Origin of the sequence: Bradyrhizobium sp. SZCCT0148 (assembly GCF_018129985.1) — a bacterium.
GTDB lineage: Bacteria > Pseudomonadota > Alphaproteobacteria > Rhizobiales > Xanthobacteraceae > Bradyrhizobium > Bradyrhizobium japonicum_H.
Map to the genome: position 1 here is coordinate 395365 of NZ_JAFCKT010000002.1, position 115343 is coordinate 510707.

Here is a 115343-nt window from a genome sequence, read left to right on the forward strand (position 1 = left end):
CACCTTGCCGACCGCGGCGTAGCGATCCTGCTTGACCGGAATGGCGTAGGCGGCGCGCAGCTCCTGCTCGACGAGGCCGAGCATTTCCTTTTCGAGCGCGGAATTGTCGATGGTGGTGACTTCGCGCGGCTCCTTGGCGGCCTTCTCGGCGAGCTCGATGATCGCGTTGATCACCGGCTGGAAGTGGCGATGACCGAACATCACGGCGCCGAGCATGATGTCTTCGTTCAGCTCCTTGGCTTCCGATTCCACCATCAGCACGGCGTCGGCGGTGCCGGCGACCACGAGGTCGAGCTGGGTGTCCACCATCTCGTCGAGCGTCGGGTTGAGGATGAACTCGTCATTGGCGAAGCCGACGCGTGCCGCGCCGATCGGGCCCTTGAACGGCGCACCCGACAGGGTCAGCGCCGCGGACGAGGCCACGAGCGCGACGATGTCGGGATCGTTTTCCATGTCGTGCGAGAGCACGGTGACGATCACCTGGGTCTCGTTGCGCCAGCCGTCGACGAACAGCGGACGGATCGGGCGGTCGATCAGGCGGGAGACCAGCGTCTCCTTCTCGGTCGGACGGCCCTCGCGCTTGAAATAGCCGCCGGGAATGCGGCCCGCAGCGTAGGTCTTTTCCTGGTAGTCGACGGTCAGCGGCAGGAAGTCGACGCCTTCGCGCGGCGACTTCGCGGCGACGACGGTGGCGAGAACCACGGTCTCGCCATAGGTGGCGACGACGGCGCCGTCGGCCTGGCGGGCGATCTTGCCGGTTTCCAGCTTGAGAGGGCGTCCGCCCCAGTCGATCTCGACTGAATGCTTATTGAACATAGAGGTCTTCTTTCATGGGTTCTCGAAAGAAGGGACGGCTCTCGAAAAACAAAAACCATGCGCAAGATTGCGGGACGTTGATCGAAGCGGGCGATCAGCGTCCTGCGATCCTGCCATGGTTTCTGGATTTCGGATGGCATCCATCCTTTCGGGTCATACGGGCGCCTTGCCCGTTGTGCCCAGCCGCCGGATTGCTGCTGGACTGTCAGTCGGCACGAATGCGAATACGCGAATTGCGATCTTCGCTCTTCGTGCCCGGATGCTGGCCGTCAACGGCCCGCGTCCGACGTATGCGCAACTTCGATCAAAAAGCTTGAAATAAGGGCTTTCGTTCGAAACCACGTACGAAAACGCGCGCCGTTGGGCGCGCGCAAGAACTTTAACGACGAATGTTGTGCTTCTCGAGCAGCGCCTTGTAACGCGCCTCGTCACGCTTCTTGAGATAGTCGAGCAGCGAGCGGCGGGTCGAAACCAGCTTCAAGAGGCCGCGACGCGAATGGTTGTCCTTCACGTGGGTCTTGAAATGGTTGGTGAGGTTGTTGATGCGTTCCGACAGGATCGCGACCTGAACCTCCGGCGAGCCGGTGTCGCCGGCCTTGTTGGCATTCGTCTTGATGACTTCCGCTTTGCGTTCTGCGGCAATCGACATCGTCAATTTCTCTCGTTGCGACCGGAGCTGGCAGTCAGGCCGGTCAGGTTGAACACACGCTTGGGGATGATTTCGCCATTGCCGACTTCAGCAAGCGCGAGAAGACGGCCTGCCACCGTGACATAGACTGTGCCGCTACTTGTGGGCGCATCCCGTCCGCGCAACAAAACGGCTTGGCCCCGATGGAGCCTTGCCGCATCAGCCCGAGTGACGGCCAGTGCCGGGATGTCGTCCAGCGCGGTCTCAACGGGCATAAGCGCGTCCGCGAGGCTACCCTCGCCGGACGCGGCTCTATCGCACAAAGCCTCCAACTGATCCAGCGGAATCATGTCGTTTTCGCCAAATGGGCCGACCAGGGTCCGCCTGAGCGCACAGATATGGCCGAAAGTGCCGAGAATCCGACCCATATCGCGGGCCAGCGCCCGGACATAGGTGCCCTTGCCGCATTCGGCCTCGAATATGGCGTGGTCGCTATCCGGTTGATCCACAAGGGTTAAATGGTGGATCTCAACCGGACGGGCCGCCAGTTCCACGATTTCGCCGTCGCGGGCGAGGTCATAGGCGCGCTCGCCCTGGACCTTGATCGCGGAGTAGCGCGGCGGAATCTGCTCGATCACCCCGGTGAAGCGGGGCAACAGGGCCAGGATGGCCTCGCGGGTCGGACGCTGCTCGGAGGTCGCGGTCACCCGGCCCTCGATATCGTCGGTGTCGCGTTCCTCGCCCCAGCACACCGTGAACTGGTAGCGCTTGCGGCCGTCCATGACGAAGGGAACGGTCTTGGTGGCTTCCCCGAGCGCGATCGGCAAGCCCCCCGAGGCGAGCGGATCGAGCGTGCCGGCGTGTCCGGCGCGCTTGGCGTTGAACAGGCGCTTGAGCACCGCCACCGCCTGCGTCGAGGTCATGCCGATCGGCTTGTCGAGCACGACCCAGCCATGGACGTCGCGCCGGTCGCGGCGGACCTGGTTGCCCTTCTGCCTGGTGTTGGCGCGCGGGTCGTTGTTGACGCGGCGCGGCTCCTGATGCGGCTGCGAATTGCCGCTCAGGCCCGCAAGCGTATCGTCCGCAAGATTATTTTTTTGCGCGTCGCGCTGATCGGCCTGTTCGCCGCTGATCGTGTCGTGAGCAGGGTCCATCGTCATCGTTCTTCTTCCCGATCCGTGTCCGGATCCTGTTCCAGATCCTTCTGCACCGCAGGTGTTCTCAAAAGCTTCTCGATCCGTTCCGCTTCGTCGAATCGTTCGTCGACGCGGAAGCGAAGGTCGGGTGCAAATTTCAGGTTAACGCGATGCGCGACCTCGCCGCGCAGAAACTTCTTGTTGCGTTCGAGCGCAGCGATGACGACCTCGGTGTCGCGGCCACCGAGCGGCATCACATAGACTGTCGCGAGCTTCAGGTCGGGTGACATCCGCACCTCCGGCACGGTGATGATGTGACCTTCAAGATCCGCATCATGCACATTGCCTTGCGCCAAAATCTCGGCCATCGCGTGGCGAACCTGCTCGCCGACGCGCAACTGGCGTTGCGAGCCTCCGCCGGGCGCGGAATTTTTCTTCTGATGATGGCGTGGCATTCTCGAAAATCACCTCGTCATGCCCCTGTTTGGGACACGGGCATTGTCATTTGTCTTGTTGAAACGAAGAGGGGTGGATGGCCGGAAAAATCCGGCCATCGCACTCCCGCAATTTCAGCTCAAAAAGATCCCGGCGCTTCGGTAAGATTTGGACTTACAGGGAGCGCTGGATCGTCTCTACGCGGTAACACTCGATCACGTCACCGGCACGCATGTCGTGGTAGTTCTCGAAAGCCATGCCGCATTCCTGACCGGACTGGACTTCCTTCACTTCGTCCTTAAACCGCTTCAGCGTCGACAGCTTGCCTTCGTGCACGACGACGTTGTCGCGGATCAAGCGCACATTGGCGCCGCGTTCCACGGTGCCGTCGGTGACGCGGCAGCCGGCAACCTTGCCGACCTTGGAGATGTTGAAGATCTCCAGGATCGAGGCATTGCCGAGCATGGTTTCGCGCAAGGTCGGCGCGAGCAGACCGCTCATCGCCTTCTTCACGTCGTCCACGAGGTCGTAGATGATGTTGTAGTAGCGGATCTCGATGCCGTTGCGCTTGGCGGCCGCAGCGGCCTCCTTGTTGGCACGAACCGAGAAGCCGATGATCGCGGCGTTGAAACCTTCCGCCAGCGTCACGTCGGATTCCGAGATGCCGCCGACGCCGGCATGCAGGATGCGGGCGGCGACTTCGTCGGTGCCGAGCTTCTCCAGCGAGCCGAGGATCGCTTCCAGCGAGCCCTGCACGTCGGCCTTGATGATCAGCGGGAATTCCTTGCGGCCCGCGGTCTTCAATTGCGACATCATCTGCTCGAGCGAGCCGCGCATGCCGGAGATCGAGGCAGCCGCGTTCTCGCGCTTCTGGTGCGCACGGTAGCTCGTGACCTGGCGGGCGCGGGCTTCGTTCTCGACCACGGCGAGACGATCGCCGGCTTCCGGCGGACCGTTGAAGCCGAGCACTTCGACCGGCACCGACGGACCTGCTTCCTGGACGGTCTCGCCCTGATCCGAGATCAGCGCGCGGACGCGGCCCATCTCGGCGCCGGCGACGATGATGTCGCCGACCCGGAGCGTGCCGCGCTGAACCAGCACGGTGGCGACCGGACCGCGGCCACGATCGAGCTTGGCTTCGATCACGGTGCCCTCGGCCGGCCGTTCCGAATTGGTCTTGAGGTCGAGGATATCGGCCTGGAGCGCGATCATCTCGAGCAGCTTGTCGAGATTGGTCTTGTTCTTGGCGGACACTTCGACGTCGACGACGTCGCCGCCGAACGATTCAACCTGCACCTCGTGCTGGAGCAGCTCGGTGCGCACGCGCTCGGGCTTGGCATCGGGCTTGTCGATCTTGTTGATCGCAACGATGATCGGCACCCGCGCCGCCTTGGCGTGGTTGATGGCTTCGACCGTCTGCGGCATGACGCCGTCATCGGCCGCGACCACCAGCACGACGATGTCGGTGACCTTGGCGCCGCGGGCGCGCATCGCGGTGAACGCGGCGTGGCCGGGCGTGTCGATGAAGGTGATCTTCTTGCCGCTTTCGGGCGACAGCACCTGATAAGCGCCGATATGCTGGGTGATGCCGCCGGCTTCGCCGGAGACGACGTTGGCATGACGGAGCGCGTCGAGCAGCGAGGTCTTGCCGTGGTCGACGTGGCCCATCACGGTCACCACGGGCGAACGGGTCTCGGTGTCGGTCGAATCGTCGGTGGCGTCGAACAGGCCTTCTTCAACGTCGGACGCAGCAACGCGCTTGACGGTGTGGCCGAGCTCTTCGGCGATCAGCTGCGCGGTGTCGGCGTCGATCACGTCGGTGATCTTGTGGATCGCGCCCTGCTTCATCAGCATGCGGATGATTTCCACCGCGCGCTCGGACATGCGGTTGGCGAGTTCCTGGATCGTGATCGCTTCCGGAATGACAACTTCGCGGATCAGCTTTTCCTTCGGCTCGTTCGCGGCATGGCCCTTCAGGCGCTGGGTGCGGCGGCGGAACGACGCGATCGAGCGCTCGCGCACGTCGTCGGCATTGAATGCGGTGACGACGGTCAGGCGGCCGCGCTCCTTCTGCGGGCCAGGCTTGTGGGTGGGCTTGGGGGCCACCACGGGGCGCGCGGCGCCGCCGGGACCGCGGCGGATCTGGCGCGGACCATCATCCTCGTCCGGGCCGGCGGCAACGGCGGGCGCGCGGCCCAACGGGCCACCTGCAGGCCTCGCCGTGGTCGTTCCGGGACGCCCGGTCGATGTTCCCGGGCGTGCCGTGGTGGTGCCGGGGCGCGCGGCGGGAGCGCCGGGGCGCGGCGCCGGAGCGGCGGGGGCGGCGGCTGCGGGGCGCGGCGCGGAAGCCGGCTGCTCGCCTTCGCCAAAACGCTTCTTGGCTTCGGTCTCTGCCTTGCGCTTGGCTTCGTCCTCGTGACGGTGACGCTCTTCCTCGGCCTTGCGGCGGGATTCGGCAGCTTCGCGCTCGATGCGCTCAGCGGCTTCGCGAACGGCGCGGCGCTGGGCCTCTTCCTCGGCCTGGCGGCGCTCTTCGACTTCGCGCACCTTGGCGTCGGCCAGCGCGCTGGCGCGGGCGGAACGTTCGTCCTCGGTCAGCGTGCGCAGCACCACGCCGGATCCGGCGTTGCGCGGCGGCGCCGGGCGCGACGGAGCAGGCGTCGGCGTTGGCGCGGCCGGTGCCGGCTTCGCGACAACGGTGGGAGCCTGCGGTTCGGCACTGCCGTCGATGCGGCGCTTGCCGCGCTTCTCGACCACGACCTGCTTGCTGCGGCCGTGGCTGAAGCTCTGGCGGACAGTGCCCGTTTCGACGCGCGGCTTGAGCGATAGCGTCTTGCTCGGAACGCTCAGCTTTTTGTCGTCCGGGGTCTTGGTATCAACCATTCAGCAGTCCTAATCCTGATTTATCAGTGTTGTGCGTTGCCGCACCGTCCAATCGGGTCGTCGTATCTCTCAGAAATCCTGGCCGGGCTTTTCGGCAGTCTTGTCAGCGTCCGCCATCCGGTATCGGACCAGCATCTGGCTACGCGACAGGAATGACCTGCTCGCCGGGCCCGCGAGCAGGGCAGCATGTATCACATTTGACCGGGTCAGTGCCAAATCCAATTCTAACGATTTCAGCGCCGTGACGACGGTAATTTGCGGCTTGGCGCCGCGATTTCCGGCATTTTGACGCGCCAGCGTGTCCAATTTACGGATTCCGTCCGCAGCCCCGTCGCTGGCGTGGATCAGGACCTCGACCGTGCCTTCCCGAAGAGCGCTTTCGACCTTGCCGAAGCCGGCCACAACCTGGCCGGCCTTGGCAGCAATCCCAAGGGCTTCCGTCACGCTCCGAACCAGGAGCGTCTCGATATCGGCAGGAAGCGTCTGAGGGATGCGCAACTCGCGCTTGAAGGCCTTGCCAAAATGGTGACGCCGGACGGCTTCCGCAACCACCCCGCGGGAGGCGGTGAGCCACATGCCGCGTCCGGGCAGCTTGCGCTTGAGATCTGGAACTACGTCGCCTTGCGGCGAAATGACGAAGCGGATCAGCTCGTCGATCGGCCGGACCTGCCGACTGACCGCGCACATCCGCATGGTCGCGGACCTTTCGGTCCGCGGTCCATGGTCAAGTTCGGGGTCAGTATCGGTGAGCATCCGGGCGACATCCTCCTTCGCCCTTAAGCCGGCTGATCTTCGGTCGCCTCGGCGTCCTCAGCGGGCTTGGCGAGATCGGCCTCGGTGATCCAGCCGGCCTTGACGCGGGCCTGCATGATCATCGCCTCGGCATCGTCACGGGAAATGTCGATACCGTCGAGCGCGCCCGGGAACTTGGTCTGCTCGCCGCCTTCCTTGCGCTCGGTCCAACCGACCAGATCGTCGGTGGCGCAGCCGGCGAGATCCTCGACCGTCTTGATGTCGTTCTCGCCGAACTTCACCAGCATCTTGGAGGTGACGCCTGGCACGTCCTTGACGGCGTCCTCGACGCCGAGCTCCTTGCGGCGGGCCTCGATCTCCGCTTCCTGCTGCTCGAGATATTCGCGGGCACGGTTCTGGAGCTCCTGCGCGGTCTCCTCGTCGAAGCCCTCGATGCCGGCGAGTTCCTTGAGGTCCACCATGGCGAGTTCCTCGACCGAGGTGAAGCCTTCGGACGCCAGCAGCTGGCCGACCACTTCGTCGACGTTCAGCGATTCCATGAAGACGCGGGTGGAATTCTCGAAGTCGGCCTGGCGGCGCTCCGATTCCTCCTGCTCGGTCAGGATGTCGATATCCCAGCCGGTGAGCTGCGAGGCCAGACGCACGTTCTGGCCGCGACGGCCGATCGCCAGCGAGAGCTGGTTGTTGGTGTCAGGCACCACGACCTCGATCCGCTCGCGGTCTTCGTCGATGACGACCTTGGACACTTCGGCCGGCGCCAGCGCGTTGACCACGAAGGTCGCGATGTCGGGCGACCACGGGATGATGTCGATCTTCTCGCCCTGCAATTCGTTGACCACGGCCTGCACGCGCGAGCCGCGCATACCGACGCAGGCGCCGACCGGATCGACCGAGGAATCCCTGGAAATCACGCCGATTTTCGCGCGCGAGCCCGGATCACGGGCAACCGCCTTGATCTCGACGATGCCGTCATAGATTTCCGGCACTTCCTGCGCGAACAGCTTCGCCATGAATTGCGGATGGGTGCGGGACAGGAAGATCTGCGGGCCACGAGTTTCGCGGCGGACGTCGAAGATGTAGGCGCGGACGCGGTCGCCGTTGCGGAAGACTTCGCGCGGCAGCATCTCGTCGCGGCGGATGATGGCTTCGCCACGGCCGAGATCGACGATCACGCTGCCATATTCGACGCGCTTGACGACACCGTTGACGATGTCTCCGATGCGGTCCTTGAATTCCTGATATTGCCGGTCGCGCTCGGCCTCGCGCACCTTCTGCACGATGACCTGCTTGGCCGATTGCGCGGCGATGCGGCCATATTCGAGCGGCGGCAGGGTGTCGGCGATGGTGTCGCCGACCTGGGCGCCGGGATTGGCGCGCTGTGCATCCACCAGCGAAATCTGGTTGGAATGGTTTTCGACCTTCTCGACCACCAGCATGTGGCGCGACAGCCGCAGCTCGCCCTTCTTCGGGTCGATCTCGGCGTGAACGTCAGTTTCGCTGCCGTAACGCGCCCGCGCTGCCTTGGCGATGGCGTCCTCCATCGCCGCGATGACGATACCGCGATCGATCGATTTCTCGCGCGCAACGGCATCGGCGATCTGGAGCAACTCAAGTCGATTGGCGCTGACTGCCATGGCTAGTCTCCTTCGTCAGGCTCGATCTCGCCACGCCGCGCGCGTTCGGCAGCAAGGCGATGTATCTTAGTGTTGGTCGGGGCCGGCTTCTTTTGCGGCTTGGTGTTCTTGGTAATCTTCGCGCTGATTTCGGCGTGCGGCGCAGCCGGCGGCTCCAGCCCGAGTTCGCGGCGCATCTGGCGCTCCTGGGCCTTGCCGCGGCGCATGGATTCCGCGATCAGATCGTCGGTCAGCACCAGCCGGGCCTCGCCGATATCTTCCATCGTCAGCAGGACGTCAGGATTGTCGGTCGCCTTGGCGTCGTCGCGACGCAGGTGCACCCGGTCGCCCTCGACGGCCCCGAGCTTGCCGCGGAACCGCTTGCGTCCCTCATGGGCGACGGCCATGTCGATCTTTACCAGATGGCCGGCATAGCGCTCGAAATCGGAACGACGGACCAGCGGCCGGTCGATCCCCGGCGAAGAAACTTCCAGCCGATAGGCGCGATCGATGGGATCGGCGACGTCGAGCACGGGCGACAACGCCCGCGAGATCGCCTCGCAATCCTCGAGCTGCATCGAGCCGTCCGGCCGCTCGGCCATGATCTGCACGGTGCAGCCGGCCTCGCCGGAAATACGGATCCGCACCAGCCGGTAGCCCATGCCCTCGAGCACCGGACCTGCGACTGCAGACACACGTGCCGCCACGCCCGGCTCGACCACGAGCCTCGGCTCGGCCAGCAACTCGGCATCGGTGGAACCAGTCGGTTCGGTCATATCGGAGATCAAGGCGCTCGTTGGATAAGGCTTGGGTTAAGGCTTGGTTAAGATTTCAAAGCCCGCTTCGGAACTTCCCGACAGCGCGTCGGGCTACCATCTTCCGCCAAGCCACGTTCGGGTAATAAAAAAGAGCGGGTCCTTTCGGGCCCACTCTCACTACGCGGATCGTATGAGAAGATGAATTGGCGCTGATATAGCGCTTTCTGTCCCTGCGGACAAGGCCCATCGCGGGCCAAGCAAGGCTTTTTGGGCCCGACGAGCGGCGTCCCCGGCCTAACGCTTCCTTCACCTCGGAGGTCTAAATTCCCTGATTGTGGGGCGGCTTGGACCAAGGGCGCGCCCGCGGCGTGCCCCCTACGAGTTTGCGTTTACATGACCGTTGCCACGTCGCTCATTCCCGGACTGGACGATATCGTAAAGCGCGGTGATCCGCGGCGACGCGGCGATATCGCGCGCGCCATCTCCGAACTGTTCTTCCAGGATTCCGCCAACCTCCGTCCCGAGCTCATCGATCTCTTCGACAATCTCCTGATCGATCTCGTCCCGCATGCGGAGCTTGCCTCGCGCGCCGACCTGGCCGAGCGCTTCTCGCAGTTGAACAATGCGCCGCCGCATCTGGTGAACCAGCTCGCGCGGGAGAACGAAATCGCGGTTGCAGGTCCGGTGCTGCGCCGCTCCCCCGTGCTCGATGACGCCGCGCTGGTCGAGATCGCGCGGTTGAAAGGTCAGGGGCATTTGCTAGCGATGACGGAGCGCCCCGCCCTGTCTCCCGTCATCACCGACGTGCTGGTCGAGCGCGGCGATCGCAATGTGGTGCGCCGCACCGCGGGCAATGCCGGCGCGGTGTTCTCGCCAGGCAGCTATTCCGAGCTGATCAAGCGCGCGGCGCATGACGGCGTGCTGACGCTCAAGATCGGCCAGCGCAACGATCTTTCGGGCGAGAACCTGAAAGAGCTTTTGGACGGTACGCTCGACGTCATCCGCCGTCGGCTCTCTAGCGTGGTCAACCCCGCGCGCCAGGTCGAGATCAAGCGCGCGATGGCTGCCATCGAGGAGGCCGCGCTGCCGCCAGGACCGCGGCGCGATTTCTCCGCGGCCCAGCGCACGGTGCTGGCGTTGCATCGCGGCGGCCATCTCGGCGAGAGCGCGCTGCTGGGCTTCGCCAAGGCGAACAAATACGAGGAATCGATCGCCTCGCTCTCGGCGATGGCCGGCATTCGCCTCTCGGTCCTCGATCGCCTGATCTCGGGCGATCGCTACGATCCGATCCTCATTCTCGGCCGCGTGCTCAATCTCGGCTGGCCCACGGTTCGCGCGCTCATCCTGCTCTGGTACGGCCCGCACCGCACGCCGGCCGATGCCGACATCGAGGCCGCGCGCGTCAATTTCACGCGCCTGATGCCGACGACTGCCGAGCGCGTCGTGAATTTCTGGCGCAACCGGCAGACGATCTAGAGCCGTCTGAACCGCAGATAAGCCGCCTTGCGTCCTTCGCGCGTCGCCTTTCGGCCGTAGCGCGTCATGGTGTAGCCCGCCCATGGCTGCCTGAAATCGTCGGCGCGCTCGGCAAGCCAGACGAAATCCTGCGAACGCGCAAGATGCGACAGGGTCCAGGCGCAGTAATCGTCGATGTCGCAGACGAAGCGGAATTCGCCGTTCGGCTTCAGCACGCGCGCCATTGCGGCGATCGTTCTGTCCTGGACGAAGCGCCGTTTCCAGTGCCGCCGCTTCGGCCAGGGATCCGGATGGATCAGGTCGATCCGCGACAGCGATGCCTTCGGCAGCCAGGCCAGCAGTTCGGCGGCATCGCCTGCAAACAGGCGGATGTTGCCGATGTTCGCGGCCTCGATCTGCGCGAGGATCTTTGCCATGCCGTTGACATAGGGCTCGCAGCCGATGAAGCCCGTCGTGGCGAAGCTTTGGGCCTCGGCCGCGAGATGCTCGCCGCCGCCGAAGCCGATCTCGAGCCGCACATCTTCAGCGGCGGGATCGAATATCTCGCTTGCATCCGCCGGCGTCTCGCCGTCGATGTCGAGCGCCAGATGCGGCAGCAGATGACCAATCAGCTCGGCCTGGTGCTGCCTGAGCTTGTGACCCTTGCGGCGCCCGAAGAACGCGCGCTCGCCGTCATCGCGATCGGAGTCCGATTTGCGCTCGCTCATCGCAGCGTCTGGTAAAGGCGATGGAGCAGCCGCGCGCGGGGGGCGAGCGACGAGATGTAGATCTGCTCATAATGGGTGTGCGCGCCCTTGCCGTCGACGCCGAGACCGTCGAGCGTCGCGGTATGGGCCGCGGTGAAATTGCCGTCCGAGCCGCCGCCGGTGTGGGTGTCGACCAGCTCGAAGCCGATCTCGCCGGCGAGCGTCTTCGCATGCTCGTAGAGCGAGGCGCCTGCGTTGCTCTTCTCGTAGGGCGGACGATTGAGCCCGCCGGTGACGGTGACGGTGACGCCGTCGGTCTTCGATGTCAGCCCAAGGATCTTGCCGACGAACTCCTCTGCGTCCCCGAGGCTCAGCACGCGCAAATCGACTTCGGCATAGGCTTCTTCGGGGGTAACGTTGGGGCGCGTGCCGCCACCCACGACACCGACATTGACGGTGACGCCGCGCGCGAGGTCGTTCATCCCTTCCAGAGCCAGGATGACGTTGCCGAGCTCGCGCACGGCGCTGCGGCCGTCTTCCGGCCGTGAGCCGGCATGCGCGGGCACGCCCTTGATTGAGACCTTGAAGCGTCCGACGCCCTTGCGTCCGGTCACGATCTTGCCGCCGTCGCGCGCCGGCTCCGTCACCAGCACGTATTTGGCCTTGCGCCCTTCCGCCTCGATGAGTGCGCGGGAGGTGGGGCTGCCGATCTCCTCGTCGGAGGTGAACAGATGCGTGATGCCGAGCGGCGAGCGATCGACTGTGGCACACAGTGCACGAAACGCGTGATGGGCGATGTAGGCGCCGCCCTTCATATCGTAGATGCCGGGGCCGAACGCGACGTCACCTTCGACCTTGAACGGCAGGCGCTGGATGAATCCCATGGGATGAACGGTATCGAGGTGGCTCAACACCAGGATGCCCGGCTGGTCCTGCCCCCAATTCGTGCGCGCGATGAGATGGTCGCCGCAGCCGTCGACGCCGGCGACGCGCTCCAGCGTGACGGGCAGATCGCGGTATTGCTCCGCGACGACGGACATCAGCCTGTTGACCTGCTCAGGCGCTTCCGTCGGCGTTTCGATCTCCACCCAGCGGCGGATGCCATCGAGAATAGTTTGGGAATCGAACCAATTGGAGGTGGTCATGCGCGCATCTGTGCCCTTGAATCGCATCATCGGAGTGGACACGCATCAAGGCGCGACCGGAAATGACGACATAGGCCAGATTTCACGCCGTCTCAAATCGCCATTGAGATCGCGCGTCAGCGTTTGTCGGGGCCTTCGCGGGCCGCGATCTGCTCGACGAGATCGACGATCGAGCGGCGCATCTTCGAATCGGTGATTCGCGTGAATGCCTTGGTCAGGGCAAGCCCTTCGGAGGTCGCGAGAAAGTCCGATACATAGGAAGGGGAGGCGCCTTCGCTGAAGCCATCCGGACCTGCCACGCCGCTTGGGCCACCCTCGAACAGGAACGACACCGGCACCTGCAGAATCTCGGCGATCTGCTGGATGCGGCTCGCGCCCACCCGGTTGGTACCCTTCTCGTATTTCTGAACTTGCTGGAAAGTCAGGCCCAAAGCTTCACCGAGCTTCTCCTGGCTCATGCCCAACATGATGCGGCGCATACGCACGCGACTGCCGACATATTTGTCAACAGGGTTGGGCGCTTTCGACATTTCCTCAGCCCTCCAAACACCACCTTCAGCGCAATCAACCGGAGTGCCTCTGGTGCAAGCAACGTCAAATCAAACCCTCTTATTGGGAAACATTGCGGAGAAATTTAGCAATGCACCACTGTCTTTTGCAGCCGGCGCAGAATGGGGAGCCCGCGTGCAGTCTGTCAACCGTGGGACTACGGTTGTCAAAAGCTTCCGGCCGCCTCCACGGCGACGGCGCGATCAGGCCTTCCGCTTGGCGGTGCGTCGGCGGACGGCAAGAAACACGGCCACTGCGACGAGCATGGCGGCAGGCACATCGCCCACCCGCGCATAGACGGTCGGTGAGATCGCGGCAGGGAGACTTGCATCCAAAATGCCTTCGATTCCGAGACCGAGGCTGGCGACGGTGCGGCCCATGGGATCGATCACCGCGGAGACACCCGTATTGGCGGAGCGGACGAGCGGCAAGCCGAGCTCGATGGCGCGCATCCGCGACTGCTCCAGATGCTGATAGGGGCCGGTCGAAATGCCGAACCAACCGTCATTGGTGAGGTTGATGATCCAGCCCGGTCGCTCGTTGCGTCCGGCCACCTCGCCGGGAAAGATCGCTTCGTAACAGATCAGCGGTAGCGCGGGAGGCGCGCCGGGCACCTGCAGCGCATGCCGCACCGTACCGGGAATAAAGCCGCCGCGCATGCGCGTCAGCTGCTCAAAACCGAGCCTCTCCATCAACGCCTGGTAGGGAAGAAATTCGCCGAAAGGCACCAAATGCAACTTGTCGTACACTGCGAGCACGCTGCCGTCGTGATCGATGACGTAGATCGAATTATAAGCACGCGTGATCGGCGTGCCGCGCGGCAGGTCGGGTGCGCGGACCGAACCCGTGATCAACACCGTGCCCTGAGGCAGAAGGTCGGCGATCTGCGCCATCGCGTCGGCTTCGCGGGTCAGGAAGAACGGAAAGGCGGATTCCGGCCAGATCAGGATGGTGGCATCGCGCACGCCGGTCGATTGCGGGCCGGAGGCCCGATCCGACAGCGCCAGGTATTTTTTCATCACCTCCGCTTTTGCGGCGTAGTTGAATTTGGCGTCCTGCTGCAGGTTCGGTTGCATCAGGCGCAGCTTGGCGCCTGAGACCATCGTGGTTGGATGCAGCGACAGGCGGATCGCGCCGAAGATGCTCATGACAAGCAGGAGCGCAATTGCGGCCGCCGGCGCGCGCCACGCCATGCGGCGATCGGGCGTGCGATCGATCAGTGTCGCGGGGCTCGCGAAGATCGCAACCGTCACGAACGTCATGCCCCACAGGCCGACCAGAGAGGCGGTCTGCGCCAGCGGCAGCGGCTCGGACAGTGCGTAGCCGAACGCGTTCCAGGGAAAGCCGGTCAGCGCGTGGCCGCGCAGCCATTCGCTGACCGTGAGGCTCGCGGCGAGCGCGAGCACGCGCGTGGCGTTCTTGGTCCAGAGCAGGCGGGCAAGCGCAAAGCCCACCGCAGTGAATATCGACAGATAGGCCGGCAGGCCGAGCACGGCGAACGGTGTCAGCCAAGCGAACACATCCGCATCGACGAAGAAAGCGTAGCCGATCCAGTAGAGGCCGGGGACGAAATAGCCGAGCCCGAACCAGTAGCCGGTCAGTGCTGCGGCGGGGACGCCGCGATAGCGTCCGGCGCCGGCGCCGTCGATCAGCCAGACCAGCACCGGGAAGGTGATGAACAGCACCGGAAACAGGTTGAACGGCGCCAGCGCCAGCACCGACAGCGCTCCGCACGCCATGGCGATGACGGCGCGCTTCCATCCCCAGGTGAGGATGATGGCAAGCGCAATTTGTCGAAGGCGCTGGAACGGGCTCACTGCTGGCCGGTCCCGTCGCTCGGCGGCGGGGTGGGCGTGTCATTGGCCGGCGGTTGACCGCTGTCCGGCGCGGCCTCGCGGCGCCGGGTCTCGCGCTGGGTGCGCGGCGCGGGGCGCTCCTTCCGCGTCGAGATGCGCAGCCGCTTGACGCGGCGCGGATCGGCATCGAGCACCTCGATCTCGTAATTGCCGGGACCCGAGATCACCTCGCCGCGCACCGGCAGGCGCCCGACGAAGCTGACGAGGTAGCCGCCGAGCGTCTCCACTTCCTCGCCGGCCTCGCCGGTGACGAAATCCTCGCCGATCACGGTGCGAACGTCGTCGAGGCTGGCGCGGGCGTCGGCGATGAAGGCGTTGTCTGGCAGGCGAACGATCGAGGGCGGCTCGTCGCTGTCGTGCTCGTCGTCGATCTCGCCGACGATCTGCTCGACGATGTCCTCGAGCGAGACCAGTCCGTCGCTGCCGCCATATTCGTCGACCACGAGCGCCAGGTGGATGCGCGTGGCCTGCATCTGCGCCAGCAGGTCGATTGCCCGCATCGAGGGCGGCACGTAGAGCAGCTTGCGGATGATGCGCGCATCCTCGAGCGGCATCGCGAGATCGACGGCGCGGAGGTCGAGCCCGGCCGGCAGCGGCTTCTTGCGCTTGGTCTTGGTCGCTTCCGACACGCGGGCACGCGAGGTCATGAAAGCGAGCAGGTCGCGGATGTGGACGATGCCGACGGGATCGTCGAGCGTCTCGTTGAAGACCACGAGGCGCGAATGGCCGGCACTCTCGAAGCGGTCCATCAACTCGCCGAGCGGGATGTCGCGCTTGACCGCGACGACGTCGGCGCGATGGACCATGACGTCGGCGATGCGGCGCTCGTGCAGACCGAGGATGTTGCGCAGCATGGTGCGCTCGACTGCCGAGAAGCCGGTGTCGTCGGGCGTCGTCGCATCGAGCACGACCTGGAGGTCGTCGCGCACCGATCCCGCCTTCCAGCCGAACAGCGTGCGAATGGCGCGCAGAAGCCAGCCATCGGCGGTCGGGCGCATCACCTCGCCCTGGGTCACCACGACCGGCAAATTGGCCGAGTGGCGCGGATTGTCTTGGATCGGGTCGGAGTCCGGCATCTCAGTGCGTCCCTGCGCGGTCTGCATAGGGATCGGGAATTCCCAGGTGAGCCAGGATCTGCGTCTCCAGTGCTTCCATCTCCTCGGCGTCGCCGTCGTTCTCGTGATCGTAGCCGATCAGGTGCAGGAAGCCGTGCACGGCGAGATGGCTCAAATGGTGGTCGAACGGCTTTTGTTCCTCGTCCGCCTCGCGCCGCATGGTCTCGTAGGCGATCGCGATATCGCCGAGCATGCGCGGTGCATCGCCCGGTTTCCACTCGCCCTCCGGCTGGAGCGCGGGAAACGACAGCACGTTGGTCGGCTTGTCGATGCCGCGCCAATTGCTGTTGAGGGTACGGATGCCGGCATCATCGGTCAGCATCACCGCCACTTCGGCGTCGGCAACGTCTTCGTCGACGCTTTCGGCCGCGGCGGCGACCGCGCGCTGGATCACGGCTTCGGAATCGGGCTCGCTTTGCCAGCAATCGGCAACGACGAGGACCTCGGTCATGGGAAGATTCGGTTGCGACATTGTCTTTGTTCGGAACGATGAGGCGCCGTATCCGCGCCCTCTGGGTCCGGTTGTTGCCTCGTCAGGATTTGCCGGCGGCCGGCCGCTGCGGCGAGCCTTCGTAGGCGGCGACGATCCGCGCCACGAGTTCGTGGCGGATCACGTCCTCGGCCTTGAAATGCACCTGGGCAATGCCCTCGACGCCGCCCAGGAGGCGGGTCGCCTCGGCCAGGCCCGAGGTCTGGCCGTTCGGCAGATCGATCTGCGAGGGGTCGCCGGTCACGATCATGCGGCTGTTCTCGCCGAGGCGCGTCAGGAACATCTTCATCTGCATCGATGTGGTGTTCTGCGCCTCGTCAAGGATGATGGCGGCGTTGGTGAGGGTGCGGCCGCGCATGAAAGCGAGCGGCGCGATCTCGATCTCGCCGGTCTGGAGCGCACGCTCGACGATGCGCGCATCCATGAGGTCGTAGAGCGCGTCGTAGATCGGGCGCAGATAAGGATCGACCTTCTCGCGGAGATCGCCGGGCAGGAAGCCGAGCCGCTCGCCGGCTTCGACCGCCGGACGCGACAGGATGATCTTGTCGACTTCCTTGCGCTCGAACAGCTGCGCGGCATGCGCGACCGCGAGCCAGGTCTTGCCGGTACCGGCCGGGCCGATGCCGAACACCAGCTCATGGCGCTTCAGTGCGCGGATATAGGAATCCTGCGCGGCCGTGCGTGCGCGCACCGGGCGCTTGCGCAGATTGATGCTGTCGAAGGCCGCCGATTTGGCCGATTTGGCGTCGAACTCGAACAGCGAGCCTTGCGCGATCACGGCGCGAATCGCGCCCTCGACCTCGCCTTGGTCGAGATCCTGCCCCTTCACGGCCTGGGCATAGAGCGTTTCGAGCACGCGGCGAGCGGCGTCGCAGCCATCGCGCGAGCCGCCGATGGTGATGTGGTTGCCTTTGGAGTCGACGACGACGCCGAGCCGCCGTTCGATCTGGGCCAGATGCTGGCCGTAGGGGCCGACCAGCGCAGAAGCGGCGCGGTTGTCGTCGAAGTCGATGACGACCTGGGTCTCGGGCGGAACTTGCATGTCGCGGTCAAATTTGCGGCTGGGAGCGAGCGAAGACGAATCCGATGCGCTTTTGGGCAAGGGTTCAGGCTCCAGTGGCTTGCGATAAAACGGGCTCGCGCGCGCCGTGCGGGGTCACGAGCTCGCCGAGGAAACTGTAGCGTTCGAGGCTGTCGATCCTGACAGGCAGGATCTGTCCGATGATGTCGGGCGAGGCCATCACATGGGCAGGCTGCAGGAAAGCGGTGCGGCCGACGATCTGGCCGTGCTTGCGCGCCGGACGCTCGAACAGCACGTCGACCGTTGAGCCAATCGCGGCCTTGTTGAAGGCCGATTGCTGGCTGTCGATCAGTTCCTGGAGCCGCTCCAATCGCTGGTCCATTTCGGCGGGGGACACCGTCTCCTGCATATCCGCGGCCGGCGTTCCCGGCCGGGCGGAGTATTTGAACGAATAAGCAGCAGCGTAGCCGATTTGCGTGACAAGCGCGAGGGTGGCGAGAAAATCTTGCTCGCTCTCGCCGGGGAAGCCGACGATAAAATCTGATGAAAAAGCAATGTCTTGGCGCGCAGACCGGAAACGGTCGATGACATTGAGATAATCATCGGCGGTATGTTTGCGGTTCATGGCCGCCAGAATCCGGTCCGAGCCCGACTGCACCGGCAGGTGCACGAACGGCATCAGGGCACCGAGATCGCGATGGGCAGCAATCAGGCTGTCGTCGACGTCGCGGGGGTGGCTGGTCGAGTAGCGCAACCGCGCGATGCCGGGAATCGTCGCCAGATGTTCGAGCAGCCTGCCGAGCGGCCAGGTTTTCCCGTCCGGCCCATCGCCATGATAGGCGTTGACGTTCTGCCCAATCAGCGTGAGCTCGCGCACGCCGTTGTCGGCGAGCCGCTTCACGTCGTCGACGATCTTCGCCACGGGCCGGGACACTTCGGCGCCGCGCGTATAAGGCACCACACAGAAGGTGCAGAACTTGTCGCAACCTTCCTGCACCGTGACGAAAGCGGAAATGCCGCGCGCGCGGATTGCGTCGGGCTTGGGTTGGGCGAGAAAGCCGAACTTGTCCTGGGCGGGAAACTCGGTCTCGATCGCCCGGCCTTCGTCGCGCGCACGCTTCAAGAGCTCGGGCAGGTGATGATAGCTCTGCGGGCCGACAACGACATCGACCACCGGCGCGCGTCGTGTGATCTCCCCGCCTTCGGCCTGCGCCACGCAGCCCGCGACCGCGATCTGCATCACGCGCCCGGCGCGGGCGGCCTCGTCCTTGGCGACGCGCAGCCGGCCGAGCTCGGAATAGACCTTTTCGGAGGCCTTCTCGCGGATATGGCAGGTGTTGAGGATGACCAGGTCGGCGTCGTCAGCGCTGGCCGTCTCCACGAATCCTTCCGGAGCCAACGTGTCCACCATGCGCTGGGCATCGTAGACGTTCATCTGGCAGCCATATGATTTGATGTGCAGCTTGCGCGGCGGCGTCATGGAACCCGGAATTTGGTGGAGGACAGCGATCAAATATAGGTTGGACGCGAGAAAATCCAGCCAATGGGGTGCGGAAGGCTCGTTAGCGGCGCCAAGCGGCCGCCAAGTGCGGAATCGCGAGCTTTGGCGTCAGATTCAGCCCGCCCGAGTGTCCAAAGCGACCCGCCGGACCAACTCCGGCAATTGCCGCATATCATCGAACGTCAATGCGGCGCCGGCGGCGCGCAGCCTTTCAGCGTGCCCCGGCGGGCAATGGCTGCCGCCGTGAAAGCCCAGCACGGTCATCCCGGCGGCGCGCGCGCCGGTGACGCCGGGCACGCTGTCCTCGATCACGAGGCACCGTTCCGGCGCGATCTTCATCTGTCCGGCGGCAAACAGGAACAGATCGGGCGCGGGCTTGCCGCGCGCGACCTGGCTTGCGGAAAAGATGTGGGGGGCGAGCAGGTCGTAGAGGCCGGCGCAGGTCAGCCCGTGCGTGATCTTCTCCGGCGTGCCACTCGATGCGACGCATTTGGGCAGATCGATTGCACCGATCGCCGCCGCAACATGGGTGATCGGCTGCAGATCGCTGGCGTAGAATTGCAGCGTCGCCGCGCTGATCTGCTGCTCCAGATCATCCGGGAGACTGCGGCCGATCTCCTGTTCGACCATCCGCCGCGCGTCCTTTTCCGATACGCCGAGGAAGCGGACCAGCACCTGCTCCGACGTGATCGGATAACCGTGTCGCGTCAGCACGTCGGCATGGGCGCGACAGGAGATCACCTCGCTGTCCACGAGCACGCCGTCGCAGTCGAAGATGATGAGGTCTGCGGGCACTAAACTTAAGACGTCGGCTTGTCGTCGTCGAGCGGGACGCAATAGAGCTCGAGCCGGTGGTCGACAAGCTTGTAGCCGAGCTGGCGGGCGATTTCCGCCTGTAGCTTCTCGATCTCTTCTGAGGTGAACTCGATCACCTTGCCGTCCCGCAGATTGATGAGGTGGTCGTGATGGCTGTCACGCATCTGCTCGTAACGCGCGCGGCCTTCGCGGAAATCATGGCGCTCGATGATGCCCGCATCCTCGAACAGCTTGACGGTGCGGTACACCGTCGAGATCGAAATCTTGTCGTCGACCGCGACACAACGCCGGTACAATTCCTCGACATCGGGATGATCGACCGCCTCCGCGAGCACGCGGGCGATCACACGGCGCTGCTCGGTCATGCGCATGCCGGTGGCGGCACAGCGCGCTTCGATGCCGGACGCCTTGGATGCGGAAGAAGGTTTCAGTGCGGTCATCTTTTGTCTGCCTGGCGGGGCGCTTTCTGCCATCAATGTTACGACAAGTCACGTCGCATCAGAAGGGCGTTCAATTGTTCCCCGTTCGGCTGCTTATAGTAGCGTTCGCGGCGCCCGACCACCACGAATCCGGCCCTGTCATAGAGCCGCCGCGCCGGCTGGTTGTTTTCCTCGACCTCGAGAAATATTGTGCGGACGCCGCGCCCTGCGAGGTGGCCGAGATGGGTCATCAGCAGCGTGCGTGAGAGGCCGTGGCCGCGATAGGCCTCGTCCACCGCGATCGAGAGGATCTCCGCTTCATCTGCGCCGATCCGCGACACCGCGAATCCGACGGTCTTGCGGCCGAGGCGCAACCGATGCACGAGCGTGTTGCGCTCGCTGACCATGCTCTCGAATTCGCCCTCGCCCCAGCCGCGCGCGAAGGAGGCGCCGTGGAGCTGCGCCAGCCGCGCGGCGTCACGCACGGATGCGGGCTCGACGGCGGCGGTGCCGCCGCGCCACCATTCCGACAACCATCTCATCATGGGATCGCGGCTTGTGCTGCAAACGGCGGCTGTGCCGCCGGCTTGGCGTCAGGCGCTTTCAGATAGAACGGCCGCGCCGGATTCGTCGCGGGATCGGCGGCAGCGCCGAGCCATGCGACCCAGCCGATATCGGGCGCGGGCTGCGCGTCGACTGTAACCGGCTGCGTGACATCGTTCGGCCAGCGCCCGGCGAGGATATTTGCGGCGTTGCCGACCAGATGCGGCGCGCCAAACTGCGAGGCTGCGATCGCCGCGTCGACGGACGCGACGCTCGGCCGCACCAGCTGGCTGCCGTCGCCGGCGACGATCTGGAAATAGACGTGGTCGTGGCGCGCGTCGATCGCGGAGATCACGGGTGCCGATTGGCTCTGACCAACGATGGCGGCCGCATAGGCCGACAAGGTGGTCAGGCCGATCGCCGGCCGCTCCGCCGCGAGCGCAAGACCGCGTGCCGCGGAAATGCCGACGCGCAGGCCGGTGAAGCTTCCGGGGCCGACGGTTACCGCGATGCGGTCGAGAGCGGTGAAGGCGAGACTGGCCGATTGCATGACGCGCGCGATCATCGGCATCAGCGCCTCGGCATGGCCGCGCTTCATGAGGAGCTGCTCCTGCGCGAGGAGCTCGGCCGCTTCGGTGTCGAGCACGGCAACGGAGCAGGCGTCGAGCGCGGTATCGATGGCGAGGATCAGCATCGAATCAGCTTAATCGGTCGGGCCGCGGTCGAACCAGTCCAAGTTTGGTTTCTCGACAGATGCACGATCAGCCCCGTAATTCTACGTGGGCGCGAAATTGCTGGAAATTCGCGCACCCTTCCTTAAGCAGAGACGCTGATTTGCAACCTTGGGGATAGCTAAGTGTTTGAAATATTTTCATTTTAAGAAATCATTAGCAAACCGGTGACACCGTCAACGGGTGGGAGAGACGAGTCAGTGAGGACTCGGACGGGATACTTCGGCAGATCAAGCCGGCCCCGTTGCAGTCATTCGGAAAGGTTCATTTATGTCTTTTTGGCGAAGCGGTTCTTCGGCTAAGGAGGCTTTGGCTCAAGTCATCGCACTCGGCAAGTCACAGGCGGTGATCGAATTCAATCTCGACGGCACCATCATCACGGCCAACCAGAATTTCCTGGACGTGATGGGCTACCGCCTCGACGAGATCGCCGGCAAGCACCACAGCGTGTTTGTGATGCCGGAGGAACGGGGCAGTGCGGCCTATCGCGACTTCTGGGCGCGGCTTGGTCGCGGCGAATATCAGGCTGCCGAATACAAGCGGCTCGGCAAGGGCGGCCGCGAGATCTGGATCCAGGCGTCCTACAACCCGATCATCAACGAGGCCGGCAAGCCGATGAAGGTGGTCAAGTTCGCGACCGACATCACCGCGCGCAAGATCCGCAGCCTGGAGGATGCCGGAAAGATTTCCGCGATTGGCCGCGCCCAGGCGGTGATCGAGTTCAACCTCGACGGCACCATCATCACCGCCAACGAAAATTTCCTGAGTGTGATGGGCTATTCGCTCGACGAGATCCAGGGCCGGCATCACAGCATGTTCGTTGGAGCGGGCGAGCGCGACAGCGCGGCCTACCTAGAGTTCTGGGCGAACCTTGCGCGCAGCGAATTCCAATCAGCCGAGTACAAGCGTTTTGGCAAGGGCGGCAAGGAGGTCTGGATTCTCGCCTCCTACAATCCGATCCTCGATGACACCGGCAAGCCGTTCAAGGTGGTGAAGTTCGCCACCGATATCAGCGCGCAAAAGCTGTCAAACGCGAATTTCGTCGGGCAGATCGAGGCGATCGGCAAATCGCAGGCCGTGATCGAGTTCGACATGGACGGCAAAGTTTTGACCGCCAACGAGAACTTCCTCGGTGCACTCGGTTACACGTTGTCCGAGATCGTCGGCAAGCATCACGGCATGTTCGTGGGCGCCGATGAGCGCGGCAGCGAAGCCTATCGTACGTTCTGGGCGAGGCTGAACGCAGGTGAATTCCAGTCCGGCGAATATTAGCGTGTCGGCAAGGACGGCCGGCAAGTCTTCATCCAGGCCTCCTACAACCCGATCCGTGATCTCAACGGGAAACCGTTCAAGGTCGTGAAATACGCATCCGACACCACGGCCCAGGTGATTGAGCGCAAGCGCAGCGAGAAGGTGCGCGACATGATGGAATCGGTTGCCGCCGGCGCCGAGGAGTTGAACGCCTCCGTGCGCGAGATTGCGGAGGCGATGACCCGCTCGCGCGAGACGGCATCGACCGCGGTGGGGCGGGTCGAGGCAGCGGACCAGCAGGCGCAGCGGCTGACGCAGGCGGCGGAGTCGATGAGCATGATCGTGCAGCTCATCGGCAACATCACCGGCCAGATCAATTTGCTGGCGCTGAATGCGACCATCGAATCCGCGCGTGCCGGCGAGGCCGGTCGGGGCTTTGCGGTGGTGGCGTCGGAAGTGAAGAACCTCGCCAATCAGGCCAAGCAGGCGGCCGACCGGATCGAGCAGGAGATCGGCAATCTGAACGGCATCTCGGTCGACGTCGTTGGTGCGCTGGATGCGATCAAGAGCGCGATACAGGGTGTCAACGAGTATGTTTCGTCAACGGCCGCTGCGGTTGAGGAGCAGAGCACGGTCACCCAGGAAATGTCGGCCAGTATGCGCAGGGCCGCGGAAGAGGCCGCGGGCATAGGCCAGGCGGCGTAGCTTCAGTTGTCATTCCGGGGCGGTCCGTAGGACCAAATCCGGAATTTGCAGATGCTCAGGTGCACAATTGCGCACCTGAATTCGATGCTTTGCATCGCCCCGGAATGACGAATTCGTCGTTTACATCGGTCGCACTTCGACCACGTCGGGCACGAAGTGCTTGAGCAGGTTCTGGATGCCATGCTGGAGCGTTGCAGTCGATGACGGGCAACCGGCGCACGAGCCCTTCATGTTGAGATAGACGATGCCGTCCTTGAAGCCGCGGAAGGTGATGTCGCCGCCGTCATTGGCGACCGCTGGCCGCACGCGGGTTTCGATCAGGTCCTTGATCATGTCGACCGTTTCCGCATCGGCCTCGTCGAAGAATTCGTCCTCATCGTCGAGATCGGCAGCGCTCTGGGCTGCGCCATCGGCGAGCAGCGGCGCGCCGGACATGTAGTGCTCCATGATGGCGCCGAGAATCGCGGGCTTGAGCTGCTGCCATTCACCGTTCGCCTTGGTCACGGTGATGAAATCCGATCCGTAGAACACGCCGGTGACGCCGGGCACCTCGAACAGCTTTTCGGCAAGCGGCGACTGCGCAGCCGCTTCGCGGCTGGCAAACTCCATCGGGCTGCCGTCGACCACGGCGCGGCCGGGAATGAACTTCAGCGTGGCGGGATTGGGGGTGGCTTCGGTTTGAATGAACATGGTTTTCTCCAGACGTCGCCGGTTCAAGGCCGGCGCGTAGCCTATTCCCTAGCAGATGGCGACGGGGAACGCACGATCAAGGGGCGAGATGGCCGTTCCGTTGTTGTATCAGCAGGTTAGGGGCTCTTACCCGCCCTCCAGGGGAGGGCAGGCGAAACCGAGCTACGACAGCGAATCCACGCTCGCATCGCTCAGCGCACCGGAGATGATCGTGACCGGCACAGGAAACGTCCCCAATTCATGCGCCAGCAGGTTGACCAGCGGTCCCGGCCCTTCCGCGCCCGGATTGGCGGCGAGCACCAGCATGGCGATGTCGGGGTCCTCGTCGATCACCGCGCGCAGCTGTTCCATCGGCACACCCTCGCGGATAACCCGCTCCGGCGTGATTGCGGCGATGCCGTTGGCACGGCCGGCGGCACGGTCGAGCGCGGCCTCCGCCGCTTCCTGCGCCTCGGCGCGCATGATGTCCGCCACACCAAGCCATTCCTGACTCTGCTGTTCGGGCTCGATGATCCGCAGCATCACCACGCCGCCGCCGGCGCGGATCGCCCAGCGACTGGCGTAGTAGACCGCGCGATCCCACTCTGCGGTATCGTCGACGATGACGAGGCATTTGGGTTTGTGACCCGGCTCGAAGCAAAGTCGCTTGCTGGTCATGCATGTCCCGGATTGTGCACGGCCGGCATGCTGCCACACTCCCGCAGCGTTGGGGAGAGGATATGCGGTCGGCGCTCTGGCGCCGACTGTCTTCAGCGCCGGCGGATGAAGCCGACGATATCCTTGGAGAGCTTCATCGTCTCGTCGGCGATGGCGCGGGCCCGATCGGAACCTTCATTCAGGATCGAATCGATATGGCCGGGATCGGCGACGAGGCGCTTCATCTCGCCGGCGATCGGCGCCAGCTTGGTGACGCACAGCTCCGCCAGCGCGTTCTTGAAGCTGGAGAACTGGCCGCCGCCGAATTCCCGCAGCACGTCCGCCTTGGCGCGGCCGGAGAGCGCGGCGAAGATGCCGACGAGGTTGTCGGCTTCGGGACGGGCCTCCAGGCCCTTCTCCTCCGACGGCAACGGCTCCGGATCGGTCTTCGCCTTGCGGATCTTCTGCGCGATGGTGTCGGCATCGTCGGTCAGATTGATGCGCGAATTGTCGGACGCATCCGACTTCGACATCTTCTTGGTGCCGTCGCGCAGGCTCATCACGCGCGTCGCCGGGCCCGTGATCAGGGGTTCCGGCAGCGGAAAGAACAGCCCGTCATTGGCGCCGAGGTTGCGGATCGAATCGCCAAAGTCGTTGTTGAATTTCTGGGCGATGTCGCGCGAGAGCTCGAGATGCTGCTTCTGGTCCTCGCCGACCGGCACATGGGTGGCGCGGTAGAGCAGGATGTCGGCGGCCATCAGCACGGGATAGTCGAACAGGCCGACCGAGGCATTCTCGCGGTCCTTGCCGGCCTTCTCCTTGAACTGGGTCATGCGGCCGAGCCAGCCCATGCGCGCGACGCAGTTGAAGATCCAGGCGAGTTCGGCATGGCCGGAGACCTGGCTCTGGTTGAACACGATGTGCTTCTTGGGGTCGATGCCGCTTGCAATGAACGCTGCGGTCACCTCGCGGGTATTGCGCGCAAGCTCGGCCGGTCCGCCCCAGACGTCCACGCCCTGCGTGATCGCGTGCATGTCGACGACGCAATAGATGCAGTTGTGGGTTTCCTGCATCTTCACGAAGTTGACGATGGCGCCGAGGTAATTGCCGAGGTGCAGATTCCCCGTCGGCTGGACGCCCGAAAAGACCCGTTCAACGAATGGCATGGCAGCTTTCCTGCAAGATACGGGGCGTCGTTTCCAACAGCGGCGCTGCCCCGTCAAGGGTATTTCTGTGAGCTCAGGCGCCCGGATCGGGCCGGGCGGGGCGCTTCAGGGCACCGGCCGCCTCGCGCCAGGACGCGACGCCGAGGATCTGCAGGAGCAAGCCATAGACGGCGATTCCTGCGGCGATCTGCAGGGCCAGCGCAATGAAACGGACCAGCCCGTGGGCCTCGGACGGCACGAGGCCCGCGCTCAGCCACAGCAGGGCGCCCATGGCGGTTGCGGCGAGCACGATCCGCGGCAGCCGCTTGCGGGCGGCGGCATCGACCGAGAAGCCGAACTCGGCCGTTCCTTTGCGGAGCAGCGAGAGCGCGCTGCTCCAGGCGCCTGCCGCGATGCTTGCGGCGATCCCGCTCGCGCCGAAGAAACGGCCGAGCAGGACCGCGAGCACGACCGCGACCACGAACCCTTTGGCCGTCGCAAGCAGCGGCGTCATCGTGTCGCCGCGGGCATAGAAGGCCGGCGACAGCGCCTTGATCAGCACATGCGCCGGCAGGCCCAGCGCCAGCCACATCAGCGCGCGCGCGGTCGCCGCGCTGTCCCCGGCACCAAACGCGCCATGCTCAAACAACAGCCGCACGATCGGTTCGGCCAGCACGATCAGGCCGAGCGTTGCAGGGAGCGCCAGCCCGGTTGCAAGCTCAAGCGCGCGCGATTGCGCATGCGCTACCGCATCAGGGTCCCCGCCACTCACCGCGCGCGTCAGCTCCGGCACCAGCACGGTGCCCATGGCGACGCCGACGATGCCGAGCGGCAGCTCGATCAGGCGATTGGCGAAGTAGAGCCAGGACACCGCGGACGGCGTCGCCGATGCGATGATCGCGCCGGCCACCATCAGCCATTGCGGGCCCGAGCTTGCGATCATGCCGGGGATCGCCTTGGCGAAGAAGCCGCGCATCTCCTTGTCGAAACTGACGCGCAGCGGAGTCGCGAGGCGCGCGCTGCGCTGCGACAACAGCATCAGGAGCTGAAGCAGGCCGGCGACGCCGACCGTGGCGGCCAGCAGCCAGGCGGCGAAGCCGGCGTCGGCGTGCCAGACAAGGAGCAAAGCGATCGCGGCGATCAGGGCGATATTGAATAGCAGCGGCGAGAACGCTGTGAGCGCAAAGCGTCCCTGCGCATTCAGCAGGCCCATCAGCACCGTGACGGGACCGGCGAAGGCGAGATACGGCAGCATCAGCCGCGCGTTCTGAACCGCGAGATCGAGCGTGTCCGTACCGAGAAAGCCGGGCGCGACGACCGTCATGATCAGCGGCATCAGCAGGGCAATGCCGAGCGAGATCGCGATCAAGGCCGCGCTGACGGTGCCGAGCACGCGTCCGGCGAATGCCGCCGCAACCGCCGCGCCATCGCGGTCACGGACGCGCAGCCAGGCCGGGACCAGTGCTGCGTTCAGCGCGCCCTCGCTGAGCAGCCGCCGCACCACGTTGACCAGCTGGAATGCGGCCAGGAACGCATCCGCCACCGCGCCGGTGCCGAGCAGCGCCGCGATCAGGGAATCGCGGGCAAAGCCCAGCAGACGCGAGGCCAGCGTTCCCGTCGAGACGGTCAGGAAGGAGCGGATCATCGGCGCTTTATCATACCGTTGCTTGCCCGCGCAGGCCCGGTCGTGATAGGCCGCGAGCCAGATTTCAGGCCGACAGGAAGCGGATTTTCGCAGGGTTCGCAATCCGCCAAACAGGATCAAGGTGAATGGCTGACGTGAAATATGACGTTCTCGGCATCGGCAACGCGCTGTTCGATGTGCTGGTCAGGACCGACGAGGCCTTTTTGGCCAAGCACGGTATGGCCAAGGGCAGCATGTCCCTGATCGACGAGGCGCGGGCCGCAGCCATCTACAAGGACATGGGGCCGGCGACGGAAGTCTCGGGTGGATCTGCCGCCAACACCATCGTCGGCATCGGCAGCCTGGGGGCACGTGCCGCCTATGTCGGCAAGGTCAAGGACGACCAGATCGGCAAGCTCTACGTCCACGACATCCGCGCAGCCGGCGTCGCCTTCAACACGCCCGCCGCGACGGACGGCCCCGCCACCGGCTGCTCCTACATCCTGGTTACGGATGACGGCGAGCGCACCATGAACACCTATCTCGGCGCCGCGCAGGACCTGTCGCCCGCCGACATCGACCCGGCCGAGATCGCGGCGGCCGGTATCGTCTATCTCGAGGGGTATCTCTGGGACCCCAAGAATGCCAAGGACGCCTTCGTCAAGGCAGCCAAGATCGCCCATGACGCCCGGCGCAAGGTCGCGCTGACGCTGTCGGATTCCTTCTGCGTCGACCGCTATCGCGACGAGTTTCTCTCGTTGATGCGCAACGGCACCGTCGACATCGTCTTCGCCAACGAGTCCGAGCTGCACTCGCTCTACATGACCTCCGATTTCGACACCGCGCTGAAGCAGCTGCGCAACGACGTCAATCTCGGCGTGGTCACCCGCAGCGAGAAGGGCTGCATGGTGGTGTCGGTGGAGGACGCCGTCGCAGCGCCCGCGTTCCCGGTCGATAAGGTGGTCGACACCACCGGGGCCGGCGATCTGTTTGCTGCAGGCTTTCTGTACGGCCTGTCGCGCAATCTTGCCTACAAGCAGTGCGGTGAACTCGGTGCGCTCGCGGCCGCCGAAGTCATCCAGCACATCGGCGCGAGGCCGCAGGTGTCGCTGAAGGAGCTGGCCGGCCAGCGCGGGCTGACGGCGTAGGGCGAAGTTGCGCCGTTTCGACAGACGCCATCGCTCGGCTTGACCGGGCGATCGAGGACTCCGGGACGGTTGTGATAGAAGCGAGGGGCCGTGGCGTGCTGGATTCCCCGCCTTCGCGGGGAACGACACTCGTCGTGTTGCGAGCGCGTCACGCCGTCTTCGCCGCCGTCAGCCCAAGCCGCTGCTCCACGGCATCGCGCATCACGAATTTCTGGATCTTTCCTGTCACCGTCATCGGAAACTCGTCGACGAACTCGACGTAGCGCGGGATCTTGTTGTGCGCGATCTGGCCGTCGCAAAAGGCGCGGACCTCCTCGGCCGTCAGCGTTTCGCCCGGCCTGACGCGGATCCAGGCACAAAGCTCCTCGCCGTAGCGGCTGTCGGCGACGCCAAAAATCTGCACGTCCTGAATCCTGGGATGGCGGTACAGGAATTCCTCGATCTCGCGTGGATAGAGGTTCTCGCCGCCGCGGATCACCAGGTCCTTGATGCGGCCGACGATGTTGCAATAGCCTGCGTCATCGATGGTGGCGAGGTCGCCGGTATGCATCCAGCCATTGGCGTCGAGCACGTCGGCCGTCTTTTCCTTCTCCTCCCAATATCCAAGCATGACGCTGTAGCCGCGGGTGCAGAGCTCCCCACGCTCGCCCCGCTTCACGATCTTGCCTTCGGTGTCGATCACCTTGACCTCGACATGCGGGTGGATGCGACCGACCGTGGAGACGCGCCGCTCGAGCGGATCGTCGGTCGCGCTTTGGAAGCTCACCGGGCTGGTCTCGGTCATGCCATAGGCGATCGTGACCTCGCGCATGTTCATCTCGGTGTTGACGCGCTTCATCACCTCGATCGGGCAGGGCGCGCCCGCCATGATGCCGGTGCGGAGTGATTTCAAATCGAAACTCTTGAAGTCGGGGTGATCGAGCTCCGCGATGAACATGGTCGGCACGCCATACAGCGCGGTGCATTTCTCCTGCTCGACCGCGCGCAGCGTGGCGAGCGGATCGAAGCCCTCGCCCGGGTAAACCATGGTGGTGCCGAGCGTGACCGAAGCAAGGTTGCCCATCACCATGCCGAAACAATGATAGAGCGGCACGGGAATGCAGATGCGATCCTGCTCGGTCAGGCGCATCGCGCGTCCCGTGAAATAGCCGTTGTTGAGGATGTTGTGATGGGTCAGCGTCACGCCCTTTGGCGATCCCGTGGTGCCGCTGGTGAACTGGATGTTGACGGGGTCGTCGAACTGAAGCGCAGCACCGAGCACGGCCAGCCGCTCGCGATGCTCCGCTCGGCCCATGCGCGCGACCTCCTCGAAAGGGATCGTGCCTGAAGCCGCCGGGCCGCCGATCTGGATCACCATGCGCAAGGCCGGCAATCGCGCCGCCTGCAGCCGTCCGGGCGTGGCGTCCGCCAGCTCCGGCAGCAGCGTGTTGAGCATCTCCATGTAATTGCTGGTCTTGAATGCGGTCGCGGTGACGATCGCCGCGCAGCCGACCTTTTTCAGCGCGAATTCAAGCTCGCTGAGCCGGTAGGCCGGGTTGATCGTCACCAGGATCAGGCCGGCCTTGGCGGCGGCGAACTGGGTCAGCGTCCATTCCGGCCGGTTGAGCGACCAGATGCCGATCCGCTCCCCGCGTTCGAGCCCGAGTGCGAGAAAGCCCGCGGCGAGCGCGTCGACCCGCTCCGCGAATTCCTTCCAGGTCCATCTGACGCCGTGGCTCGGCGAGACCAGCGCCTCGCGATCGCCCCAGCGCCGCACCGCGTGGTCGAGGCTGCGACCGATGGTGTCGCCGAGCAGCGGCGTGTCCGAGATGCCGCAAACGTAGCTGTCTGCCTGATCTGCCAAATCGAATTCCTCTTGTCATGGATGGTCGCCGCGGTCCCACCCCGGTCGTCATGCCCGGGCTTGTCCCGGGCATCCACGTTCTTCGTGCCGCAAGGTAAGGCGTGGATGGCCGGAACAAGCCCGGCCATGACGTTTGGTGAGAGCAGCGCGTCTCACGCCGCCTTCTGTCCGCTTCCCGCATCGAGCCCGGCATAGACGCCTCGCTCGAAGCCCGCGAAGGCCTCCAGGCACTTTCCATCCGCGAACGGCAGCAGCTGCATCAGGATCACGCCGGTGACGTCGCGCGCCGGGTCGATCCAGTAATAGGTGTTGGCGAGGCCCGCCCAGGCAAGGCTGCCGGCGCTGCGGCCTTCGGCCGTCTTGGCGGTATTGATCATGAAGCTGAGGCCCCACTTCTTCACCTGCTCCGGATAGAGATCGACGTCGTTGGTGTACATCGGCGCCGCCGTCGTCATCTTGGTCATGGCGAGATCGCCGATGTGGTTCTGCCCCATCGTCGCGACCGTCTCGGCCTTCAGCACCTGGTTGCCGTTGCCACGGCCCTTGTTCAGGATCATCTGGGTGAACTTGATGTAGTCGGCCGCGGTCGAATAAAGCCCGCCGCCACCCATGTGGAACTCCGGCTCCTGCTCGAGCTCGAACGGGATCGACGCGAGCTGGCCATCCTCGCCGCGCGCGTGCATGCCGACAAGGCGCTTGCGCATGCTCTCGGTGATCTTGAACGCCGTGTCGCTCATGCCGAGCGGGTTGAACAGATTGTCGCGCAAATAGGCATCCAGCCGCTTGCCGCTGACGGCTTCCACGGCCTTGCCGACGAAATCGATGTTGGTGCCGTATTCCCAGCGCGTGCCGGGGTCGGTCATCACCGGCGTCTTCAGCGCCGCGTTCTGGCAGGTGGTGATCGCGGGAATGCCGTTCTTGTCGAGATAGACCGCGAGATCGCCGTTCCACATATTGTAGCAGAAGCCGGCCGTGTGGGTCATGAGCTGACGCAGCGTGATCGGTCGCTTGGCCGGGCGCAGCTTGGCCTCGCCCTTGTCGTCGAAGCCTTCGAGCACCTGCGGATTGGCGAGATCGGGCAGCACCTCGCCGATCGGCGCATCCAGCGACAGCTTGCCCTGCTCGACCAGCTGCATCGCGCCCGCCGATGTCACCGCCTTCGTCATTGAGGCGATCCAGAACACGCTGTCCGCCGTCATCGCGTCGGGCTTGGACAGGTCGCGCTTGCCGAACGCGCCCTGATACAGCATGTCGTTGCCGCTGGCGGCGATGGCGACGACACCGGGGATATCCTTGGCATCGCTCTTCTGACGCAGGATTTCGTCGATCTCAGCTTTGCTTTGCATGGCGTTTCCTCGAGTTTGATTATTGTTGGCAGTGATCGATTGTCCTACCGCACGCCTCGCGCGGCAAGCGCGTCCCGAGGCCTGCGACGGTCGCGATGTCGTGACTTGACGGTCCGTGCCCGAGGCAGGACGACAAGCGTGCTGAACGGCGACACGCCGCCACAATCTGCGGTGGATGGCCGCATCTCGCCGTTACCGTGGATGGGCGCTGGCGAATATGATTCCGGTGTTTGAAGCACTTGAAACATTTTGTGCGTTGCGGCGTTCAGCATTCGGCCCAATCGGCGGCCGACGTTAAGACTTGATGCAAATTTGGCGGTCCTAGGGGGCCGTGAGGGGACCTCAGATGATTTCAACCTGGAGCGAATGGAAGCGCTATCCCCGTCCCGGACGGGGCGAGAACCTGGAAGCACCGATTTCGCCCGGGATCTACGAGGTGCGCATCGCCGGTACCGGCGCGCTTTATTCGTTCGGTGCAGTCGACAATCTGGCGCAATCCCTGGCGCTGCTGCCGGTCGGCTCGAAAAACTGGTTCGGCCGCCGCAACCAGTCCGACGTTCCCGATCTCGAATACCGGACCTGCGCAACTTCGTCGAAGGCCGACGCCAAAGCCGCGGCCGAGCGCATGATCGGTCGCCGCGAGACCTATATGAGCGGCGCGGCCTAAGGCCGCTGCCGCTTTAGCTCCCATCAGATGTGCGTTGTGGGACGGTGCATTGCGCGCCGCTTGTCCTTATATTCCGGCCGATCCGATCGCCCCAATTGATCGTTCGAGGAGTAACGCCATGACCCCGCCCGCTGCTGCACGCGCCACGCAAGCCTCCGCCACCCTGCGCGACCGTCTGAAAGACCCCTCGCTCCTGAAGGAGGCCTGCTACATCGACGGCGCCTGGGTCGGCTCGCCGGTGTTCGCAGTGAACAATCCCGCGACCGGCGTCGAGCTTGCAAAAGTCCCGCAGCTTGGTGCCGACGAGACCACCAAGGCGGTCGAGGCCGCGCAGCGGGCCTTTCCGGGCTGGGCCAAGCACACCGCCAAGCAGCGCTCCAACATCCTGCGCAAATGGTTCGAGCTGATCACCGCCAACCGCGAGGATCTCGCGCTGATCCTCACCTCCGAGCAGGGCAAGCCGCTCTCCGAAGCGCTCGGCGAGGTCGATATCGGCGCCGCCTATATCGAGTTCTTCGCCGAGGAAGCCCGCCGCGTCTATGGCGAGACCATTCCGACGCAGCGGCCCGACGCGCGGCTGCTTGCGATCAAGCAGCCGATCGGCGTCTGCGGCGCGATCACGCCGTGGAATTTCCCCAACTCGATGATCACGCGCAAGGTCTCCCCGGCGCTCGCCGCCGGCTGCACCGTGGTGCTGAAGCCGGCCAACGAGACGCCGCTCTCCGCGCTGGCGCTGGCCGTGCTCGCCGAGAAGGCCGGGATCCCCAAGGGCGTGCTCAACATTGTCACGGGTGATGCGCCGCCGATCGGCAAGGTTCTGTGCGAGCATCCGGCGGTGCGCTTCGTCGGCTTCACCGGTTCGACCGCGGTCGGCAAGATCCTCTATCAACAAGCCTCCGTCGGCGTGAAGCGCCTCGGCCTCGAACTCGGCGGCAATGCGCCCTTCGTGGTGTTCGACGACGCCGACATCGACGCGGCGGTCGAAGGCGCCATCGTCTCGAAGTACCGCAACATGGGCCAGACCTGTGTCTGCGCCAACCGCCTCTACGCCCAGGACAAGATTTACGACGAGTTTGTGCAGAAGCTGTCCAAGAAGGTCGCCACGATGAAGATCGGCGACGGCACCGAGAGCGGCGTCACCCAGGGCCCGCTGATCAACATGAAGGCGGTCGACAAGGTCGAGCGCCACATCGCCGATGCCGTCAAGCGCGGCGCCAAGGTCGTCACCGGCGGCAAGCGTAGTGAGCTCGGGCGTTCGTTCTTCGAGCCGACCGTGCTGGCCGACGTCAAGTCGGACTCGCTGGTGGCGCATGAGGAAACCTTCGGTCCGCTGGCGCCGGTGATCCGCTTCAAGGACGAAGCCGATGTGATCGCGATGTGCAACGCCTCGCCGTTTGGCCTGGCGTCCTACTTCTACTCCCGCGATCTCGGCCGCGTCTGGCGCGTCGCCGAGGCGCTGGAGTCCGGCATGGTCGGCGTCAACACGGGCTTGATCACCACCGAAGTCGCGCCCTTCGGCGGCGTCAAGGAAAGCGGTCTCGGCCGTGAAGGCTCGCGTCACGGCATGGAGGAATATGTCGAGATCAAATACGTGATGATGGCGGGGGTTTAGCCCCCCGGCGTCGCTTGACGCAGGTCAAAAGGCCTCGGGCAGGACCGCCTAACCTGACGCGCGCGGCATCACAGGGATGGCGCGCGCGCAGGGTTGCGGCTCCCTCATGCTGACGAGGACCTCTTTCATCCCGGGTGAGATGCGGCTTCTCGGCCGTTTCTGGCAAAGTGCCTCGGGATACTGGCGCGGACCGACGGCGTGGACGGCCTGGCTGCTGGTGATCGCGTTGATCATCGACGTCGTGCTGCAGCTCCTGACGCAATATGGCCTGAACTTCTGGAATCGCGACTTCTTCAACGCCATCGGCCGGAAGGATCGAGCGGAGCTGCTGTCGCTGGCGCTCCGTTTTCTGCCGCTGGCTGCGGCCAGCATCGCCCTGGTCGTGTTCTCGGTGTGGGCGCGGATGACCCTGCAGCGTTCCTGGCGCGAATGGTTGAGCAATCGGCTCTATAGCGACTGGCTGGTGGATGATCGTGGTCCGGAGCGGAGTGCCATCGAGGGACATCACGAGGCGCCTGAGTATCGCATCGCGGAGGATGCCAAGGTCGCGACGGATCTCCCGGTCGATTTGGTCAACGGCCTGCTGCAATCCGTGCTCACGATTGCAACCTTCGTTGGAGTGCTATGGTCGGTCGGGGGGAGCCTCACAGTCCATTTCGACGGCATCACCTTGGCAATTCCCGGCTACCTCGTCTTCGCCGTGGTCGCGTATTCCGCGCTGCTGGTGATCGGCATCTGGCTGACGGCCGGGCGTCTGACCCGGGTCATCGAGGAAAACAAGCGCATGGAAGCCGAATTGCGGGCGATCGGCACGCATGTGCGCGAGACCCGCGAAGGCAAAGTGGTGCAGGAGGCCGGCATCAACGATCGCCACGCCGTCGGCGCCGCCTTGAAAGCGGTGATTGCCATCTGGCGAATCTACTGCTGGCAATTGATGCGAATGACACTGGTCACCTATACGGGTCTGTTGGTGACGCCGGTGGTTGGCCTGCTGCTCTGCCTGCCCAAATACCTCGACGACACCATGACCCTCGGCGAAGTGGTCCAGGCGTCGGCGGCGTTCGTCGTCGTCCAGACCGCATTCAACTGGTTCACGGACAATTACACCAAGCTCGCGGAATGGACGGCGTCCGCCAACAGGGTTGCCGAACTCTTGCTTGCGTTAGATGTGGATCGCTCGCCTGGCGCTCAAGCCAGTCGCCGGTCGATCACTGCCGGACGCACTGTGCCGTCGGGCGATGAAGTTCCAAGCTAGTCGGTAGTTTGGAATTAGCGAACGAGCGCATCTTCTCGACCTCATGAGCAGGCACGGAAAGCTTGCTCTTCTGAAGGGGACAAAGTCGTTTTCGACAGTTGCATAAAGCCCAGCTATCGAGCGACCAGTAGCAAATCGCCCTGGGCTGAAAGAGGTCTATGATGCATTTTGAGCTAAGCCGCTGAGATTGAGAGATAATTCCACTTTTTCCCGGGTCGCGGTAGCCGTGGTTCTTGCCGAGACATCTCTGCGTTCGTCCACCAGCTGAGCACGTCCAATGGGTGCGCGCCCTGGACCTCACCCGGCCGGGGCATGTCCGCATTCTCGCCGTGCCGGCTACTGCATTGGGGCGAATCCGGGGGTGGGCCTTGATGTTGCTCCCTCCTTAAGGTCTTGTGTTCCAATTGAATTTGCCGGCGTGCCGGCTGGATTGGCGCACCCTATGTATATCGCGAAACGACTCATCGTGCCGCTGTCGCTGGTTCTGCTTGTGGTCGGCCTCGCCGCGCTGCTCGCCGTTGTCGGCATGACCGTGTGGCTCGGCGATCGCGCGAACGAGCATTTCGATGATGTCGTCAGATTGCGTGACGTCCGGGTCGCCGCGGTGGAGCTTCGCAGCGCGGTCCAGTCGGCGGAATCGAGCCAACGCGGTTTGCTGCTGACCGGCAACCAGATCTATCTCTCACCCTATGGGGCGGCAAAGACATCGGCAAACCGGCAGCTCGATAATTTGAAGCGAAATCTCGGCGACGACCCGCAATTCGCCGCGGTGTTGAAACGGCTTGATGTCCTCACGGCCGACAAGTTCGCGGAAATGGACCGGACCATCGCGCTGAAGATTGACAGGCAGGACGACGAGGCGCTCGCCATCACCAACACCAATCGCGGCAAGGCGCTGATGGACGAATTGAACCTGTTCGTCTCGGGCATTGTCCGGACCATGGACAACCGTCTCACGTCGGGCGTCGTGCAGCAAAGGGCTAATGCCACCAATTTGAGGTTCGCGTCGATCGCGGCGTCGATCCTGATTGTCCTGGTCGTCGGCGCGGTGACCGTGACGCTGCTGCGTTACACCAGGGAGTTGACGCAAGCGCGCGACGAGGTCGCGGCGCTTAACGTGTCTCTTGAGGACCGGGTCAGGCACCGAACCGACGCGCTTGCGAGGGCCAACGAAGAGATGAAGCGTTTCACGCATCTCGTGTCGCACGACATTCGCGCTCCGCTGGTCAGCATAGTCGGGTTCTCCTCGGAGCTCGCCGAGGGAGCGAGGGATCTTGCGCAATACCTGGAGCACCCGGGCATTGGTGCGAACGACCCGGAATTGCAGCATGCCAGGAAGATCACCTCGGAAGACATGCCTGAAGCCATCGGCTTTATCCGCAAGTCGGCATCAAAGATGGAGGCCCTTCTGAACGCCGTGCTCCTGCTGTCACGGGACGGGCGCCGCGATCCAAGGCCGGAGGACGTGGACCTCGAGCGGACTATTGCGTCGAGTGCGGCTGCGATCCAGCACCAGATTTCGGCAGCGGGTGGAAAGGTCGACACCCAATTCCAGGTCAGGTCGATAGTGACCGATCGGCTTTCGCTGGAGCAGGTGATCGGCAACCTGCTCGACAACGCCGTCAAGTACCGCGCGGCGGGACGACCGCTCCAGGTTAAGGTCAGCAGCACGCCGCTGCCGGGCGACCGGGTCGCGATCGAGGTTGCCGACAACGGCCGCGGCATAGCTCCGCAGGATGTGGGCCGGATTTTCGAACTGTTCCGGAGGGTCGGCAAGCTTGACCAGACCGGAGAGGGTGTGGGGCTCGCCTATGCGAGAACAGTCCTGCGAAACCTTGGGGGCGATATCACCGCGACCTCCGAACTGGATCAGGGTACGACTTTCCGGATAGTCTTGCCGCGCAAGCTGGATATTCCATCGGTGGCCGACAGTGTGTCCGCATGAAATCTGACCGACGCAATTGGCTCTCGGCCCTTGTGGCTTGCGCGTTTGTTGCCTGTTGTGCAGGCGCATGGGCCGAGGAGGGACCGGCCGGGATCACGTTGCCGCGCGTGTTTGGCCCATTCGATCGCAATGCCGCAGCTTGCAGTCGTCCTCCGCTGAACAAGTCTCTTGCGTTCGCGCAGGACAACGACCGCGAGTTCATCAAGGGCATTTCGAGAGGCCTTGCAATGGCTGCAAGGGACCGAGGCCTGAGTTTTTCCGCGTCGGTCGCAGACAACAGCGCGGAGAAGATGATCGGTCAGGTCGAAGGCTTCCGCAATGCGCGAACCGGCGGACTTGTTATTGCGCCGGTCGATCCCGCCGCGCTGGCGCCGGCGTTGCGGAAGACGATCTGGCAAGGCGCCTATGTCGGCGCCGTCGTGCCGCCACCGGCCACGTCGCTGTTGAATGCGCCCCAATATCTCACGGGCAAGACGCTCGGCGATGCGGCGGCGAGCTACATTCGGGGCAAGCTTGCCGGCAAGGCCAACGTCGTGATCCTGACTCACGACAGCCTGCAGTTTCTTGCCCCGCGTTTCGTGGCGATGCGCGATGTATTGAAGGACATTCCCGGCGCCGATATCGTTGCAGACATTTCCCCTCCGACGGTGAACAAGGAAGGAGGCTACAGGATGATGCAGACCATCCTGCTGGCACATCCAGATGTGGATGTCGTGCTGGGAGCCGATACCGTCGTCCTTGGTGCTCTGCAAGCGGTTAGGGAGGCCGGCAAGGAAAGGCCGGATCAGTTCTTCGGCGGCATCGATGGTGAGGTCGAAGCCGTCACTGAAATCAAGAAGGGCGGCCCTTACAAGATCAGCATCAGCCTCGCATCCTCGGTGTTTGGCTACGCCATGGGGCAGCATGCGGCCGACTGGCTGGAGGGCAAGAGCATTCCGCAGGCCATGGACATCCTTCCGAGCGCGCTGACGGCAGGCAATATCGGTCAATACGAAGCCGACCTGGCAAATCCCGCGGCCGTGTTCAACGATCCCGCGCGCCGGGATGCTTACCTCAGGATGTACGGAAATATCTGCTACGACACGCGCGACCAGTACGTGAGCTTTCCGTGGTCTTCAGAAGGAAGGTAGCTTGGTCACCGCCGCAGCACCGCGATCGTCCGGTTCGCAAATGTCAGTCGCTCTGCCATGACCGACACGAAATAGGTCAGTAGCTTGTGGCTGAGTGCGGGGTCCTCGTCCCTGATTGCGTCGAACTGGCGCGTGTTGAGCACGTAGAGCACGCTGTCGACCTCGGCCTGGATCGTCGCGCTGCGCGGCGTGTTCGACACCAGTCCCATCTCACCGATCGTGGTGTAGCGGCCGAGGCTGCGAACGCGCGTGGTGCGATCTTCCTCGGCGGGGACCATGATGCCCACGCGTCCCTCCAGGATGAAGTGCATGGAATCGGCGGGGTCGCCGGCCCTCACGATGATCTCGCCGGCCTCGACCTCGATACGGTGGCAGCGGTGGATCAGCCTGTCGGCATCATCCTCGCTGTTGAGGATTCGTGTGAACCAGCCGCGCAGGCTGGCCTCCTCCCGCTCCAGCCCCTGATGCTGCGCGATGAGCTCGTTCTCGCACCATTCCAGCGCATGGTCGAGCTCGGGAATGATGGTGACGCCGTCGCCGACGAAGTCGCTGGAGCGCAGCACCTTCTCCGCCGCGGCGGGCAGATGCACCAGAATCAGCTCGACGCCGAGGTCATGCGCGCTGCGCTTGATCTGGGCAAAGCTGTAGGCAGCCGACGAATCGACACCGGTGACGAGCTTGAAATCGAACAGCAGATAGCGGCATTCCGGACGCTCCTGCAGCAGTTTTTTGACATGCTGGTAGAGCCGGTTGGCGGAGCCGAAGAACAGGTAGCTCTGGAGATTGAGACCCTGAATTTTGCCGCCATGGGCCAGCAGCACCTCCTGGTCGTCGCGCGAGCGATCGAGCGACGAGCGAAACTCGGCGCCGTCAAAGCTGTACTTGATCGACTCGACCCGGGCCGCGCTGAACGCAAACGTCGCGCAGCCGATGATCACGCCGATCAGGATGCCCGGGACGAAGCCCCAGGCCACGATGATGATGATGATGGCGATGAGCGAGAGATATTCGAGCTTCGACAGCCGTTTGCGCGATTCGATGATCCATTTGTGCAACTGGTCGGCGCCCAGATAGAGCAGCAGGCCACCGAGTACGAATTTCGGCATGAAGCCGAGAAGCTCGGGCGCGACTGCGAGCATAAGTAGCGACATGGCCGCAACGGTGAATCCGGACAGGCGTCCGCGGCCGCCAGCGCCGAAGTTGAGGATCGACCGGCTCACCGAGATGCAGCCGGCGTAACCGCCGAGCGCACCGGTCAACATGTTCGCGACGCCTGTGACGTTCAGCTCGCGCTCCAGGTTGGCTTCGCGATGCACGGCGAGTTCGATACCGGTGGTATTGAACAGCGTGCTCGACGCAGCGACGAAAATGACGGCAACGAGGTTGCCGAGCAAGTCCGGTACCGCCGACCACGGATATCGCGCCAGCTCGTCGACGTGCCAGGGCAGCATGAAGGCCGCCTGCGGAGGAGGCCGGAAGGTCCAGCCCAGGGCACGCGCCTGCTCCAGCGAGATACCCGAGACCCAGAACGCCACATGAGCGGTAAGCATGCCGCCGATCAGGATGATCGGCAACCCGAATGGGCTACGCGAGCGGTGCCAGGTCAGATACAGCACCAGCGCCATCGCGCAGGCCGCACCCAGCTCCAACAGCGCGACGCCATTGGCGACGCGCTGGAGCGTCGCGAACTCCACGGGATGATCGGTGATGACACGGATCGCACCCATGACGATCACAAATCCGGTGGCGCCGAGAAAGCCGCCGACCACGGGGTAAGGCACGTAGCGGATGGCGCGTCCCATTCGCGTCAGGCCCAATCCGCACAGCACGAATCCAGTCAGGATCGTCGACAGACCGAGCGTGATCAGAACGGACGTGAGCAGTGGTGCAGGCAGGTTGGCCGTCTCGATGCGCTCGACCAGCGAGGCCGCCAGGATGCCTGTCATGGCGGCGGTCGAGCTGTCGGGTGCGGCAATTGCAAAAGGCAGGGAACTGCCCAGCGCGATCACGGCCGCCAGTACGGCGGAGCTGATAAAGGTCGCCGCGATGCCGAAAGAAAGATAGGGCGACAGAGGGCCAGCGAAGATCAGCAGCGAATAGGACAGCCCGAAGGTGACGGTCAGGACGCTGGCGGCGCTGCCGCCCAATATATCGTTGAGCGCGCGCTTGAGAGACGGTTTGAAACGGGGAGCCGGGCTGAAAATGATCGCTGGATCGGTCACGCCGGTGCGTTCGCCCCCTGAAAGGTCCTGTTCCAGACGTAGACGACTGCAGGTTTAACGCAACTGGATTCTTGTAGCTACGAGGTACTCAGGCAGTTCTGGCGATGTCTCGTAGCGATACGATCGATGGCTTGTGAAGGGGCAATTATCCGAAGTGGCGGGCAGGGGACGCCACCCCAACGTCATTGCGAGCGCCGGGAACCAAATCCAGCATCGTCCCAAGGGGTGGCGACGGCGCTAGAGCTTCAGCTCTTTCCCCGTCACCCGCCGATACGCTTCGAGATACCGCTTGCTCGTCGCCTCCACCACGCTGTCCGGCAACGGTGGCGGTGGGGCGTCGCCGTTCCAGCGGCCGGCGCGGCGTTCGACGTCGAGATAGTCGCGCAAGGGCTGCTTGTCGAAGCTCGCCTGCGGCTGGCCGGGCTTGTAGGCGTCCACTGCCCAGAAGCGGGAGGAGTCCGGCGTCATCACCTCGTCGATCAGGATGATGCGGCCGTCCTTGTCGCAGCCGAACTCGAACTTGGTGTCGGCGATGATGATGCCCTGCTCGCGCGCCAGCTCCTCGCCGAGCGTGTAGATCGCGCGCGTCATGCTCTCGAGCGTGTAGGCGGTCTCGTCGCCGACGACCTCGCGCATCTTCGCGATCGTGATGTTCTCGTCATGGCCCGTCTCGGCCTTGGTTGCCGGGCTGAAGATCGCCGGCTCCAGCTTCTCGCTCTCGACGAGGCCCGCCTTCAGCTTCTCGCCCGCCAGCGTGCCGCTGGCGGCGTATTCCTTCCAGGCCGAACCGGAGAGATAACCGCGGATCACGCATTCGATCGGGAATACGGTGGTGCGCTTGCAGAGCATGGCGCGGCCGAGAAGCTCGGCGCGGTGCGGCTTCAACGCCGGCACGGCCGCGATGATCTCGTCGGTGTCGGCGCTGATCATGTGGTGCGGCACCACACCCTCGAGCTCGTTGAACCAGAACGCGCTGATTTGCGTCAGCACCGCGCCCTTCATCGGGATGGTCTCGCCCATCACGACGTCGAAGGCGCTGATGCGGTCGGTGGTGAGCAGCAGCAGGCGATCGTCATCGACGGCATAGATATCGCGCACCTTGCCGCGTCCGATCTTGGGCAGGGGCAGGTCGCTGGAGAGCATGGTGGTCATCGCAAGGCTTTCGCAGACTTGGCCTTCAGGCAGAACTTGGCTTTCAGGCAGCACTTCCGGCCGCGACTGATGGCGCGGCCCGCAACCGGATTAGCCTATTCCGGCAGCGGAATGAACTCATGTTCCTGCGGAACCGCAGCAAAACGGCCGGTTTTCCAGTCCTGCTTGGCCTGCTCGATCCGCTCCTTGCTGGAGGAGACGAAATTCCACCAGACGTGGCGCGGACCCTCCAGCGCATCGCCGCCGAGAAACATCATCCGGGTGGCCCTCACGGCCTTTACGGTGATGCGGTCGCCCGGACGGAAGATCAGCAGCCGCGGCGCCTCGTAACGCTCGTTCGCGATCTCGACCTCGCCGTCGACGATATAGATCGCGCGCTCCTCATGATCGGGGTCGAGCGGCACGCTCGCACCTTCCACTGTCGTGACCTCGGTGTAGAACCAGGGCGAGACCATCGACACAGGCGAGGTGATGCCGAACGATGAGCCCGCGATCACTTTCGCGGTGAAGTCGCGCTCGGAGATAACAGGCAGGTCGACCGAGCCGTAGTGCTGGAAGGACGGCGCGATCTCTTCGGAGCCTGCCGGCAGCGCGATCCAGCTTTGCAGGCCGAGCATCTTCTGGCCCGAGGCGCGCTGCACCTCCGGGGTGCGCTCGGAATGTGCGATGCCGCGCCCCGCGGTCATGAGGTTCATCGCGCCAGGCTGGATCTCCTGGACGTTGCCCTCGCTGTCACGGTGCATGATCGCGCCGTCGAACAGATAGGTGACGGTGGCCAGACCGATATGCGGATGCGGGCGCACGTCCATGCCCTTGCCGGAGACGAACTGCACCGGGCCGAAATGATCGAAGAAGATGAAGGGCCCGACCATCTGCCGCTTGCCGTGCGGCAGCGCGCGCCGCACCTGAAAGCCGTCGCCCAAGTCGCGCGTCCGCGGCACGATGACGAGATCGAGCGCATCGCAGGACATGGGATCGCCGAGCACGGGATCGTTCGAGGGCTGCCAGCTCATGGTGAATTCCTTCTCTGTTGCGGCGATCTTAACAGGATTTGACGGCCCCGTCGCGACGCCGCATCGCCGCGACGGTCTATTTGCCGTCATTGCGCGATATCGGCGAGACCAAATCCGGAAACAGGAGCGGGCGATGGTTTCTCTGTTATGATCCATCTTGAAAAGCGCCGCCTGACGAAGGATGTTCGGTTGATGTCAACCGCGACCGATCGCATCACCCGATGACCCCTGCGGCAACAGAGCTCGCCTTCCGCGCCGCCTCCGTGGCGTTGCTGCTCGTGCTGGCTGCGTCACTGTTCCAGGGTTTTCGCAACGTGCTGGCGGCCCGGCTCGGTGCGGCTTTAGCGCTCGGCTCGGCTGCGCATGCGGCGAGCTATTCGGTGGATGTCACGTCACCGGTCCCGCTCTGGCATACACCGCTGGTCGCGTTGTCGACCGGCACCATCGTGGTGTTCTGGCTGTTCACCCGCGCTCTGTTCGACGACGAGTTTCGCCTCCGCTGGTGGCACGGATGCATCTGGGCGCTGGTGACGGCTTTCAGCTTCGCAGGCTGCGTCTGGATTGCGCCCAGCGGCCATGTGCGCTTCTCGGTGACGGTGGTCAATCTGATCGTGCTCGGCTTCATTGCGCTTGCGGTCGCGCAGATGATCGCCTCCTGGCCGGCCGACCTGGTCGAGCGCCGCCGCAGCGCTCGGGTTTTCGTCGTCTGCGCCGTCGCGCTCTATGGCGGATTGAACGCTATGCTCCAGATCGCAGCCGCCGGCTTTCACCTCGGGGATGCCGCCGAAACCGTCAATGCCGGCGCGCTCACCTGTACTGTTGCGGCGATCGTGTATGCCATGATGCGCGTGGACGGAGCGGACCTGTTTCCGGCTCTAGTGGAGCCGGAACCAGCGATTGCTTCCAGCCAGCCTGCGACCGAGGATGCCGCCGACCAGAAGCTGATCGATGCCCTGATGCGCTTGATGGCGGACGAGCGGATCTATCGCCACGAGAACATCACCATCGGGGTGCTCGCCGGCCGGCTTAAAATCCCGGAGTATCGGCTGCGCCGGTTGATCAACCAGCGGCTCGGCTACCGAAATTTCAATGTGTTCCTGAACAACCACCGCATCGAGGAGGCGAAGGCCGCGCTGGCCGATCCCGCCCAGGCCCAGGTCCCCGTCATTACCATTGCGATGGATGCGGGCTTCCAGTCGCTCGGCCCCTTCAACCGCGCATTCAAGGCGATAACGGGCGTGACGCCGACCGAATACCGGCGCCTCAAGGTGAACGCGATCTAGATTTTTAGGCCATTGGAATCACGTAGAAATTTCGAAATCGGCTGGTCCTGGCCAGTTTCGACGATGTCATTTTTCAAATCCGGCGAGCGCGTTTCGCCCACCTCCGGCCTGCTCTCCGCACTCGCCTCGAAGCCGGAGAAAGCCCGTGACCCGTCGCCGCAAGATCATCCTCGCCACCACCGCCATCGCCTGTGTCGGCCTCGCGCTCGGCGCGGCGCGCGCCCGCGACGTGCCGAAGGTTGCGACCGGCTTCATCGCCGACACGCTCTGCTCGGAGACCTTCGTCTCCGGCCTGGATCCCATGCGCAACCTCGCCGAAACCAGCGACGCGATGCCGGGCACCGGGCTCCTGACTTGGGCGATGAATCTGCAGATCGACCGCGCGCGCAAGGACGTTACGGTGACCCTGTTCGGGATCGGCCGCAGCCACGCTGTCTATCGCGAAGGCCTCGGCTGCACGCTGGAGCACGGCGAGGGAATCACCGACGTGGCGTTGCCGCCCGATGAGAAGCAGCCCGCATTGCTGCCGGAGATCGCCGGCCCGTCGATCGTGCCGTCGCAAAGCGAGGGGCTGTCAGCCGCGCTCGACCGCGCCTTCACCGAACCCGCACAGTCGCCTCACCGCCGCACCCGCGCCATCGTCGTGATGAAGGCCGGCCGCGTCATCGCCGAGCGCTACGCCGACGGCATCGGCCCGGAGACGCAGCTGCTCGGCTTCTCCATGACGAAGTCGGTGATTTCGGCGCTGACAGGCGTGCTGGTGCGCCAGGGTAAATTGAAGCTCGACGGGCCCGCGCCGGTCGCCGCGTGGGGACATCCTGACGATCCACGTCACGCCATCACCGTCGATCAGTTGTTGCGGCACACTGCGGGCCTTGCGCTTGGCAGCTCATTGGAGGCCTCGCTTGGCTCGGCCTTCGAGCCGGTCAACCGGATGAAGTTCGTGGAGGCCGACATGGCCGCCTATGCCGCGAGCATCCCGCTCAAGACCGCGCCCGGCACGGCGTGGAACTATCATGACGGCAACACCCTCATCCTCTCGCGTCTGATCCGCAACGCGGCGGGTGGCGGTCCCGCAGACGCGCTGCGCTTCGCGCGCCGCGAATTGTTTGCCCCGCTCGGCATGCGCCATGTCACGCTTCAGCTCGATGGCTCGGGCACGATCGAAGGGTCTAGCGAGATGCTCGCATCCGCGCGCGACTGGGCGCGCTTCGGCCAGCTCTATCTCAATGACGGCGTCGCTGGCGGCAAACGCATCCTGCCGGAGGGCTGGGTGAATTATTCGGTGACGGCCACGCCGAATGCGTGGGTCGGCATCGGTGCCGGCTTCTGGACCAATCAGGGCGACAGCTTTGGTGCAAACTTTCGCGTCGAGCACGGCTGGCCGCGCGATGCCTTCTTCGCAAAGGGCACGATCGGGCAGTACACCATCGTCATCCCGTCGGAGAAGCTGGTGATCGTGCGGATGGGACGCTCGCCGAACTGGCCGCCGAACGCCGACGGCGTGTTCGATCTCGTCCGCGATGTCGTGGCCGTGACACGCGAGAAGGGAAAGGTGGCGGGCGTGAATTGAACGAAGCGGAGCGCGCCTCCTTCCTTCTCCCCTTACAAGGGGAGAGGGAAAGAGAGACCCGTCGCTGCTACCTCCCCAACTCCGTCGCCTGCGCGACGCGATCGAATCGCTCCAGCGTCATGATCGCGTCGGCGAATTTTTCCGCCCGCGCATTCAGCACCGGCCGGGCCAGCGTCAGGAATTTCTGCTGCATCGCCTGCGCGTCCGGGAACGAATTCGGCTCGCCGGAGGGATCGGCATAGAGCCGCTCATGCACGCCGTCGTCGGTGGTGATGCTGACGCGCGCGCCAAAGGGATGTGTGCGGCCGACCTCGAGACGGTCGTCCTGCACCACATCGAACTTGTCGGCGAGCGCATCGATCGCGGCGTCGCCGAGCCGATTGTAATCGTCCCAACCGAACGAGCCCTGGTCGAGCGCGAGCGCGCCGGTGAAGAACATCGAGAACTGGCCGCCGACGATCGAGGTCGGGTGCCGCTTGGTCGCGGCATCGCCGGTCAGCGTGATGCCGTTGCGGTGCAGGCCGATCTCGACGCGCTTGACCTGGTCGGGCGTCAGATTGTGCTCGCGCCGCATCGCGATCAGCGCGTCGATCGCGGCATGGGTGTAGCGGCAGCTCGGATACGGCTTCACGCCGATCTTCATCGTCTCATAGGTGTTGCCGAGCCCGGCGACCGCCTTATCGGGATGCGGGTCGTCGGTATAGCCGGCGAGCAGGCCGTGCTTGCCCTCCACCGATTCCGACGAGCCGACGAAATCGTTGCGCGCCAGCGTCGCGGCAATCACGCCGTTCATCGCGGCGGCGCCGACCTGGTAGCGCTTGTTCCAAGCGCCGTTGACCAGGAATTGCAGTGAGCCCGCGGCCTGGCTGCCGGAGACGCCGAAGGCCGCGATGATCTGCTGCTCGGACAGTCCGAACAATTTTCCGGCCGCCGCGGCCGCGCCATAGGTGCCGGCGGTCGCGGTCGGGTGGAAGCCGCGTGCATAGTGCGAGGTCGGATCGAGCGCATTGCCGAGCCGGCAGCAGACTTCATAGCCTGCCACGATCGCGGTCAGCACGTCGCGGCCCGACGCACCGACCATCTCGCCGACGGCGAAGGCGGCCGGGACCACCGGTGCGCTCGGATGCAGCGAGGAATCGGCATGGGTGTCGTCGAAATCGAGGGAATGGCCGAGCGCGCCGTTGAGCAGCGCCGCAACCGCCGGGGTCCAGGTCTTGGTGTCGCCGAACACGGTGGAGTCGCCCTTGGTGTCGAGCGCGAGCGCCTCCAGCATTTTCAGGATCGCCGGGGTCGATTCCGCCTCGCTGCGGGCCCGGATCGCGCTGCCGAGAAAATCCAGCGTCAGCACCTTGGCGCGATCCAGCACTTCGGCCGGAATATCCTGGTATTTCAGATTGAAGACATAGGCGGCGAGCGTTGCGGTTTCGTGGGCCATCGTGTTTCCTCGTTTTGGCGCGCAAGTTAGGCGGGCTGATTTGGCCTTTCAAGCGGCCTTGCGGCCGCGGGCATCAGCCATGCTTTTGCCGGCTCCAAAAGGTTCGGATTTGAGAGAATCGAGACCTCAGACGATGGCACTCGCAAAACAGCTGTTCGAGCGGATCAGGTTGCGGCGGACCCAACTGGGATTGGCAATCCGGGTCACGGTGGCCGCGACCGCGGCCTATGCGCTGGCCACCGCGCTGCATCTGCTGTTGCCGCTCTGGGCGGTCCTGACCTCGCTGATCGTGACCCAGATGAGTGTCGGGCGCTCGCTTAAGGCGACGCGCGACTATCTGCTCGGCACCATCGGCGGTGCCATCTATGGCGGCGCCATTGCGATCCTGATCCCCTATTCCAGCGAAGCCGGCCTGTTGGGTCTGCTGGTGCTCTCGGTCGCGCCGCTCGCCTTTGTCGCCGCGATCAATCCGAGCCTCAGCGCCGCCACGGTGACGGCCGTGATCGTGCTGCTGGTTCCGACCATGCACCATTCCGATCCCATGACTTCGGCGATCGACCGCGTCAGCGAGGTCGGGGTCGGCGCCATCACGGGACTGCTGGTCTCGTTCCTGGTGCTGCCCTCGCGGGCGGTAAGGCAGATCCGTGCCAGCGCGGCGATCCTGCTCGAGCTGATTGCGGACGCCTTCACCGAGCTGCTCGCGGGCCTCACCCGGGGCCGCGACAACGACGCGCTGCACCGGATCCAGGACGGCATCGGCACCGCGATGGTCGGTCTCAACGCGATCGGCGCGGAAGCCGAGCGCGAGCGCGCCGCGCGGCTGTCGAGCGGGCCCGACACCGGTCCGCTGCTGCGAACGGTCCTGCGGTTGCGCCACGATGTCGTGATGATCGGCCGCGCCACCGTGGTGCCTTTGCCGATCGAGGTGCAGACGCGGCTCGCCGGGCCGTTGACGGAAGTCTCGACCGTCATCGCACATTTCCTGCGATCGGCTGCCGCGGCCATGCGGCAAGGCGCCGGCGCGCCGCCGATCCATCCCGTCCACGTCGCAGTCGAGCACTACGCCGAGGCGGTCGCCGCGGTGCGCAAGGACGGCCTGATCCGGGGTCATTCCGGCGACACCGCCGAGCGCTTCTTCGCCATCGGCTTTTCGCTGGAGCAGATGCACCAGAATCTCTGCGACCTCGACCGCGTCGTCGGCGAATGGTCGGAGGCCGCGGCGGACAAGTCGGTGCGTGTGGCGGAGTAAGCTACCGCTTCGCCAGTCCCTTGCTCTGCATGCGCCACACCAGCAGATCGATGCGGTCCTGGCCGAAGAACGGCTCGTTCTCGAACACGAAGGTCGGCACGCCCCAATGGCCGGAGGCGGCGTGGTCCTTTTCGTTCTCCGCGATGACCTGCTCGTAGCGATCCGGATCGGCGCTGATCGCGGCATCCATCGCGGCCAGGTCGAAGCCCGCGCTCTCGGCGGCGCGCGCGAGGTGATCGCCTTCGTTCCAGCCGGCCACCGAACCGTCCCACAGCACACGCGCGATCGCGAAGCTAAATGCGAGCGAGCGGCCCTCGAGCTGCGCCATGGCGCCCAGCCGGGTGAGCCGGTGGATGTAGGGCTGCTCGGCCGCGACATCGAATGTCGTCTTGTCCTGCACGATCGGATCGGGCCGGGGAAAGCGGCACGGGATGCCCTCGTGCTGCGCCACGCGCGTGCTGTCGAGCACGACATAGCGAATGAAATTCGGGCTGGCCTTCTTGAAGAAGCCGGGCACGCGGACCGCGAGCGGATAGACCGGCCGCAGGTTCACGGCGAGATCATACTCTTCGACCAGCTTGAGTGTCTTTGGCAGCGCCAGATAACTGAACGGGCTGCGGAAGGAGAAAAAAAGATCAACTGACAGGGTCATCGGCCGGCTCCACGATCCGCCGCATCATGCTGCGGACCACCAGCTTGTGAAAGGGCATGATGAGGGCGAGGTAGGTACGGCCCAGAAGATTATGCGTCCGCACCAGCGTGGTCGAGGTCACCTGGCGGTCCGCTGCCGTGCCCGCGACAGCGACCACGATGCGGAAATCGAGGTGAGAATCATCAAAACCGGCGACCAGCTGCTCCGGCGTCTCGCTCAGCACCGGAAACAGGCCGATCAGCCCGCCCGGGGCCGGCGCGCCTTCTCCCGATGTCTTCAGCCCGAACGGGCTCACCAGGATATTGCGCAGGCGTATCAATATGTCGATCCAGCGCGGCCCGTGCAGCACCATCCTCGTGCAGGCCTCGCGCGCATTCACGGCCGCTGCGCCAATCTCGACGCGGAACGCGTCTATGAACTGCGCACCTGCCAGCACCGAGCCGGCATCGACATCAGGCGTGACTTCGTGGACTGTCCCGATCATGTCGCCAGTCTGCGCGTCAGTATCCGGAAGCGCAAGATCAACAAGCCGGCATAGACGAATGAGCCGATCGACAGTCCGATCCAGACGCCGACGGCGCCGAGATCGGCGTGGAAAGCGAGCCACCAGGCGGCGGGAAAGCCGACGCACCAATAGCCGATCGCGGCGAACACCATCGTCATCCTGGTGTCATTGATTCCGCGCAGGGCCCCGCCCATGATGGTCTGGAGCGCATCGGCAATGAAGAACGTGGCGCCGACCAGCAGCAGCGTCGCGGTCAGCTCGACGGTTGCCGCACCGGCCTCGCCGCGGCCAAAAAACAGCCGTCCGAGCTCGTAGCGGCCGAACATGATGGCGATGGTCAGCGCGGCAACGAACATGATTCCGAGCAGGGCTGCGACGAGGCCTGCGCGCCGCACCGCGGCCGGGTCGTTGCGGCCGAACGCATGGCCGACCCGCACCGTGGCGGCCATGCCGATGCCAAGCGGGACCATGAAAAGTACGGCCGTGACCTGGAGCGCGATCTGGTGCGCGGCGAGTGCCGTCGTCGAGATCAATCCCATCAGCAGCGCGGCCGACGAGAACAAGCCGTATTCCAGTAGAAGGGAGAACGAGATCGGCGCCCCGATCGCGATGAGCTGCCGCATCAGGGGCCAGTCGATCCGCCACAGCCGCGCAAGCGGCTGGTAATCGGCAAAAGGCCTTCGCCATGCGGCGATGGCGAGCGCGGCGAGAAAAGTGCCGAGATTGACGAGCGTGGTCGCAAGCCCCGCGCCGAACAGGCCGAGCTCCGGCAGGCCGAACAGGCCGTGGATCAAGGCATAGACCAGCACGGCATTGACCGGGATCGCCGCCAGCGTGATCCACAGCGGCACCTGCGGCCGGTTCACGGCGCTCATCATGCTGCGCAGTGCGATGAAGCCGAGCGCCGGTGCGATGCCCCACGCCAGCCCGTTCAGATAGCGCTGGGCGAACGCGGCCGATTGCGGTGCCTGGCCGAGCGCAAGCAGGATCTTTTCGCCGTAGAGCGGCGACGCCATCATCGGCAGCGAGATCAGGAACGAGACCCACAGGCCGACGCGCAAGGCGTGTCGAAGCCGTTTAACGTCGCCCGCGCCAAACGCCTGTGCGGCCAGCGGCGATACTGCGGTCACCAGCCCGAGCCCGAAGGTGAAGCTGACGAAATAGACCGTGTGCGCCAGTGCCGCCGCGGCGACTGCATTCTCGCCGAGATGACCGATCATCGCGAGATCGGTCGTGATCATCGCGATCTGGCCGAGCTGGGTCAGCATCATCGGCACGGCCAGCCGCAGCGTCTCGACGAACTCTTCGGCGAGATGATTTGGCGGCACGCCGGCTTGCGGCTGCGGACGGGGCTGGACGGTATCGAGCATGTCGGCTCAGTAGCACGGCCGGGCGACGAAAACATGGCCCGTCTCTCTTACCCTCTCCCCTTGTTGGAGAAGATGGCTCGCCGCGGAGCGGCGAGACGGGTGAGGGGCATCTATCCGCGAACTCGATAGAGTTGGACTTGCCGAGCGAACCCCTCATCCGGCGCTTTGCGCCACCTTCTCCCACAACAGGAGAAGGAAGAAGAACATCAGCCCTTCCGCTCCGGCACGCGCGTGATCTTCGCGCCCAGTGCGTTCAGCCGCTCCTCGATCCGCTCGTAGCCGCGCTCGATCTGGTCGGCGTTGTTGATCGTGGAGGTGCCCTGTGCGCACACGGCGGCCAGCAACATGGCCATGCCGGCGCGGATGTCGGGCGAGGTCATGGTCGCGCCATGCAGGCGGCTGGGGCCGGCGATGATGGCGCGGTGCGGGTCGCACAGCACGATGCGCGCGCCCATCGCGATCAGCTTGTCGACGAAGAACATCCTGGATTCGAACATCTTCTCGAACATCAGGATCACGCCCTCGCACTGCGTGGCGGTGACGATTGCGATCGACATCAGGTCGGCCGGGAAGGCCGGCCAGGGCTGGTCCTCCAGCTTTGGCACATGGCCGCCGAAATCGTCCTGAATCTTGAGCGTCTGGTTCGACGGCACGATCAGGTCGTCGCCCTCGACGCGGCAGACTATGCCGAGCCGCTCGAACCCCATGCGGATCGAGCGCAGATGCTCGACGCCGGCGCGGGTGATGCGCAAGGGAGAGCGCGTCACTGCGGCAAGCCCGATCAGCGAGCCGACCTCGATATGGTCGGGCTGGATCCGGTACGTCGCGCCACCCAGCGTCGCAGGCCCATGGATGATCATGGTGTTGGTGCCGATGCCCTCGATCTTCGCACCGAGCGCGACCAGGAAATTGGCGAGATCCTGCACGTGCGGCTCGGAGGCCGCGTTGCGCAAATAGGTGACGCCGTCGGCGGCAACCGCCGCCACCAGCGCGTTCTCCGTCGCGGTGACGCTCGGCTCGTCCAGGAACACGTCAGCGCCGGACAGCCTGGGTGCGCGGAATTCGAGCCGGTCGGTCGCGGTGACCTTGGCCCCCAACTGCTCCAGCGCCAGCACATGCGTGTCGAGCCGGCGGCGACCGATGACGTCCCCGCCGGGCGGCGGCAGCATCACTTCGCCGCAGCGCGCGAGCAGGGGGCCTGCGAGCAGGATAGAGGCGCGGATACGCACGCACAGCTCGGGGTCGAGATCGGCGGCACGGATGCTCTTGGCATGGATGTGAAGCGTGTTGCGCCCGGTCCAATCCGCGGAGGCACCGACCGAGCGGATCAGCTCGACCAGCGTCTCGGTGTCGCGGATCCGCGGCACGTTCTCCAGCGTCACCGGATGCTCGGTGAGCAGCGCCGCGGCGATGATCGGCAGCGCGGAATTCTTGTTGCCGGACGGCTCGATCGAGCCCGAGAGCCGGTGACCGCCCTCGACGATGTATTGGATGGGCGCCAAATGGAGTCTCGCTGTCCTGATGGGTGGGCTGTTTCGGGCGGAAACTACAGAGAATCGAGCAGGGGAGCAATTCCGCACTTGTCGCGGCGGAAGGCCATCCGGTGGCCGAAGAAATCCTTTTCGGACCGGCGTTTAGAACAGGCCGATGATATTCGCCACCACATAAAGGATCACGATCAGCATCAGCACGCCCATGGCCAGGAACGAGATTTCGACGGCAATGGCGCCGGCCCCGAGTGCGGCCGCGACGCCCGCCAGCAGCCTCTCTTCGCGAAACACGAGGGCGAGGACCGAGAGCAGGATGGCAAGCAGGCCGAGCGAGATCGCCGCGATCGAGGATGCTTCCCTCAATTGGCTTGCCGTCGACTTCTCCCGAGGCGGGGCCTGGTACTCGGCGCCCTTGACGCGCGCGATCAGGCGATCCTTCAGGCGATGGCCGGTGTCGACAATCACTTTGTCCGCTGGCGGTGGCGGGTAGATCGCAGGTATCACCCAATGCGGCAACACGGCCGCAACCAGCGCCAGCACGCCGACGATGCTCCCGATCACGCCGAGCCGGCGGGAGGGGAGGGCGGGACTGGTGGTCGCAGAGCTGGTCATGGCACGACGCTTCCCGGCCGGAATTGGCCGCTGGGTTCATGCCGTTTCGTCGCGATGGCGGGTGGTGAGGTTCAGCCCGTGTGCATCCACATCGTCATGGTCGGGCTTGTCCCGGTCATCCACGCCTTTGCCGCATGCACAGAAGAACGTGATGCCCGGGACAAGCCCGGCCATGACGACCGTTCAAAGTAACCGTCCTCAGATGTCGATCGTCGCGCTCAGCGAATGTTCCTGGATGAAGTCACGGCGCGGCTCGACGACATCGCCCATCAGCTTGGTGAAGATGTCGTCGGCCTCGTCGACCTCCTTGACCTTCACCTGCAGCAGCGAGCGCGCATTGGTGTCCAGCGTCGTCTCCCAGAGCTGTTCCGGGTTCATCTCACCCAGACCTTTGTAGCGCTGCAGCGTGACGCCCTTGCGGCCGGCGTCGGTGACGGCTTCGAACAGGTCGACCGGGCCGTAGACCATGTGCTCGACGTCTTTGCGCCGCAGCTTGCCCGGGCGGGCATAAACGTCCTGGAGCCTCACCGTGTACTCGTCGAGCTTGCGGGCTTCGGCCGAGCCCAGGAAGGCATCGTCGATAAGAGCCGCTTCCTTGACGCCGCGCACCGTGCGCTCGAACTGGAAGCCCTGGCCTTCGACGTATTGGCCGACCCAGCCGCGTTCGACTTCGTCGGCGAGCGTGTCGAGGCGGGCGGCGATGTATTGCGCGGCCGCGGCGGCTTTCTCCGGATCGCCGTAGATCGCCTTGTTGAGCACGCCGGTGATGGCGGCCTGCTCGATCACCTTGCGATTGTAGCGGGTGTGCAGGCTGCGCAGGATGCCGCGAACGGCACGGGCGTCGTCGATCAGCGAACGCAGGTCGCGGCCGGTGCGATCGCCGCCGGTGCCGGGAATATAGACGCAGTCGTCGAGCCCGGTGTCGATCAGATAATCCTCCAGCGCCCGCTCGTCCTTGAGGTACTGCTCGGACTTGCCGCGGTTGACCTTATACAGCGGCGGCTGGGCGATATAGAGGTAGCCGCCGTCGATGATTTCGCGCATCTGGCGGTAGAAGAAGGTCAGCAGCAGCGTGCGGATGTGGGCACCGTCGACGTCGGCGTCCGTCATCACGATGATCTTGTGATAGCGCAGCTTCTCGATCGAGAATTCGTCGCTGATGCCGGTGCCGAGCGCAGTGATCAGCGTACCGATCTGCTCGCTGCCCAGCATCTTGTCAGGGCGCACGCGTTCGACGTTGAGGATCTTGCCGCGCAGCGGCAGCACGGCCTGGAACTCGCGGTTGCGGCCCTGCTTGGCGCTGCCGCCTGCCGAGTCGCCCTCGACGATGAAGAGCTCCGACTTGGCCGGATCTTTTTCCTGGCAGTCGGCGAGCTTGCCGGGCAGGGAGGAGACCGAGAGCGGGCTCTTGCGCGTCAGTTCGCGCGCCTTTCGCGCGGCTTCGCGGGCAGCGGCGGCCTGGATCACCTTGCCGACAATCATCTTGGCTTCGGACGGGTGTTCCTCGAACCAGGCCTGCAGCGCCTCGTTGAGGACGTTCTCGACCACGGGGCGCACTTCCGAGGACACCAGCTTGTCCTTGGTCTGCGACGAAAACTTGGGGTCCGGCACCTTCACCGACAGCACGGCGGTCAAGCCTTCGCGGCAATCGTCGCCGGTCAGCGCGATCTTTTCCTTCTTGGCATGGGCCTCGGCATAACCGTTGACCTGGCGCGTCAGCGCGCCGCGGAAACCGGCGAGATGTGTGCCGCCGTCGCGCTGCGGGATATTGTTGGTGAAGCACAGCACGTTTTCGTGGTAGCTGTCGTTCCACCACAACGCGGCCTCGACGCCGATGCCGTTGGCTTCCGCGCGCACCATGATCGGCGCCGGCACGATCGCCTTCTTGTTGCGATCGAGATATTTGACGAACTCCTCGACGCCGCCGGAATAATGCATCTCCTCGCGCTTCTCGACCGCGTGTCGCATGTCGGAAAGCGCGATGTTGACGCCGGAGTTGAGGAAGGCGAGCTCGCGCAGCCGGTGCTCCAGCGTGGCGAAATCATATTCGATGTTCTTGAAGGTCTCGCCCGAGGCGAGAAATGTCACCTCGGTGCCGCGCCGGCCCGGCGCATCGCCGACGACCTTGAGCGGTGCGACCGCATCGCCATGTGCGAACTCGATGTAATGCTCCTTGTTGTCGCGCCAGATCCGCAGGCCGAGCTTGCTCGACAGCGCGTTGACGACGGAGACGCCGACGCCGTGCAGGCCGCCGGAAACCTTGTAGGAGTTCTGGTCGAACTTTCCGCCGGCGTGCAGCTGGGTCATGATCACCTCGGCCGCCGAGATGCCTTCGCCCTTGTGGATGTCGACGGGGATGCCGCGGCCATCGTCGCGCACGGTGACGGAATTGTCCGCATTGAGGATGACGTCGACGCGGGTGGCGTGGCCCGCGAGCGCCTCGTCGATCGCGTTGTCGACGACCTCGTAGACCATGTGATGCAGGCCCGAGCCGTCGTCGGTGTCGCCGATATACATGCCGGGACGCTTGCGGACGGCATCGAGACCCTTGAGCACGCGGATCGATTCCGCGCCGTAGTCACTCGGGTTGGAGGGCTCGTTTTCGGCAGGCTGCTGCCGAGCTGGTTCTGTCATGAGAGGCCTTCGAGATGTCGCCCGAATCAGCTGCGCAAAAGGCGCTGATTTGCGAGCTATTTGTGCCACGAAAGAGGGCTTGCGCCTAGCGCAAAGTATCTTCCGTCAAGCCTTTGACAAAATGGGGTTTTTTGGCCGGTTTTCAAGGCTTCTGATGGCCGATTTCGGGGGCTGCAAAAAGCCCGATTCGGAGGCGTGTTTCGGCGTTGAACGGCGTGGTTTTTGCGGGTCAGGGAAGGTGTCTCGAGGCGCTTTTTGAGGCACGCGTGTGCCTTCTTCACGACGGGATTGTCCCGGGCATCCACGATCCCTAGGCCAGGCGGACCGAGGAACGTGGATGGCCGGGAAAAGCCCGGCCATGACGATACAGGGAGACCGGTGCGCAGCAGCCTCAATACATCTGCAGCGGCAGCACGTCGCCGTTCGGCCCCACCATGAGGCCCCAGGCGTCACCTGCGGCGACGGTGAGGGTCTCGGTATGGGCCGGGCGCCCGGGCATGCGCAGGGCGTACTGATACGTGCCCGGCGGCAGGTCGAGCATCGGGCCTTTCGGCGATCGCGGACCACCGGCGCCGGCTGCGATCTTCACCGTCTGCTTGTTGATCGTCAGCGACGCCTCCTTCGCCCCGATATTGCCGAGCATCAGCCTGGCCTGGCCGGGCTTCGGCATGATCTCGGCCTTGGCAGCGGCATCCGGATTCTTCTGCGCCAGACTGACTGTGGTCTCGCCTTTGGCGCGGCCGAGCTTGAGCACGGCTGGGCCTTGCGGCGAGGTGAAGTCGATCTGCGCGCGTTCGGCGGACACAGCGGCGCCGTCGGCCTTTTCCTCCCAACCGAGCCGGGAAAGCTCGGCCCGGTAGAAGGCCAGGACATCGCCGAGCGGGGCCGGAATGCTGGCTGCCAGCTCGCGGCGGAACGGCATCTCGCTCCCCGGCATCTTGGTGGTGGCGAGCGACTTCGATGATCGCTGCATCGGTACCGGGAGCTGGGATTCAGGATCGAGCTTGAGCGTCTCGGCGGATTTGGCCTGCACTTCCGCGCTGGCCGTCGGCTTCGCGGCTGCCATCACCAGGCCCGATCCGTCGGCGCGGACATTCACCTTCGGTCCCATCTGCATCACGGTCATCGAGATCGACTTGCCGGCCTTGGCGAAGTTCATCATCGCCATGTTGGGCTGGTTGATGACGGAGGGCTGCTCCTTCCAGCCGACGGACTTGAGCGACGCGCGATAGAACGCGGTGAGCGCCTTGACGCTCGAGGTCGAGGAGAATTCGAGATGGCCGTCGTCGCCCTCGAATTTCACGCTCTCGGCGGTCTCGGGCAGCGGCACCGGCGTCTCGCTGTCGGCGAGCGCATTGAGCGGCGCATCGGACAGCGCGCCCGCCTGCACCTTGCGCCTGGCCTCATCGGCGGCCATGAGCTGCTGAGCCGCCCCCAAAGCATCGCCGAGGAACCTCGCGTCCGCCTCTTTCTTCGCCTTGGCGCGGGCCGCAAGTGCGGAGTCCTTCACCTGCGCGGTCAGACTGATCATCGTGAAATCATATTTGCGGCCGAGCCGCATCACGCCGGTCTCCTCCGCCGATGAGATGCTGATCGCGATCTCGTCGCCGGGCGCGAGCGGCGCGTTGCCGTCTTCGCGCCAGCCGCGCGCGGCGAGCTCGCGGCGATAGAAGGCGAGCACGGCGGGCAGCTCGGCCATCGCGGCGGCCGACATCTCCCGCTTGTTGGAGCTTGCGCTGCCAAGGCCTCTCGCCGACTTGGTCGGCTTCGGCCGCGGCAGGCCGGCCATGTCGTCGTCGGCCTCGAGATCCTGGGACAGCGCGAACGGCGCCACCCGGATCTCGACATTGGTGCGGCCGTCGTCGCGTCGTGTCAGGGTCAGCACCACCGGCTTCTGGTAGATGTGCGTCGCGTCGCGCTCGGGATGGTCGTAAAAGACGCGCACGCCGTTCGGGACGGTCCCGTCAAGATCGGCGCTCGGCCGGCGCGATGACGTTTCAGGCGTGAGCTTGCGCCATCCCATGGCCGCCATCTCCTTCGCAAAGAACTCCGAAGTCGTCTCGAACGCGCCGGGTGCGATGCAGCCGAGATAGGGTCGGGTTTCGTCGTAAACGAGATCGGTCGCGCCGTCCGGGAACGGCACGTTCGCGTAGATCCGGTTCGGCGTGTAGAACACGGCGGATTGGTCCGTGCGCCCGCGCGCCTGTGTGAAGGAGACGCGCAGCCCCTGTCGTCCTTTCTTGAAGGTCAGCGCGGCACTCTTCTCGTCCAGCGGATACACATAGGGCACCCAGCCGTCGGCGCTCAGCAGCTTCTTCGTGGCGTCCGACGTGGCGGCAAGCGCGGTCGGGACGGTGTAGATCAGGCGATAGGTGTCCGGGCGCGAAGTATCCTCCACCGCGCCGTCCAGTCGCGGCAGCGTATGGACGTCGACGAAGCTTTCGTCTGCCGCGTGCGCCGGATACGACGTGATCGCCATCGCGAGAACGCCGCAGGCAAGCAACAGCCATCTTGCCGGGACTTGCGCCCCAAGCGGGATCATCCGCATCGTCAATCTCCTGATTGTTGCGCGCGCGTCGCCCTGCGCATGGGCAGGCCGCGACACCTCGGCGCGCGGCCTCAGACGAGAAGTCGCGATGGGAACCGGAGAGGTTCAACGGAGGGCGTACGAGCAGCGTCACGGGCCTGATCAGGCAGGCATCGGCTCAATACAGCTGGAGCGGCGGCCAGGCGTTGCCGTCGCGCCCGATCGTGAGCTCCCAAGTATCGCCGGCGGAAAGGTCGAGGACGTTGGTGGTCGCTGAATGGTCCGGTACGGTCAGTTCGTAGGTATACTTGCCGGGCGCCAGATCGAGCGATACCGCATTGGCGCCCGCGGTTCGCTTGACCGTTCGTGCATTGATCGTGAGCGCGGCGTCTCTCCCGCTGATATTGCTGAACACCAGTTTCGCCTGGCCGGGTTCGGGCATGATGTTGGCCCTGGTCGCTGCATCGGCGTTCTTCTGCACGAAATGAACCGAGGTGCTGCCGTCGTTGCGGGCAAGCTCCAGTGTGGCCGGCCCCAGCGGAGAGGCGAAGGCGAGCCGGGCATGACCGGTTGCGATCACCGCCCCATTGGACTGTTCCTGCCAGCCGAGCCTGCCAAGCTCCGTGCGATAGAAGCCGAGGACGTCGCCGAGCTCAGCGGGCACGGTGGTTTCGAGCCGGGTGCGGAGCGGGGCTTCGACGCCGGGCATTACGGTGGTGTGAATTCCCCGGTAGAGGTAGCGGGTCGGCGCGGGCAACCGCGCATCAGGATCCGGCGCAAGCGCGGTCGAAAACAGCGGCGACAAATTCGATACCCAGGCTCCGGCGCTTGCCGCGAGCAGGCAGCTCGCCAACAAAGCGAGGCCGCATGCAAGGAGTTGCCATCGCGCAGGAGCTCTTGCTCCATGCCTTACCGTCGTCATGCCTACGCTCCAAGCATCGCGTGTGTGTGTGTGAAATCCTGCGCGATTGCACGACGGCAACACCGTCGACGCCGCGTCAGACAGCTAGTCGCTGATGGAACAGGGCGGGTTCAACCCGAAGGCCTAGCGGCGGGACGAGACCTGTCCGCCCTCGACGTCGAAGACTTCGCCTCCAGCGCCGATCTCGGTGAAGGCGGCCGGGTCCGCGCCGGTCAGCCACACCTGCGCGCCGAGCTTGCGCAATTCGTCGAACAGCGCGGCGCGCCTGTTCGGATCGAGATGGGCGACGACCTCGTCGAGCAGCAGCAGCGGCACGATGCCGGTCATCTCGGCAACCAGGCTCGCATGCGCCAGCACCAGCCCGATCAGCAGCGCCTTCTGCTCGCCCGTGGACGCATCGCGCGCGGGCATGCTTTTCGGCGCATAGATCACCTGGAGATCGGTGAGGTGCGGACCGTCGGTGGTACGGCCGGCAATGGCATCACGCGGACGGTTGTCGCGCAAAATCTGGCGATAGCGGTCCTCGACCGACGTCGCCGTCTCGCTCAGCAGCGCGTTCTCCATCCAGCCGTCGAGCGCGATTCTGGCCGAGGGAAAGGCGGAGGCCTGCGCCCGCGCATTCAGCATGCCGGTGAGCCGCGCTGCCGTCTGGCCGCGCGTTGCCGCGACTGCGACCGCAAGCTCCGCCGTCTCGCGTTCGATCGCGTCACACCAATGGTCGTCGTAATTGCGGGTCTCGAGCAGGCGGTTGCGTGAGCGCAGCGAGCGTTCCAGCGCATTGATGCGGCTGGAATGCTCGCTGTCGATCGCCAGCACTAGGCGGTCGAAGAAGCGCCGCCGCTCCGAGCCTGCGCCCATGAACAACCCGTCCATCGCCGGCGTCAGCCACACCATGCGGATATGGTCGCCGAACGCGCTGGCCGAACCCACCGGCTCGCGGTCGATGCGGCAGCGCCGGCTCACGGCGCTGTCCGGCCGTGGCGCATCGATGCCGGTGCCGAGCGTCGCCAGCCCCACCGCGCCCTCGACCTGCGCCGACACCGCCCAGGAGCCGTCGCCCTGGTTGTCGGCGACGTCTTCCAGCGTGGCGCGCCGCAGGCCGCGCCCCGGTGACAGGAACGAGATCGCCTCGATACAATTGGTCTTGCCCGCCCCGTTCGGCCCGACCAGCGCCACCATGTCAGCCGCCGTCTCGAGCCCCGCCGCCCGATAATTGCGAAAATGCGTCAGCGTCAGGCGATGAATGCGGGAGGGGGTCATATTTGGGCTGTGGCACGCTCTGAGCCCTCCCCCCTTGTGGGGGAGGGTGGCGCCTCACGAAGTGAGGCGACGGGTGAGGGGTATCTTACCGCCCGGCAAGCTTTGCAAGGACGTCTTCCAACACAGAAGTGGGCTGTTGTAGCACCTCATTGCTCCAATAACGCGCGATGGAAAAGCCTTCCGCGGAGAGGGCGGCGTCACGAGCGACATCGCGTTGTGATTCTGCGTGCTGGCTTCCATCGATCTCGACTCTCGAAGCAGACAAAGTCGAGAATGTAATTCCTGAACGGAACCTGCCGCCGAAATTTGAATGTGGAGAGACGGCGGTCTCTCAGCAGGCGCCACATTGCGGCTTCGGCATCCGCCGGTTCGCGGCGCATAGTCTTCGCAAATTGACGGAGAGATTTTGGGACGGGCCGATGCGACGGATCCTTCGGCACCAACCCCTCACCTGATTGAGTTTGTGTCCGCCGGCGGAGCTGTCCTCTCCCACAAGGGGAGAGGACGCAACAACGTGCATCGCGTTTTCGCTGAGAGGAGGAGAAGCCGCTGCCTCACACTCACACCCGCATCGGCATCAGCACGTACAGCGCGCTCTTGTCGTCGCGGTCTTGCACCAGGGTCGGGGAGCCGGGATCGGCGAGCCGGAGAGTTGCGACGTCGCCTTCGATCTGTGAGGCGATGTCGAGCAGATAGCGCGAGTTGAAGCCGATATCGAGGGCGTCGGAGGCGTATTCGACCTCCAGCTCTTCGGTCGCGCTGCCGGAATCCGGATTGGTCACCGACAGCACCAGCTTGCCCGGCGACAGCGACAGCTTCACCGCGCGGCCGCGCTCGCTGGAGATCGTCGAGACGCGGTCGACCGCGTTCTCGAAGTCCTTCTTGTCGACGATGAGCTTCTTGTCGTTGCCCTGCGGGATGACGCGGCCGTAGTCGGGGAAGGTGCCGTCGATCAGTTTCGAGGTCAGCACGACGTTGCCGATCGTGAAGCGGATTTTTGCCTGCGACAGCTCGATCGTCATCTCGGCGTCGGTGTCCTCGATCAATCGCTGCACCTCGCCGACGGTCTTGCGCGGCACGATCACGCCGGGCATCCCCTCGGCGCCCTTGGGCTGTACCAGATCGAGCTGGGCGAGGCGGTGGCCGTCGGTGGCGACGCCGCGCAAAGTCGCGGCCTTGGGCGTGCCTGCGGCGTGCAGATAGATGCCGTTGAGGTAATAGCGGGTCTCCTCGGTGGAGATCGCGAACTGGGTGCGGTCGATCAGCCGCTTGACGTCCTTGGCGGCGAGCGAGAACGAATGCGACATGTCGCCAGCGGCCAGATCCGGGAAATCATTCTCCGGCAGGGTCTGCAGCGTGAAGCGCGAGCGGCCGGCGCGGATCGCCAACACCGCGCGGTCGCCGTCGGCCTCCAGCACGATCTGCGATCCATCAGGCAGCTTGCGCACGATGTCGTAGAACATGTGCGCCGGCACAGTGGTGGAGCCCGCGGTCGCGGTTTCCGCCGGCAGCGTCTCCGTGACCTCGAGGTCGAGGTCGGTCGCCTTCAGCGACAATTTGGCGTTCTCGGCCCGGACCAGCACGTTGCCGAGGATCGGAATCGTGTTGCGGCGCTCGACCACGCGATGGACATGGCCCAGCGACTTCAGGAGTTGCGCGCGTTCGACCGTAACCTTCATTGCACTACTCGCCCGATCCCAAAGAAAAACACAGCGTTGGAAAGGCCGGGCGGCGGGACGCGCGCCACGGCACCGAAGACCCCGGAAAGCCCGACCATCCAGCCGATATGACCAAAGCCGTCAGGGTCGCGCAAGGTGGCGCGAATGGCCTCCAGATTCAAGGGATTGGAGGCCAGTTCCGCGCGATTCCCACGATTACCTCCCAGACGAAATCGCCGCCCCGGGCGGGCCGGGGCGGCGGGAGAATGGGAAGAAGGTCCTGGGCGTTTATTCCTGAAGCTGGCGCTTCAGCGATTCCACTTCCTCGGACAGCGCGGTGTCCTTGGAGACCAGGGCCTCGATCTTGCGCACGGCGTGCAGCACCGTGGTGTGGTCGCGCCCACCGAAGCGGCGGCCGATCTCGGGGAGCGAGCGCAGGGTTAGCGTCTTGGCGAGATACATTGCCACCTGGCGCGGGCGCACCACGTTGGCGGTCCGACGCGAAGAGAGCAGGTCGGAGCGGCTGACATTATACTGCCGCGCCACCACGCGCTGGATGTCCTCGATCTTGATCCGCTTCGGCTCCGAGGGGCGGACCAGGTCGCGCACCTCGTGCTCCGCCATCTCCAGCGTCACCGGCCGGTTGTTGAGCTTGGAATGCGCCAGCAGGCGGTTGATCGCGCCTTCGAGGTCGCGGCCGTTATGGGTGATGGTGCGCGCCAGATAATGCAGCACCTCCTCCGGTACCTCGAAGGTCGCATGATGGGCCCGGGCGGCTGCGACGCGCGACTTGAGGATGCCGTGGCGCAGTTCTTCGCCGAGCGAGCCCATCTCGACCACGAGCCCGCCGGCGAGCCGCGAGCGGACGCGGTCGTCGAGGCTTTCGAGATCGGACGGCGGCCGGTCCGCCGCGATCACGACCTGGCGGCCGGCATCGATCAGCGCGTTCAGCGTGTGGCAGAATTCGGCCTGGGTCGATTTGCCCTGCAGGAACTGGAGATCGTCGATCACCAGGACATCGATGCCGCGCAGCGCTTCCTTGAAGGCCAGCGCCGTCTGCGTCTTCAGCGCGGCGACGAAGCCGTACATGAATTTTTCCGCGGTGAGATAAAGCACCTTGCGCTCGTTGCCGGAATTGCCGGCCCAGGTCACGGCCTGCAGCAGATGCGTCTTGCCGAGCCCGACGCCGGCATGGATATAGAGCGGATTGAACATCACGGGGTCGCCGCGGCGACCTTCCGCGACCTGACGCGCAGCCGCATGCGCCAGCGTGTTGGAGCGGCCGACGACGAAGCTCGCGAAAGTCAGTCGCGGATCGAGCGGCGAGCCGCCGAGCGCGTCGTGATTGGCCGACACCGGCGCGGTTGCGGTCGAGCGCAGCTCCGGCGTGGGCGCGCGTCGCATCTCGACGGGCGCCGGGGCTTCCTTCGGCTGCACCACCGGGCGCACGGCCGAACGCACCGTGAGGTCGATGCGATGCACTTCGGGCATCTCGGCCTGCCAGCACGACAGCACGCGCTCGGCATAATGGGCTTGGATCCAGCTCTTCAGGAACCGGGTCGGTACCGAGAGCCGCACGCTCTCATCCTGCACGCCTTCCAGATCCATGCGCGCAAACCAGCTCGTGTAGACGTCTTCGCCAACGTTCGAGCGCAGCCGGCTCTTCACGCGTGACCAGCGATCCTGTTCCATTGTCATCGTTAAAAAACTTCTCTTGAGAGATAAGGTTGCGTTGTGAGCGCCATGCAGGGGATCCCTGGTCACGGCGCGACCTCAAGCGAGTCCATCGTCAGACATGGCTCGACCGTTCGGCGGATACGCCGCGGTCAGATCAGCGATGTCGGAGTAGGAGAGTTCGCGAGGTCAGCGCGTACTCGACGCGCTTTCGCATGTGGGAGGCTGAACGCTGGACGGATCGGAGACGGCATCGTTGAACGATGGAACTTGTGTCAATACCGCGTTGAATCCGTAGGACATGATACCTCCCCGTCCTGCCGTGATCGCTCACGGCAAGGTCCTGCGTGTGAAAGACAGTCGCTCACGTCGCGAATGTCCCGTCCGTCGTACTAGTCGTCAGTTCGGCGTCGCCATCGCTCGTGCCGGGGTAACTTTGCGATGTCCGTGCGCCTCGTGAGATCGGGATCGCAAGATCCCGCTTGGAGACGTTCAGACAAAGAGCTACCATTCCCATATTGCTATGGGTTTTTTGATCCAACATTCGCTTTTTGAAGCGTCGCCTACGTGCACACCGCCGCCGATTTGCACGCTCGCCCCGTTTCCTAAACCGCGCTGGTCTGAAGATCGTGGGCGCCGCTGACGACTTAAGGAATACACTAAGCGGAAAGACTCGCAACGAATTGATTCACACTTGAGCCACCAAAAAAACTTGACCTCGGTTAATGCCGCGCGGGACTTGTTCACAGGCTTTGAGCAAGTTTTTGGATTCGTGCACAGAATCGAAGATGCCGCGCCTTGTGTGACAATTCTCCGCCACCGCCGATTTTTTTTACAAATTTGTCACGCACCCGACGCGCGGGGCGAATTTTCCAAATGCTTGCGGTCGCTATGTCGATAAGTGATTAGCGAGTCTTCGTTTTTTGAGTCTCGTTTCACAGGGTAACTCCACGTGATGTGCATTCCTGTGAATCTACGGTGTGTAGAACTTTGGTCGCCTGCCGATTCAATTGGAGCCCGCCGCACAGGGGTTTTTGCAACGCAGTGGAAGTTTCGGCTGTTGCACGAGATCGGCAAGTAGAACTACGGAACGAAGAATAGCGCAGACGGTGCGAACCTTCCATTCGAAGATCTGTCGCGGCGTGAACGCTTGCATGAATATGGCGGGCAACAAAAAAGCCCGGCGCGAAGCCGGGCTGTTTGACGCGTGCGATGCTCGATCGGATCGGCCGACCGATTGGTCCGCCGTTGCTCGGCTCGTTGCTTCGCTTGTTACTTGGCGAGCTTGGCGATCTGCGCGGTAAGACGCGAGACTTTGCGGCTGGCGTTGTTCTTGTGAATGATGTTGCGCTGGGCGGCGCGCATCAAGGCGGGCTCGGCATTCGCCAGCGCCTTCACGGCAGCGGCGCGGTCGCCGGTCGCGATGGCTTCTTCGACGTTGCGCACGGCACCGCGCATCTGGGTGCGGCGCGACTTGTTGACGGCGGTGCGGCGGGCGATCTTGCGCGTCGCTTTCTTGGCGGAAGTGGTATTGGCCATGGTCTCAATATCCTTTGCGGGTACCGGTCGCGTCTTGGTCGGGTAGCGCCGGCTTGCTTGACCGCGTAATCGACGCTCGGATTTAGGGTGTTCGGTTGCTGGGCTGTCCCCGGAACATGAGCGACAGCCTTGCGGCTGTCTCTGAGGCCCAAAGAGCCTCTAAGCTCAAGGCGCCTGCAACTGCTCAAAGAACAGCGGCGGCAGGATTGCGCCCGCCGCCAGTTGGCGCCCTTATAGAGAGGGTCTTCGGCACCGTCAACGCTTTCCAGGCTGGAAAAGCGGCCTTGGTGCCCTCCAGCGAGCGTCGTAACGCCCTGAAGAGGTTGAATTTATGCCGTCTCCCGGCTATTGGCTGGCGGCGTTTTGTCGGCTTCTCCGATCGGACGACCATATAGGGTGAGGCATGATCCGCGGCTTTTTCCGACTGATTGGGCTGTTGCTGCTCGCCGGCGGGTTCATCTTCATGGTCTATGACGGCGCCCGCTGGGTGGCTGACCAGACCCTCAGATTCACCCGGTTCGGCCAGTTCTGGAACGACATCAATCAGGCCAGCCAATCGGCATTCCGCACCTGGGTCGAGGCCAAGGCGCCCTGGCTCTGGACCTCGGTGATCCGCCTGCTGCTGGATCAGCCGGTTTTCGCGGTCCTCGGCATTCTCGGCCTCCTGCTGATGATCCTGTTCCGGCCGCGGAAACCGCTGATCGGCTATTCCCGGGATTGAGCTCCAATTCCCGCCGGGATTGAGCTCCAAATCCGGGATTGAGCTTCAAATCCTGGCTGGATTGAACGCGCGCGAGACGCGCGACGTAACACCGCTGCCCAGCCCAGCGTAGATCCCTATATTCCCATCTGATCGCGAGCACGCCGCCCGAGCATCTGGCTCAGGCGACGGAGAGCTCGTTCCGCGGAGATCCCATCATGCTGTTCATGCGCAAGACCACCGCATTGCCGAGCGCAGCCGAGGCGCTGCCCGGCCGTGCGCAAGCAATTCCCACCGCGACCACCCATTTCGTCAACGGCCGCAAGCTGCAGCCGCCTTATCCCGCCGGTTTCGAACTGGCGGTGTTCGGGCTCGGCTGCTTCTGGGGCGCCGAGCGTAAGTTCTGGCAGCTCGGCGACGGCATCTACACCACCGCCGTCGGCTATGCCGGCGGTCACACGCCGAACCCGACCTATGAAGAGACCTGCTCGGGCCGCACCGGCCACACCGAAGTGGTGCTTATCGTGTTCGATCCGAAGAAGATCTCCTACGAGACATTGTTGAAGACGTTCTGGGAGAGCCACAACCCGACGCAGGGCATGCGCCAGGGCAACGATGTCGGCACGCAGTACCGAAGCGCGATCTATACTTATTCCGACGCGCAGAAGAAGGCCGCGGACGAGTCGAAGGCGCTCTATCAGAAGGCGCTTGCTGCCAAGGGCCTCGGCGCCATCACCACCGAGATCGCGCCGGCAGGCGAACTCTTTTTCGCGGAGGATTACCATCAGCAATATCTGGCGAAGAATCCCGCCGGCTATTGCGGCCTCGGCGGCACCGGCGTGTCCTGCCCGATCGGCGCCGGTGTGAGTGCGTAAGCGGTCCACGATTTCGTCATGACCGGGCTTGTCCCGGCCATCCACGTTCCTGGCGGCGCAAGAGAAGCTCGTGGATGCCTGGGACAAGCCCGGGCATGACGGAGCGTGGGGTTGGTATTGCGTCGTCGGCATCATCGCAGCCCCCAACTCAACGCTTTATTAACCATAACCGGTGCATCACTTAACCTGTCTCGTTTCGAGGGATTGGTCTGGTGCCGGTTGCACGCGCGTTTCGATGGTCGATCTTGGCAGCGTCACTGGCAGCGTCCGCCGCGCTGACACTTGGCGGCTGCATGCAGACCGCCGGCCCCGTCGCGGTGATGCAGCCGCGCGCCGATCTCGACACCATGGCATATGGCCAGCCCTACGGTGCTCCGCAGCCGGTCGTCGTTGCCAACGGCGGCGGCGGTGCCATCAGCGCGCTGACCAATTCCTTCGCTCCATCGCCTGCGCCGATGCCTGTCGGCTACGCGGTCCCCATGGGAGCGCCAGCACGCCACGATGCCTCGTACCATCTCGACGCCGGCGACAAGCTTCGCGTCGTGGTCTACGGCCAGGAAGGTCTCACCAACAGCTACGCCATCGACGCCGGTGGTTCGATCACGATGCCGCTGATCGGCGGAGTGCCCGCACGCGGCCGCACGCCGGCAGGGCTCGCCGGTGAAATCGCCGCACGGCTGCGCAACGGCTACATCCGCGAACCATCGGTCGCTGTCGAGGTCGAGTCCTATCGCCCCTTCTTCATTCTCGGCGAAGTCACTGCGCCCGGCCAATATCCCTACGTGCCGAACATGACGGTGGAGAGCGCGGTCGCGATCGCCGGCGGCTTCTCGCCCCGTGCCAAGCGCGACGTCGTCACCATCACGCATACCGAGAACGGCGGCTCCATGCGCGCCGTGGTGCCGCTCGGGACCCCCTTGAACCCCGGCGACACCGTGTTCGTCGGCGAGCGCTGGTTCTAACGAATCTCTCCTCTCGTCATTCCGGGGCGCGACGAGGTCGCGGGCCATGATGCGCAATTGCGCATCTGAGAATCCTTAACCCCGAGTCGCGGGTATGGATTCCGGGCCTGCACCGCTTCGCAGCGCATCCCGGAATGACGGCGGTGAGAGATCACTACCTCAAATGCTTCGCAAAGAACGCCATGCTGCGCGGCCAGGCGATGTCGGCGCTGGTCTTGTCGTAGCTCGCGCGCTCGTCGCAGTGGAAACCGTGCTGGGCGCCCGGATAGACGAACACCTCCACGTCCGGCCGCTTCGACTTGATGGTCTCGACGTCGGTCAGCGGGATACCCGCATCCTTCTCGCCGAAATGCAGTTGCGTCGGCACCTTCGGCGTCTCGTCGGCGAAGCGCACGACCGCGCCGCCGTAATAGCCGATCGCAGCCTTCAGTCCCGACAGCCGCGTCGCCGCAACGAAGGCGATACTGCCGCCCAAGCAAAAGCCGATGATGCCGACCGGACCCGCGCTCTTCACCGCATCGATCGCGGCCTGCGTGTCGCGCAACATCGCGGCCCAATCGGGGTTGGCGACGAATTTGCGGGCCTCGGCAATCTCATCGGGCGTGTAGCCCGACTGGAAGCCCGGCGCGGTGCGGTCGAAGATCGACGGCGCGATCGCGACATAGCCTTCCCCGGCGAGGCGGTCGCAGACCGAGCGGATGTGGTGATTGACGCCAAAGATCTCCTGGATCACGACCACCGCGCCCTTCGGCGTACCGCCGGGATCGGCGCGATAGGCGCCAAACTGGAAGTTGTCGGAAGCCGTCAGCCTGATGTCTTGTCCCACGCGGGTTGTCCTTCTTGGTTGTCCATCCGAAATTTCAGCTCTCTCCCCTCATCCTGAGGAGCGCGCTCTTGCGCGCGTCTCGAAGGATGAAAGCGGAGGTGCCGCAGCGGGGCCGTCATGGTTCGAGACGGCGCTTCGCGCCTCTTCACCATGAGGGGTGGGAGCTGCGCGTCACTCCCACATCCAGTTCTCGCCGTAATCCTCCTTCCATCCTGCCAGCCGTCCGTGACGGAATTGCAGGAACAGGCGATGGCGATAGGAGATCAGCCGGCTGCCGCCGATGTTGCGCAGGGCAAGATAGATCTCGTTGCCGGGACGCCCTCGCACATATTGCAGGGGTTGCCCGAGGGCACGGGCGGTCTGCTCGGCATCCATGCCGAAGGCGAGCGGAACATTGTTCGACAAGGTCGTGACGAAGGGCTGGCGCGCCGGCACCGCCCCGAAGGGTTCGGCCTGCGCTGCCGACAACAGCGCCGCCATTGCGCCCGCCGCGAAGATCGCTCGCATCATGCTCTCGCGTCCCTGATTGCCTATGCCGGCAAGTTCTTCAGGAAAGGCAGGACCGCGTCAACAAAAGCCTGGGGCTGATCGATGTTGACGGCATGGCCGGCCGCGGGGATCACGACCTTTTGTGCGCCCGGGATTTTTGCCGCCATGTAATCGGACGCGGCGAGGAATGGGGTGTCGTCGGCGCCGACCACGATCAAGCTGGGCACCTTGATGTTGGGCAGCAGCTCCATCACGCGCGCATCCCGCTGGGTCAGCATGCCGCGCGCGGCCAGCGCCAGTCCCCTGGCGTCGCGATGACAGGCCGTGGCGCGCTCGCGCGTCGCCGATTTCAGCATGTCGAGACCTTCGCGATCGAGCTTGTCGGAGGTCGCAAGCGCCCGCGCATTCCAGGCCTCGCGCGCATCGTCCTTCTTGAAGCCCGGGCCGGTGTCGATGATCAGCAACGCGCGGACGCGCTCCGGATGGGCGCGATAGAACGCCAGCGACATGTAGCCTCCGAGCGAGAGACCACCGATGATGGCGCGCTCCGCGCCGACGGCATCGAGGATCGCGGCCATGTCAGCGACCGTCAACGCTTCGCTGTAGGCGTTGGGATCATCGGGATAATCGGACTGCCCGTGGCCGCGCATGTCCCACAGGATCAGCTGATGGTCCCTTGCGAGCGCATCGACCTGCCCGTGCCACATCGCCGAGGTCGAGGAATAGCCATGGGTGAGCAGCAGCGGCGGCCCGTTGCCGCGGACCTCGTAGTAGATATTGACGCCGTTGCGATCGATCCTAGGCATTGTTGTCCGCCCTTTCCTTTGATTGGTCGCCACGACGTCGGTGACCCCCCTCTCCTGCACGGGAGAAGAAAGTCGCGCCAGCGGCGGCAGCTTAGCTTGCCAAGTTACCTCGAAGAAACTGCCTGAACGCAATGGCACGCATGTCCGACAACGCTCTCGATTGCGTCCAGCCGCTGCTCAAGGCCTGCTCTCGCAACGCACAACGTAGCGACGCAGCGTTTGTTTCGACTGCTTCCAAATTGCAATTGCCTCCGCACCCGAACCCGATCATTCTTGCCGCCAAGGCGGGCCGCCAGCCCGGTGGGCGTCCGCCATTCAAGTTGCCGCCGTAAGCGGCTTCATGCACCGGCAGGGGAAGACGCCTATGCCAACACTCACCATCAACGGGCGGAGTATGTCCGTGGATGCGGCGAACGACACGCCGCTCCTCTGGGCGATCCGCGAGCAATTGCAGATGACCGGCACCAAGTTCGGCTGCGGTGCCGGATTGTGCGGGGCCTGCACCGTGCACGTCAACGGCGAAGCCGTGCGCTCGTGCCAGACCATGGTCGGCGATGTCGCCGGCAAGAAGATCACCACCATCGAAGGCCTCTCCGCCAAGGGCGATCATCCCTTGCAGAAGGCGTGGGTCGCCGAGCAGGTTCCGCAATGCGGCTACTGCCAGTCGGGGCAGATCATGCAGGCGGCGTCGCTGCTGTCGAAGAATCCCAATCCGACCAAGGAAGAGGTCGTGGCGCACATGGATGGCAATCTTTGCCGCTGCATGACTTATTCGCGGATCCAGAAGGCGATCATGCGCGCCGCATCCGAGATGCGCACCGCGTCCGCCTCCGGCAACGAACGGAGGCCCACATGAACAAGCACATCAAGGACGTCATGCCCGAGACGACCGATCTCAGCCGGCGCTCCTTCCTCGTCGGCACCGCCGCGACCGGCCTCGTGCTCGGCTATGCTGGCGTGCCCGGCATCGAGTCGGCATCGGCTGCGGCTCCGGCCAATTTCGAGCCAAGCGTCTGGTATGCGATCTCCCCCGATGGTCTCGTCACCGTGACCTGCGGCAAGGCCGACATGGGCCAGCACATCGCCTCCACCATGGCGCAGATCGTGGCTGAAGAGCTGGGCGCGAAGTGGAGCGACATGCGGGTCAACCTCGCCTCCAACGATCCGAAGTTCAACGACCCCGTGCTCGGCGCGCAGATCACCGGCGGCAGCTGGTCGACCATGATGAACTTCGAGGCGATGAGCCGGGCGGGTGCGGCCGGTCGGATGGCGCTGACGGAAGGCGCCGCCGCCGCGATGGGCGTGCCGGCGGGCGAGCTCGTGGTGCGCGAGTCCATGATCTCGCATCCGAAGTCGAAGAAGCAGATGTCGTTCGCCGATGTCGTCAAGAGCGGCAAGGCGACGAAAACCTTCACGCCGGACGAGCTCAAGGCGATCAAGCTGAAGACACCGGATCAATACACCATGATCGGTGTGTCGGTGCCGCAGCTCGACATTCCCGCCAAGACCAACGGCACGGCCAAATACGGCATCGACGTGATGCTGCCGGGCATGGCCTATGGCGCGGTCGTCACGCCGCCGGTGCGTTTCGGTGCCACCGTGAAGTCGGTCGACGACTCGGCTGCGAAGAAGGTGCCGGGCTTCATCAAGGCCGTCACCCTCGACGACAAGACCGGAACGACCTCGGGCTGGGTCGTCGCTGTCGCGAGCACGTACGCCAACGCCAAGAAGGCGGCGCAAGCGCTGAAGATCGCCTATGACGGCGGTCCGAACGCAAAACTGTCGAGCCAGTCGCTGCTGGATGAGGCCAAGCGGCTTCAGGCCTTGGAGGATTCCGGGCAGTTCTTCGTCAAGGACGGCGATCCCAATGCGGCCTTCGGCTCGGCGGCGAAAGTGGTCGAGGCCGAGTACACCACCAGCATCAACATCCACGCGCCGATGGAGCCGATGAACGCCACCGCGGAGTTCAAGGGCGACATCCTGCACATCTATTCCGGCAACCAGTTCGCGACGCGCTCCGGTGCGATCGCGGCGGGTGCCGCCGGAATCGATCCGAAGTTCGTCGTGATGCACCAGATGTGGCTCGGCGGCGGCTTCGGCCGCAGGCTCGATGCCGACATGATGATCCCGGCGGTGCAGGCGGCCAAGGCGGTCGGCAAGCCGGTGAAGGTGATCTATACGCGCGAGAACGACATGACGATGGATTTCTCGCGTCCGCTCACCTACCAGAAAGTGAAAGCAGGCGTGGACGGCGACGGCAAGCTTACCGCGCTCAGCCATGACGTGGTCTCGGCTTGGCCGACCGCGCGCTGGGGAATCCCCGATTTCCTGACGCCCTCGGTCGACAAGAAGGGCCCGCTCGACAGCTTCACGGTCAACGGCGCCGACTTCTTCTACACGGTACCCAATCACTATGTGCGCGCGATCAAGAACGAGCTCGCGCACAACGCCACGCCGTCCGGCCAGCTCCGCTCGGTGGCACCGGGATGGACCTTCTGGGCGGTCGAAAGCATGATCGACGAGATCGCGGCTGCGACCGGCAAGGACCCGGCCCAGTTCCGCATCTCGCTGCTCGACGGCGCCGGCAAGAACGACGGCGGCGCGCAGCGGCTGCGCAACACGCTGCTCGCCGCGATGGGCCTGGCCGGCTACGGCAGCCGCAAGCTGCCGAAGGGCGAGGGCATGGGCGTCGCCTGCGTGTCGTCGCAGGAGCGCGCAAGCGCGAGCTGGACGGCCTGCGTCGCCCATGTCGCAGTGGCTCCCTCGGGCGAGGTGACCGTGAAGAAGCTCACGGTCGCAACCGACGTCGGCACCCAGGTGCACCCCGACAACATCCGTGCCCAGGTCGAGGGCGCGGCGCTGTGGGGCCTATCGCTGGCGATGTACGAGAAGGCGACGCTGAAGGACGGTGGCATCGAGCAGGCCAATTTCGACAGCTATACGCCCTTGCGCATGAGCCAGGTGCCGGAGGTCGCGGTTGCCGTGATCGCCAATGGCGAGAAGGCCACCGGGGTCGGCGAGCCCGCGGTGACGGTGGTCGCGCCCGCCATCGGCAACGCCATCTTCAACGCAAGCGGCGCCCGGGTGCGGGCGCTGCCGATCACGGCGGAAGCGGTGAAGGCGAGCATGAAGGCGTAGCGCGACGCGATTGCGGAAAGCGGAGATCCGCCGGAGGGCAACCTCCGGCGGATCTGTTTTTCCGCGGCGTCCTCGGTTCCGGAACGCACTGTGCCGGCATACTGGGTCGCCCGGTCCCGGTTCGGCAAGGCCACGCCGCGGCTTAAACGGCTGCTAGGCGCGCCGAAGCCTTAGCGAAGGCGGCAAGCCGGGCGACGACAGCGGAGGGTGAGGCAAAGGCGTTCGAAATTCCCTTTTGCTATCAATGCCGTTCTACTGTGCATGGGGTTGTTTTCTCAAATTTTGCATGTCGGCCTCCCGGAGCCGAAATCCGTAAAATTGCGCACAATTCCAGAAGGTTCCATTGAGCACGCCTCTTAAGGGCCGGAGAACCTGATCCGGCTTAGGCTGACGCCAAATCCAGTCCCATGCTTGGGGAAGTCATGAACGCGCCAGCCAAAACCGCCGCCAAACGCCGGCTTCTGCTCGCCTCCGACCGGAGCGATGCGAGCACCGAGCTCGCCAGCATCCTGAAGGCGGTCGGCGACGTCTCGACGGTGACGACGCAAGAGATTCCCGAGCAGCCCTCGCGCGATCTCTCCGGCCTCGTGGTCGACATCAACCTGCGCTCGCCCGAAAGCGTGCAGCGCGTGCGCAACAAGCTGCGCGGCGATGCCTATCGCGCGATGCCGCGGCTGTTCGTGCTCGCCGATGCCCTGCATCACGGCACCATGCAGGCCTGGGCGCTGGGCGCCACCGACACCATCTCGCGGCCGCTCCAGGCCGACGCCATCCTCCAGCGCATCCGCGCCGCCTTCCCCGACACCGCCGCCTATGACGCGACTGATCGCGGCAAGACGCTCAACCGCGGCGTCGAGGCCGCGCATGCGGTGCTGGCGAAGATGTTCGAGAAGCTGCCGCTCGGCGTGCCCCTGACCTTCGACGACGTCATCGCCGCCGAGAGCAAGATCCTGAAGGCGATCAAGCACTCCTCGCTGCGCGAATGGCTCACCACGGTGGGCTGCCACCATGTCGGCAGCTACCGGCACTGCCTGTTCGTCACCGGCTTCGCCGTCTCCTTCGCGCAGCATCTCGGCATGCGCGAGGACGACCAGCGCCGGCTGACCCGCGCCGCGCTGCTGCACGATGTCGGCAAGGCTTTCGTTCCCTCCGCGCTGCTCGACAAGCCCGGCAAGCTCACCGACGAGGAGATGGCCGAGGTCCGCGAACATCCGCGCCGCGGCTATGACGCACTCGCAGCCCAAGGCAGCTTCCCGCCGGAGATGCTCGACGTGATCCTGCATCACCACGAATTCCTCGACGGCTCGGGCTATCCGAACGGCCTGTCGTCGAACCAGATCAGCGACATCGTGCGTCTGACGACCATCGTCGACATCTACGCCGCCCTGGTCGAGAAGCGCGCCTATCGCATGCCCTTCACCCACTCGCGCGCCTTCACGATGATGGAGGGCATGGGCGGCAAGCTGGACCAGCAGCTGCTGCAGGCGTTCCGCCCGGTGGCGCTGGGGTCGTTCTAGGCGAGACGCCGCAGGGTGGGTTCGCGTCGCGTCACCCACCACCTCTGCTTCCGCGGATACCAAAGAGGTGGGCTAGCCTTCGGCTCACCCACCCTACAATCGTCATCCCACCATCTTCCTGAGCTCTGCCTTCGCCACCTTCTCCAGCGTCGAGCGCGGCATGTCGTCGACGAGCTTGATCTCGCGCGGCACCTTGAAGTCGGCAAGGCCGTTGCGACAGGCGGCCATCACGCGCTCGTGCAGATCTGGCGCGGCGCCGGCGACGCCACCATGCGGGATGATGAAGACGACAGGCACCTCGTCCAGCATCGGATGTTTCTTCGCCACCACGGCCGCCTCGCGCACGCCCGCAACCACCGCGATCACCTGCTCGATCTCGGAGGCCGCGACGTTTTCGCCGCCGACTTTCAGCATGTCCTTGGCGCGGTCGCCGAACTTGATGAAGCCGTTCGCGAGCCGCTCGACGCGGTCGCCGGTGAGGAAGAAGCCGTGCGCGTCGAAACTCTCGCGGGTCGCTGTTTCGTTGTGCAGATATTCGGCGAACAGCGACAGGCCGGGGATGCCCTTGATCGCGAGATTGCCGGTGTCGCCGATTTCGGTCGGCCGTCCCTCATCGTCGGTGATGCGGATTTGGTACTCCGGCGCGGCCCGCCCGATCGACATGGGTATGTTGGGCTGGTCGACCTCGCCGACGATGCCGTGGGTGATGGTCTCGGTCATGCCCCACCAGCCGATCATCTTGATCCCGAAGGCCGCGAAGGCCGGCGGTTCGTTGATGGCGGTGCCCCACAGGCGGAAGCGGTGGTCTTTCGGGATCTCCTGCTCGAGCAGCGCCTTCATGCAGAACGGAATCGTCGAGGTCCAGGTCGCGCCGTGCTCGCGCGCGACGCCCCAGAACCGGCTGGCCGAGAAGCGCGGCTGGATCACGCAGGAGCCGCCGACCCACAGCGTCGCCAGCATAGAGTAGGCGAGGGCATTGGTATGGAACAGCGGCAGATAGGTCTGGTGCACGTCGCTCGCATGGAGGTCCTCGTGCGCGGCGTTGATCTTGGCGCCCCACAGCGCGTTGGCGTGGGTCCACAACACGGCCTTCGGCCGCGAGGTCGTGCCCGAGGTGTATTGCACGCTGCATGGCGCCAGTGGGTCGGCCGCGCGCCTGGGGCGGTCGGCACTGTCGGCGAACAGGGACTCGAAACTGTCGCCGCGTGAGCCGCCGTGCGCGGGCGCTGCGCCGGCATCATGCGAGGTCACCGCCATCCAGCGGATGTTGCGGCAGTTCTGCGCGACGATCTCCGCATAGGCCGGCTGCGTGATCGCGGCGACCGCCCCGCAATGATCGGCAAAATACGCGATCTCGGCAGGTGCCGAACGGGTGTTGGTGGTGACCGCAATGGCACCACACTCGACGCAGGCAAACCAGGCCAGCAACGCCTCGATGCAGTTGTCGAGATGAATGAGCACGTATTCTCCCGGCTTGACGCCCCGCCGTGCCAGCCCCGCCGCGAGCGCGCCGACCCGCTCGTGAAACTCGCCATAGCTCCAGCGCCGCGCCGGCGCATCGAACGGCGCCCAGATCAGGAATGGATGATCACGCCGCACTTCGGCGCGCATCCTCAAGAGCCAGGGTACATCGAGTCCATCGAATGGGCTGACGATCCCGGCTGCGGTCTGTTGAAATGACATGGCTCCTCCCCGTGCAGCCTGCATCTTGCTGGCGGCTGTCTTTTGATGATTGCGTCTTCCTGCCACCGCATGACGCCGGGCGCAAATCGGGGAATGTTGGCGTGCAGCAGGAAGTACTCTTTCCTCCGTCATGGCCGGGCTTGACCCGGCCATCCACGTCGTGCCGCGCGAAGAGCGTGGATGCCCGGGGCACGCCCGGGCATGACGGCGGAGCGTAGCGGCAGGTTGAGCTAATCCTCGTACGACGAAATCTCGATCAGGCTGCCATCGGGATCCCGGCAATAGACCGAGCGCAGCGTGCCGCGCGCGCCCTGCTTGGGAACCGGGCCTTCCTCGATCGCGACGCCGTGTGCCTGCAAATGCGCCACCACCTCGCTCGGCGAAGCCGAGGTGAGGAAGCAGAGGTCCTCGCTGCCTGCGGTCTGGTGGTCCGCGGTGAACCACTCTGCCGTGTCGGCATCGCGCGGCCGGACGTTGATCTTCTGGTTACCAAAGTGAAGCGAAGTCCGCGGCGCTTTGCCGCCGCCGGGGTCGAATACCTTGACTTCCATGCCGAGAATTCTGCCGTACCAATCGGCGGTGGCCGCGACGTCGGAGACATTGATCACGAGATGATCGAGAGCTTCGACCTTGACCACCATGCCTTATCCTTTCGTCGTGATGCGCCCCGCGCACTTTCCGCCTGCGGCAAGCTTTGTTACAACCGCGCCGACGCCACTTTCAAGACATTCGGCTTTCAAGAACAACACTGGGAGAACCCTTGAGATGATCACTCGCCGTACCGCGCTGGGCCTGCTCGCCGCCAGTCCGCTTGCAGCCACCCCGCTGTCGAAGGCGCTTGCCGCCGATTATCCGGCCCGCCCGGTGAAATGGGTGGTCGGCTATCCGCCGGGTGGCGCCACCGACATCCTGGCGCGGCTGATAGGCCAGCGGCTCTCGGAAAAGCTCGGCCAGCAGTTCGTGATCGAGAACAAGCCGGGTGCCGGCAACAACATCGGCACCGAATCGGTGATCAATGCCGAGCCTGACGGCTACACGCTGCAGCTGGTCAATCCGGCCAACTACATCAACGCCTCGCTCTACAAGAATCTCAAGTTCAACTTCGTCAACGACATCGCGCCGGTGGCCTCGTTCCAGCGCGTGCCGAACGTGATGACCGTCAACAAGGACGTGCCGGCCAAGAATGTCGCCGAGTTCATCGAATACGTGAAGGCCAATCCCGGCAAGGTCAACATGGCCTCGTCCGGCAACGGCACTTCGGTGCATCTGTCCGGCGAGATGTTCATGGCCCTGACCGGCTGCAAGATGCAGCACGTGCCCTATCGCGGCGCGGCGCCCGCGATCACCGACATGCTCGGCGGCCAGGTGCAGGTGATCTTCGACAACATGCCCTCGATCATCCAGCACATCCGCTCGGGCTCGCTTCGCGCCATCGGCGTCACCACCACGGAACGTTCACCGCAATTGCCCGACGTGCAGCCGATCGCCGACACCGTCAAGGGCTACGAGGCCAGCGCGCTGTTCGGCATGGGTGCGCCGAAGAACACGCCGAAGGAGATCATCGCCAAGCTCAATACCGAGATCAACGCGCTGATGAAGGAGCCCGACATGACCAAGCGTCTGGTCGAGCTCGGCGGCGAGCCGCGGGTGCAGACGCCCGAGGCGTTCGGCGAGGAGATCAAGGCCGAGACCGAGAAGTGGAAGAAGGTCGTCGAGTTCGCCGGCCTGAAGGTCGAGTAGCGATCTTGTGATCGCAGCATAGGAGCCCTGCCGTCCGGCAGGGCTTTTTCTTGCGTGCTTTGTTTCGCTGATCTGGAATAAAACCGCCCCGCGAAACCTGATGATAGATGGCGCCGTATCTCGGGCCGGCAGGAGAGGAGTTGGATCATGCGCAAGACGCAATTGGTGCTGCTGACGTTCGGTGCGGCGGTCCTGGCCGGCTTCGCCACCGCCACGCCCGCAGCGGCGCGGGACTACCCATGGTGCGCCCAGGGCGGGGGATATGATTATCCCGGCGAGTGCAGCTACGACACCTATGAACAATGCCAGGCCAGCGTGTCCGGCCGGCTGCTGTATTGCGATCGCAATCCGCGATTCGCCTACGGTCAGGGGCAGCTGGCGCAACCGCGGCCGCAGCGGCGTGTCCGGCCGGTCGCGCCGTATTGAGTGAGAGCTCGCCGACAGTAGTCCGGTCTGCGCGTGGCTGAACCCCGGTTACGCGCGATGGTTTGCGTGGTTACCGCTTTGCGTCCGCCTGCTCTGCTGTGTTGCACGAGATCAGCATCGTGTAGGCGCGGGCATTGGTGGCGATGTCGGTGGTCTTCAGCTCGCCCTTGGGCTCCGCCGTCTGGTAGGGCACCACGGAATTGTCGAGGAAATCGCGCAGCGCGCCGGTCTTGATGGCGAAGTTGATATTCTCGGGAATATTGCCGGTTGCGACCGCAATCCGCAGATTGTCGAGCTTTCCGGCGACCACCCCGACGATCTGCCCGGTGGTGTCGAACAGCGGGCCTCCGCTGTTGCCGGGCTGCACCGGCGCACTGATCTGCAGGAAACGCGAATCGTTGCGCATGCCACTGAGCGAGCTCACGATACCGGTCGTCACGGTGAAGTCCGAACTCAGCAGGCCGCGGTAGGGAAAGCCGATCGCGACGACCGAATCGCCAGAACGTATCGAGCGGTCGCGGATGCGGGCCACCTCCTTGAACGTTGCAGTCGATGGCGCCTGCAGAAGAGCGAGGTCGTTGGTTGCATCGCTCGATACGACGCGCAGCGCCATTGTGGCCTCGCCCGTGAGATTGCCCTTGATGTCGCTGCAGCCCTCGATCACATGGTTGTTGGTGACGATGTGCCCGGTCGCACTGACCACGAAGCCCGTGCCGCTCTTGGGTTTGACGGGTTTGCTGGCCGGCGGGGACGCCTGCTTCTCCGCCGTGGCTGCCGGCTTCGCCGCAACCTTGGTGAAGTCGCCGGCCTTGTCGAGCCCACCGGCTTTCACTTTGGTCACGCAATTGGACAATCCCGCGATCACCGCTCCGGCAGAGGCCAGGTCGAAATTGAGCACCGTGCGGCCGCTTGTCGCGACCATCAGGTTTGCCTTCTGGAACGTGCGCACCACGTTGGTAGGCATGACCGCCGTTAGCATGTTCGGCTGATTGGCCGTAGCGAACAGCCGAGCCTGCTCTTGTCCGTCGAAGATGACGTCGATTGCGGCGTTCTCTCCTTGCTTGAAGCGATAGCTCGGACTCGCAAACGCCAGAGACCAAGTGCCCACCGCGTTGTAGCCGACGACCAGAATGACGCCGTTCAGGTACGGTGCCGTCGCGGCGCAGTGGGAAAACGCGCCAGTCTCGTCATTGCTGAAGGCGCCGCCGATCCAGTTGCCGACGTTGACGCTGCCGAACGGCCCCGCGGCAGTCGCGGCTCCGGCGATACCAAGCTGCAAAAAACACGCGACGATGAAAGACCTAAGCCACATACCAGCCCCCGGGACGCTTTTGGCGCCGCATCTTATCTGCGGAACCGGGAGCCGTGCAACCGGCAGTTGTCTGCCGCGGCGGGTCGTCTCGAAACGACTTCGGGCTTGTTTTTACTTTGCGAGGCCGTATACTTTGCAATACAAAGTAAGGGAGCGGTGCTCCCCGGTTGTACGGCAGGAGCGAGGTTTTGGCGTTGCCAATGCGCGATCTCGACAAGGCACTGGCCGACATCGTGGCGATCCGCAGCCAGATAGCGGCCGGTACGGCGTTCCGCGGTTACGGCCCAGCGACAATGGCCGCAACCGGCGCCGTCGCGTTGCTCACCGCGATCCTGCAATTCTGGCTGCTGGGCGATCCCACCGGCGAGCCGCTCGGCTTCTTCGTCGGCTGGTTCATCGCCGCTGCGCTCTCCGTCCTGATGATCGGGGTCGAGATGCGCGCGCGTTCGCGCCGCCATCATTCGGGTCTGGCCGACGCCATGATCCACCAGGCGGTCGAGCAATTCCTGCCGGCAGGCGTTGCCGGTGTGCTGCTTGCGGTGGTGTTGTGGAAGTTCGCGGGCGAGACGCTGTGGCTGCTCCCCGGCCTGTGGCAGATCCTGGTGTCGCTCGGCATTTTCGCCTCCGTCCGCTCGCTGCAGCGTACTGTCGCGCTCGCCGGCGCCTGGTATTTTGTGTCCGGCTTTGCCGTGGTGGTGCTGGCGAGCCAGACCCATACGTTGTCGCCATGGACCATGGGCCTGCCCTTCGTGATCGGGCAGTCGGTGATGGCGGGCATTCTCTATGTCGCATCGGGAGACCATGATGTCGAAGATTGACAGCGCGCCCTTCTCCTATGAAGGGCTCGACCGTGTGATCCACGAGAAGGCGAGGCTCGGGCTTCTGACCTCGCTGATGGCGCATCCCAAGGGGCTGGCGTTTGCCGACCTCAAGCAGCTCTGCGGTCTCACCGACGGCAATCTCAGCCGGCATCTCGGCGTGCTGCAGGAAGCCGGCCTCGTCGAAGTGACCAAGGGTTACGAGGGCAACCGCCCGCACACCACCTGCCGACTCACCAAGACCGGGCGCCGCCGCTTCCTCGACTATCTCGCCGTGCTCGAGCGCCTGGTGCGCGACGCCGCCAAGGCCGCCGGCCGCGAGGCGCCGCCGCTCGGCCGGCTCGGTATCGTCTCGACCTGATCCCTCCCTTTTTTGACCGGAGACTTTGCGATGCAAAGTGATGCGTCCCGCAATGACAAGCTTCATGTCGGCATCATCATGGACGGCAACGGACGATGGGCGACGCGGCGCGGCCTGTCGCGCGCGCGCGGCCACGAGGCCGGCGTCGAGGCGATCCGCCGCATCGTCGAGGCCGCGCCAAAACAGGGCATCGGCACGCTGACGCTCTACGCCTTCTCCACCGACAATTGGCGGAGGCCGAAGGCCGAGGTCGCGGCGCTGATGACCTTGCTGCGCTTCTATCTCGCCAACGAGGTGCAGAGCCTGGTCAAGAACGGGGTACGCCTCACCGTGATCGGCCGCCGCGACCGGTTGCCTGACGGCATCGCCAATGCGATCACGCGCGCCGAAGACGCCACCGCTGAAGGCACCACGCTGCATTTGCGCATCGCCGTCGACTATTCCGCCCGGGATGCCATCCTCAATGCCGCGGCGAAAGCCGCCGCACTGACGAGCCTCACCCGCGAAGCGTTCTCGCAGCTCGTCACCGGCGAAGCAGGCCTGCGCGACGTCGATCTCATCATCCGCACCTCGGGCGAGAAGCGGCTGTCGGACTTCCTGCTCTGGGAGGGCGCATATGCCGAGCTACACTTCACCGAACGGATGTGGCCCGAATTCGACGCCGGCGATCTCGCCGCTGCCCTGGCGTCATTCCGCAGCCGCGAGCGTCGCTTCGGCGGACTTCAGGCGATCGTGCCCGAGGAGGTGCCGTCACTCTCCGGTGTGTGAGGCGCGGCACATGAAAACGAGCGGTTCGTTTTCAGCCGCATGATTGGCAGCTCCGTCCAAGCGGACGGTGCGCGGCCTCGGCTAGGTCTGCAAGTCCCAGCAACCTGCCGAAAGCATCACGCATGTCACAGCTGTTTCCCGGAGCCGTCGTCAAGCCGGTCGAATTGGCCGAAGCGAAGGGCATGGTCTGCATCAGGACCGCGGGCGAATCCGATGTCGAGAGCCTCTCGGTCTATTTCACCGGCCTTTCCACGACATCGCGCAACAGGCGCTTCAACGGCGCACGAACCGATCTCTCCGTGGTCGCGGCCGAGAGCGTCGCCAAGTCCGGCCGGCTCGACCACTTCACCTTGCTCGTCGAACTCAGACAGGAGGGCCGGGGCCGGATCATCGGCGAAGCGCGATACGCCTATGACGACGCCGTCCGACACGGCGAATTCGCCATCTCGGTCGCCGATGCCTTTCAGCGCATGGGCCTTGGCCTTCGGATGATGACGGCGATGGAAACGCGTGCGATCGATCTCGGTCACGAGATGATCGCCGCCGAGACCGCCCGGACCAATGCCGAGATGCGCGGCCTGGCGGAGAAGGCAGGCTTCAGGGATACCGGACTGGGAGACTGGCAGTCGGTCCACCTCGCGAAGCGCTTGTCGCGTCAGCCGGGCTTGCTGTAAATTTGAGCAAGCCCGCGGCGTGGATCGTGCTCTACTGCCGCCCGTGGCGGGAGACTTCGCAGGATGCGCGCAGTTCTGAACTATTGCACGGGCGGGATCGAACGGCAGGTCAAGGCCGGGGCGGTCGTCGTCACCGAGGGCGGTACCACCGGCCATCTCTACGTGCTGATGCAGGGCAAGCTTGAAGTGCTCAAGGGCGAGATGGTGGTCGCCACCGTTACCGAGCCGGGCGCGGTGCTGGGTGAGATGTCCGTGCTGCTGGATCAGCCGCATACGGCGACGGTGCGGGCCTGCACCGACGCCGTCATCTACGAATTTGAAGATGCCGCCTCGTTCCTCAAGCAGGAGCCGGGCGTCGCGTTGCTCATCGCACAAATGCTGGCGCAGCGGCTCAACGTCGCCAACACTTATCTCGCGGATCTCAAGCGGCAATATGCCGGGCACGGCACACACCTGGCCATGGTCGGCGAGGTGCTCCAGAGCATGATCAACCTGCCGCCTGTTGAGGTTTCGCCAGGCTCGGATCTGCAATCCGATCCAAGGATGTGAGCCATTCCGGCGGCGCATCGATGGGCGCGGCGGGCCGCCTTAACGGCGCGGCAAGGTCGATCCACTGCGCCTCGCCGGCCGCAAGCCAGAACGCCTTGTTCGCATCGAGGTCAAGCACGATGTAGGTCGGGGGTCGGCCGGGTTGCAAGCCCGCGTTGAAGACCCAGCTCTCGCCCAGCCGGTCGAACCACGAGCCATCCTTGATGAAGGGCGACTGGTGCACGTGGCCTGAAATCACGATCGACGGCTGGTACTGCGTGATCCATTGCACCAGCTCGACGTCGCCGAAGAAGCGCTTGCCGCCCCAGCTCGTCGGCGAATTCGCCGGTGGCGCGTGATGGGCCCAGATCCAGCGTCGCAGCCGGCCGGAAGCCGCGTCGCCGAGCTGCGCCATGAGGCGTTGCTTGACCAGCGGCCCGTCCCACCACGGGCACACCGTGAACAAGGTGTCGCCGATGGTGAGGCTGTCGCCATCGCAGGCAATGCCGATGTCGCGCACCTCCGAAATCCAGCGTGCGATCTTCTCACCCTCTGCGTTGCGGTCGTCGAGGTCGTGATTGCCGGAGCAGAGGATCACGCGGGTCTTCGCTGCGATCAGCGCGAGGTATTTCTTCACCACCACGATCTGGGCCCGGAAATCCACCATCGAGCCGATGTCGAGCGCGTCGCCGGCGAAGATCACGAGGTCGAATTGCGGAGCCGCGCTGACGAGCCAGTCGAGCTGCGGCAGCGAATAATGCAGGTCGGCAACGACCAGGCAACGCATCGAGAATCCGTTCGCGAAACTGAAAATGTCTGGGAATTTCAAAAGGCGTAAAGCAAGAAGCGGACCAGCAAGGCTGCCCCTTCGCTTCAATTTGAAGGACAGCAAGCATGCTGCGGTCTGCGGGACATTGCAAGCCGCGGCATCTCGCGGGGCTGGACCCGTGGCGCGAATTCTGATGTCGTGGCGTGCCCTCAACCGCTCGTGTCCGCATGACCTCCTTCAAGACCATCCGTGCCCGCGCCGAGAAGCGCAAGGGCGGATCCAAAGCGCTGGAAAAGTTGATGCCGGCAAAGCCGGACCTCAAGCGGCTGGCCAAGCTCGGCGACGACCGCGTCCTCGCCGAAATGACCAAGCGGGTATTTTGCGCCGGCTTTGCCTGGAGCGTGATCGAGACGAAATGGGACGGCTTCGAGGACGCCTTCCTGCATTTCCAGCCGGCCAAACTCACCTTTCAGCCCGAGGATTATTGGGAAGGCCTGCTGCGCGATGCGCGCATCGTGCGCAACGGTGCCAAGATCATGTCGGTGCGCGACAACGCCGCCTTCGTGCAGGCGATCGCGAAGGAGCATGGCAGCTTTGGCAAGTTTTTGGCGAAGTGGCCCTCGTCCGACGAGATCGGCCTGCTCGATCTCATGACCAGGCGGGGCAGCCGGCTCGGCGGCAATACCGGGCAGATGCTGCTGCGCTTCCTCGACTGGGACGGCTTTGTAACGTCCGGGGACGTGGTAGCCTGCCTGCGCGATGCCGGTCTCGACATTGCCGAACAGGTCAAGTCGAAGCGCGACCTCGCCAAGGTGCAGGCGCAGTTCAACACCTGGGCCGAAGAAACCGGCTTGCCCTACACCTATCTGTCACGAATCTGCGCGCTCTCGGTGGGCGAGAACCGCAGCGAGTAACCCCTCACAACGACCTGGAGAACAGCAATGGCAAAAGCCTATTGGGTTGCAACCTATCGTGCGATCAAGAATCCCGATGCGATGGCGGCCTATGCCGGCGTGTCGCGCCAGGCCATCGAAGCGGCGGGTGGCCGCGTGATCGCGCGCGGGATGCCGGCGGCCGTTTTCGAGCTCGGCCAGATGGAGCGCGTCGTTCTCATCGAGTTCGACAGCGTCGCGAGCGCCAAGGCCGCGTATGAGAGCCCGGCCTACAAGGCTGCTCACGACTTGCTCGGAGATGGTGCGGATCGCGATATCCGGATCGTTGAAGCGGTCGATTAGTCCACAGCGGGCAGATCGTGTGCAGCATGTGGCAATCTCGTGCCGAGATCGCGGCGGATGCAATGCGTGATCACGAAATAAATTTTGCCGGAACATTCGTAGGCTGCACCTGTTCGGGAGTTTGAGCCAGGCGGATAACGTCACAGGGAACGCCCGCCGGCTCAGCTCGACGAAACCCCGACGTGACAGAAACGGAGCAGCTCATGAAGCTCACATCCGAACAGGTGAAGCAGACCGTCAACCAACTCGGCGCTCAGGTGCTGCCCGACGAACATCCGGCCATGCCGCAGCTCAACAGCATGTTCGGCGAGCATACTTTCTTCGTCGACGAGATGGGCCTCAAGGTCCTCGAGCCCACACCATCGCCCGGTGCCGATCGGCAGAGCGGCGAAGTCGTCAGCCTCGCCGATTGGGGCGATTCCGACTTGACGCGCCTGATGGCGCACGAACCGGAGCCGACCGGCGTGATCGTCGTGTTCGAGCACGTCCGGCATTGACCGGCGCGGGCCGGACGTGCTGGGGCCGGTCGCCTGCGGCCTCGTTCAAATGCCGAACGTCAGTTGTGGCTCTACGTCGTCCCCGGCCTGGAGGGCCGACAGCGACACCCCCAGCAGCCTGACGCGTTTGGGCAGCGGCATCTCGACTTCGAGCAGGCCGCTGGCCAGCCGCTCCAGATCGTCCCGGCGCGCAATCGCCGCCGGGACGGATCTGCTGCGCGTGATGATCTCGAAGTCGGCGAATTTGATTTTCAAGGTGACAGTGCGGCCGCGGTGACCCGTCGTCTCGCAATGGCGCCAGACCTTGTCGACGAGAGGCTTGAGCTCGGTTGTGAGCGCGTCGAATTCAGCGAGGTCGGTCGAGAACGTGGTCTCCGCGCCGATCGACTTGCGAATCCGGTTCGCCCGGACCGGCCGCTCGTCGACGCCGCGCGATATCCAATAGTAATAGGCGCCCGACTTGCCGAAATGCGCGTTCATGAACGCCAACGTCTGGTTGCGGATGTCGAGGCCGGTGAACAGGCCGAGTGCGTTCATCTTCGCAGCCGTCGCCGGCCCTATCCCGTGAAACTTGCCGACAGGTAGCGTCTCGACGAATGCCGGTCCCATCTCCGGCGAGATCACGAACTGACCGTTGGGCTTGCGATGGTCGGAGGCGAGCTTCGCGAGAAACTTGTTGTAGGAGATGCCCGCCGACGCGTTGAGGTCCGTCTCGGCCTTGATCCTCCCGCGGATCTTCAGCGCGACGTCGCGCGCCAGCGGGATCCCCTGCAGGTTCTCCGTCACGTCGAGATAGGCCTCGTCGAGCGACAACGGTTCGATGATGGGCGTGTGCTCGGCAAAGATGTCGCGGATCTGCCGGGAGATCGCCTTGTAGACCTCGAAGCGCGGCCTGACGAAAATGAGATCGGGACACTGCCGCTTCGCCGTGACCGACGGCATCGCGGAGCGAACGCCGAACTGGCGTGCCTCGTAGCTGGCGGCCGCGACCACGCCGCGCTCCGCGGAGCCTCCGACCGCAACCGGCTTGCCGCGGAGCTCCGGATTGTCGCGCTGCTCCACCGACGCATAGAAGGCATCCATGTCGATATGAATGATCTTGCGGACGGGCGGGGCTCCGCCGGTCATCGTCTCGGATTCGCTCATGGAAAGATGATACAATTGCACGATGATATGCGCGAGGTGATGGATGCTGCAGCTGTTGTTGTTCTTGGTGGGCGTGGTCGGCACCGGCTGGCTGATCGGCGCAACCAATCTCCCCGGAGCCTGGTATGCCGCCCTCGCCAAGCCGGCCTTCGTGCCACCGAACTGGGCGTTCCCGGTGGCCTGGACCCTGCTTTACATCATGATCGCCGTCGCGGGCTGGCGGACCTATCGCCGCGAGCCATCGGGAAAGGCCATGCTGGCCTGGGCTACGCAACTCGCGCTGAACTTCGCCTGGTCTCCGGTCATGTTCACGATGCACCAGATTGGTGCCGCGCTGCTCGTCCTCATCGGCATGTTCGTCGCAATCGTGACCTATATCATTTTCGAGTCATCACGAGACAGGCTGGCCGCCGCGTTGTTCGTGCCCTACGCAGCCTGGGTCGCGTTTGCCGGCGTGCTCAATGCGGCCATCTGGCGTTTGAATTGAGACATTCGATCTCGACCATTTCAAAGAGCAATCTCAGGCTTGTGAGTGGCAAGCATGGCGACGCGGCCTAATATGAGCGCACGGAGGACAGCCCATGCAATACAGCTCCGAGCTCATTCACACGATGCGTCAAGCGCTGGAGACGGTGATGGCGAGCGTACCGGCCCATCAATCGGTGTTCGGCCTGAAAGCAGCGGTCGCCGAATGTATCCTGAACGCCGCGGCGCACGGCCAGACGTCATATGACGGATTGGTGTCGTCCGCCTCCGACCAGATCCAGGCGATCGTTGCGATGCTGACGTGAGGGCGGGCTGAAACGGCGGCAAGACTGGCGCACCCGACACGATTCGAACGTGTGACCTTTGCCTTCGGAGGGCAACGCTCTATCCAGCTGAGCTACGGGTGCTAGTCGAGGTTCATTTAGCCGATTGGCGAGGGGCGGGCAACCGGTTCTCGCCACATTGCGCTTCAAGCCGTTCTGCGCCGGAAAGGGGCCGGAACCGCTGCGGCCTCCCGGCCGAGGCTTGCGAACTCGGCCAGCACCCTTTCGGCGCAGATGACGCGGTTGCGGCCGAGGCGTTTGGCCACATAGAGCGCCTCGTCGGCCGCGCCGAGTAGCCGCTCGGGTCCGCCATCGGCGCCGCCGGGAATGTGGCTGGCGACCCCGACGCTGAGGGTGACATGGTCGCCGGCGCCCGCGGCGCCGTGGGCAATCCGCAAGGCGATCACGGCGCAGCGGATCTCGTCGGCGATGACGCAGGCGGTGTCGCAATCCATGTCGGGCAGGATCAGCGCGAACTCCTCGCCGCCATAGCGGCTGGCGAGATCGAGCGGCCGCACGGCGTGCCGGCTGACGACCGAGGCGATCGCGCGCAGGCATTCGTCGCCGGTCTGGTGGCCGTGGTGGTCGTTGAACAGCTTGAAATGATCGACGTCGACGAACAGCAGTGCCAGTGCCTTCTGCGTGCGTTGGGCGCGGGTCCATTCGCTCATCAGCATCTGGTCGAACGCGCGGCGGTTCGACAGGCCGGTCAACCCGTCCTTGGTGGCGAGCTCCTTCAGCGCCATCTCGGCGCGCTTCTGGTCGGTGAGGTCGCGCAACGTCTCCACCACGGCGATCAGATGTCCGGCCTCGTCGTGGATCGGACCGGCGTCGATGGCGAGATAGAGCTGGCTACCGAGCTTCGGCATGGTGCACCAGTTCTCCGCCGAAAAGCCGAGCCCGTTGTGGCCGCGCGCGGCATATTCCGAATAGAACTCCGGGAGCCGCTCGGGCCGGTCGAGCGCGACGAGGTCGGCGAGGCAGGGACGCCTCGTTTCGTAAAAGGCCTGCCAGTGCTTGCTGGTGCCGATCACCTCGGATGCGGCGAGGCCGGTCAGCCGCTCGCACGCCCTGTTCCAGATCACGACACGGCGCTTCGGGTCGATCACGAAGGTCGGCACGACCAGGTGCTGCATCAGCCGCACGGCATAGGAATCCGCAACGTCGACGGATTTGGCCGAAGACGTTCTTGAAGTCCTTCCCGGCGACTTGCTCGACGACGTCCCTGGTTTCGTCATCAGGCCACTGCCGCCACCGGCTGGGCGCCGGGCGAGCCGTCACGCGAGCCGAACAGTTTCCGCACCTCGCTGGCCGGCTTCGGCGGGCTGAACAGATAGCCCTGCATCTGCGTGCAGCCGAGCCCACGCAGCATCTCGCGCTGGGCCTCGGTCTCGACGCCCTCGGCGACCGTGGTCATGTTGCTGGCGGCTGCGATGTTCACCACCGCCTGCACGATCACCGGCGCGCCGCCCGCCTCCGCGATGTCGGCGACGAAGCAGCGGTCGATCTTGATCTTGTCGAACGGGAAGCGCTTGAGGTAGCTGAGCGAGGAGTAGCCCGTGCCGAAATCGTCGAGCGCGATGCGAACGCCGATCGAGCGGAGCTGGTGCAGGATCGAGAGAGCGGCTTCGTCGTCGCGGATCAGCACGGCCTCGGTGATCTCGAGCTCGAGCCGGCGCGGGTCCAGCCCGGAAGCGGCGAGCGCGCCCGCGATCCGCAGCGCCAGCGTGTCGCATTTGAGCTGCACCGGCGACACGTTGACCGCGACGCGGATATGCGTCGGCCAGGTCGCGGCCTCGTCGCAGGCCATGCGCAGCACCCAGTCGCCGAGCTCGGTGATCAGGCCGGTGTCCTCGGCGACGGGAATGAACTCGGCCGGCGAAACCATGCCGCGCTCCGGGTGACGCCAGCGCAGCAGCGCCTCGCAACCCGAGATTTCGCCGGTGCGCAGGTCGACCAGCGGCTGATAGTGAATCTCGAAGCCGCCGTTCACCAGCGCCTGCCGCAGATCCTGCTCCATGCTCAGGCGCGCCTTGGCGCTGGCATCCATCTCCGGCTCGAAGAAGCGGTGGGTGCGGCGTCCTTCGGCCTTGGCGCCGTACATCGCAAGATCAGCATTCTTGACGAGCTGGTCGAGATCGGTGCCGTCCTGCGGCGCCAGCGCGATCCCGATGCTCGCGTCGGTGGAGAGCTGATGGCCAAGGCAATGATAGGGCTGCCGGATCGCCTGGTAGATCCGCGTCACGAAGGCCAGCACGTCGGCGGAGGACTGGATGCCGGTCTGAATCACGGCGAATTCGTCGCCGCCGAGCCGCGCGATCAGATCGCCCTGCTTGAGGCAGCCGCGGAGGCGGCCCGAGATCGCCTTCAACAGCTCGTCGCCGACATGGTGGCCGAGCGAATCGTTGATGCCCTTGAATTCGTCGATGTCGATGTAGAGCAGGGCGAACTGGCAGCCGTCGGTGACCTTCGCCAATTCGCGTTCGATCTGCTCGCGGAACAGCGTGCGGTTCGGCAGATCGGTCAGCGCATCGTAATGCGCCATATGCGCGATCTTCTCGTCAGCCCGTCGCCGGTCGGTGACGTCGTCGATGACGTGAATGAGATAGCGCGGCTCGCCCGCTTCGTCAGGGATCCCGATCCGGGTCGACGTAATGTAGCGCATTCCCTTGCCGGGCATCTGCCAGGCGTGCTCGTCCTTGAACAAGCCCTTGGCCGATTGCAGCGCGTTGGTGTCGTCTTCGGTGATGCGGGCGGCAGGCGCCTCGGGGAAGATGTCGAAAGCGGTCTTTCCCACAACGTCCTCGCGCGACTGGCCGAACAGCTGCTCGGCGACGCCGTTCAGCAGCAGGTACTGTCGCGTGCGCGCGTCCTTCACCGTGATCTGCGACGGGATATGGTCGATGATCTCGCGCAGGAAGGTATGGTTGCGGTCGCGCTCCTGCTCGAGGTTGCGCCGCTCGGTGATGTCTTCGATCGTGGCGACCCAGCCGCCCTGTGCCAGCGGGGTGTTGATGACCTGGAAGGCGCGGCCGTTGGCCAGCTGATGCGTCCGCCTGGAGACCGTGCCTTCGGCAACGACCCTCATGACATCGGTGCAAAACGTCTCGACGTCGCCGTCGAATGCGCCGCACTCCTTGCGGTGGTACATCGCCTCGCGGATGTGGCAGCCGGGCTTGATGACATCGTGGGAGAGGCCGAACATGTCGGCGTAGCGGCGGTTGCAGGTAACGATGGTGCCGCTCGCGTCGTAGAGGATCAGCCCCTGCGTCATGTTGTTCAAGGCGGTGTCGAGCCGCAGCCGCTCCGCTTCCAGCCGTTCCTGCGCTTCGCGGTTCTGACGGTTGATCAGGCGGATGATCAGATAGAGAATCAGCGCGATGACGGCTGCCGAAAGCGCGGCGGTCGTGACCATGAAGCCGGTCTGATGGCGCCAGTCGGCCAGCGCCGCTGCCGTGGTGTTGGTGGCGAGGATCACAAGCGGGAAGTGCGTCAGCGACGCGGCCGAGCCGAGCCGCTGTTCGCCGTCGATCGGGCTGGCACCGCGGAGCGTGAGCTGACCGCCGTCGGCCAGCACCTTTCGCATCAACGGCGCGTCCTTGAAGTTCCGCCCGATCAGCTCTTCGCGGTGCGGATAGCGCGCCAGCATCTTGCCTTCGCGATCGAACAGCGAAATGGCCGTTCCCTCCGCCAGCGCGACAGACGCGAAATATTGCTGGTAGCTGTCGGGATTGATCCGGCGGACCATCGCGCCGAGGAACGTGCCGTCCGCGCCGGTCAAGCGGCGTGCGACGACCGTGGTCCATTTGTTGATGATGAAGCTGCGGACGGATTCGAGCACCACTGGCTCGGACTTCGGATTGGTCTTGAACGTGTGAAAATAAGCCCGGGCCGAAACGTTGATCTTGGGCAACGGCTGGGGCCGCGACCAGTTGATCAGATCACCGTCGGCATCGTAGATCGCGATATCGCCGAGATAGGACACCGAGCTGATCTTGCTGCGTAGCATCTGGTGCGCCGCCGGGCCGGACATGCGCTCGCGGAACATCGCCGGCGAGCTGATCTCCGTCAGGTTCATCTGCGCGATCAGGTCGGTGGCGACGACGTCGGAATCCTCGAATTGCTGGTCAAAGTGCCGCGCGATGAGCTGCACCGTGTTTTCCAGCTCGCGTTCGCGGTTGGTCAGGGTGCGCTCGCGAAATTCGCCGACGGCCATGGCCGTCACGCCGAAGATGCCCGCGACCAGCAACACGCCGCAAAGGGTCAGCCACAGGACAGGACCACGTCGCGCCAAAGCCTCCCAGCCGTTCCTTGCGGCTCGAGACATTCCGGCTGCCACCGTGGAAAAGACCTGGCGCATTCCCCCTCCCTGGAGGAACACGAATACACCGCACAAATGGCCCAAACCTTAGGAAAGCCAGTTACCTAAGCATTAATCCGGTTGCGCCATCGGCTCCGTATGCCGCGCAGCGGGAAACGCGAGTGGTTGTGCGGTGGGGAATGCAAGCGCCGCACTGCATCATGAATCGCGACCTAATGCGAATTGCCGGCGCTCTTGTTGCCGGCGGGATTACGCAGCCGTCCGACGACGCCGGTCGGGAAGAAATAGACGCTGGCGATGAACAGCAGGCCGAGCCACAGCAGCCAGCGGTCTGGATGCAACAACCCCGGCAGCAGCGGCAGGCCGGCCTCCGACGCCGCCGTGGAGGCTATGCCCATCAGCGACTGCAGATAGTTCTGCGCGAGGATGAAGATGGTGGCGCCGATGATCGCGCCGTAGATCGTGCCCATGCCGCCGATCACGACCATTAGCAGGATGTCGAGCATGATCGAGAAGCTGAGCGAGGTGTCGGGACCGGCATAGCGCAGCCACAGCGCGTTCAGGATGCCGGCGCTGGCAGCAACCAGCGCGGCGATGCAATTGGCATAGGTCAGGTGGAACACCGTGCGGAAGCCGAGCGCCTCGGCGCGAAAGCGGTTCTCGCGGATCGCCTGCAGCACGCGCCCAAACGGCGAGTTCACCACCCGCAGAAGTGCGAGGATCATCAGGGCCGAGACGGCGAACACCAGATAGAAGGTCAGGATGCGGCCGTTCACCTCGAAGCCGAACAGGTTTTTCGAGATCAGCACCGTGCCCGGCCGCAGCAACTCCGGCAGCTGGAAGCTGCGCCCGTCCTCGCCGCCGGTCAGCCAGGACAGCTGGGAAGCCAGCACCTGGAAGGCGGAGGCGACCGCGAGCGTGATCATGGCAAAGAAGATCGCGGCGACCCGCAGCGAGAACAGCCCGATCGCGAGCGCGAGCAGGGCCGCAAGCGGCAGGCCGACCACGATGCCGGTGGCGACCGCGGCCCAGTTCGGGCCCATGCCGTATAGCGCGATCGCGATCGCGTAGCTGCCGATGCCGTAGAACATGGTGTGCGCGAACGACACCGAGCCGGTATAGCCGAGCAGCAGGTCGTAGGAGGCGACCAGGGCCGCGAAGACGCAGATCTTGGCCGCGACGTTCAGCGCCTTGGCACCGGGAAACAGGAACGGCGTCGCCGCCAGCGCCAGGATGATGACGACGAGAACGAGCGTGAGCACGCGGCTCCGCGGCTGATCGCCCGACAGGATCATCATCGGCTGGTCACCGCATAGAGGCCGCGCGGCCGCCACATCAGGATGGCGACCATCAGCAGGATGTTGGAGACGAGGGCGAGCTTCGGCACCAGGAAGCCGCCGTAATTGGCGACCATGGCCACGAGGATCGCGCCGATGAAGCAGCCGCCGATCGACCCCAGGCCGCCGATGATGACGACGACGAAGATCAAGACGGTGAGCTCGTCGCTCATGGAGGCGTGGACCTGCTCGCGATAGAGCGCCCACATCACGCCGCCGAGGCCGGCCAGCGCCGATCCCGTCATGAACACGCCGAGGAACAGCCGGCGGATGCGATAGCCGAGTGCCTCGACCATCTCGCGGTTCTCGACGCCGGCGCGGATCAGAAGGCCGAGCTTGGTGCGGTTGAGCACGAGCTGGATCGCGATGAAGACGGCCAGCCCGATCAGCGTCGCCAGCACGCGGTATTTGGCGATCGCGACATCGCCGATGATGAACGAACCGCGCAGCGACGCCGGCAGCGGCATCGGGATGATCTGCGGTCCCCACAGCGCATAGAGCGTCTGCTCGGCGACGATCAGGCCACCGGTCGTCATCAGGATCTGCTTCAAATGCTGGCCGTAGACCGGCAGGATCAGCACGCGTTCGACGACGAGGCCGAGGGCGCCGGACACGGCCATCGAGAGCAGGGCTGCTGGCGCCAGCACCGCCAGGTTCATCCAGAGTGAATCCGCCTGGATGGACGCGGCGAACGGCGCCAGCACCAGCGTCGCAACATAGGCGCCGACGGCGATGAAAGCGCCGTGGCCGAAATTGAGCACGTCCATCAGGCCGAACACCAGCGTCAGGCCCGAGGCCATGATGAAGATCATCATGCCCATGGCGAGGCTCGCGGCGGTCAGCGTCAGCCATGTGCTGGGCGAGCCGATCAGCGGGATCATCGCGAGCGCCAGCGCGACCGGCAGCAGGATCGGCGCGAGATCGCGCTTCGGCTTCGGCAGTGGATCGGTTGCGGCAAGGTCAGTCACTGATGCGCCTCCAGGCTCAGGCCGAGCAGCCGCTCCTGCAGCGGCACGTCGGCGGCAAGCGCCGCCATCGCGCCGCGATGGACGATGGTGCCGTTGTCCATCACCAGCACGTTGTCGCCGAGCTCGCGGGCGGCAAAGAAATTCTGTTCGACCATAAGGATCGTCGCGCCCTTGCGCTTGATCTCCTTCAGGCACTCGATCAGCGCCATCACGATCGCAGGCGCCAACCCCTTGGTCGGCTCGTCGATCAGCAAGAGCTTGCGCGGCTCGATGATGGCGCGCGCGATCGACAGCATCTGCTTCTGTCCGCCCGAGAGGCTTCCCGCCCGCGACAGCCAGAACCGGCGCAGCGCCGGAAAGAAGCCGAAGATCCATTCCAGCTGCGTGTCGTCCATCGGCGCGTCGCGGGCTGCCAGCACCAGGTTTTCCTTCACGGTGAGATCGGAAAACACCGCCATGCTCTCCGGCACGTAGCCGACGCCGAGCCGCGCGATATCAGGCGTGGCGCGGCTCTCGATACGCTCGCCGGAGAGGCTGATCTCGCCGCTGGATGCATGCCACAGGCCCATGATGGTGCGCAGCGTCGTGGTCTTGCCGGCGCCGTTGCGCCCCAGCAGCATCGTGACCTGTCCCTGCGGGACGGTGAGGTCGATGCCCTGGAGGATGTGGTAGCGGCCGATATGGGTATGCACGCCGGAGAGTTTCAGGAGATCGGTCATGCCGCGCTCTCTCCGGCGGTCTTGGGCGCAACGCCGAGATAGGCCTCCTGCACGATCGGCGAGGCAATCACCTCGGCGGGCGGGCCGTCGGCGACGAGTTGCCCGTTATGCAGCACGATGATGCGGTCGGCGAGCGAACGCACCACGTCCATCTTGTGCTCGACCAGGAGGATGATCTTGCTCGTGTCCTGCTTGAGCTGCGCGATCAGGTTGAGCACGACAGGCACCTCGTCGATGCTCATGCCGGCGGTGGGCTCGTCGAACATGAAGACTTTCGGCTCCAGCGCGATCATCAGGGCGACCTCGAGCTTGCGCTGGTCGCCATGCGACAGCGCAGTCGCGGCGACGCCGCGGCGGCTGCCGAGCGCGACCTGGTCGAGGATGGCGTCGGCGCGTGCGATCAGGTCGCGACGAACCATCCAGGGCCGCAGCATGTCGTAGTGGGTGCCGTTCGCCGCCTGCACCGCGAGACGGACGTTCTCTTCCACGGTGAGGTTCGGAAACAGGTTGGTCAGCTGGAACGCGCGTCCGAGGCCCGCGCGGGTCCGCAGCGGCGCGGAGTGCTGGGTGATGTCGGTGCCGTCGAACAGGATGCTGCCGTTCGAGGCGCGCAGCTGGCCCGAGATCAGGTTGAAATAGGTGGTCTTGCCGGCGCCGTTCGGCCCGACAATCGCGGTGAGCTCGCCCGGACGGAACGTGCACGAGACGTTGTTGACCGCGACATGGCCGCCGAAGCGGATGGTGAGATCGCGGGTTTCGAGGGTGAGCGTCATTGGTCTGGCAAATGGTGAGAGGGCGATGTTTCCGCGATCACACTGCGCCCCCTCCCCCGGTTGCGGGGGAGGGCCGGGGAGAGGGTGTCTCCGCAGGCGAGAACCCCAAGAGGATGGAGCCCTCTCCCGGCCTCTCCCGCAAGCGGGAGAGGTGAAGAAGCACTCAGCGCTTGTTCTTGATCGGAACGTCCATGTCCTCGATCTTCAGCTCGCGCACCGGCTCGAGGATCGCCCAGGCGACGTTCGGGTCGACCTTGACCTTGAAGTGATACATGCTCTGCAGCGCCTGATGGTCTTCCTTCCGGAACACCATCTTGCCCTTTGGCGTGTCGAACTCCAGGCCTTCCATCGCGGTGATCAGCTTCTCGCTGTCGGTCGACTTCGCCTTGGTGACGGCGGCGACGACGGACATCGCGGCGGCAAAACCACCCGCGGTGAAGAAGTCCGGCGGCGCATTGAAGCGCTTCTGGTGCTCGGCGACCAGCCAGTCGTTCACCGGGTTCTTCGGGATCTCGTAGTAGTAATAGGTCGCGCCCTCCATGCCCGGCAGGCCCTTATAGGCGGCGAGCGCCGGCAGGATATTGCCGCCGGTGGAAAGCTCGATGCCGTAGCGCTTCGGGTCCATGTCCTGGAGCTTGGCCAGCGGATTGCCGGCGCCGGCCCAGATCACCCAGATCACCTTGCGGCCCGGCTTGTCCTTCAGCGCGTCGAACAGGCGCTGGCCGACCGCGGTGAAGTCGGTGGTCGAGGTCGGGGCATATTCTTCGGCGGCGAGCGTCGCGCCGGTCTTGGCCAGTGCCTCCTTGAAGGCGGCGACGCCATCGCGGCCGAACGCGTAGTCCTGTGCCAGCGTTGCGACGGTGACACCCTGCTTGCCGATCGCGACCGCATTGGAGATCGCGTCCTGCGAGGAGTTGCGCGCGGTGCGGAAGATGTAGCGATTCCACTTCTCGCCGGTAATCTGGTCCGCGACGGCGGGCTCCACGATCAGGATCTTCTTGTTCTCCTCGGCGACCGGGAGAATGGCGAGCGCCGCGGCCGACGACGTCGTGCCGATCGCGATGTCGGCCTTGTCGTCCTGATAGGCCTCGGCGAGCGCGGCTTTGGCGAGATCCGGCTTGCCCTGGTCGTCCTTGGCGATGATGACGATCTTGCGGCCATCCAGGGTCATGGTGCCCTTGGTGGCGTATTCGAAGCCCATCTTCAGGCCGGTCTCGGTCTGCTTGGCGTAGGCCTCGAGCGGACCGGTCTTGCCGTAGATCAGCGCGATCTTGAGATCGTCGGCCTGCGCGAAACTGCTCGCGGCCAAGCCGATGACGGCTGCTGTGAGAATGAGCGATCGACGCACCATGGTTCCTCCTTGAATGAACTGACTTGAACGAATTGCCTTGGTCACTGCGATTTGCACAAGTGTGTAGACATTGCAATTCCACCTTCCGGCGGAGCTCGCATGAAGCCGCATGTGACAGTCCGTTGACGTGTGCCTGCCGCGACCTTGCGACGCTTGCGCGTTGCCGCGGCGCGCATCAGCCCAAGCGCTTCCTCGAACATGCGTTTCCTTGGACCGGCCCGGAGCAAGCCCCGCGCCAGATCCGGAGCCTGCTTTGAGAATGGCTGAAAATGCGGCACAAACGCTGAAGTCGCTACAAGCAAACGCCGGCGCCAAGGTGTCCGGAATCCGAGACTTCAGACGCATCAGTCTCGAAATTCAGACAGGCGAGGCCCCCGAGGCCAGTCCAGACTTGGCGAGCTTCTTGTAAAAGGTTGCGCGCGAGATCCGAAGCATCCTGGCTGCCTCGGTGATCTGGCCGTTGCTGGCGGCAAGCGCATGTTCGAGCGTCTGCTTCTCGAACTCGGCCTCCGCCTCGGCGTAAGGCACCACAGATCCGGTCATTCGGGCCCCTGGCGTTGAAACGGCGGCCCTGTTCACCGGCAGGATGTGAACGAAATCATCGCTGGTCAGCCGCCCGGAATCGCTCAGGATCAGCGCGCGTTCGAGGATGTTGCGAAGCTCGCGGACATTGCCGGGCCAATCGTAGCGCGCGAGGGCTGAGAGACCGCTCGGGGTGATCCTGGCGTTGACGAAGTCTCCGGAGGCGCTGATGTCTTCGATCAGCCGCGCGCAGATGTCAGGCAGATCGTCGAGGCATTTGCGAAGTGGCGGCAGGTCGATCGAGAGCACGTTGAGCCGGTAGTAGAGATCGGCGCGGAAGGCGCCGTCACTGACGCGCTTGCGCAAATCCACATTGGTCGCGGCGATGACGCGCAAGTCCACTTTGCTGATCTTGTCCGAGCCGAGCGGCTCGATCTCGCGCTCCTGCAGCACGCGCAGCAGCTTGGCCTGCAATTGCAGCGGCATCTCGCCGATCTCGTCGAGGAACAGCGTGCCGCCGTCGGCGATTCGGAATTTGCCCTCGCGCCCCCTGCGGTCGGCCCCGGTGTAGGCGCCCGGCGCGGTGCCGAAGAATTCGAACTCGATCAGTGTCTCCGGGATCGCCGCGACATTGACGCTGACGAACGGCTTTTCGGCGCGCGACGACGCATTGTGGATCGCCTGCGCCAGTAATTCCTTGCCGGTGCCGGTCTCGCCGGTCAGCAGAACGGTCACGCTTTGCCGTGCCGCGCGCTTGGCGAATTCCTTTGCCTGGGCGATTCCCGCGGTGGTGCCAACGAAATCCGCGAACGTGAAGCGCGCGGCGCGGGCGTTTGACAGTTGCCGCCGCGCCAGCCGCAGATCACTCTCGAGCTGGGCGACGCGGGCGAGCAGCGGCTTCAGGCTTTCGATGTGATCGTAAAGCACGAAGCCGATCGCGCCGATCACCGTCCCGTTCTCGTCCTCGATCGGCATGCGCGTCACGACGAGCTGCTCGCCGCCAAGCTCCATGATGTCGAGCAGGATCGGCTCGCCGGTCTCGGCCACCTTCCGCATCATGCTGTTGGGGATGACCTCCTCGATCGGCCGGCCGATCGCCTCGCAAGTCCGCTTGAGACCCAGCGCCGCGAGATATTTCTCATTGACGTAGACGACGCGTCCAGTGCGGTCGATCGCGATCGCGCCCTCGCAGAGCTGTTCCAGCCGCTCGAACAGCGTCTCCATCGCGCGCGCTCGGAGATAGGCGGGATCGCTGATCGAGGCGGAAGAGGTGGACATGACATATCCCGGGGAAGTCAGTCCGTGTAATAGCAAAAAGCCAGCAATTTCAAAGGGCAGAAATGAAGCGCGGTGAGTGTGGCGGCGGCTTGCTGCCTACCTTCGATACCCGCTCGCGCGCGAATAGCCTTGGCGGTTCTGCTGGGTGGGCCGGCTCGCCACGCTGGCGCGCGACTCGCTCGAGGCCGGTGTCGCGAGCTTCAGCTCCTCCAGGAAGATCGGGCGGGAGAAATAATAGCCCTGCGCGTAGCGGATCTTGGTCGCGGCCTGGAGATAAGCAAGCTCCTCGTAGGTTTCGAGGCCTTCGGCGATCACAGTCATGCCGAGCGCCTCGCTCAGCGACTCGATCGCGCGCAGAATTCCCTGGCTGCGCTGACGCTTATGGATATCGGTGATGAAGGAACGGTCGATCTTGATCTCGTCAGCGGTGATGTCGGCCAGTGCCGAAAGCGAGGAATAGCCGGTACCGAAATCGTCGATCGAGATGCCGACACCGAGCTTGCGGAACATCGGCAGGATCTCGGCCTGGAAGTGATTCTTGGCGACGAAGGCGTCTTCCGTCACCTCGATCATGAAGCGCTGCGGAAAGCCGGTCTCCTCCAGCGCCCGCGCGAAGCTGCGCATGAACTCGGGATTGCCGGCCTGCTTGGCCGCGACATTGATGCTGATGGTTGCTTCCGCGCCGAAGGTCTCGTTAATCAAGTCGATCGATTTGACGATCTCGGCGAGCACGAGGTGAGTCAGCTCGTCGATCAGGCCGAGCTCGCCGGCGAGATTGATGAACGAGCCGGGCGCCTGGATCACGCCTTCGTCGTCGCGCAGGCGCACCAGGGCCTCGATGCCCTTCACGGCCTGGGTGCGGATGTCGACCTTGGACTGGAAGGCGCAACAGAAGCGCTTCTCCAGGATGGCTTGCCGCAGCGACTGCTCGATCTTCATCCGCGCCAGCGCCTCGCGCTCCATGCTGGAGTCGAAGAACGTCGCCGATCCCTTGCCGTCGTTCTTGATGTGGTACATCGCGATGTCGGCGTTCTGGCGCAGCGTCTCGAAGCTGCGGCCGTGCTCGGGATAGAGGCTGATGCCGACAGAGGTGGAAGCGAAGACTTCCGAATTGTCGATGAAGAACGGTGCCGTCAGCCGCTCCAGCGTCGACTGCATGAATTCGGCGACCTCCTCCTGGCTCTGGATCGGCGACAGCAGCAGCAGGAATTCGTCGCCGGAGATGCGCGACAGCATGTCGGAATCGCGCAGGTCGCGTCCAAGCCGCTTCGACAACTCGACCAGCAGCGCATCGCCGACGGCGTGGCCGTAATAGTCGTTGATGTGCTTGAAATTGTCGACGTCGAGGAAAGCCAGCGCGAAGCGCCCGCTGCCACGATCGGCCGCAAGCAGGTTGCTGGTGTGATGTTCGATCACGCGCCGCGAGGGCAATCCGGTCAGCTCGTCGAAATAGGCCGAGCGGAACAGCTGGTCCTCGAAATTCTTCTGCTCGGTGATGTCGGAGGATGCCGAGATCAGCAGCTCGCGTCCGGCGAGGCGAACGGGGCGATGGGTCGTGAGCAGCACCTGGCGCGCGGCGCCGTCGTGCAGCGCCTCCTCGGTGACGACTGCCTGGCCTGCGCTCAGCGCCTGGCGGCAGGCTTCGCGGCGCGGCGCCAGATCGGGCGAGGGACGGCTGCCGTCCATGCCGAGCTGCGCGGCGGCAGCATCGTTGACCAGCAGAAGCTCGCCATGCGCATCCTGCACGGTCAGGCCGGCAGGCAGCATTCTAACGATTTCCTTGAGAAAGCCGAGCTCGGCTTCAGTCGCGCTGGAATATTGGTTGTCGTTCATAGAAGTCATGAATCTTGTTGTTTCAGCGCGCTTTTGCAATGGACGCGATCTTGCGCGGTTCCCTCTTAAGTTTGGTTAAGGGGTACGGAGAAATACGGGGCTGTTTGGGGAGAAACTTGCGGCGATGCGACGCGCGCCGACCATCGTCATTAACAGAGCGTCAATAGCGCCTGCGAAACTGCGGGCGGCGCGCGGGTCGGCTTTCGCTTGGCGCGCGAGGCTATTCGCTTTGCGGGATGCGGCATTGCATGATGCAATGCAGCCCGGTCTTCATGTAGGAGATCTCGGTCTTGCCGTCGAAGGCCGACAGCGCGGATCTCAGCAGCTTGGTGCCGAAGCCGGGATCCGACACCTTGTCCACGCTTGGCCCCTCGGTTTCGTCCCAAGTGACAGTCAGGCGGTCGTCGTCGCTCACGGTCCATGACACCTGCAGCAGACCGCGCGGCGAGGAAAACGCGCCGTACTTGCCCGCATTGGTGGCCAGTTCGTGAAACATCAATGACAGCGTGACCGCGAGCTTCGGCGGCAGGAACAGCCGATCGCCGTTCAGGGTGAAACGGACATGGCCGTAGGGGCCGAGCTCCGAGATCAGGAGGTCGCGAATGTCACAGCCGGCCTTGTCGATCCGCGAGATCAGATCGTCGGTCGCGGCCAGCGAGCGCAGACGTGGATCGACCCGAGCCCAGACCAGCGGCTCGTCATGCAGCACTTGATGCAGCACGGCATGGGCCGTGGAGAGCTTGTTCTTAAGCCGGTGCTGGAGCTCGTCGACCAGCAGCTTGCGATAATCCTCTTCCTCGATCAGGCGCTTGGAGATCCGGCGCTGCTCCGCCAGCATGGTGCGATAGTGCTCGACGCCCCAGATCGTGAGCGCACAGACCGCCCAATAGAGTGCCAGCAGGGCAAACCGCGCGCGATCGGCAAAGGCATCGCCGAAATTCACGACGACGCCAAGCATGCCGCCGACCAGCGCGGTCACGACCCCGATTCGGAAGCCTCCGAACGCGGTGGCAAAGAAAACGGCCGGAAAATAAGGGGTGAAGTAGACGTCGGGCCGCACATGCGCCAACGCCCAGCGCGTCAGCGTTGCAACCAGCAGGCAAGCCGCGGCAAACGCAATGCTCAGACCGAGCGAAGGCGGCGCCGTACCCTGCCAGCCCCTGCGGAATTCCTCGATCAACTTCCCCATGCGCAGCCCAGTTGCGATATGCGTTCGAAAATCGAGCGGCCTGTGAAGATGTTACGCATCCTGCCCGCACAAGCATAGCTTGCCTTGTCGGAGACAGGCAGGGATAGTGGCGCCCGCCGCGATGGCAGCGGCCGATTTTCGCCAATTGGCATCAAATCGTTCGAAAACAGGAACATTCCATGGGCAGGCTGGACGGCAAGGTTGCAGTGATCACGGGCGCCACGAGCGGGATCGGGTTGCGTACTGCGGAAGTCTTCGTTGCCGAAGGTGCCAAAATTGTGATCGCGGGGCGGCGTCTACCGGAGGGCGAGGCGCTGGCCAGCCGGCTCGGCGCCAACTGCGTCTTCCGACAGACTGACGTGACGGTCGAAGCGCAGATGCAGGCGCTGATCGCGCTTGCCGTGGACAGGTTCGGCCGGATCGACTGTCTGTTCAACAATGCCGGCGGCCCGGCGCAGACCGGCGGCATCGAAGGTCTCGAGGTCGATCGCTTCGACGCGGCGATGGCGACGCTGGTGCGCAGCGTCATGCTCGGCATGAAGCACGCCGCGCCCGTCATGAAGAAGCAGGGGGCGGGCAGCATCATCAACAACGGCAGCATCGCCGGACGCCTCGCCGGCTATTCGTCGTCGCTTGTGTACGGGGCGGCCAAGGCGGCTGTAATCCATCTGACAAAATGCGTCGCGATGGAGCTTGGTGAATCCAACGTGCGCGTCAACTCGATCTCGCCCGGTGCGATCGCGACGGGGATCTTCGGCAAGGCACTCGGGCTTTCGACCGATGCGGCCGAACAGACACCCGCCATGTTGCGCGACGTCTACAAGAACGCCCAGCCGATTCCGCGCGCCGGCCTGCCCGACGATATCGCCTACGCTGCGGTGTTCCTGGCAAGCGACGAGTCCAGCTTCGTCAACGGACATGATTTCGTCGTCGACGGCGCCGTCACCGGTGGCCGCAACTGGACCCAGCAGCAGCAGGGGCTGTCGGCGCTGCGGAAGGCTTTCGACGGAGGCGCGTAACGGATAGGTGTCGTGCCCCGGACGCGGTGCGGCGCGACCTGCCGCACCGCAGAGCCGGGGCCCATCTCTTCAAAATAAACGCGCTTACGCATCTGGCTCCCGGCTCAAGCTTCGTGCGTCCGTGACACGAGAGTTAAACCGCCTTCACCCGCACCCTCAGGCCGTCCCGCGGCTTAGGGATCGGCCACATCTGCCAGTCCGGCTTGTAGCCCTCTTCCAGCGACACCTCGATGTTCTGCAGGAAGTGCCGCGCGAAGCATTTCGCCTGCATGTAGGCAAAGTGCAGGCCGAGGCACATATGCGCGCCGCCGCCGAACGGGACCCAGGCGAAGCGGTGGCGGTTGCGCTGCGCCTCCTCGGTGAAGCGCAAGGGATCGAAGCGATCCGGCTCCGGCCAGATGTCCTTCATGTGATGGGTATAGAGCGGATTGACGCCGACCGCGGTGCCGGCGGGAATCGTATAGCCCTTGAAGCTGAAATCGCGCATCGCGCGGCGTGGCATCGAAGGCACCGGCGGCTTGATTCGCAGCGCTTCCTTGAACGCCATTTCGGACAGCGGCATCTTTTCGAGATCGTCGAAGCTGCTCGGCGCATCGGCCGCGAGCCCGAGCGCGAGAACTTCCGCGCGCAGCCTGTCCTGCCAGTCCGGATTGGCGGCGAGCTCGCCAACGAACGACGTCAGCGACGAGGTCAGCGTGTCGTGCGCCGCCATCATCAGAAAGCTCATGTGGTCGATGATGTCCTGCTCGGACAGCAGCGCGCCGTCCTCATGGGTGGCGCGGCAGAGCTGCGAGAACAGATCGTCGCCGCCCTGATTGCCACGTCGCAGCGGGATCTGCTCGCGGAAATAGGCGACGATGCGTTTGCGCCCTCTGACGCCGGCCGCCATCTGGGTGCCGGGCAGGGGTCGGCGGATCGGCGCGACGGCGGCGGCGACCATGTCGACGAAGGCGCGGTTGATCTCGTCGACCTCCGGCCCGATGTCCGCGCCGAGGAAGGACGCCGCCGCGAGATCCAGCGTGAGCTGCTTCATCGCCGGATAAAGCTGCATCTCGCCGGGCTTGGCCTTCCACTGCGAGACCCGCGCAGAGATGCCGCGGTCGAGATCGGCCAGATAGGATTTCATCGGCCCCGACTTGAACGCGACCGACAGCGCCTTGCGGTGCAGCCGATGCTCGTCGAAATCGAGCAGCATCAATCCGCGCGGAAACAACAGGCCGAGCACCTTGTTCCAGCCGTGGGTCGAGGAGAACAGTTTTTGCTGGTCGAACATCACGAGCTCGTTGGCCTCGGGACCGAGCAGCACGACATTGGTCTCGCCGAACACATGGGTGCGGTAGACCGGGCCGTACTTGGCGCCGTTCGCCTCGATATGGCCCTTGGGATCGGCCAGCACCTGAAAGGTCTTGCCGATGATCGGCCAGCCCTCGTCGCCGGGGATGTGCGTCAGGGCGTTGCGTTTGGGCGCGGTGTAGTCGGGCGCCGGTGCGGCCACATTCTGCATCGACATGACGATCACTCCGGTTGGCAGGCTCCGCAACATAGCACGATCGGCGCGCGATGAGCTGCGGTCGTCTTGAGCACAAAATCGTCACACCCCACCACCGTCGTCTCGGGCTGGTGCGCAATCGCGCGGGGCGCCGGGACGACGAGGAGAGAAGGCTCAGGCCTAGCGCTTCGCCGCTTCCTTCTGCAGATCCGGCGCATTGACGGCGGGGATGGCGACGCGGCCGGGGCCGGTCACCTTCAGCGCTTCGGCGGCCTTTTCGTTCTCCATGATCTTGGCCATCACGGCCTGGCCCGCACGCTCGAAGATGGCGCGGTTCTCGATCACGAATTTTTGCGACCGGCGCAGGCCGTCGATATAGCCGTTGATCTCCGGCACGACATAGCGCGCCACCATGTCCCAGCTCCGCCGCGTGTTTTCCGGATTGGCCCAGTCGTGCACGAAGCCGATGATGGCGCCGACGCCGCCGGAAACCTGCATCACGTTCTTGATGGTTTTGACGAGGTCGTCGGGCGTGCCGATGGTGGACGCCGCACCCTCGACGAAGGCGGTCTTGTCCACGGCCTCGTCCGGCGAGGAGAACGCGGTCAGGCCCGGCCGCTGCAGCGTGCCGACATTATATTCGTTGTGCCAGCGCATCAGCCCGGCGCCGGCCTCCTTGCGCGCCTGCTCGCGGGTCTCGGCGATGTGGAAGGTCAGCAGCACGCGCCAGTTGGCGCGTTCGACCTTCGTGCCGTGCTTCTTCGCGGCGTCCTCGGCGAATTGCCACTGCTGCTGCAGCGACATCAGCCCCTGCGTGGTCATCGATCCCAGCGAGATGATGCCGCAGCCGTATTTGCCGGCGAGCGTCATGCCGGAGGGCGAGATCTGCGAGGCCACCACGAACGGCATCTCCTCCTGCAGCGGCAGGATCTGCAGCGCGGCGTCGTTCATGGTGAACCAGTCGCTCTTCGCCGTGACGCGCTCGCCGTTGAACAGCCGGCGGATGATGCCGATCGCCTCGTCCTGGCGGTCGCGCTGCGTCATCGGATCGATGCCGAGCGTGTGCGCGTCGGAGGCAAGCGCGCCCGGACCTGAGCCGAAGATGGCGCGGCCGCCGGTCATGTGGTCGAGCTGCACTATGCGCTGGGCGACGTTGTAGGGATGATGATAGGGCAGCGACACCACGCCGGTGCCGAGCTTGATCCGCTTGGTGCGCTCGCCGGCCGCAGCCAGGAACATCTCGGGCGAGGCGATCATCTCCCAGCCGGATGAATGGTGCTCGCCGCACCAGAACTCGTCATAGCCGAGCGCGTCGAGCTGCTCGACCAGGTCGAGATCGCGCCGGAACTGGAGCATCGGATGCTCCCCGATCGGGTGATGCGGGGCAAGGAAGGCTCCGAACTTCAGGCGCGCCATGGCGTTCTCTCCGGCTTTGATTTTCTGTTTGTTGAGGCGGTGAGGCTACGTGCCGGAGCATGCGAACGCAATCGCCCGGTGTCCCGTGTTGCGGAATGCAGGCATGCGGATGTCTTTTCCCTCCTCTCCCCCAAGCGGAGCGAGGGGCAGATCGCCGCGACAGCGTCATTCCGTTTCCCACATCCGGCCGTCGCATTCATGAAGCCGTCGCATCCAGTGTCCGTCACGATCGAATCTCTGCAATCTGCGCGCGCAGGCCTTGTCGTCTCCCCGTGCTGTTTGCGGCGTTGGACAGGATCTGGATCGCATCCGGCGAGAATGTGCCGCGCATCTGCACGAAGTTGAGGCAGCGTGGTTAATGCATGCAAATTCCGCAGGTTTTCGTGGGATTCCATGATGACCGACAGCACACGGTCTTTTTATTTTGCACTGCAGCAACTATTTGATTGAGGTGACGTTGAATGGGTCACCCCACTTGGAGCTGCCGGTGTCATCAGCCAAAAATCTCGAACTGTTGCGGCAGCTGCCCAAGCTGGATGGGTTTCGCCTGCGCGAATTCGGCCTTAGCGCCGGCGCATCGAGCGCGCTGGAGGAGGTCACGGGCTTCGGCTCCAATCCCGGTCAGCTGCGGATGTACAGCTTTGTGCCGGCGCAGTTGCAGCAACCGCGCGCGCTCGTTGTGGTCTTGCACGGCTGCGGCCAGACTGCGGCCGCTTACGATCTCGGCGCGGGATGGTCGACGCTGGCAAATCATTACGGATTCGCCCTGGTGATGCCGGAACAGCAGCGCGCCAACAATGCCAATACCTGCTTCAACTGGTTCAACACCGAAGACATCACGCGCGACAGCGGTGAGGCGCAATCGATCCGCGAGATGATCGCGCACATGGCCAAGACGCACGGCATCGACGCGCGGCGGGTCTTCATCACGGGTCTGTCCGCCGGTGGCGGCATGACCTCCGTGATGCTCGCGACCTATCCTGAAGTCTTCGCGGCCGGCGCTGTTGTCGCGGGCCTGCCTTACGGCATCGCGACCAATCTGCGCGAAGCACTGGACGGCATGTTTCATTCGCCGGATCGGCCGGCGCGGGAACTCGGAGACCTCGTACGACAGGCGTCGAACCACCGTGGGCCCTGGCCGAAAATCTCGGTTTGGCATGGCAGCGCCGACCGCACCGTCAACCCCGGCAATGCCAACGCGATCGTCAAGCAGTGGCTGGATCTGCACGGTCTGCCAAGCGCGCCGATGGCCGAAACGATCGTCGACGGCTACCCGCGCCAGACCTGGTGGGACAAGGACGGCGAAACCGTCGTCGAATCCTTCGCCATCACCGGCATGTCGCACGGCACGCCGCTTGGCATTGCCGACAACGATCAGCGTTATGGCGTCGAAGGTGCCTTCCTGATTGAAGCCGGGATTTCGTCGTCCTACCACATCGCCAAGTTCTTCGGCCTGACCAACTGGATTCCAAACCTTGCCACGAAGAAAGTGGCAGCAAAGTCTGCTCCAGCGCCGAAGACGGTGACAGCACTGTCACCAGCGCCGCATCTCGCCAGGTCGATCCGATCAGCTGTCGCCGATCAACCGGGCAAGCCGACCACCGAGAAGAGCCGCAGCCTCGATATCAGTGCGGTCATCACCCGCGCGCTCACCGCCGCCGGATTGATGAAGTAGCGCGCGTCGCGCTCACATCTCGCCGGTGATGAACGGATTGGTCATCCGCTCCTGGCCGATGCTCGAGCCTGCGCCATGGCCGCAGATGAAGCCGACATCGTCGCCGAGCGGCAGCAGCTTTGTCTTGATCGAGTTGATCAGCGTGGCGTGACTGCCGCCGGGCAAATCGGTGCGCCCGACCGAGCCGGCGAACAGGACGTCGCCGACATGGGCGAAGCGCAGCTCCTTGTTGAAGAACACCACGCTGCCCGGCGAGTGGCCGGGGCAGTGGTAGATGTCGAACGTGAGATCGCCGATCGACACGGTGTCGCCCTCGGCGAGCCATCGGTCGGGCGCAAAGTTGCGCACGCCGGTCATGCCGAAGCGTGCGCCGCTCTCGACCACATTGTCGAGCAGGAACTTGTCCGCTTCATGCGGGCCCTCGATCAGCACTTTCAGCGCATCGCGCAAATCGGCCGCGCCGCCGACATGGTCGATATGGCCGTGAGTCAGCCAGATCTTCTCCACGGTGACGCCGGTCTGCTTGATCGCGTCCAGGATCTTCGGCACGTCGCCGCCGGGATCGATCACCACCGCCTTCTTGCTGGGCTCGTGCCAGATGATGGTGCAGTTCTGCTCGAACAGCGTCACGGGGACGATGATCGCGCCGGCTTTGGATTGGGTGTCGTTTTGCTCGGTCATGGCGCCACAATGCCGATTTTTGCCATGCCGCCAAGCAAAAGATTCGGGCCGCTTCGTGGGAACGGCCGTCACACGGCCGTCCCAATTGGCCCGCCAGTTGAACCGGGGCGGCGTTGTCGCGTTCTCACGTGCAAGACGCAGATTCCGGGTGGTCTTTCCGCATGGCTCAAAGCAATACGAACTGGTGGCGCGACGGCATTTTCTACCAGATCTACCCCCGGTCGTTTCAGGACTCGAACGGTGACGGCGTCGGTGATCTCGCCGGCATCTTGCAGCGGCTGCCTTACGTCAGATCGCTCGGCGTCGACGCGATCTGGCTGTCGCCGATCTTTCCCTCGCCGATGGAAGATTTCGGCTACGACATCTCCGACTATACCGGGATCGAGCCGCTGTTCGGCACGATGGCCGATTTCGACGCGCTGATCGCGGCTGCCCACGACAACGGCCTGAAGCTGATCCTCGACCTCGTGCCGAACCACACCTCGGACCAGCATCCCTGGTTCGTCGAGAGCCGCGCCTCGCGCGACAATCCCAAGCGAGACTGGTACGTCTGGCGCGATCCGGCACCCGACGGCGGGGTGCCGAACAACTGGCTATCCGAGTTCGGCGGCAGCGCGTGGCAGTTCGACGAGACCACGGGCCAATATTATTATCACGCCTTCCTCGCCAAGCAGCCGGACCTGAATTGGCGCAATCCCGACGTCCGTGCCGCGATCTACGACGTGATGCGGTTCTGGCTCGGAAAGGGGGTCGACGGCTTCCGCGTCGACGTGATCTGGCACCTGATCAAGGATTCCGAATTCCGCGACAACCCGCCGAATCCGCACTACGTCGAGGGCCGGCCGCCGAACGAAAGGGTCATGACGCAATACTCCACCGACCAGCCGGAGGTGCATAATGTCATCGCCGAGATGCGCCGCGTCACCGACGAATTCGGAGCTCGTGTGCTGATCGGCGAGGTCTATCTGCCGCTGCATCGGTTGATGGCCTATTACGGCAACGACCTCACCGGCGCGCAGATGCCGTTCAACTTCGCGCTGCTTTCGACCTTCTGGAGCGCGCGATCGATCGAAAGGATCATCGAGGATTACGAGAAGGCCCTGCCGCGCGGCGCCTGGCCGAACTGGGTGCTCGGCAATCACGATCGCCCGCGGGTCGCAAGCCGCGTCGGGCCGGAGCAGGCCCGTATCGCCGCCATGCTGCTACTGACGCTGCGCGGCACGCCGACCCTCTATTACGGCGACGAGATCGGCATGCACCAGGTGGCGATCGCGCCGGAGGATGTGCGCGACCCCTTCGAGAAGAACGTGCCCGGCATCGGTGTCGGCCGCGACGGCTGCCGCACGCCGATGCAGTGGGACGCGTCCGCATTCGCCGGTTTCTCGGCGGCGCGGCCGTGGCTGCCGTTGCCGGAGCACTATGTGCGCGACAATGTCGTCAATCTCGAAGCCGACGCGCGCTCGATCCTCAACCTCTACAAGCGTCTGATCGGCTTGCGGAAGAGCAGTCGGCCGCTGGTCGCGGGCGATTATCGTCCGATCACGGCGCAAGGCGATCTCCTGATCTATCGCCGCGAGGCCGAGGGGCGCGCGGTGATCGTGGCGCTCAATCTCGGCCCCGATCCCGTCGCGGTCACCACGAGCGCGATCCGTTTCGGCAGCGAGATCCTGCTGTCGACATTCCTGGATCGTGAGGGCGAGCAAATCGAAGGCGTGCTGGATCTGCGCGGCAATGAAGGCGTGATCGTATCGCCGCCCGCCTAGCTGTCATCCAGGACAGTCGCAGCGTGACGGCAAAAGGGGCCATTGATATCTCCTCGTCATTGCGAGGAGCTCTTGCGACGAAGCAATCCAGAATTCTCAACGAAAGAGTCTGGATTGCTTCGCTGCGCTCGCAATGCGTCGCCGCAGCGGGGGAGCAAGTGAAGGCCTTCCACCTCACCCCGGATGCTTATTTCCCTTAGTCGTATTCTCGTCGATGTCGCTCCGCTTCAGCAAATAATCCAGCCCGCCGACGCGATACCAGCGATAGCCATACGGCTCCAGCACAATTCGGTGTTGGCCGCGCTTGTCGGCGTGGCTGTGATCCTCCGCGAGCAGATTGATCAGGTGTTCGCCGGCATCGCCGGGCAAACCGACCGAGAACGCGGTCTCGCGCGGTTTGTCATCCAGATTATGCACGAACAGCACCGAATTGTTGCGCCAGTCGTAACGCATGATGAACACGGCGGGATCGCGCGTCGCAATGATCGCGAAATCGCCCCAGCCGATTTCCGGCACCTCCTTGCGCATGCGGATGATGCGTTCGGTCCAGTTCAGCATCGAGTTGGAATCGCGTCGCTGTTTCGCGACGTTGACGTGCGGATAGCCGTACGGGCCCTCGTCGATCACAGGACAGTCGGGCTTGTCGCTTTTGGTGAATCCGCCATGCGGCTCGGTCGACCATTGCATCGGCGTGCGCGCGCAGTTGCGTTCCGGCAATGAGAGGTCATCGACCATTGCGATCTCGTCGCCATAACGGATGACGGGCGTTCCCGGCAGCGTGCACATCAGGCTGTAGGCGAGCTCGAGCCGCCGGCGGTCGCCGCCGACCATCGGGGCGAAGCGACGCCGGATGCCGCGGTCGTAGAGCTGCATGTCCTTGTCGGGGCCGAAGCGTTTGAAGACGAGGTCGCGCTGCGCCTTGGTCAACCGTCCCAGATCGAGCTCGTCGTGATTGCGCAGGAACAGGCCCCATTGCGCCGCGGCCGGCCGCGGCTTGGTCGCCTTCAGCGCCTTCGCCAGCGGACGCGAGTCGGCGGAGGCCAGCGCATAGAACAGGTGCTGATTGACGTGGAAGTTGAACATCATGTGCATGCGGTCGCCATCGCGGCCGAAATACTCCATGTCGGTTTCCGGCAGAACGTTGGCTTCGGCCAGGATGATGGCATCGCCCTGCCGCCATTGCAGGAATTCGCGGAACGCGCGCAGCATGTCGTACTGCTCGACCGGCTTCTTCACCTTGGCGCCCTTGGTGGCGATCACGAAGGGCACGGCGTCCATCCGGAAGCCGGAGACGCCGAGCTGGATCCAGAATCCCATGATCTTCAGGATCTCGGCCTGCACGTGCGGGTTCGAGGTGTTGAGGTCGGGCTGGAAATCGTAGAAGCGGTGGAAATAATACGCGCCGGCTTCCTTGTCGCGTGTCCAGGTCGTCTTCTGCACGCCGGGAAACACCATGCCCGTGTTGGCGTTTGCGGGCTTCTTGTCGGACCATACGTACCAGTCGCGATAGGGCGAGTTCTTGTCGCGCCGCGCTTCCTTGAACCATTGGTGCTGGTCCGAGGTGTGGTTGACGACGAGGTCGATGATGATCCGGATGCCGCGCTGCTTGCAGCCATGGGTGAATTCGACGAAGTCGCCGAGCGTACCGTAACGGGGATCTACGCTGTAATAGTCGGCGATATCGTAGCCGTCGTCGCGGCCGGGCGAGGTCTGGAACGGCATCAGCCAGATCGTGGTGATGCCGAGGCCGTGCAGATAGTCGAGCCGGCGCAGCAGGCCCTTGAAGTCGCCGACCCCATCGCCGTTGGCATCCATGTAGGTGCCGACGGAGAGGCAATAGATCACGCCGTTCTTGTACCAGAGATCGTCGATCATGCCGGGACAGCCCTCTTTGGTCCGCCCGCGACCGTCGGCGGCTGCGTGATAATTGCGAGTGGAGGGTGAGGTTCCCGCTCTTCCCCCGCATCCGCCGGCGCCCGGAACGCCCCACTTCGCGCGCCCGGGGCTTATAAACACCGGGATTGCGCGTCATGGCTCGCGCCTTGCGCGGCCCGGAATGACGGGCTCCATGGAATCGGTTACCCTTCACCCATGGACAATACCGCCCGCAACATCGCCCTCGTGCCGCCGCCCGATCGCCGCCAGTCCGAGACGGCGCTGGCCATCGCGCGCGGCACTGCGCGGCTGCTGCGTTCGCTCGGCTTTACCTGCATCAGCGAATTGCCGCTGCCTTCGGGCCGGCGCGCCGATCTGGTGGCGCTGAACGAGCGCGGCGAGATCTGGATCGTCGAAATCAAATCGTCGGTGGAGGATCTGCGCGCCGACCAGAAATGGCACGAATACCGGGCCCATTGCGACCGGCTGTTCTTCGCGTTCACGCAGGACCTGCCGTGCGGGATCTTTCCGGAAGGCACCGGCCTGATCGTCGCCGACGCCTATGGGGCGCACCTGCAGTGCGAAGCGCCCGAGCACAAGCTCGCGGCCGCCACGCGCAAGCAAATGACAGTCCGGTTTGGAATGGCGGCGGCGCTTCGGATCAACCGGTTGGTCGACCCGCAGGGCCACGCTGATTTCTGGGAATAACGTGGTCTCGTGCCCCGGACGCGCTGCAACGCGTAGCGTTGCTGCGCAGGGCCGGGACCCAGAAGGCAGGTGCGGCTTCTCGCTCTTCACAAATAATGGGCCCCGCTCGGCAGCGCATCAGTTCGTGCTGCGCTGCGTTCGGGGCACAAGAGTGTTGCAAACTTACCGCGGCGCGCGCTTGGCGAGGATCCGCTGCAACGTCCTGCGGTGCATGTTGAGCCGGCGTGCGGTCTCCGAGACGTTGCGGTTGCACATCTCGTAGATGCGCTGGATGTGCTCCCAGCGGACGCGGTCGGCCGACATCGGGTTGGTCGGCAGATCGGACTTGTCCGAGCTGGTCGACAGCAGCGCCGCGACGACGTCGTCGGCATCGGCGGGCTTGGAGAGATAATCGATCGCGCCCATCTTCACCGCGGTGACGGCGGTGGCGATGTTGCCATAGCCGGTCAGCACGATCGCGCGTGCGTCGGGGCGCTTCTTCTTCAGCGCCGAGACAACGTCGAGGCCGTTGCCGTCACCGAGCCGCAGGTCGACCACGGCGAATGCGGGTGCCGCCTTGCCGATCTGCGCAAGTCCGTCCGAGACGGTGTCGCATGATGTCACGGCAAAGCCGCGCGTTTCCATGGCGCGTGACAGGCGCTCCAGGAACGGCTTGTCGTCTTCCACGATGAGCAGCGAGCGGTCGGTCTGTTCGTTCAGTTCGGCGATGGCGTTCAAGGTTTTGTCCTCTCTCCAGCGCGTCTACATATGGCGTCGCAATCGCGCAGTGCCAAGGCGGCAAATAGTCGATCCGCCCCGTCGTGCGACGCAAGGTCGCGGTTATCCTATTGCTTCTTCCAGCGTCTCGATAGCCTCAAAACGCTGTCGCGGCCATGTGATCTGGACCACGGCGCCGTGGTCCGGAAAGATCCGGTTGGTAAACGAGACCTTTGCGCCGGTGCGTTCCAGCAAGGTACGCGCGATGAACACACCCAATCCGAGGCCGCGTCGCTCGCCGCCGCCGTCATCCGTGGTTCGCCGCCGCGACAGATAGGGCTCGCCGATCCGGTTCAGGATGTCGGGCGGAATGCCGGGGCCGTCGTCGGAGATCAGAAGCTCGATCGTGTCCTTGTTCCACCACGCGTTCACCTCGACGGTGGTCCGGGCGAAATCCACCGCGTTCTCGACGATATTGCCGACACCGTACAGGATTGCCGGGTTGCGCGAGCCGACCGGCTCGGACACGGCGGCGACCGCGATCCGCACCTTGATCTCGACGCCGAAATCGCGGTGCGGGGCCACCACCTCCTCGATCAGCTCCGACAGTTTCATGCGGTCGAACGGCGCCCCGGTGGGGGAGAGCTGGGTGATCTTGCTCAAGATATCGCGGCAGCGCTGGGTCTGTTCGCGCAGCGTCTTCAGGTCGGCGGCAAAGCTGGCGTCCTTCACCGTTTTCTCCAGCTCGCGCGAGATCAGGAAGATCGTCGCCAGCGGCGTGCCCAGCTCGTGCGCGGCTGCAGCGGCAAGGCCGTCGAGCTGGGTCAGATGCTGCTCGCGCGTCAGCACCAGCTCGGTCGCGGCCAGCGCGTCCGCGAGCTTGCGCGCCTCTTCCGTCACCTGGAACGAGTAGAGGCTGGTGACGCCGATCGCGAGCACGATCGAGAGCCAGATTCCGACGAGGTAGATCGGCGGCAGCACCAGGGGATCATCGGCATCCCAGGGCAGCGGCAGATGGAAGAAGAACAGGACCGAGGCGCAGGCCACCGCGAGCACGCCGAGGCCGAATGTGGAGCGCGCCGGCAGCGCCGTGGCCGAGATCAGCACCGGCGCGAGGAACAGGAACGAGAACGGGTTCTGCAGTCCGCCGGTGAAGTACAGCAGACCGGCCAGTTCCACGATGTTCAGCGCGAGCAGACCGGCCGCCTGCATCGGCTCCAGCCGCTGCATCGGGTTGGCCGCGGTCTGGAGCGCCAGATTGAGCGCCGCCGACAAGGCGATGATGCTGACGCAGGGAACGATCTCGACGTTGAATTCCAACCCCTGCGCCACGATGAAGATCGCGGCGAGCTGGCCCAGCACCGCCAGCCAACGCAGCCTCAGGATCGTGTCCAGGCGGATATGCCGCTGTGCGTGGCGGAAATCGGTATCGGCAGTCTCGGTCATCTCGGCCAATGTGGCGGTGCCTTCCGGGATCACAAACGCTGGGCTTCGGAACCACCGGATTACAAGCCTTGCGCTATCCGCTGCAATAGCAGAAGAACCACCAGCATGACCGAGAATGGCAAGGCTTCAAGTCGGCCGACTGTCGCGGAGCGCAGCTCGTCCGCGGCGATCGCGGTCGACCATCTCGTCAAAATCTACAAGCAGACCCGCGCCGTCGACGACATCTCATTTTCGCTGCCGCGCGGCAGCATCACCGGGCTTCTGGGCGGCAACGGCGCCGGCAAGACCACGACCATCGCGATGATCATGGGGCTGGTGCTGCCGACCTCCGGCCGCGTGCAGGTGCTCGGTCACGGGATGCCCGAGGAGAGCGCTTCCGTGCTAGGGCGGATGAACTTCGAGAGTCCCTATGTCGACATGCCGATGCGGCTCACGGTGCGGCAGAACCTCACCGTGTTCGGCAAGCTCTATGCGGTGAAGAACCTGTCGGAGCGCATCGCCGAACTCGCGGACGATCTCGATCTCACCGAATTCATCGACCGTGCCAACGGCAAGCTGTCGGCCGGGCAGAAGACCCGCGTCGCGCTGGCCAAAGCGCTGATCAACCGGCCCGAGCTGCTGCTGCTGGACGAGCCGACCGCCTCGCTCGACCCGGATACCGCCGATTGGGTGCGGGCGCATCTGGAGCGTTATCGCCGCGACAACAACGCCACCATCCTCCTGGCGTCGCACAACATGCTCGAGGTCGAGCGGCTCTGCGACCGCGTCATCATCATGAAGCGCGGCCGCATCGAGGACGACGATACGCCGGAGGCGATCATGGCACGCTACAACCGGACCACGCTGGAAGAGGTCTTTCTGGACGTCGCCCGTGGCCGGGTGAACGGTGCGAAGGAGGCGGCGAGGTGAGCGGTCGTACCTGTATTCGTAGCCCGGATGAAGGTCTGTCATTGCGGGGCGCGCGGAGCGCGAGCCCGGAATCGATAACCACAGGCCGCGGCTGTGGGGCGAGACCGGTCACTCCGAGTCTTCGCCAAATTCAATCCTGTGGTTATGGATCCTCAGATG

The 115343-nt window shown here is 64.5% G+C and carries 100 protein-coding genes, 1 tRNA gene and 2 pseudogenes (1 of these 103 running past the window's edge); 34 read left to right on the forward strand and 69 right to left on the reverse strand.

What is annotated here, in order from left to right:
• The 8 genes from pnp to rimP all read right to left on the reverse strand — a co-directional run.
• Positions 1-816, reverse strand: partial view of a polyribonucleotide nucleotidyltransferase gene (gene pnp / locus JQ580_RS10315; RefSeq protein ID WP_212279882.1) — the start only. The gene continues 1341 nt to the left of window position 1, outside the view; only the first 816 of its 2157 coding nucleotides appear in the window; the start codon lies at positions 814-816; its stop codon lies beyond the left edge, outside the window.
• A 379-nt stretch (positions 817-1195) separates the two neighbouring features.
• Complete coding sequence (rpsO, locus tag JQ580_RS10320) at positions 1196-1465, reverse strand: 30S ribosomal protein S15 (protein WP_008131787.1); 270 nt, start codon at positions 1463-1465, stop codon at positions 1196-1198.
• A gap of 2 nt (positions 1466-1467) precedes the next feature.
• Positions 1468-2604, reverse strand: coding sequence for a tRNA pseudouridine(55) synthase TruB (truB, locus tag JQ580_RS10325; RefSeq protein WP_212279884.1), 1137 nt, complete (start codon positions 2602-2604; stop codon positions 1468-1470).
• Entirely contained in the window at positions 2601-3035 is a 435-nt protein-coding gene (gene rbfA / locus JQ580_RS10330) for a 30S ribosome-binding factor RbfA (protein ID WP_212279886.1), read from the reverse strand. Before rbfA ends, truB begins: the two co-directional genes overlap by 4 nt.
• A gap of 154 nt (positions 3036-3189) precedes the next feature.
• A complete protein-coding gene (infB, locus tag JQ580_RS10335; protein WP_212279888.1) occupies positions 3190-5898 on the reverse strand; it encodes a translation initiation factor IF-2 in 2709 nt (902 codons plus the stop codon).
• Positions 5899-5967: 69 nt separating this feature from the next.
• Positions 5968-6651: an RNA-binding protein gene (locus JQ580_RS10340; RefSeq protein WP_212279890.1), complete on the reverse strand. Its 684-nt coding sequence runs from the start codon at positions 6649-6651 to the stop codon at positions 5968-5970.
• A gap of 23 nt (positions 6652-6674) precedes the next feature.
• Complete coding sequence (gene nusA / locus JQ580_RS10345; RefSeq protein ID WP_212279892.1) at positions 6675-8285, reverse strand: transcription termination factor NusA; 1611 nt, start codon at positions 8283-8285, stop codon at positions 6675-6677.
• Positions 8286-8287: 2 nt separating this feature from the next.
• On the reverse strand, positions 8288-9040 hold the full coding sequence (gene rimP, locus JQ580_RS10350; protein ID WP_212279893.1) for a ribosome maturation factor RimP: 753 nt from the start codon (positions 9038-9040) through the stop codon (positions 8288-8290).
• A gap of 375 nt (positions 9041-9415) precedes the next feature.
• On the opposite strand from rimP, the gene JQ580_RS10355 reads away from it, so the two are divergent.
• Positions 9416-10498: a DUF2336 domain-containing protein gene (locus tag JQ580_RS10355; protein ID WP_212279895.1), complete on the forward strand. Its 1083-nt coding sequence runs from the start codon at positions 9416-9418 to the stop codon at positions 10496-10498.
• On the opposite strand, the gene trmB is transcribed toward JQ580_RS10355, so the two are convergent.
• From trmB to tsaB, 12 genes are all read right to left on the reverse strand, one after another.
• Positions 10495-11205: a tRNA (guanosine(46)-N7)-methyltransferase TrmB gene (gene trmB / locus JQ580_RS10360; protein WP_212279897.1), complete on the reverse strand. Its 711-nt coding sequence runs from the start codon at positions 11203-11205 to the stop codon at positions 10495-10497. The genes JQ580_RS10355 and trmB overlap by 4 nt on opposite strands.
• A complete protein-coding gene (locus JQ580_RS10365; RefSeq protein ID WP_212279905.1) occupies positions 11202-12359 on the reverse strand; it encodes a M20 family metallopeptidase in 1158 nt (385 codons plus the stop codon). The genes trmB and JQ580_RS10365 overlap by 4 nt, the downstream gene beginning before the upstream one ends.
• A gap of 86 nt (positions 12360-12445) precedes the next feature.
• Positions 12446-12859, reverse strand: a complete 414-nt coding sequence (locus JQ580_RS10370) for a helix-turn-helix domain-containing protein (protein ID WP_094894323.1) — start codon at positions 12857-12859, stop codon at positions 12446-12448.
• Positions 12860-13081: 222 nt separating this feature from the next.
• Positions 13082-14695: an apolipoprotein N-acyltransferase gene (lnt, locus tag JQ580_RS10375; RefSeq protein WP_212279907.1), complete on the reverse strand. Its 1614-nt coding sequence runs from the start codon at positions 14693-14695 to the stop codon at positions 13082-13084.
• On the reverse strand, positions 14692-15810 hold the full coding sequence (locus JQ580_RS10380) for a hemolysin family protein (protein ID WP_249134080.1): 1119 nt from the start codon (positions 15808-15810) through the stop codon (positions 14692-14694). The genes lnt and JQ580_RS10380 overlap by 4 nt, the downstream gene beginning before the upstream one ends.
• Before the next feature lies 1 nt (position 15811).
• Positions 15812-16321 (reverse strand): rRNA maturation RNase YbeY, encoded by a 510-nt coding sequence (gene ybeY / locus JQ580_RS10385; protein ID WP_212279916.1) that lies wholly within the window; start codon positions 16319-16321, stop codon positions 15812-15814.
• A 61-nt stretch (positions 16322-16382) separates the two neighbouring features.
• Positions 16383-17381: a PhoH family protein gene (locus tag JQ580_RS10390; RefSeq protein ID WP_106947419.1), complete on the reverse strand. Its 999-nt coding sequence runs from the start codon at positions 17379-17381 to the stop codon at positions 16383-16385.
• A gap of 64 nt (positions 17382-17445) precedes the next feature.
• A complete protein-coding gene (miaB, locus tag JQ580_RS10395; protein ID WP_212279918.1) occupies positions 17446-18840 on the reverse strand; it encodes a tRNA (N6-isopentenyl adenosine(37)-C2)-methylthiotransferase MiaB in 1395 nt (464 codons plus the stop codon).
• Positions 18841-18975: 135 nt separating this feature from the next.
• Positions 18976-19656: an HAD family hydrolase gene (locus tag JQ580_RS10400; protein ID WP_212279920.1), complete on the reverse strand. Its 681-nt coding sequence runs from the start codon at positions 19654-19656 to the stop codon at positions 18976-18978.
• Positions 19657-19661: 5 nt separating this feature from the next.
• Positions 19662-20117: a Fur family transcriptional regulator gene (locus tag JQ580_RS10405; protein WP_212279922.1), complete on the reverse strand. Its 456-nt coding sequence runs from the start codon at positions 20115-20117 to the stop codon at positions 19662-19664.
• A gap of 38 nt (positions 20118-20155) precedes the next feature.
• On the reverse strand, positions 20156-20641 hold the full coding sequence (gene rimI, locus JQ580_RS10410; protein ID WP_212279924.1) for a ribosomal protein S18-alanine N-acetyltransferase: 486 nt from the start codon (positions 20639-20641) through the stop codon (positions 20156-20158).
• The gene (gene tsaB, locus JQ580_RS10415) at positions 20638-21333 is read right to left on the reverse strand and encodes a tRNA (adenosine(37)-N6)-threonylcarbamoyltransferase complex dimerization subunit type 1 TsaB (protein WP_212279926.1); all 696 of its coding nucleotides are present in this window, start codon (positions 21331-21333) and stop codon (positions 20638-20640) included. Before tsaB ends, rimI begins: the two co-directional genes overlap by 4 nt.
• Positions 21334-21640: 307 nt before the next feature.
• Between tsaB and JQ580_RS10420 the strand changes: the two are divergent.
• A pseudogene (locus JQ580_RS10420) lies at positions 21641-23326 on the forward strand (methyl-accepting chemotaxis protein).
• A gap of 120 nt (positions 23327-23446) precedes the next feature.
• Here the strand turns inward: JQ580_RS10420 and JQ580_RS10425 are convergent.
• From JQ580_RS10425 to murJ, 4 genes are all read right to left on the reverse strand, one after another.
• A complete protein-coding gene (locus JQ580_RS10425) occupies positions 23447-24016 on the reverse strand; it encodes a NifU family protein (protein WP_212279928.1) in 570 nt (189 codons plus the stop codon).
• A 162-nt stretch (positions 24017-24178) separates the two neighbouring features.
• The gene (locus JQ580_RS10430; RefSeq protein ID WP_199580600.1) at positions 24179-24673 is read right to left on the reverse strand and encodes a universal stress protein; all 495 of its coding nucleotides are present in this window, start codon (positions 24671-24673) and stop codon (positions 24179-24181) included.
• 92 nt (positions 24674-24765) lie between these two features.
• A complete protein-coding gene (trpS, locus tag JQ580_RS10435) occupies positions 24766-25818 on the reverse strand; it encodes a tryptophan--tRNA ligase (protein WP_212279930.1) in 1053 nt (350 codons plus the stop codon).
• Positions 25819-25891: 73 nt separating this feature from the next.
• On the reverse strand, positions 25892-27442 hold the full coding sequence (gene murJ / locus JQ580_RS10440; RefSeq protein ID WP_212279932.1) for a murein biosynthesis integral membrane protein MurJ: 1551 nt from the start codon (positions 27440-27442) through the stop codon (positions 25892-25894).
• 125 nt (positions 27443-27567) lie between these two features.
• On the opposite strand from murJ, the gene JQ580_RS10445 reads away from it, so the two are divergent.
• Entirely contained in the window at positions 27568-28569 is a 1002-nt protein-coding gene (locus JQ580_RS10445) for an adenosine kinase (RefSeq protein ID WP_212279934.1), read from the forward strand.
• 148 nt (positions 28570-28717) lie between these two features.
• Here the strand turns inward: JQ580_RS10445 and JQ580_RS10450 are convergent, their stop codons facing one another.
• Positions 28718-30412 carry an AMP-binding protein gene (locus tag JQ580_RS10450; RefSeq protein WP_212279936.1) on the reverse strand — a complete coding sequence of 565 codons (1695 nt, stop codon included), beginning with the start codon at positions 30410-30412 and terminating at the stop codon, positions 28718-28720.
• A gap of 152 nt (positions 30413-30564) precedes the next feature.
• Entirely contained in the window at positions 30565-31758 is a 1194-nt protein-coding gene (locus JQ580_RS10455; RefSeq protein ID WP_212279939.1) for a serine hydrolase domain-containing protein, read from the reverse strand.
• A 346-nt stretch (positions 31759-32104) separates the two neighbouring features.
• Between JQ580_RS10455 and JQ580_RS10460 the strand changes: the two genes are divergently transcribed.
• The 5 genes from JQ580_RS10460 to JQ580_RS10480 all read left to right on the forward strand — a co-directional run bounded on the left by JQ580_RS10460 (position 32105) and on the right by JQ580_RS10480 (position 38367).
• A complete protein-coding gene (locus tag JQ580_RS10460) occupies positions 32105-32425 on the forward strand; it encodes a hypothetical protein (protein WP_212279941.1) in 321 nt (106 codons plus the stop codon).
• 118 nt (positions 32426-32543) lie between these two features.
• Positions 32544-34037, forward strand: coding sequence for an NAD-dependent succinate-semialdehyde dehydrogenase (locus tag JQ580_RS10465; protein ID WP_212279943.1), 1494 nt, complete (start codon positions 32544-32546; stop codon positions 34035-34037).
• 76 nt (positions 34038-34113) lie between these two features.
• Complete coding sequence (locus JQ580_RS10470) at positions 34114-35292, forward strand: SbmA/BacA-like family transporter (protein ID WP_249134081.1); 1179 nt, start codon at positions 34114-34116, stop codon at positions 35290-35292.
• Positions 35293-35734: 442 nt separating this feature from the next.
• Positions 35735-37237, forward strand: coding sequence for a sensor histidine kinase (locus JQ580_RS10475; RefSeq protein ID WP_212279945.1), 1503 nt, complete (start codon positions 35735-35737; stop codon positions 37235-37237).
• A 107-nt stretch (positions 37238-37344) separates the two neighbouring features.
• The gene (locus tag JQ580_RS10480; protein WP_311982447.1) at positions 37345-38367 is read left to right on the forward strand and encodes a sugar ABC transporter substrate-binding protein; all 1023 of its coding nucleotides are present in this window, start codon (positions 37345-37347) and stop codon (positions 38365-38367) included.
• 5 nt (positions 38368-38372) lie between these two features.
• Here JQ580_RS10480 and JQ580_RS10485 read toward each other — a convergent pair whose 3' ends face one another.
• The 3 genes from JQ580_RS10485 to JQ580_RS10495 all read right to left on the reverse strand — a co-directional run bounded on the left by JQ580_RS10485 (position 38373) and on the right by JQ580_RS10495 (position 42754).
• Complete coding sequence (locus tag JQ580_RS10485) at positions 38373-40589, reverse strand: SulP family inorganic anion transporter (protein WP_212279949.1); 2217 nt, start codon at positions 40587-40589, stop codon at positions 38373-38375.
• Positions 40590-40826: 237 nt separating this feature from the next.
• Positions 40827-41741: a phosphoribosylaminoimidazolesuccinocarboxamide synthase gene (locus tag JQ580_RS10490; protein WP_212279951.1), complete on the reverse strand. Its 915-nt coding sequence runs from the start codon at positions 41739-41741 to the stop codon at positions 40827-40829.
• A 95-nt stretch (positions 41742-41836) separates the two neighbouring features.
• Positions 41837-42754, reverse strand: a complete 918-nt coding sequence (locus JQ580_RS10495) for a pirin family protein (protein ID WP_212279953.1) — start codon at positions 42752-42754, stop codon at positions 41837-41839.
• Positions 42755-42975: 221 nt separating this feature from the next.
• On the opposite strand from JQ580_RS10495, the gene JQ580_RS10500 reads away from it, so the two are divergent.
• Together JQ580_RS10500 and JQ580_RS10505 are read left to right on the forward strand one after the other, a co-directional pair.
• The gene (locus JQ580_RS10500; RefSeq protein WP_212279955.1) at positions 42976-44037 is read left to right on the forward strand and encodes a helix-turn-helix domain-containing protein; all 1062 of its coding nucleotides are present in this window, start codon (positions 42976-42978) and stop codon (positions 44035-44037) included.
• Between the two features lie 145 nt (positions 44038-44182).
• The gene (locus JQ580_RS10505; protein ID WP_212279957.1) at positions 44183-45610 is read left to right on the forward strand and encodes a serine hydrolase domain-containing protein; all 1428 of its coding nucleotides are present in this window, start codon (positions 44183-44185) and stop codon (positions 45608-45610) included.
• 67 nt (positions 45611-45677) lie between these two features.
• On the opposite strand, the gene JQ580_RS10510 is transcribed toward JQ580_RS10505, so the two are convergent.
• Positions 45678-47045: an MmgE/PrpD family protein gene (locus JQ580_RS10510; RefSeq protein ID WP_212279958.1), complete on the reverse strand. Its 1368-nt coding sequence runs from the start codon at positions 47043-47045 to the stop codon at positions 45678-45680.
• Positions 47046-47178: 133 nt separating this feature from the next.
• On the opposite strand from JQ580_RS10510, the gene JQ580_RS10515 reads away from it, so the two are divergent.
• Positions 47179-48294 (forward strand): FUSC family protein, encoded by a 1116-nt coding sequence (locus tag JQ580_RS10515; RefSeq protein ID WP_212279960.1) that lies wholly within the window; start codon positions 47179-47181, stop codon positions 48292-48294.
• A gap of 1 nt (position 48295) precedes the next feature.
• Here JQ580_RS10515 and JQ580_RS10520 read toward each other — a convergent pair whose 3' ends face one another.
• The 14 genes and pseudogenes from JQ580_RS10520 to rpsT all read right to left on the reverse strand — a co-directional run bounded on the left by JQ580_RS10520 (position 48296) and on the right by rpsT (position 65137).
• Positions 48296-48946, reverse strand: coding sequence for a 2-hydroxychromene-2-carboxylate isomerase (locus tag JQ580_RS10520; protein ID WP_212279962.1), 651 nt, complete (start codon positions 48944-48946; stop codon positions 48296-48298).
• Positions 48930-49430 (reverse strand): DUF2867 domain-containing protein, encoded by a 501-nt coding sequence (locus JQ580_RS10525; protein ID WP_212279964.1) that lies wholly within the window; start codon positions 49428-49430, stop codon positions 48930-48932. Before JQ580_RS10525 ends, JQ580_RS10520 begins: the two co-directional genes overlap by 17 nt.
• Complete coding sequence (locus tag JQ580_RS10530) at positions 49427-50821, reverse strand: MATE family efflux transporter (protein WP_212279966.1); 1395 nt, start codon at positions 50819-50821, stop codon at positions 49427-49429. The genes JQ580_RS10525 and JQ580_RS10530 overlap by 4 nt, the downstream gene beginning before the upstream one ends.
• A 206-nt stretch (positions 50822-51027) precedes the next feature.
• Positions 51028-52323 (reverse strand): UDP-N-acetylglucosamine 1-carboxyvinyltransferase, encoded by a 1296-nt coding sequence (gene murA / locus JQ580_RS10535; RefSeq protein ID WP_212279968.1) that lies wholly within the window; start codon positions 52321-52323, stop codon positions 51028-51030.
• Between the two features lie 132 nt (positions 52324-52455).
• Positions 52456-52923, reverse strand: coding sequence for a hypothetical protein (locus JQ580_RS10540; protein WP_212279970.1), 468 nt, complete (start codon positions 52921-52923; stop codon positions 52456-52458).
• A 36-nt stretch (positions 52924-52959) separates the two neighbouring features.
• On the reverse strand, positions 52960-53097 hold the full coding sequence (locus tag JQ580_RS10545; RefSeq protein ID WP_212279972.1) for a hypothetical protein: 138 nt from the start codon (positions 53095-53097) through the stop codon (positions 52960-52962).
• A 24-nt stretch (positions 53098-53121) separates the two neighbouring features.
• A complete protein-coding gene (gene gyrB / locus JQ580_RS10550; protein ID WP_212279974.1) occupies positions 53122-55557 on the reverse strand; it encodes a DNA topoisomerase (ATP-hydrolyzing) subunit B in 2436 nt (811 codons plus the stop codon).
• A 391-nt stretch (positions 55558-55948) separates the two neighbouring features.
• The gene (locus tag JQ580_RS10555; protein ID WP_212279976.1) at positions 55949-58105 is read right to left on the reverse strand and encodes a hypothetical protein; all 2157 of its coding nucleotides are present in this window, start codon (positions 58103-58105) and stop codon (positions 55949-55951) included.
• A gap of 157 nt (positions 58106-58262) precedes the next feature.
• Positions 58263-59006 (reverse strand): hypothetical protein, encoded by a 744-nt coding sequence (locus JQ580_RS10560; protein ID WP_212279978.1) that lies wholly within the window; start codon positions 59004-59006, stop codon positions 58263-58265.
• A gap of 123 nt (positions 59007-59129) precedes the next feature.
• A complete protein-coding gene (gene recF, locus JQ580_RS10565; RefSeq protein WP_212279980.1) occupies positions 59130-60266 on the reverse strand; it encodes a DNA replication/repair protein RecF in 1137 nt (378 codons plus the stop codon).
• Between the two features lie 85 nt (positions 60267-60351).
• Positions 60352-60706: pseudogene (locus JQ580_RS10570) on the reverse strand (DUF559 domain-containing protein).
• Between the two features lie 120 nt (positions 60707-60826).
• Complete coding sequence (gene dnaN, locus JQ580_RS10575) at positions 60827-61945, reverse strand: DNA polymerase III subunit beta (RefSeq protein ID WP_212279982.1); 1119 nt, start codon at positions 61943-61945, stop codon at positions 60827-60829.
• 267 nt (positions 61946-62212) lie between these two features.
• A complete protein-coding gene (gene dnaA / locus JQ580_RS10580) occupies positions 62213-63622 on the reverse strand; it encodes a chromosomal replication initiator protein DnaA (protein WP_212279988.1) in 1410 nt (469 codons plus the stop codon).
• Positions 63623-64870: 1248 nt separating this feature from the next.
• On the reverse strand, positions 64871-65137 hold the full coding sequence (gene rpsT, locus JQ580_RS10585; protein ID WP_018319466.1) for a 30S ribosomal protein S20: 267 nt from the start codon (positions 65135-65137) through the stop codon (positions 64871-64873).
• A gap of 403 nt (positions 65138-65540) precedes the next feature.
• Between rpsT and JQ580_RS10590 the strand changes: the two genes are divergently transcribed.
• The 3 genes from JQ580_RS10590 (at position 65541) to JQ580_RS10600 (ending at position 67674) form a co-directional block, all read left to right on the forward strand.
• On the forward strand, positions 65541-65858 hold the full coding sequence (locus JQ580_RS10590) for a hypothetical protein (protein ID WP_212279990.1): 318 nt from the start codon (positions 65541-65543) through the stop codon (positions 65856-65858).
• A 197-nt stretch (positions 65859-66055) separates the two neighbouring features.
• Positions 66056-66712, forward strand: a complete 657-nt coding sequence (gene msrA / locus JQ580_RS10595) for a peptide-methionine (S)-S-oxide reductase MsrA (protein ID WP_212279992.1) — start codon at positions 66056-66058, stop codon at positions 66710-66712.
• Positions 66713-66924: 212 nt separating this feature from the next.
• The gene (locus tag JQ580_RS10600; RefSeq protein WP_212279993.1) at positions 66925-67674 is read left to right on the forward strand and encodes a polysaccharide biosynthesis/export family protein; all 750 of its coding nucleotides are present in this window, start codon (positions 66925-66927) and stop codon (positions 67672-67674) included.
• A 154-nt stretch (positions 67675-67828) separates the two neighbouring features.
• Here the strand turns inward: JQ580_RS10600 and JQ580_RS10605 are convergent, their stop codons facing one another.
• From JQ580_RS10605 to JQ580_RS10615, 3 genes are all read right to left on the reverse strand, one after another.
• A complete protein-coding gene (locus JQ580_RS10605; RefSeq protein WP_212279994.1) occupies positions 67829-68500 on the reverse strand; it encodes a dienelactone hydrolase family protein in 672 nt (223 codons plus the stop codon).
• 171 nt (positions 68501-68671) lie between these two features.
• Positions 68672-69010 (reverse strand): hypothetical protein, encoded by a 339-nt coding sequence (locus JQ580_RS10610; protein ID WP_212279995.1) that lies wholly within the window; start codon positions 69008-69010, stop codon positions 68672-68674.
• A 20-nt stretch (positions 69011-69030) separates the two neighbouring features.
• A complete protein-coding gene (locus JQ580_RS10615) occupies positions 69031-69795 on the reverse strand; it encodes an alpha/beta fold hydrolase (RefSeq protein ID WP_212279996.1) in 765 nt (254 codons plus the stop codon).
• 364 nt (positions 69796-70159) lie between these two features.
• On the opposite strand from JQ580_RS10615, the gene JQ580_RS10620 reads away from it, so the two are divergent.
• From JQ580_RS10620 to JQ580_RS10630, 3 genes are all read left to right on the forward strand, one after another.
• The gene (locus JQ580_RS10620) at positions 70160-70651 is read left to right on the forward strand and encodes a (2Fe-2S)-binding protein (protein ID WP_028139556.1); all 492 of its coding nucleotides are present in this window, start codon (positions 70160-70162) and stop codon (positions 70649-70651) included.
• Positions 70648-72933, forward strand: coding sequence for a xanthine dehydrogenase family protein molybdopterin-binding subunit (locus JQ580_RS10625; RefSeq protein ID WP_212279997.1), 2286 nt, complete (start codon positions 70648-70650; stop codon positions 72931-72933). Before JQ580_RS10620 ends, JQ580_RS10625 begins: the two co-directional genes overlap by 4 nt.
• A 422-nt stretch (positions 72934-73355) precedes the next feature.
• Entirely contained in the window at positions 73356-74450 is a 1095-nt protein-coding gene (locus JQ580_RS10630) for an HD-GYP domain-containing protein (RefSeq protein WP_212279998.1), read from the forward strand.
• 102 nt (positions 74451-74552) lie between these two features.
• On the opposite strand, the gene JQ580_RS10635 is transcribed toward JQ580_RS10630, so the two are convergent.
• Both JQ580_RS10635 and JQ580_RS10640 read right to left on the reverse strand, forming a co-directional pair.
• The gene (locus JQ580_RS10635; protein ID WP_212279999.1) at positions 74553-76133 is read right to left on the reverse strand and encodes an AMP-binding protein; all 1581 of its coding nucleotides are present in this window, start codon (positions 76131-76133) and stop codon (positions 74553-74555) included.
• Positions 76134-76363: 230 nt separating this feature from the next.
• A complete protein-coding gene (locus JQ580_RS10640) occupies positions 76364-76774 on the reverse strand; it encodes a VOC family protein (RefSeq protein WP_212280000.1) in 411 nt (136 codons plus the stop codon).
• A 124-nt stretch (positions 76775-76898) separates the two neighbouring features.
• Between JQ580_RS10640 and JQ580_RS10645 the strand changes: the two genes are divergently transcribed.
• A complete protein-coding gene (locus JQ580_RS10645) occupies positions 76899-77873 on the forward strand; it encodes a Bug family tripartite tricarboxylate transporter substrate binding protein (RefSeq protein ID WP_212280001.1) in 975 nt (324 codons plus the stop codon).
• Between the two features lie 147 nt (positions 77874-78020).
• On the forward strand, positions 78021-78299 hold the full coding sequence (locus tag JQ580_RS10650) for a DUF3551 domain-containing protein (protein ID WP_212280002.1): 279 nt from the start codon (positions 78021-78023) through the stop codon (positions 78297-78299).
• A 70-nt stretch (positions 78300-78369) separates the two neighbouring features.
• On the opposite strand, the gene JQ580_RS10655 is transcribed toward JQ580_RS10650, so the two are convergent.
• Positions 78370-79611: a S1C family serine protease gene (locus JQ580_RS10655; RefSeq protein WP_212280003.1), complete on the reverse strand. Its 1242-nt coding sequence runs from the start codon at positions 79609-79611 to the stop codon at positions 78370-78372.
• Positions 79612-79811: 200 nt separating this feature from the next.
• Between JQ580_RS10655 and JQ580_RS10660 the strand changes: the two genes are divergently transcribed.
• From JQ580_RS10660 to JQ580_RS10680, 5 genes are all read left to right on the forward strand, one after another.
• Positions 79812-80429 carry a hypothetical protein gene (locus JQ580_RS10660; protein WP_212280004.1) on the forward strand — a complete coding sequence of 206 codons (618 nt, stop codon included), beginning with the start codon at positions 79812-79814 and terminating at the stop codon, positions 80427-80429.
• Entirely contained in the window at positions 80416-80790 is a 375-nt protein-coding gene (locus JQ580_RS10665) for a winged helix-turn-helix domain-containing protein (RefSeq protein WP_162308818.1), read from the forward strand. Before JQ580_RS10660 ends, JQ580_RS10665 begins: the two co-directional genes overlap by 14 nt.
• Before the next feature lie 30 nt (positions 80791-80820).
• A complete protein-coding gene (locus JQ580_RS10670; protein ID WP_212280005.1) occupies positions 80821-81558 on the forward strand; it encodes a di-trans,poly-cis-decaprenylcistransferase in 738 nt (245 codons plus the stop codon).
• A gap of 122 nt (positions 81559-81680) precedes the next feature.
• Complete coding sequence (locus JQ580_RS10675) at positions 81681-82232, forward strand: GNAT family N-acetyltransferase (RefSeq protein WP_212280006.1); 552 nt, start codon at positions 81681-81683, stop codon at positions 82230-82232.
• A gap of 63 nt (positions 82233-82295) precedes the next feature.
• Positions 82296-82781, forward strand: a complete 486-nt coding sequence (locus JQ580_RS10680; RefSeq protein ID WP_212280007.1) for a Crp/Fnr family transcriptional regulator — start codon at positions 82296-82298, stop codon at positions 82779-82781.
• Here JQ580_RS10680 and JQ580_RS10685 read toward each other — a convergent pair.
• Entirely contained in the window at positions 82720-83547 is an 828-nt protein-coding gene (locus JQ580_RS10685; RefSeq protein WP_212280008.1) for a metallophosphoesterase family protein, read from the reverse strand. The two genes, JQ580_RS10680 and JQ580_RS10685, sit on opposite strands and share 62 nt — an antisense overlap.
• Before the next feature lie 209 nt (positions 83548-83756).
• Between JQ580_RS10685 and JQ580_RS10690 the strand changes: the two genes are divergently transcribed.
• The 3 genes from JQ580_RS10690 (at position 83757) to JQ580_RS10700 (ending at position 85261) form a co-directional block, all read left to right on the forward strand.
• The gene (locus tag JQ580_RS10690) at positions 83757-84443 is read left to right on the forward strand and encodes a DNA-3-methyladenine glycosylase I (RefSeq protein ID WP_212280009.1); all 687 of its coding nucleotides are present in this window, start codon (positions 83757-83759) and stop codon (positions 84441-84443) included.
• Positions 84444-84470: 27 nt separating this feature from the next.
• Positions 84471-84764: a DUF1330 domain-containing protein gene (locus JQ580_RS10695; RefSeq protein ID WP_106947472.1), complete on the forward strand. Its 294-nt coding sequence runs from the start codon at positions 84471-84473 to the stop codon at positions 84762-84764.
• A gap of 203 nt (positions 84765-84967) precedes the next feature.
• On the forward strand, positions 84968-85261 hold the full coding sequence (locus JQ580_RS10700) for a hypothetical protein (RefSeq protein ID WP_094976171.1): 294 nt from the start codon (positions 84968-84970) through the stop codon (positions 85259-85261).
• A gap of 45 nt (positions 85262-85306) precedes the next feature.
• Here the strand turns inward: JQ580_RS10700 and dinB are convergent, their stop codons facing one another.
• On the reverse strand, positions 85307-86407 hold the full coding sequence (dinB, locus tag JQ580_RS10705; RefSeq protein WP_212280010.1) for a DNA polymerase IV: 1101 nt from the start codon (positions 86405-86407) through the stop codon (positions 85307-85309).
• A gap of 43 nt (positions 86408-86450) precedes the next feature.
• Here dinB and JQ580_RS10710 point away from each other — a divergent pair, with 43 nt between their 5' ends.
• Positions 86451-86894 (forward strand): TspO/MBR family protein, encoded by a 444-nt coding sequence (locus JQ580_RS10710; RefSeq protein ID WP_212280011.1) that lies wholly within the window; start codon positions 86451-86453, stop codon positions 86892-86894.
• A 94-nt stretch (positions 86895-86988) separates the two neighbouring features.
• Positions 86989-87198 carry a hypothetical protein gene (locus tag JQ580_RS10715; protein WP_028139576.1) on the forward strand — a complete coding sequence of 70 codons (210 nt, stop codon included), beginning with the start codon at positions 86989-86991 and terminating at the stop codon, positions 87196-87198.
• A gap of 25 nt (positions 87199-87223) precedes the next feature.
• On the opposite strand, the gene JQ580_RS10720 is transcribed toward JQ580_RS10715, so the two are convergent.
• From JQ580_RS10720 to JQ580_RS10770, 11 genes are all read right to left on the reverse strand, one after another.
• A tRNA-Arg gene (locus JQ580_RS10720) sits at positions 87224-87300 on the reverse strand.
• 62 nt (positions 87301-87362) lie between these two features.
• Positions 87363-88454, reverse strand: coding sequence for a sensor domain-containing diguanylate cyclase (locus tag JQ580_RS10725; protein WP_212280012.1), 1092 nt, complete (start codon positions 88452-88454; stop codon positions 87363-87365).
• On the reverse strand, positions 88454-91576 hold the full coding sequence (locus JQ580_RS10730) for an EAL domain-containing protein (protein WP_212280013.1): 3123 nt from the start codon (positions 91574-91576) through the stop codon (positions 88454-88456). Before JQ580_RS10730 ends, JQ580_RS10725 begins: the two co-directional genes overlap by 1 nt.
• A 173-nt stretch (positions 91577-91749) precedes the next feature.
• Entirely contained in the window at positions 91750-92835 is a 1086-nt protein-coding gene (locus JQ580_RS10735) for a branched-chain amino acid ABC transporter permease (RefSeq protein ID WP_212280014.1), read from the reverse strand.
• The gene (locus JQ580_RS10740; protein WP_212280015.1) at positions 92832-93842 is read right to left on the reverse strand and encodes a branched-chain amino acid ABC transporter permease; all 1011 of its coding nucleotides are present in this window, start codon (positions 93840-93842) and stop codon (positions 92832-92834) included. The genes JQ580_RS10735 and JQ580_RS10740 overlap by 4 nt, the downstream gene beginning before the upstream one ends.
• Complete coding sequence (locus JQ580_RS10745) at positions 93839-94561, reverse strand: branched-chain amino acid ABC transporter ATP-binding protein (protein WP_212280016.1); 723 nt, start codon at positions 94559-94561, stop codon at positions 93839-93841. Before JQ580_RS10745 ends, JQ580_RS10740 begins: the two co-directional genes overlap by 4 nt.
• The gene (locus JQ580_RS10750; RefSeq protein WP_212280017.1) at positions 94558-95334 is read right to left on the reverse strand and encodes an ABC transporter ATP-binding protein; all 777 of its coding nucleotides are present in this window, start codon (positions 95332-95334) and stop codon (positions 94558-94560) included. Before JQ580_RS10750 ends, JQ580_RS10745 begins: the two co-directional genes overlap by 4 nt.
• Before the next feature lie 163 nt (positions 95335-95497).
• The gene (locus tag JQ580_RS10755; RefSeq protein ID WP_212280235.1) at positions 95498-96682 is read right to left on the reverse strand and encodes a substrate-binding domain-containing protein; all 1185 of its coding nucleotides are present in this window, start codon (positions 96680-96682) and stop codon (positions 95498-95500) included.
• A 360-nt stretch (positions 96683-97042) separates the two neighbouring features.
• The gene (locus JQ580_RS10760) at positions 97043-98485 is read right to left on the reverse strand and encodes a sigma-54 interaction domain-containing protein (RefSeq protein WP_212280018.1); all 1443 of its coding nucleotides are present in this window, start codon (positions 98483-98485) and stop codon (positions 97043-97045) included.
• A gap of 96 nt (positions 98486-98581) precedes the next feature.
• On the reverse strand, positions 98582-100318 hold the full coding sequence (locus tag JQ580_RS10765) for a putative bifunctional diguanylate cyclase/phosphodiesterase (RefSeq protein WP_212280019.1): 1737 nt from the start codon (positions 100316-100318) through the stop codon (positions 98582-98584).
• A 220-nt stretch (positions 100319-100538) separates the two neighbouring features.
• Positions 100539-101507 (reverse strand): sensor histidine kinase, encoded by a 969-nt coding sequence (locus JQ580_RS10770; protein ID WP_212280020.1) that lies wholly within the window; start codon positions 101505-101507, stop codon positions 100539-100541.
• 179 nt (positions 101508-101686) lie between these two features.
• Here JQ580_RS10770 and JQ580_RS10775 point away from each other — a divergent pair, with 179 nt between their 5' ends.
• Positions 101687-102526, forward strand: a complete 840-nt coding sequence (locus JQ580_RS10775; protein WP_212280021.1) for an SDR family NAD(P)-dependent oxidoreductase — start codon at positions 101687-101689, stop codon at positions 102524-102526.
• A gap of 133 nt (positions 102527-102659) precedes the next feature.
• Here the strand turns inward: JQ580_RS10775 and JQ580_RS10780 are convergent, their stop codons facing one another.
• On the reverse strand, positions 102660-104036 hold the full coding sequence (locus tag JQ580_RS10780) for a cytochrome P450 (RefSeq protein WP_212280022.1): 1377 nt from the start codon (positions 104034-104036) through the stop codon (positions 102660-102662).
• Between the two features lie 159 nt (positions 104037-104195).
• Entirely contained in the window at positions 104196-105431 is a 1236-nt protein-coding gene (locus JQ580_RS10785) for an LLM class flavin-dependent oxidoreductase (protein ID WP_212280023.1), read from the reverse strand.
• Positions 105432-105918: 487 nt separating this feature from the next.
• On the opposite strand from JQ580_RS10785, the gene JQ580_RS10790 reads away from it, so the two are divergent.
• Positions 105919-107106, forward strand: coding sequence for an extracellular catalytic domain type 1 short-chain-length polyhydroxyalkanoate depolymerase (locus tag JQ580_RS10790; RefSeq protein ID WP_212280024.1), 1188 nt, complete (start codon positions 105919-105921; stop codon positions 107104-107106).
• 12 nt (positions 107107-107118) lie between these two features.
• Here the strand turns inward: JQ580_RS10790 and JQ580_RS10795 are convergent, their stop codons facing one another.
• Complete coding sequence (locus tag JQ580_RS10795) at positions 107119-107787, reverse strand: MBL fold metallo-hydrolase (RefSeq protein ID WP_212280025.1); 669 nt, start codon at positions 107785-107787, stop codon at positions 107119-107121.
• A 161-nt stretch (positions 107788-107948) separates the two neighbouring features.
• Between JQ580_RS10795 and JQ580_RS10800 the strand changes: the two genes are divergently transcribed.
• Positions 107949-109550, forward strand: a complete 1602-nt coding sequence (locus JQ580_RS10800; RefSeq protein ID WP_212280026.1) for an alpha-amylase family glycosyl hydrolase — start codon at positions 107949-107951, stop codon at positions 109548-109550.
• 174 nt (positions 109551-109724) lie between these two features.
• Here JQ580_RS10800 and JQ580_RS10805 read toward each other — a convergent pair whose 3' ends face one another.
• Positions 109725-111425 carry an alpha-amylase family protein gene (locus JQ580_RS10805; protein WP_212280027.1) on the reverse strand — a complete coding sequence of 567 codons (1701 nt, stop codon included), beginning with the start codon at positions 111423-111425 and terminating at the stop codon, positions 109725-109727.
• Between the two features lie 216 nt (positions 111426-111641).
• On the opposite strand from JQ580_RS10805, the gene JQ580_RS10810 reads away from it, so the two are divergent.
• Positions 111642-112133, forward strand: coding sequence for an MmcB family DNA repair protein (locus JQ580_RS10810; protein WP_212280028.1), 492 nt, complete (start codon positions 111642-111644; stop codon positions 112131-112133).
• Between the two features lie 162 nt (positions 112134-112295).
• Here JQ580_RS10810 and JQ580_RS10815 read toward each other — a convergent pair whose 3' ends face one another.
• Positions 112296-112850 carry an ActR/PrrA/RegA family redox response regulator transcription factor gene (locus JQ580_RS10815; protein ID WP_212280029.1) on the reverse strand — a complete coding sequence of 185 codons (555 nt, stop codon included), beginning with the start codon at positions 112848-112850 and terminating at the stop codon, positions 112296-112298.
• A gap of 102 nt (positions 112851-112952) precedes the next feature.
• Positions 112953-114275, reverse strand: coding sequence for an ActS/PrrB/RegB family redox-sensitive histidine kinase (locus tag JQ580_RS10820; protein ID WP_212280030.1), 1323 nt, complete (start codon positions 114273-114275; stop codon positions 112953-112955).
• 105 nt (positions 114276-114380) lie between these two features.
• On the opposite strand from JQ580_RS10820, the gene JQ580_RS10825 reads away from it, so the two are divergent.
• On the forward strand, positions 114381-115184 hold the full coding sequence (locus JQ580_RS10825) for an ABC transporter ATP-binding protein (RefSeq protein WP_212280031.1): 804 nt from the start codon (positions 114381-114383) through the stop codon (positions 115182-115184).
• The last annotated feature ends 159 nt before the right edge of the window (positions 115185-115343 follow it).

Excerpts from the sequence above, each read along its gene's own strand:
- rpsO (WP_008131787.1), bottom strand. The coding sequence starts at position 1,465 with ATGTCGATTGCCGCAGAACGCAAAGCGGAAGTCATCAAGACGAATGCC.
- truB (WP_212279884.1), bottom strand. The coding sequence starts at position 2,604 with ATGACGATGGACCCTGCTCACGACACGATCAGCGGCGAACAGGCCGAT.
- rbfA (WP_212279886.1), bottom strand. The coding sequence starts at position 3,035 with ATGCCACGCCATCATCAGAAGAAAAATTCCGCGCCCGGCGGAGGCTCG.
- infB (WP_212279888.1), bottom strand. The coding sequence starts at position 5,898 with ATGGTTGATACCAAGACCCCGGACGACAAAAAGCTGAGCGTTCCGAGC.
- JQ580_RS10340 (WP_212279890.1), bottom strand. The coding sequence starts at position 6,651 with ATGCTCACCGATACTGACCCCGAACTTGACCATGGACCGCGGACCGAA.
- nusA (WP_212279892.1), bottom strand. The coding sequence starts at position 8,285 with ATGGCAGTCAGCGCCAATCGACTTGAGTTGCTCCAGATCGCCGATGCC.
- rimP (WP_212279893.1), bottom strand. The coding sequence starts at position 9,040 with ATGACCGAACCGACTGGTTCCACCGATGCCGAGTTGCTGGCCGAGCCG.
- JQ580_RS10355 (WP_212279895.1), top strand. The coding sequence starts at position 9,416 with ATGACCGTTGCCACGTCGCTCATTCCCGGACTGGACGATATCGTAAAG.
- trmB (WP_212279897.1), bottom strand. The coding sequence starts at position 11,205 with ATGAGCGAGCGCAAATCGGACTCCGATCGCGATGACGGCGAGCGCGCG.
- JQ580_RS10365 (WP_212279905.1), bottom strand. The coding sequence starts at position 12,359 with ATGATGCGATTCAAGGGCACAGATGCGCGCATGACCACCTCCAATTGG.
- JQ580_RS10370 (WP_094894323.1), bottom strand. The coding sequence starts at position 12,859 with ATGTCGAAAGCGCCCAACCCTGTTGACAAATATGTCGGCAGTCGCGTG.
- JQ580_RS10380 (WP_249134080.1), bottom strand. The coding sequence starts at position 15,810 with ATGCCGGACTCCGACCCGATCCAAGACAATCCGCGCCACTCGGCCAAT.
- ybeY (WP_212279916.1), bottom strand. The coding sequence starts at position 16,321 with ATGTCGCAACCGAATCTTCCCATGACCGAGGTCCTCGTCGTTGCCGAT.
- JQ580_RS10390 (WP_106947419.1), bottom strand. The coding sequence starts at position 17,381 with ATGCAAGTTCCGCCCGAGACCCAGGTCGTCATCGACTTCGACGACAAC.
- miaB (WP_212279918.1), bottom strand. The coding sequence starts at position 18,840 with ATGACGCCGCCGCGCAAGCTGCACATCAAATCATATGGCTGCCAGATG.
- JQ580_RS10405 (WP_212279922.1), bottom strand. The coding sequence starts at position 20,117 with ATGACCGCACTGAAACCTTCTTCCGCATCCAAGGCGTCCGGCATCGAA.
- rimI (WP_212279924.1), bottom strand. The coding sequence starts at position 20,641 with ATGATGAGATGGTTGTCGGAATGGTGGCGCGGCGGCACCGCCGCCGTC.
- tsaB (WP_212279926.1), bottom strand. The coding sequence starts at position 21,333 with ATGCTGATCCTCGCCATCGATACCGCGCTCGACGCCTGCTCCGTTGCC.
- JQ580_RS10425 (WP_212279928.1), bottom strand. The coding sequence starts at position 24,016 with ATGTTCATTCAAACCGAAGCCACCCCCAATCCCGCCACGCTGAAGTTC.
- JQ580_RS10430 (WP_199580600.1), bottom strand. The coding sequence starts at position 24,673 with ATGACCAGCAAGCGACTTTGCTTCGAGCCGGGTCACAAACCCAAATGC.
- trpS (WP_212279930.1), bottom strand. The coding sequence starts at position 25,818 with ATGCCATTCGTTGAACGGGTCTTTTCGGGCGTCCAGCCGACGGGGAAT.
- murJ (WP_212279932.1), bottom strand. The coding sequence starts at position 27,442 with ATGATCCGCTCCTTCCTGACCGTCTCGACGGGAACGCTGGCCTCGCGT.
- JQ580_RS10445 (WP_212279934.1), top strand. The coding sequence starts at position 27,568 with ATGGCTGACGTGAAATATGACGTTCTCGGCATCGGCAACGCGCTGTTC.
- JQ580_RS10455 (WP_212279939.1), bottom strand. The coding sequence starts at position 31,758 with ATGCAAAGCAAAGCTGAGATCGACGAAATCCTGCGTCAGAAGAGCGAT.
- JQ580_RS10460 (WP_212279941.1), top strand. The coding sequence starts at position 32,105 with ATGATTTCAACCTGGAGCGAATGGAAGCGCTATCCCCGTCCCGGACGG.
- JQ580_RS10465 (WP_212279943.1), top strand. The coding sequence starts at position 32,544 with ATGACCCCGCCCGCTGCTGCACGCGCCACGCAAGCCTCCGCCACCCTG.
- JQ580_RS10470 (WP_249134081.1), top strand. The coding sequence starts at position 34,114 with ATGGCGCGCGCGCAGGGTTGCGGCTCCCTCATGCTGACGAGGACCTCT.
- JQ580_RS10475 (WP_212279945.1), top strand. The coding sequence starts at position 35,735 with ATGTATATCGCGAAACGACTCATCGTGCCGCTGTCGCTGGTTCTGCTT.
- JQ580_RS10490 (WP_212279951.1), bottom strand. The coding sequence starts at position 41,741 with ATGACCACCATGCTCTCCAGCGACCTGCCCCTGCCCAAGATCGGACGC.
- JQ580_RS10495 (WP_212279953.1), bottom strand. The coding sequence starts at position 42,754 with ATGAGCTGGCAGCCCTCGAACGATCCCGTGCTCGGCGATCCCATGTCC.
- JQ580_RS10500 (WP_212279955.1), top strand. The coding sequence starts at position 42,976 with ATGACCCCTGCGGCAACAGAGCTCGCCTTCCGCGCCGCCTCCGTGGCG.
- JQ580_RS10510 (WP_212279958.1), bottom strand. The coding sequence starts at position 47,045 with ATGGCCCACGAAACCGCAACGCTCGCCGCCTATGTCTTCAATCTGAAA.
- JQ580_RS10515 (WP_212279960.1), top strand. The coding sequence starts at position 47,179 with ATGGCACTCGCAAAACAGCTGTTCGAGCGGATCAGGTTGCGGCGGACC.
- JQ580_RS10520 (WP_212279962.1), bottom strand. The coding sequence starts at position 48,946 with ATGACCCTGTCAGTTGATCTTTTTTTCTCCTTCCGCAGCCCGTTCAGT.
- JQ580_RS10525 (WP_212279964.1), bottom strand. The coding sequence starts at position 49,430 with ATGATCGGGACAGTCCACGAAGTCACGCCTGATGTCGATGCCGGCTCG.
- JQ580_RS10530 (WP_212279966.1), bottom strand. The coding sequence starts at position 50,821 with ATGCTCGATACCGTCCAGCCCCGTCCGCAGCCGCAAGCCGGCGTGCCG.
- JQ580_RS10540 (WP_212279970.1), bottom strand. The coding sequence starts at position 52,923 with ATGACCAGCTCTGCGACCACCAGTCCCGCCCTCCCCTCCCGCCGGCTC.
- JQ580_RS10545 (WP_212279972.1), bottom strand. The coding sequence starts at position 53,097 with ATGGCCGGGCTTGTCCCGGGCATCACGTTCTTCTGTGCATGCGGCAAA.
- gyrB (WP_212279974.1), bottom strand. The coding sequence starts at position 55,557 with ATGACAGAACCAGCTCGGCAGCAGCCTGCCGAAAACGAGCCCTCCAAC.
- JQ580_RS10555 (WP_212279976.1), bottom strand. The coding sequence starts at position 58,105 with ATGCGGATGATCCCGCTTGGGGCGCAAGTCCCGGCAAGATGGCTGTTG.
- JQ580_RS10560 (WP_212279978.1), bottom strand. The coding sequence starts at position 59,006 with ATGACGACGGTAAGGCATGGAGCAAGAGCTCCTGCGCGATGGCAACTC.
- recF (WP_212279980.1), bottom strand. The coding sequence starts at position 60,266 with ATGACCCCCTCCCGCATTCATCGCCTGACGCTGACGCATTTTCGCAAT.
- dnaN (WP_212279982.1), bottom strand. The coding sequence starts at position 61,945 with ATGAAGGTTACGGTCGAACGCGCGCAACTCCTGAAGTCGCTGGGCCAT.
- dnaA (WP_212279988.1), bottom strand. The coding sequence starts at position 63,622 with ATGACAATGGAACAGGATCGCTGGTCACGCGTGAAGAGCCGGCTGCGC.
- rpsT (WP_018319466.1), bottom strand. The coding sequence starts at position 65,137 with ATGGCCAATACCACTTCCGCCAAGAAAGCGACGCGCAAGATCGCCCGC.
- JQ580_RS10590 (WP_212279990.1), top strand. The coding sequence starts at position 65,541 with ATGATCCGCGGCTTTTTCCGACTGATTGGGCTGTTGCTGCTCGCCGGC.
- msrA (WP_212279992.1), top strand. The coding sequence starts at position 66,056 with ATGCTGTTCATGCGCAAGACCACCGCATTGCCGAGCGCAGCCGAGGCG.
- JQ580_RS10610 (WP_212279995.1), bottom strand. The coding sequence starts at position 69,010 with ATGATGCGAGCGATCTTCGCGGCGGGCGCAATGGCGGCGCTGTTGTCG.
- JQ580_RS10615 (WP_212279996.1), bottom strand. The coding sequence starts at position 69,795 with ATGCCTAGGATCGATCGCAACGGCGTCAATATCTACTACGAGGTCCGC.
- JQ580_RS10620 (WP_028139556.1), top strand. The coding sequence starts at position 70,160 with ATGCCAACACTCACCATCAACGGGCGGAGTATGTCCGTGGATGCGGCG.
- JQ580_RS10625 (WP_212279997.1), top strand. The coding sequence starts at position 70,648 with ATGAACAAGCACATCAAGGACGTCATGCCCGAGACGACCGATCTCAGC.
- JQ580_RS10630 (WP_212279998.1), top strand. The coding sequence starts at position 73,356 with ATGAACGCGCCAGCCAAAACCGCCGCCAAACGCCGGCTTCTGCTCGCC.
- JQ580_RS10635 (WP_212279999.1), bottom strand. The coding sequence starts at position 76,133 with ATGTCATTTCAACAGACCGCAGCCGGGATCGTCAGCCCATTCGATGGA.
- JQ580_RS10640 (WP_212280000.1), bottom strand. The coding sequence starts at position 76,774 with ATGGTGGTCAAGGTCGAAGCTCTCGATCATCTCGTGATCAATGTCTCC.
- JQ580_RS10645 (WP_212280001.1), top strand. The coding sequence starts at position 76,899 with ATGATCACTCGCCGTACCGCGCTGGGCCTGCTCGCCGCCAGTCCGCTT.
- JQ580_RS10650 (WP_212280002.1), top strand. The coding sequence starts at position 78,021 with ATGCGCAAGACGCAATTGGTGCTGCTGACGTTCGGTGCGGCGGTCCTG.
- JQ580_RS10655 (WP_212280003.1), bottom strand. The coding sequence starts at position 79,611 with ATGTGGCTTAGGTCTTTCATCGTCGCGTGTTTTTTGCAGCTTGGTATC.
- JQ580_RS10660 (WP_212280004.1), top strand. The coding sequence starts at position 79,812 with ATGCGCGATCTCGACAAGGCACTGGCCGACATCGTGGCGATCCGCAGC.
- JQ580_RS10665 (WP_162308818.1), top strand. The coding sequence starts at position 80,416 with ATGTCGAAGATTGACAGCGCGCCCTTCTCCTATGAAGGGCTCGACCGT.
- JQ580_RS10670 (WP_212280005.1), top strand. The coding sequence starts at position 80,821 with ATGCAAAGTGATGCGTCCCGCAATGACAAGCTTCATGTCGGCATCATC.
- JQ580_RS10675 (WP_212280006.1), top strand. The coding sequence starts at position 81,681 with ATGTCACAGCTGTTTCCCGGAGCCGTCGTCAAGCCGGTCGAATTGGCC.
- JQ580_RS10680 (WP_212280007.1), top strand. The coding sequence starts at position 82,296 with ATGCGCGCAGTTCTGAACTATTGCACGGGCGGGATCGAACGGCAGGTC.
- JQ580_RS10685 (WP_212280008.1), bottom strand. The coding sequence starts at position 83,547 with ATGCGTTGCCTGGTCGTTGCCGACCTGCATTATTCGCTGCCGCAGCTC.
- JQ580_RS10690 (WP_212280009.1), top strand. The coding sequence starts at position 83,757 with ATGACCTCCTTCAAGACCATCCGTGCCCGCGCCGAGAAGCGCAAGGGC.
- JQ580_RS10695 (WP_106947472.1), top strand. The coding sequence starts at position 84,471 with ATGGCAAAAGCCTATTGGGTTGCAACCTATCGTGCGATCAAGAATCCC.
- JQ580_RS10700 (WP_094976171.1), top strand. The coding sequence starts at position 84,968 with ATGAAGCTCACATCCGAACAGGTGAAGCAGACCGTCAACCAACTCGGC.
- dinB (WP_212280010.1), bottom strand. The coding sequence starts at position 86,407 with ATGAGCGAATCCGAGACGATGACCGGCGGAGCCCCGCCCGTCCGCAAG.
- JQ580_RS10710 (WP_212280011.1), top strand. The coding sequence starts at position 86,451 with ATGCTGCAGCTGTTGTTGTTCTTGGTGGGCGTGGTCGGCACCGGCTGG.
- JQ580_RS10715 (WP_028139576.1), top strand. The coding sequence starts at position 86,989 with ATGCAATACAGCTCCGAGCTCATTCACACGATGCGTCAAGCGCTGGAG.
- JQ580_RS10725 (WP_212280012.1), bottom strand. The coding sequence starts at position 88,454 with ATGACGAAACCAGGGACGTCGTCGAGCAAGTCGCCGGGAAGGACTTCA.
- JQ580_RS10730 (WP_212280013.1), bottom strand. The coding sequence starts at position 91,576 with ATGCGCCAGGTCTTTTCCACGGTGGCAGCCGGAATGTCTCGAGCCGCA.
- JQ580_RS10735 (WP_212280014.1), bottom strand. The coding sequence starts at position 92,835 with ATGATGATCCTGTCGGGCGATCAGCCGCGGAGCCGCGTGCTCACGCTC.
- JQ580_RS10745 (WP_212280016.1), bottom strand. The coding sequence starts at position 94,561 with ATGACCGATCTCCTGAAACTCTCCGGCGTGCATACCCATATCGGCCGC.
- JQ580_RS10750 (WP_212280017.1), bottom strand. The coding sequence starts at position 95,334 with ATGACGCTCACCCTCGAAACCCGCGATCTCACCATCCGCTTCGGCGGC.
- JQ580_RS10760 (WP_212280018.1), bottom strand. The coding sequence starts at position 98,485 with ATGTCCACCTCTTCCGCCTCGATCAGCGATCCCGCCTATCTCCGAGCG.
- JQ580_RS10765 (WP_212280019.1), bottom strand. The coding sequence starts at position 100,318 with ATGAACGACAACCAATATTCCAGCGCGACTGAAGCCGAGCTCGGCTTT.
- JQ580_RS10770 (WP_212280020.1), bottom strand. The coding sequence starts at position 101,507 with ATGGGGAAGTTGATCGAGGAATTCCGCAGGGGCTGGCAGGGTACGGCG.
- JQ580_RS10775 (WP_212280021.1), top strand. The coding sequence starts at position 101,687 with ATGGGCAGGCTGGACGGCAAGGTTGCAGTGATCACGGGCGCCACGAGC.
- JQ580_RS10780 (WP_212280022.1), bottom strand. The coding sequence starts at position 104,036 with ATGTCGATGCAGAATGTGGCCGCACCGGCGCCCGACTACACCGCGCCC.
- JQ580_RS10785 (WP_212280023.1), bottom strand. The coding sequence starts at position 105,431 with ATGGCGCGCCTGAAGTTCGGAGCCTTCCTTGCCCCGCATCACCCGATC.
- JQ580_RS10795 (WP_212280025.1), bottom strand. The coding sequence starts at position 107,787 with ATGACCGAGCAAAACGACACCCAATCCAAAGCCGGCGCGATCATCGTC.
- JQ580_RS10800 (WP_212280026.1), top strand. The coding sequence starts at position 107,949 with ATGGCTCAAAGCAATACGAACTGGTGGCGCGACGGCATTTTCTACCAG.
- JQ580_RS10805 (WP_212280027.1), bottom strand. The coding sequence starts at position 111,425 with ATGATCGACGATCTCTGGTACAAGAACGGCGTGATCTATTGCCTCTCC.
- JQ580_RS10810 (WP_212280028.1), top strand. The coding sequence starts at position 111,642 with ATGGACAATACCGCCCGCAACATCGCCCTCGTGCCGCCGCCCGATCGC.
- JQ580_RS10820 (WP_212280030.1), bottom strand. The coding sequence starts at position 114,275 with ATGACCGAGACTGCCGATACCGATTTCCGCCACGCACAGCGGCATATC.
- JQ580_RS10825 (WP_212280031.1), top strand. The coding sequence starts at position 114,381 with ATGACCGAGAATGGCAAGGCTTCAAGTCGGCCGACTGTCGCGGAGCGC.